Consider the following 115,343-nt stretch of genomic DNA (forward strand, 5'->3'; position numbering starts at 1 on the left):
TTTAGAAGACAGCAGAAGGGACGCATGAAGGGTAATGCCCAGCGTGGTAACCAGCTTGCATTCGGCTCCTTCGGTATCAAGGCTCTGCAGAGTAAGTGGCTTACCGGTCAACAGATTGAGGCAGCCCGTGTAGCCGTGACTCGCTATATGCAGCGTCAAGGACAGGTTTGGGTGCGTATATTCCCCGATAAGCCTATCACTAAGAAACCTGCCGAAGTGCGTATGGGTAAGGGGAAAGGTAACCCCGAAGGCTTTGTTGCGCCTGTTACGCCTGGACGTATGCTGTTTGAAGTAGAAGGAGTTCCCTTTGATATCGCTAAGGAAGCTCTTCGATTGGCAGCACAGAAGTTGCCTGTAACTACGAAGTTTGTGGTGCGTCGTGATTACGATGCTGAAAATCAGAATAGCTAACAGAGATGAAAGCAGCAGAAATTAAAGAACTCACTACGGAAGAAATCGTTGAACGAATTGGCGTAGAAGAGCGTGAATATCAGGAAATGAAGCTTAATCACGTTGTTTCTCCTCTGGATAAGCCCAGTTCTTTGACCGATAAGCGCCGCACCATAGCTCGTTTAAAAACGATGTTGGCAGAGCGTCAGATGAGTAATCAAGATACGAATAAGTAAAGAGGTATAAGCCGTGCAACAAGAGCAAAGAAATCATAGAAAAGAGCGTATCGGTATCGTTACCGGTAATAAGATGGATAAAACCATTACGGTGTCTATACTTCGTAGGGAAAAACACCCCATCTATGGTAAATTCGTAAAGAGTACCAAGAAGTTTTATGCACACGATGAAAAGAACGAGTGCAACGAAGGCGACAAGGTACGCATTATGGAAACCCGCCCAACCAGCAAAATGAAGCGCTGGAGATTAGTAGAAATATTGGAAAGAGCCAAGTAAACCATGATACAGCAAGAATCAAGATTGTCTGTTGCAGACAACAGCGGCGCCAAAGAGGTGCTGTGCATCAGGGTCCTCGGCGGTACAAGACGCAGATACGCAGGCATCGGTGATGTTATTGTCGTCTCCGTCAAAAGTGTCATCCCCGGTGGTGACATCAAGAAAGGTGCAGTAAGCAAAGCGCTTATCGTACGCACTAAGAAGGCTGTTCGTCGTCAAGATGGATCCTATATCCGTTTCGGCGATAATGCTTGTGTGCTACTCACTGCATCCGGAGATTTGAAAGGAACCCGTATATTCGGTCCGGTAGCTCGTGAGCTACGTGCCGTTAATATGAAAGTCGTATCGCTTGCACCTGAGGTGCTCTGATAATTAGTTTTTAAGAAGTTAAGAGACTTATGAGCAAGTTACATATCAAAAAAGGCGATACGGTGATGGTAAACAGCGGCGAGAGTCGCGGACGCCAAGGACGTGTCCTGAGAGTTATCCCGGATAAAGAGCGTGCTATTGTAGAGGGATTGAACATGCGTAAAAAGCATACTAAGCCTAATGCAAAGTTTCCGCAAGGGGGAATCATAGAACAAGAGGCTCCTATCCATATTTCCAACCTTAATGTGGTGGATCCTAAAACAGGTAAGGGAGTACGCATCGGACGTTGTCTCAATGAATCCGGGAAAAGCGTACGCTATAGTAAAAAGTCAGGAGAAGAGATTAAGTGATGAGCAATAGTAAACCTAATCTGAGAACAGACTACCGCGAGCGTATAGTTCCCGAGCTGATGAAGCACTTTGGCTATAAGAGTATTATGCAAGTGCCTCGCTTAAGCAAAATAGTAGTGAATCAAGGAATCGGTATCGCTACAGGTGATAAGAAGCTTATTGATGTGGCCATCAACGAGCTGACTGCAATCACCGGCCAAAAGGCGGTAGCTACCTATTCTAAGAAAGATATATCCAACTTCAAGCTGCGTAAAAAAATGCCCATCGGTGTGATGGTAACTCTGCGCGAAGATAAGATGTACGAGTTCCTTGAGCGTCTTATTCGCATAGTTTTACCCCGTATCCGTGACTTTAAGGGTATTAATAGTAAGCTTGATGGTCGTGGTAATTATACGCTAGGAATCGAAGAGCAAATCATCTTCCCCGAAATTAATATAGATTCCATATCTAAAATTATGGGGATGAATATTACCTTTGTAACATCAGCCGCAACTGATGAAGAAGGCTATGAGTTATTAAAGGCCTTTGGTCTTCCTTTCAAGAATAGTGCAAAATAAGGAGTATAGAGCATGGCAAAAGAATCAATGAAGGCGCGCGAAGTAAAGCGCCAGAAAATGGTAGCCCTCTGGGCAGAGCGTCGCGAAGCACTCAAGAAGCAAGGCGATGAAGAAGCATATCGCGAATTGCAAAAGATGCCTCGTAACGCCTCTCCGGTGCGTTTGCATAATCGTTGCTCCATGACAGGACGTCCTCGTGGCTATATGCGCCAGTTTGGTATTTCCCGTATCCAATTTAGGGAAATGGCCTCAAAGGGTTTAATCCCCGGAGTTAAGAAGGCAAGTTGGTAATACAGCGTCCTTTGAGTTTTTAAGCAATTGTGAGTTAAATATTGTCCGATATACTCAAAGCAGGTATGATCGGATCAATTTAAATCGACAGTATAAAATGACAGATCCAATAGCAGATTATCTGACTAGATTGCGCAATGCAATCAGAGCCGGGCATCGAGTGGTTGAGATTCCTTCCTCGAAAATCAAGCAGGAAATTACGAAGGTTCTCTATGATAAGGGATATATTCTCAATTATCAATTCCAACAAGTCGATGACTGCCGTGCTGTGATAAAGGTCGCTTTGAAGTACGACCTACAGCAGAAAACAAACGCCATTAAAGCACTAAAGCGAGTATCCCGTCCGGGGCTGCGTCGTTATGTGGGTTACAAAGATATGCCCCGTGTACTTAATGGATTAGGTATAGCAATTCTCTCCACATCGCGTGGTGTAATGACCGATAAGGAAGCGCGCGAGTTGAAGGTTGGAGGTGAAGTGCTTTGTTATGTATATTAATCTTTTTAGGAGGAAAGAAATATGTCCAGAATAGGAAAACTTCCCATTTCACTCCCTAAGGGGGTAGAGATCTCCCAAAAGGATAATGTGATCACGGTAAAGGGGCCGAAGGGAACCCTGACACAAAAGATCGACGATCGTATCACTTGTACAGTAGAAGATGGTGAGGTAAAGTTTACCAGAGCAAATGATGATCGTGAACAACGTGCTTTGCATGGTCTTTATCGTTCCTTGATCAACAATATGATTCATGGAGTAAGTGAAGGCTTTAAGCAGACGTTAGAACTTGTGGGTGTCGGTTTCCGTGCTTCTAATAAGGGGCAGCTTTTGGAGCTTTCGCTCGGTTATACGCACCCGATCTTTTTGATGCTCCCTAATGACGTGAAGGTTGAAACAAAGAGCGAACGTAATAAGAACCCCCTTATCATGTTAGAGTCTGCTGATAAGCAACTGTTAGGTCAGGTGTGTGCTAAGATTCGTTCTTTCCGCAAGCCTGAGCCATATAAGGGTAAGGGTATTAAGTTTGAAGGTGAGCAGATCCGTCGTAAGAGTGGAAAGACAGCTGCAGCTAAGTAAAACAGTAAGGAGAGTTGAGTATGAATCAAAAACAGTTTAGACGTTTACGCATCAAAGCAAATGTGCGCAGCCGTATTAGCGGTACACAAGATCGTCCTCGCCTTACGGTGTTCAGAAGCAATAAGCAAATCTATGCGCAGCTAATCGATGATGTTGAGCAGCGTACTCTTTGCAGTGCTTCATCTCTGAAGGTTGATGCTAAGGGAACGAAGAAGGAGCAGGCTGCACTTGTAGGTAAAGAAATTGCTCGTGTAGCTCAAGAAGCCGGCATTAAGCAGGTGGTCTTCGATCGTAATGGATACCTCTATCACGGGAGAATAAAAGAGTTGGCTGATGCAGCCAGAGAAGCAGGATTAAGTTTTTAATATAGCGCTATGGCAGTATCATACAATAGAGTAAATTCGTCCAACGATTTAGAGCTTACCGATCGTTTGGTTGCGATCAATCGAGTAACTAAAGTGACCAAAGGGGGTCGTACAATGACTTTCTCAGCAATTGTTGTTGTGGGTAACCAGGATGGCGTTGTTGGCTATGGTTTGGGTAAGGCAGGCGAAGTTAGTACAGCAATTGCTAAGGCTTCAGAAGCTGCTAAGAAGAATTTGATTCGTGTGGTTGTACACAACGGAACAATTCCTCATGACCAGAAGGGCGCATATGCAGGGGCTAAGATATTAATTAAACCGGCTTCCCAAGGTACCGGTGTAGTGGCCGGAGGTGCTATGCGTGCAGTCTTGGAGAGTGCGGGTGTAACGGATGTGTTGGCTAAAAGTCAAGGATCTTCAAATCCCCACAACTTGGTAAAGGCAACCTTTCAGGCACTTGCAGAACTGCGAGATCCACTGTCAGTTGCAAAGAGCAGAGGTATCTCTGTAGAGAGAGTCTTTAGAGGATAAGCATAACGAGAGAAACGTACAAATGGCTACTATAAAGATAAAGCAAGTTAAGAGCAGGATTCGCTGCCCTAAAACACAAAAGAGAACGCTCGATGCACTGGGACTTCGTCGTCTCGGTCAGGTAGTAGAGCACAATGACACACCTCAGATTAGGGGAATGGTGAATAAGGTTCACCACCTCGTAGAGGTCGTTGATTAATTAGATTTTAGAGAGTAAAGCGATATATGGATTTATCAACGCTAAAACCGGCAGAAGGCTCTACGCATAAGCGTAAACGTATCGGTCGCGGACCCGGATCGGGTTTGGGAGGCACCTCCACGCGTGGACATAAAGGAGCTAAATCTCGCTCGGGATACAAAAAGAAGATCGGCTTTGAAGGAGGGCAGATGCCTTTGCAGCGTAGGCTCCCTAAGTTCGGGTTTAAGAACATTAATAGAGTGGATTACCGTCCTATTAATCTTTCTTCCTTGGAAGCAATTGCAGAAGCGAATAATTTGGACACTATTACAAAATCAACTATCGTGGCAGCAGGTTTAGCCTCAAAGAACGATAAAATAAAGATTTTGTCTATGGGTGAACTGAAGCGTCCGCTTAAGGTAGAGGCCGACGCCTTCTCAAAGAAAGCAAAAGAATTAATCGAAGCAGCAGGAGGTTCTGCTGTGACGGCATAAGAGAGTTAAGAGCTTATGAGGTTCGTTGAAACAGTAAAGAATATATGGAAGATAGAGGATCTTAGACACAAGATCCTCATCACCATAGCCTACGTGGTTATTTACCGCTTAGGTTCTTTTGTGGTTATCCCCGGTATTAATCCACATGACTTGACTAGTCTGCAAAGTCAGGCTAGTGAAGGGTTATTAGCCCTTTTGGATATGTTCTCCGGGGGTGCTTTTGCCAATGCTTCTATCTTTGCATTGGGAATAATGCCCTACATTTCTGCATCTATCGTTATGCAACTTGCAGCGATTATTATTCCTTCTATGCAAAAGATGCAGCGTGAAGGAGAAAGCGGTAGACGCAAGATTAATCAGTGGACTCGCTATCTAACTGTATTAATTTTACTTCTTCAGGCACCTGCTTACCTTATGAACCTCTCTGTACAGCTTAGACAGGCTGGAGGAGTATTTCCCGGTGGCTTTTGGTTCAGTTTATATGCAACAATCCTACTAGCTGCAGGCAGTATGTTTGTCTTGTGGTTAGGAGAGCGCATAACAGACAAAGGTATTGGAAATGGTATCTCCTTCATCATCTTGATTGGTATCATTGCACGCTTACCGCATGCGCTTGTTGCTGAGTTTACTTTGCGCGTGTCTAGTTCAGCCGGAGGTTTGGTTGCTTTCTTGGCTGAGATCGTATTCTTGCTCTTTGTATCAGCAGGAGCTATCCTATTGGTACAGGGAACGCGTCGCGTACCCGTGCAATATGCAAAGCGAGTAATCGGTAACAAACAGTTTGGAGGTGCACGGCAGTACATACCGCTTAAGGTGAATGCTGCTAATGTGATGCCTATCATCTTTGCTCAGGCTATTATGTTTATTCCTGTTTCTATAATAGGAATGTTTAATGGAGGTCAGCAAGGTAGAGTGATGATGGCATTGACAGATACAACCGGTTGGTGGTATAATATCATCTTCGCTGTCCTGATTATCTTATTTACTTACTTCTACACAGCTATTACGATCAATCCTACGCAGATGGCTGAGGACTTAAAGCGTAACAATGGCTTTATCCCGGGGATTAAACCGGGTAAACCTACACGTGACTACTTAGATACTATTATGGACCGTATTACCTTGCCGGGAGCTATATTCCTTGCACTGGTAGCAATTATGCCGGCTTTTGCCCAGGTGTTGGGTATTAGTGGCGCTTTTGCCCAGTTCTTTGGGGGTACGTCATTGCTTATCTTAGTAGGAGTGGTATTGGATACTCTTCAGCAGATTGAGAGTCACTTATTAATGCGCCATTATGATGGTTTGCTTAAGAGTGGACGTATCAAGGGTAGAACTGGCTCGATGAGTGCTTATTGATCTGTATAACTGAATTTATACCTGTAAGATGATCACACTTAAAACCGATGAAGAAATGGAGCTGATGTATGCAGCTAATCAGTTGGTGGGTAAAACACTTGCTGAAGTGGCTAAGCACATCGCGCCCGGTGTATCTACATTATCATTAGATAAAGTAGCGCATGATTTTATCATGGATAACGGGGCATATCCTGCCTTCTTGGGTTATGGTGGATTCCCTGCTTCTTTGTGTATTTCGATTAATGACGAAATCGTACACGGTATTCCTAAAGCTGATCGCTATTTAGAGGAAGGTGATATCGTATCGGTGGACTGTGGCACCAAGTTGAATGGTTTTACCGGAGACTCAGCATACACGTTTGCTGTAGGTGAAATTTCCTCTGAAAAGCGAAAGCTCCTTGAAACGACACTTGAGTCCCTTTATGAGGGTATTAAAGCTGCTGTAATAGGCAATCGTGTGGGGCATGTGTCTCACGCAGTTCAAGAGTATTGTGAGCGACGTGGTTACTCAATAGTACGTGAGCTGGAAGGGCATGGCATAGGACGTGACATGCACGAAGAGCCTGGCGTACCGAATTACGGACGCAGAGGAGTTGGAGCGATGCTTCGCAATGGAATGTGTATCTGTATTGAACCTATGGTCAATATGGGGAGTAAAAATGTGATCTTTGATCGGGAGGATGGATGGACTGTACGCACCAAGGATGGTAAGCCGGCTGCCCACTTTGAGCATTGCATCGGTTTCATCAATGGTGAAACACGTATTTTGTCTTCATTCGATTATATAAAGGAAGTAGTAAAGGAGAAAAAATTTTAATGGCAAAACAGTCTGCTATAGAGCAGGATGGAATCATTCTGGAAGCTCTATCGAATGCTATGTTCAAGGTAGAGCTACAGAATGGACATGTGATTACTGCTCACATATCCGGCAAGATGCGTCTGCACTACATACGTATCTTACCGGGAGATAAAGTAAAAGTTGAGATGAGCCCTTACGACCTTACAAAGGGACGTATTACTTATCGATATAAAAGCGAACAATAGCACAAAAGAAATAAGCGAATATGAAAGTAAGAACATCGGTTAAGAAGCGTTCAGCTGATTGCCAGTTGGTACGACGCAAGGGACGTCTGTACATTATTAATAAGAAGAATCCTAAGTTTAAGCAGCGTCAGGGATGATGCTTGAACAGTTTAAAAGTATAACTAAGTATAGAGTATGGCTGTAAGAATTGTGGGCGTTGACTTGCCCCAAAACAAGAGAGGAGAAATTGCCTTGACCTATATTTACGGAATAGGCCGCAGCAGTGCCGCTACCATATTAGCGAAAGCGGGCGTAGACCCAATGGCTAAGGTAACGGACTGGACCGATGAAGAAGCCTCTAAGATCCGTGAGATCATTAGTGCCGAATATCATGTCGAAGGCGATTTACGTAGCGAAACTCAGCTCAACATCAAGCGATTGATGGATATTGGCTGTTATCGCGGCATTCGCCACCGTGCCGGCTTACCCGTTCGTGGTCAGAGTACAAAGAACAATGCACGTACGCGTAAGGGAAAGAAGAAGACGGTTGCTAATAAGAAGAAAGCTACTAAGTAATATTTTTTTATGGCTAAGAAGGCTACAGTAAAGAAACGGGTTGTGCGCGTTGATGCGCAAGGAGAGGCTCATATTCACTCTTCTTTTAACAACATTATTGTTGCCCTCACCAACACTGATGGTCAAGTGATCAGTTGGTCGAGTGCAGGTAAGATGGGCTTTAGAAGCTCAAAAAAGAATACTCCCTATGCGGCTCAGATGGCTGTCCAAGATTGTGCTAAAGTAGCATATGATTTGGGTATGCGCAAAGTAAAGGTCTTTGTCAAAGGACCGGGCAATGGCCGTGAGTCTGCTATTCGTACCTTAGACGCAAGTGGTTTGCAGGTTACTGAGATTGTAGACGTAACTCCGTTACCTCACAATGGGTGTCGTCCCCCAAAGAGACGTAAAGTGTGATTCATTTGCAATCCATGTGTAAGAAATAGTGTATTGCTTGTAGTGTAGACAACTCTGAATAAGTTTGCTATCAGCCTATTGCTTTAGCTTCTAAGCGGATATCAATAGCTCCCCTTCTAACGGGTTGATCTGATCGCCTTTTTTCCCTCTCTTAATGATCAGATCTGCGGCTGCCCAATAGATGAATGAGGTTAAGGGAGCATTCAACTGCTGATCTAAGGTGTAAATACGACTGGTGGATGCAATTAAGAGAATTATACGGTACAAGAAAAATAAGAGTAAATAAACATGGCAAGATATAAAGGTCCTAAATCAAAGATATCGCGTCGGTTCGGTGAACCTATATTTGGTCCGGACAAGGTGCTTAGTAAGAAAAATTATGCACCCGGCGAGCACGGCAATGGACGCCGTCGTAAACAAAGTGAATATAGCCTTCAGTTAGGAGAGAAGCAGAAGGCTAAATATACGTATGGTGTATTGGAGCGTCAGTTCCGTAATCTCTTTAAGAGTGCTCAGCGCTCAAAGGGAGTAACGGGCGAAGTGCTATTGCAGCTCCTTGAATCGCGTTTAGATAATGTCGTATATCGACTGGGTTTAGCTCGCTCTCGTGCGGCTGCCCGTCAGTTGGTGTCACATCGTCATATTTTAGTTGATGGCAATGTAGTAGATATACCCTCCTATACGCTCCGTCCCGGTCAGATTGTTGCTGTCCGCACAAAGGATAAGAGTATGGAGGTTATTCAGGCTTCACTAGCTGGATTCAATCATGCTAAGTACTCATGGCTTGCATGGGATGCGCCTTCAATGAGTGGAAAGTTCCTCAATGTACCTCAGAGGGAGGAAATTCCTGAAAACATCAAGGAACAACTGATCGTAGAATTGTATTCAAAGTAACCCTATAGGAGCAGTAACAATGGCGATATTAGCATTCCAGAAACCCGAAAAACTAATTATGTTGGAGGGTGCAACCAAGCGTACGGCGCGCTTTGAGTTGAGTCCCTTAGAGCCGGGATACGGCATTACAATTGGCAATGCCTTACGCCGTATTTTGCTCTCTTCGATAGAAGGGTATGCGCTTGCTTCCATTCGTGTAGAAGGGGTTGATCATGAGTTTGCTACGATTCCCGGCGTGCTTGAGGATGTAACTAATATTATCCTCAACTTGAAGCAAGTTAGACTCATGCCGATTGTTGAAAATGCTGTTACGGAGGAAATATCCCTCTCTGTTTCAGGTCGTGAAGTGTTTAAGGCAGGTGACCTTAATGATAAGTTATCCTCTTTCCAGGTGGTCAATCCTGAATTAGAGATTTGTCATTTGGGTAAAAATGCCGCATTCAATATCGATCTTGTAATAAACAAGGGACGCGGCTATCACCCTGCGGAGGACAATAAAACTCCGGAGGATGCCTTGAATACTATCCCTATTGACTCTATTTATACGCCTATTCGTAAGGTTATGTTCCGTACGGAAAACTTCCGTGTAGAGCAGAAGACCGACTACGAGAAGCTTATTATGGAAGTTGAATCGGATGGTACGATAGATCCTAAGGTAGCTATGCAGCAGGCAGCAGCGATTTTAATTGATCACTTCAGCCTTTTTGCAAGCGATGAAAGTCTAGTAGTGCGCAAATTCCAGTCTGATGAGGAAGAGGAAGTAGATGCGGAAACGCTTCGTATTCGTCAGCTCCTCAAGGGCGAAATTAGTGACTGCGACCTCACGGTAAGAGCACGCAATTGCTTGATCGGTGGTAATGTGTATACATTAGGCGACCTTTTGAAGTACGATAAGAGCGAACTGCTTAAACTCCGTAATTTTGGGAAAAAGACACTGGAGGAACTAACTGAATTCCTTGAATCATTAGGTTTGGAATTTGGTATGGATCTCAGTAAGTATAACTTAGATAACGACTAAATCTACTCATGCGACATAATAAAAAATTCAACCATTTAGGACGCAACAAGGCTCACCGCGATGCTATGCTGAGTAATATGGCTGCTTCGTTGATTTTGCATAAGCGTATTTCAACGACTTTGGCTAAGGCAAAGGCTTTGCGCGTATATGTAGAGCCGATCATCACTCGTTCTAAAGATGATACTACTCATTCAAGGCGTATCGTTTTCTCTTATTTAGGTAATAAAGAGGCTGTAAAGGAACTTTATGGACCTGTAAGTGAGAAAGTAGCCAATCGCCCCGGAGGTTATACGCGTATTTTGCGTACCGGCTATCGCTTAGGTGATAATGCTGAAATGTGTATTATTGAGCTTGTTGACTTCAACGAAAATATGCTCAAGGATGCTAAGGCATCTACACAAAAGAAGGCAACACGCCGTACGCGACGCTCTCGCGGTGGAGCTAAGAAGCAGGAGGAAGCTACTACTCCGGTAGCAGAAACTCAGGCTGAGGCACCTGCTGAAGAGCAAAAGGCGGAATAAACTGCTGATATACTCGTCTATTGGTAGCTTCCCTAATGTGTAGTTGTCACTGACGTAGTATTATAGGGGTTTAAATAATAATACCCGAAGGGAGAGTCCTAAACTCAACCTTCGGGTTAATTTTTTTCTACGAGCTTTGTTTTATGATAGCAAGGGGGTAAAAAACAGTAGTCTCAGGTTTGTAAAGTGGTAGCCTTAGGATGCGGGTGCTATTTGCTCCTTGTATTCTGATGGAGTCATTTTGCTGACGGCCTTAAAGGCTCTTAGGAAGCTTGAATAGGTATCAAATCCGCACAGCGTAGAGATCTCTGAAAAGCTTAGCGAATGGTCGCACTTCAATAGTTCCATAGCTTTGCGAATTTTGACACCCTGTATGAGGGTGCCCGGTGGGTAGCCGGCAATAGCAATCATTTTGCGGTATAGCTGACTCGTACTCATGCCGAGAGAAGCAGCAAGCTGTAGCACTGTTGCTGCCTCTTTCTTCTCCAGCAAATCAAAGACAGCCTGTGATACATGCGTGAGAAACTGAAGATCTGTTTCTGAGCGATCTAGTGCTATTTCTGCTGAAAGATCGGTATTAGTCTCAGTAGTCTCGGTTTGTTGTGATAGTTGACTCTCTTCGGGTGAGGTATAAACTGTTGTCAGCTCTTCACCTTCCCAAGCCTGAGTGTACTTCTTCTGTAGCAATCGCCTCCTCTCCAGCAGATTTTCTACTTGTGTACGCAGTTCATCGCTATTAAAGGGTTTGGTCAGGTATGCATCTGCTCCTGCTTTTAGTCCCACTATGCGGTCCTCTTCGGTTATTCGGGCCGTTATGATAATGATCGGTATATGATTAACAATCTCATTGCTACGTACTTGACGGCATAGCTCGAGTCCATCCATTCCCGGCATCATCAGGTCTGTGATAATCATGTCAGGCACCTCTTCAATAGCCATATTTAAGCCATCGGCTCCGTTCGTTGCATAGGTCACTGCATATTTATCGGATAGTTGCGAGCCTATGTAGGTTGCTACATCATAATTGTCCTCAATGATGAGCAAGCGATAGTCGTATTCATGATTATCTTGATTATCTTGATCTCTATCCTCATGGAGACTATCGATCTCCTCCGGCAATGTCGGGTTATTGACAGACTCTTTTGATGAGAGTAGTTGTCGACAGTCGTTGTGGATAGGAATAGACAGGTGAAAGACAGTTCCTTCACCGAGTTTGCTCTCCACTATTGCACTTCCCCCTATTGCGCCCATAATCTGTTTGACCAGTGCCAGTCCCACTCCCGAGCCAAGCGTATAGGACTCTTTTGCGCCTTGGTAGAAAGGCTCGAAGATATGCGCGACTGTCTCACTGTCCATGCCGATACCTGTGTCCGCTACCTCTATGTGCAAATTCTCCTCTACACGGTGTGCGGATACTTTGATGGATCCGTTTGAAGGCGTAAACTTGAGTGCGTTGGAGAGCAGATTATTGACCACCTTGACCACATAGTCCGGCACAAAGTCCATCACTACTTGCCCATCGGAATGGTATGTCAGGGTAATTTGGCGGCTGTGTGCATAGTCCTGATAGGATTCCACAATCATGGCTATATAGGGAATGATATCTCCGTTACGCCAGTCGGGGTTACCCACAGAGGATTCAATTTTGGAGATATCCAAAAGTTGGTTTATCAAAGTTAGCAATCCCTTCCCCTGTCGCTCGATCACTTGCCCCATGGCCTCTATCTCCGCGTAATTGTGCTGTTTCGTCTGTAGGTCATGGCTCATGCCAAGAATGAGGGTAAGTGGGGTACGAAACTCATGCGTAATGTTTGTAAAAAAGGTCTCCCTCATACGTGACATGCTCTGAAGCGCTTGATGGTTGCGTTGTCTTAGGCGACTCAAATAGAGCAGTATGAGCACAAAACCGGCTAACAGGAAGAATCCCCCTCCGAGGATGGTAAAGCCCACACGGCGTTGCATACGCTCTTTCTCGAGTGTGCGCTGAGCGGCTTGCATTTGCTCTTCCTGTATATTACGCTCAATGTTGAGACCGGTATTTTGGATACGGTTTACCTTTTCTATATCCATCATGTTGTCCCGCTGCGCCATAGCCTCTTCATAAGCAGCCAGAGCCGCACCACAGTCCCCTTTTCGTTTATAGATCTCGTAATACAGCATGTGGATTTCTGACAAATGCTCAGGAGATTTGATACTCTTTGCTATCTCCTCAGCTTGGTCAAGATAGGTCATGGCCTGAGCCTCCTCGTGAGTGGCATAGTGAATGCCGGCCAATGCAATTAAAGAGGTTAATGCGTGCCATTCATCTTTGGAAGACCGCATCATGCTATAGGCTGTTTCATACTCTTGTCGGGCCTTGTCGTACTGTTTCTCTATTTCGTAGAGTGACCCAAGGTAGCTATGGCACAAAGATATGCCTAAGTTATTTTTGGCTCTACGGTTATACTCCATTGAGCGTTGATAGTAAAGTCGTGCCGAATCGATCTCTCCGCGATGCTCAAAGATAGAGCCTATGTTTGCATAGTTTATGGCTTGTCCTACATCGCTTTGCAGCTCTTGCTCACCTCTCAGCGCCATGCGCAGCGCACTATCTGCGCGTTCATAGTTACCCAGCGTTAGGTAGACGTTAGCCAATCCGTTTAATGATATTACGCGGTTTTTCTTGGCCATAGAGGTGGTATCGCTATACTCTTCGCTTATCTTCCAAGCGCTATAGTGATATTCTTGTGCAGCATCCAGAACCCCTACACGACGGTAATCCGTACCAATATTATTAAGAGCCAGTACCCACTCTATTGTATCTCCAAGAGCTTTTGCTTGCCTTAGTCCTTCACTATGAATACGCAGAGCCTCCTCAAAGCGACTCTCATTACGCAGCTCTTTGCCCCACTCTCTGAGTGCCACCACACTTCCCAGCCGATCTCCTTTGCGCTCCAGCTGCTCTTGTAGTTGGGCAAGAGAATCAATGTTGTATGCGGTGTTTACAATACTATCTGCCTCACGACGCTCTGAGTCACTATAGACATTGGGTTTGCGGCTGCACGATACAAAGAGCAACAGCAGACAGAGCATTATGTAGGGTAGCATACCCATGCGATATCCCTTAAAAGGGAAGGGAGCTGCATACGCAGTCGAGTTTTTAAGGGGTCGGTACTGTATATCCTTACCGGGCATGGGCTTCTATCATGGTCAAATTTACTTATACAAAGATATGATTTTGGAGTCAATGCACCAAAGCACGTGAGTGTCAGTGTCTTAAGTAAGTGAATTGCCTTTTTTGCCGGGTGTGAGCATAACGCCTTCGGGTAAAAATGCACGATTTTGCATAGTTATCTACCTCCAAATGCACGATTTTGCATAGCTTCACTTCGGGCGGATCAAGGTATTTGCCCGAAGCTTTATATTGCGAGATATAGACACGCTGCCCAAGTTCTTTGAGTGGCACTTGACTTCTCCTAACAAAAAGGTTCTGATGTTTCAAACGAAGGGTTCTGATGTTTCAAACGAAAGGTTCTGATGTTTGGAATGAAAGATAGGGATCTTTTCAGTGTCTTGGAGAATTCGATACAGCAGAGCCTCATGTTGGGAAGTAGATGCTTACCACCTTATGTATTCTTGTCCTGCGGCTCTTCAGGTCATTGGCGTAATGATTTCAAAAGGAATTCTTTAGGGAAAATACCCCTATGTTGGGGAGAACAAAATAGGGAAAAAATTTTTTTCATTGCAAATAGGGGTTATGTATTGTTTATTTGAAAATAAGCGTTACCTTTGTATTCGCTTTCGGAAAGCATTGCCCAAAGAGGTAAGCTGGAAGAGGCAAGCGAAAGGTTAACTACCATTTGAGGTGCGGTAGTTCAGTTGGTTAGAATACCTGCCTGTCACGCAGGGGGTCGCGGGTTCGAGTCCCGTCCGCACCGCTGAGAGAGTCTTCGTATAGAAATTTATATAGAGGGCATCATCCATAGAAGAAGGCAAGCGCGCCTTTTTCTTTTTCAAGGGCTATACGTAGCGATTAGAGAGGTCGCTTAAGCTCGCCCAAGTGGCGGAATTGGTAGACGCGCTCGTTTCAGGTGCGAGTGTTGAGAGACGTGCAGGTTCGATTCCTGTCTTGGGCACGGTGGGTGGAGTGCTTCCCTTGATTCAATAGCAATATGCGCGAGTGGTGGAATTGGTAGACACGCTACTTTGAGGGGGTAGTGCCAGCAATGGTGTATGAGTTCAAATCTCATCTCGCGTACCAATAAGGGGAGAATGCTTTTGAGCTTCTCCCCTTTTCTTTTATGGTGTAGTATAAAATGTGTACCTTTCCATAGGTAAGTTGTAGAGCAAAAATGATAGACTACGAGCGTGAGTTGAGTGATGAACAGCGTGCCGCTGTATTGTATGATGAGGGTCCTTCGCTGGTAGTGGCCGGGGCCGGTAGTGGCAAAACACGTGTTCTTACTTACAAAGTAGCCCATTTAATAGAGTGTGGGGTACCGGCTTCCCGTATAATGGCGCTTACGTTTACCAATAAGGCTTCGCGCGAGATGCAGGAGCGAGTAACCCGTCTGGTGGGAGCCACCTCGCTGCGCGGTCTCTCAATGGGTACTTTTCACTCCGTTTTTTCACGTGTTATGAGGCCTTTTGCCCATTTCTTAGGGTATACGAGTCAATTCACCATCTACGATACGACCGATAGCCGGAGCTTAATCAAGAAGATCGTTAAAGAGCTTGGCCTGGATGTGAAGATTTACAAGCCGCAAACGGTGCAAGCTGCTATCTCCCGTGCAAAGAATAGCCTTGTATCTCCCGAAGTATATGCGTCAGCTAAGGAATATCGGGATTATGACAGCTTTTTGATGATCCCTCGCACCTACGAGATATATGCCCTCTACGCAGCGCGTTGTAAAGCAGAAAATGCGATGGACTTTGATGATCTGCTCTATCAATTCAATATATTGCTTCGTGACTTCCCTCAAGTACAAGAGGTTTTTAATGAGCAGATAGATTGGCTACTTATAGATGAGTTTCAAGATACCAATCCGGCGCAATACCTATTGGTGCGTAAACTTGTAGAGAAAAAACAACGGCTTTTTGCCGTGGGAGACGATGCACAGAGCATCTACTCGTTCCGAGGCGCTGATGTGCAGAATATATTAAGCTTTACTCATGTCTTTCCTACGGCAAAAATTTTCAAATTGGAAGATAATTATCGTTCTACACAGCGCATAGTAGCTCAGAGTAATCGGGTGATAGCTTTCAATCGGCAGCGCATTCCTAAAGAATTACGCTCCAACAGAGGGAAAGGCGAGAAGATCGCTTTGCATGAGTATACGAGTGGTTTAGATGAGGCCATATCCGTAGTTGACCTAATTGCTGAGCGCCTACAGTCTGACAATAAATTGCAGTATAAGGATATAGCTATTCTGTATCGAACTAATGCGCAGAGCCGTCTTTTTGAGGAGCAGCTTCGTCGGCAAGGTATCCCCTATCGGATTTATGGGGGTATGGCATTCTACGCTCGTGCCGAGATAAAGAATCTTCTTTCCTACTTCACCTTGATAGTAAATCCTGATAGTAATGAGGCTTTTGAGCGTGCGTTGAGTTACCCAAAGAAGGGAATGGGTGAGAAAAGCGTGGCTGCAATATTAAAGCAGAGCAAGTTGCGAGGCTCTTCCCTGTATGCCACCTCTTTAGCCATTGTATCCGGTCAGATTACAGAGGGTATTTCCGGGGGACTAAAGAAGCGACTTTCCGCTTTTGTAGAGCTACTCCTTAGCTTGAGCAAAGCACCCGAGGGTGGGTTCTTCGAGTGGGCAAAGATGATCTTGCAGCAGAGTGGAATCGAAGAGGATCTTAAGCATGATCTAAGTGTGGAAGGATTGTCTCGCTTGGAAAATGTTGAGGAGTTCCTCTCTGGAGTAAAAGAGTTCGAAGCGGAGTATTTAAGTGCCGCTATTGAGGAGCAGAGAGGTATTACACCGGATGAGATGATGAGTGCTTTTCTGCAAGGGGTTGCACTCATTACCGATATGGATACAGACCGACGCAGAGAGGGTGAAGCAGGTCAGGATAGGGTGAACCTGATGACCATTCATGCAGCGAAGGGCTTAGAATTCCGAGAGGTATATATAACAGGATTGGAAGAGGGGCTATTCCCTTCCTATAAGAGTATTGACCGAAGCGATATAGAGGAAGAGCGGCGCCTATTCTATGTGGCGATGACTCGTGCAATGGATCGCTGTACGCTCTCGTTAGCGCGGATTCGTATGATCAATGGGAATAGTGAATTCCAGTTGCCATCTATCTTTTTGAAGGAATTAGATATGTCACACTTGGAGCTACATACCTATACCGCGGATTGGGAGTTAGAAACGCAGCCCTTGCCGGCCTATGCAAAAAGAGAAACGACCTCTCAGAGTAACCTTCACGAGCCCAAGGACGTAGGGCCGCTTTCTAAAGTGACCTCCTTAAAGATGCCTCGCACTGTCCAAAATGCGCTGAAGGTAGGCGACAAAGTAGAGCATAATCGATTTGGTATCGGAACGGTGCAGCACGTGGAGGGGACCGCAGCAGATAGGCGCGCAGTTATCTTATTTCAGGGTGTAGGAGAGAAGACTATTTTACTTCGTTTCTCACATCTGAAAGTGCTTTAGGCTTTTGCTGTGTCTTCGTTTGAGCTTTTGCACTTCCAGTATATAGGCAATGCGACCGCTGAGTGCAATTAAAAGCACAGAGAATACAATAAGAGCAATACCGATTACTCGTGTGGCATTAAGGGCTTCTTCAAAAACAAGAAATCCGACCAACACGGCAGTTAAAGGCTCCAGGGCTCCTAATACAGAGGTGATCGTAGAGCCTACTTTCTTTACACCGGCTACCATGAGTATGTTGGCTACAACGGTACAGAGTAGCGCAAGGAGCAGCATGAGAATCCAGTCTGTGGGTACGGAGATAGGTTGTAAGCCCCCGGAGAAAAAGCTGATACAAGTAAACGCTAAGCTACTTGAGGAGAGTGCCCAAAAAGAGAGAGTGATCGAATTCAAATCCCTTACAACGCTTTTATTTACGATTACTAAATAGCTGGCATAGGCGAGCCCTGTCATCGCTACAATAGTAAAGCCTATCATGGAGACAGCCTCTGAGCTGCCAAAGAGTCCACCTATGAAGGCAACACCAAGAAAGGCGATTGAAATGGCTATGATGGTAAGCTTATGAGGTCTCTGCTTATAAATGAGTAGCATGAGGATAATCACATAAACCGGATAGGTGAAGTGAATTACCGTGGCGATACCGCTGGTTAAAAATAAGTAGCCGATTTGCAGTCCCCAAGCACTACAAGTATAGATAAGCCCGAGCAAAAAAAGTATAAGCAGTTGCTTGTGGGTTACCCTCAGGGAAATATGCCGTACTTGTGCTATTATAAAGAGCATAATAGCCGCAAAAAGAAATCGATAAGCAAGAATGGAGGGGCTATGCAATCCATGCTTCATCATTGGGAGCGTGAAGAGTGGTATGAACCCAAAGCAGATGGAGGAGAAGGCTCCGCATAGAGTGCCTATAAGCTTGTCGTTTTTTTTCATGATAACCGGGGATACTTATTCGAGCGTTATGTAGCAGGAAATGGGCTTATGATCACTAATGGTAGCGCCCTTATCTACTTTACAAAAGCGAGAATGGATGTTTTTGCTATGGATGATGTGGTCCAAACGAAAGCCCATGTGATTGTAATTAAAACTAAATCCGAAGCCTGAGCCGGAGTGTCGAAAGGCATCAACTCGTCCTTCCGCAAGTCGGTAGTGCGTGTACGAGATCGGTGTATCATTAAAATCTCCTGCGATTATAAGATATTCGCTATCGGTAAATGCAGGATCCATGCGGAGAATATCCACTTGTTCGCCCCTTTTTCTAAACGCAGGTCCTAATTTTTGTCCCATCTGTTTGCGCAAAGCTTGCGTGTCCGCCGTTTTGACTAAATCAAGGTACTTTTCGGCATCTTTATTGGTAAGTCGAAAGGATTCTAAGTGTAGGTTAACCACCGTAAGGAGCTTCTTATTAATAAGAAGCCGATAAACCATACCCCCATTGAAAGTAGATGAGATGGGAAGCCTTCTAACCTCTTGAATGGGGTATCTGGATAGCAATACTAAGCCACTTCCTCCCGCTTTCTGAGCTAAATGACGATCTATGTAAGGGTACTCAGGGAAAAAACTCCTTAGCGTGGCTTCCGATACATAATTTCTCTTATCATCAATGAGTAGAGCTTCTTGTAAACAAACTATATCTGCACCCTCCTTTTTAATGTAGGCTAAAGACGCATTGGGTTTACCGGGCAAATGCTTCTCATATCCAAAAGCTTGTGTGTTGAGAGAAAGAACCTTGAGTTCATTGGGTCTGCGCCCCGGAGTAGACTCTCTGTGAATAGGAAAGTAAGTGAATGTGGTAGGCGCTACTACTACGAGTAAAAGTATATTGGCAACCAAGCTGCCCCAGCTGCGCCTCACTACGCTATAGATAGTGAAAGCAATGATGGGGAGCAGAAGGAAAGGATAGCCTAATCCCAAAAAAGCAGGCAAAAGGGAACTTTCCGGAGAAATGAATTGAGCAGTAACCCCAAGTAGCAGCAAGCAGGCAAAGGCAAAATTGACTATTCTACGTACCGAACTAAAAAAAATATGCCCGATGCGCTTGAGAATACGGAGAAAGTTGTTCTCTTTCTTGGATGGAGCAGTCTTTTTGGTCGTCATTTTACTATTGCCACAATCTACTTCGCTCTTCTTTACTAAGAGCCTTATATCCGCTTCTGCGAGCTTTTTCTTCGCTTTCCTTGCGCCTGACACTGCTTTCTGTAAGCGCTTTCCTTACATGCTTTTGTTTCATCGCAATGCCCCATATCACACCTGTAGCTGCACCACCCAAATGAGTGATTACACCTCCTGTATTGCCCACTAATAGTGGGTAGAAAGAGAGTACTATAAGGAGTATGCCTAATGTAAGCGTACTAAAGCACCATCTGCCTATGGGCATTAGGGTATGGTGTGGTGCGTAACAACTAATAGCCATCGCTATCGACATAACTGCCCCGCTTGAACCTAAAAGAGGTAAGGGGAAAGGATGTAGTCCTAAACTATTCATGGCTTCAAATACAAGAGGGTAGAGCATTCCTCCTACCAATCCCCCCAATATAAAGACCCTAATTAGTTGTCGCTCCGTGAAGTAGGAGAGAAATACCTTCCCAAATCCATACAATATGAGCATATTAACCACTAAATGAAGGACGCTATTGTGTAGCCACATATAGGTAATAGGGCTCCATGGGCGCCTCATGACATCACTCAAGTAGCCATTGAGCCAAAAAAGAGACTCTATGCTATAATGGCTTACCAACGAGGAGCCTACCACAAAAGGTATGGCAGCTATGATCAGATAGAGTGCCACACAAATGGTGATAAGTGGATAGTGACGAAGCTTTGTAATAATGGTCATTTGCCCGGGATTAGTTATACGGACCACTTATTTTCCCCTTTTTTCGCCAAAGTAAGACTAAAATAAGCCCCCCAATCATACCTCCTACATGAGCAAAGTGAGCTACTCCGGAAGCCATCCCTTTAATACCGAGCAGGAGCTCAATAAGACCATAGAAGACTACAAAATACTTCGCCTTAATAGGAATAGGGATAAAGAAAATGAAAATGGCTGCATTGGGAAAAAGCATTCCGAAAGCTAAAAGCAACCCAAAGATAGCACCTGAAGCTCCTACAGTAACATACTGCTCCGTTGCATAACCTCCGCTCAACAATGCCATTTCATGTAGCCCGAAGTACCATACTATCTGCTGCGTGAGGGCGGCCGTGAGAGCACATACCCCATAGAATATAAGAAAACGTCGGCTTCCCCATAAGCGTTCTATCTGCCCTCCGAACATGAAAAGAGCAAACATGTTGAAGAATAGATGGGATATACTACTATCATCATGCAGAAAGGCATACGTAATGAGCTGCCAAAAAGAGAAATTAGGTGCTTCAAAGTAGTGCATCCCCAGTAGATCTATCAAGTTATATCCAAAGCGGAGAAATACTAACTCGGCAAGCCACACCAATCCATTGATAATAATAAGGTTTAGCGTTGCCGGAGGTAATGTGGCAAGAATACTGTTACGTCTATATCGTCTTTCCATATTTATCGCTTCTAATATTTAGTACCAACTTCCGTTATCACTCGCTCCGTTCTTTGCATTGCTCATGTCGTACTTAAGGTCTTTCAGAATCTGTGACGTTACACCTATTGTAACCGCATAGCTTTTGTATATACCTACCGGTACAATATAAGCACTCATTTGCCAGCAGTGCATGTTGCGCGTGACGGATAAGGTCATATTTGTTATCTTTTTCTGATCAAAGTTGTAATTGGCATCAAAGGAGAAGTGCCAATTTTTAGTTGGCTGAATGTCCCCTCTAAAGCTGAGGTTATGCGTAAGCTTATAGGGGTATTCCTTTTTCTCCGTATTAAAGTTTTGCCTGTCCCAGGCTAAGTTCATACTATAATTTACAGAAAAAGACCAAGGAATGGACTGCTTTACGTATCGATCCTCGTCTAACTCGCTTAAGTCAGCTATATTAGCTGCATTACGACTCAACGCACCTCTCCTCCTCTGCTTTAGATCAGGTGGATTCCCTCTTGTCGGTCCCATATCGTCCATAGGAGAGGTAGGCAGAGCCTCTTCTCTCCTTGAAGAGGGTTCATCTTCCGATTCCTCTTTGCTCTTTTTCTTGAATAGTCTGTTAAAGAAGGCTCCAATCTTATCAATCGTTTCATTGTTGAAGGTATAATTGAAGCCTGTACCGGTACCAACGAGACGGCCAAAGCCTTTCCCATGAGCTATCCTCAGCTTATTTACACGATATGGACGTACTGTACCATTGTCATCTACAGAGTAATCATACAGATATGGATCAAAATCGCCATTGAGTCGTATAGCAAAGCGGTTAGTAAAACGCAGTGCTAAACTAACGCCTATGTTACTCCATTGGAATGAATCGGCTGCCATGTTGTAGCTTGTGCGCCAGTCGAATTGGTCAATAAGGCTGATCTTTTTAGATCCCTCACCGATAGAATCACGTGAGTTGCGCACTTTCATTTCAAGGTTGTTTCCCACGGAGAAGCTGATTAGTCCCTGTTTCCCCCGTCCGGGAGGAGAAAAGATCCCTCTTTGGAATGGCGAGTATATTTCTTCACGGGGATTTCCGTTGTCGTCTACATATTGTAGGGTTTCGTAGTAATGCCAAAAAGGCGCTCCAAAGTCCGGTCTATAGCTAATGGAAATAGATGGCGTCATACGGTGACGGATCATCTGTACCTTATTACCAAAGATGCTCCAAGGGGTGTAAAAGCCGTATAGGGTAGTCGATAGAGATACGGAGGCATTAAAGTCTTGTACGTGGTAGAAGCCATAGGTTGTATCGGCATCCACTACGCGCTTCAAACTGTCGTCATAAGCCCGATACACCTTCTGGGTGTACCAACGGGCATTATAGTTGAAACTTGGAGTTAGCTTGATGTAATTGAACAAATCGAAAGAAGCCGATATGGGGATGGAGTGCTGCATCCCATTCTTCCAATCTTTAATAAGGTTGGACTTGAGTATAAGATTCTCTTTTGTGGTAATACTGTTTCGCAGTAATCCATTATAGGAGAGCGAGATTTTCTCGTACCATTGCTCTTTCCCCACCCGTTTCTTTCGCTTAAACGGATAGATCGTGCTTAATGAAATGGATAGGTTGGGCAGTGTGACCGACAGGGTGGAGTCACGGCTTCTTTGGTCTATATTGAAGGACGCCGATAGGGTAAGCGGAATAGAGGTAAAGCGTCGTGAATAGCTAATGCTGGAGCCTTTGGTGTTTTGTGCATGTCTGTCGGGATCGTAACGAGTATCTTCTGAATTATGGTTATAGCTACTTGTTGAGAAGTTGACACTTGCCGAAAAGGTGCGTAAGGGGTCTACTTTTGGATCTTGTGTATGTGACCAATTTATATTGAAGTCGCGTGACTGAGAGAAGTCTCCCGGTATATGTTTATCTCCTTTTTGGGTAGACACAAAGCCTGCATTAAAGTGCCCTGAATATTTATAACGCTTACGGTAGTTTACGTCTGCATAAACAGCCCACGACCCTTTTGTAAATAGGTCTGATCGGAGTGTCAGGTCTACGTAGTCATTGATGGCAAAGTAGAAACCAAGTCCTCGTAGATAGAAGCCTCGCTCTGCCTCTTCTCCATACGAGGGCATAATGATGCCGCTGGTACGCTTTTCATTAAAAGGAAAGAACCCAAACGGAAGCCCTATCAAATAGAGTGGCACGCCCCCCATTACCATATACACAGGACCTGTGACTATGTTCTTTTCCGGGCGCACTTTGGCCTTGGTCATATAGAGACAAAAGTGGGGATTCGCATGGTTGTCACACGTTGTAAAAGATCCTCCTTTGAGGTACATTGTATTGTCCGGCATTCGCTTACTCTCCTTACCGGACAAAAAGCCCTCTCCCTGCTGGGTGAGTACTCCGGTGATATAGCCCTTTTGTGTTTGGTAGTTGTACCGTATAGTCTCGGTCTCAAACTCCTGTTTGCCATCTGTAAATACAGGGTATGCAGTGGGATGTCCTAAGCTGTCTAATACATAGCTGGCGAATACCTCTGAACTATCCACACGCATCTTCATGTAATTGGAGTTGAGCTTATTCGTCTGGTAGCTTACACTCCCCGGTCCAAAGAAAAATACCTCATTTTGTCCCAATAGTACGATAGAGTCTTGTGCTGCAAAATGAACTATATCCTCCAATACAATAGGCGCTTCGCTATTTCCTGTGCTTTGTGGACTTATTGCTGTGGTATCGGAGGCTACTTTTGTTGAATCTACCGGGGTACTGATACTATCCAATGTACTTTGGGTAGTCACCGGCTTTGGTTTCTCGGGAGAAGGCAGCTTTGCCGGCTCTCCAAGCGATGTGGAACGGGCATTTGCATTAGATGGGGCGGAAATTTTAGTGGATGCTTGCTGCGCAACGCTACTATTATGGGATGATGTGCCGACAGAATCAATCTTCATGGGCACTTGTGCAAGGGCCGGAAGTGCCTGTATCCAAAGCAAAAAGAGAACAAAAAACACCGGCACAATGCCTCTCTTCAGGGCATGCACCACTCGCTCGGTAGTAAGCATACTACTGCTCTCTATATAGGCTCTTCTCATTCGGACCATCCTTTGCGGTCACAAAGGTAAGCATTTGACTGCACTGCAGGTGCTCTTACCTCCTCAAGATAAATATTCTCATTAACTGATTTCTTTATTGATATGTAATGTACAGTCTATATCTTTGCTACAAGGATTTTATAGGAGGAACGAGCAATGACCTACATACGATTAGATAAGCTAAGAGAGTATTATAAGCCGGAGATACCCGCAGTATTGGAGGAAAACTATCAAGTGGATATTGACTCTTCGGAGGATCTTCCCCCTGTGGAAGAAGAGATTAAGCGGCTATTCCCCAATACCTGCCACTTACCCCTGCTCACCATACAGGAGAGTAATGGCTCGAAAAGAAATAACATGCGCCCTCTTCATGTGGGAGTAGTGCTCTCCGGAGGACAAGCACCCGGAGGACATAATGTAATTGCGGCTATTTATGATGCCTTAAAAGCCTATCATGCTGCTTCTCGTCTGTACGGCTTTTTGATGGGGCCGGGCGGCTTGATTAAGCATCAATTTATAGAGCTTCATAAGAGTCTCATTGATCGCTATCGCAATAGTGGCGGTTTTGATATGATTGGCTCGGATCGTACCAAAATAGAGTGTGTAGAGGACTTTGAGCGTGTGATTGACATCGCGCATCGCTTGGATCTTTCGGCTCTGGTTATTATTGGTGGAGATGATTCAGCAACCAATGGAGCTCTATTGGCGGAGTACTGTGCAGAGAAAGAGGAGAAACTTTGCGTAATAGGTTGTCCCAAAACTATTGATGGGGATCTCAAGAATCGTTTTATAGAGACCTCTTTCGGGTTTGATACCTGTGTAAAGGTGTATGCCGAATTAGTTGGTAATATACAGCGAGACTGCTATTCAGCGAAGAAATACTGGCACTTCATCAAACTAATGGGGCGCAGTGCTTCTCACTTAACCTTGGAGTGTGCTTTGCAGACGCAGCCCACGATAGCTATCATAAGCGAAGAGGTAGAAGCCAAGCAACAAACTTTAGACGATATCGTGCAGATTATTGCCGATGTGGTGGTAGATCGCTACAATCGAGGTTACCCATTTGGTGTAGTCCTTATTCCCGAGGGACTGATAGAGTTTGTACCCCGCATGAGGCGATTGATCAATGAGCTCAATGAGGTGCTTCGTGTGAATGAGAAGAATCTACTTATCGTAAAGAAAAGTGAGGTAGTACGTTACATTGCGAGCAAGCTGACTACGGAGAGTGCTGAAGTATTTTTATCCCTTCCCAATGAGGTGGCCGGTCAGTTAATGTTAGAGCGAGATCCGCATGGTAATGTACAAGTGAGTCGTGTGCAAACAGAGGAGTTGATTGTGAGTCTTGTGCGCAAAGAACTCAAGAAACGCAAGGAGCGAGGCAACTATGATGGTAAGTTCTCTGCACTTACACATTTCTTCGGATATGAGGGTCGCTCCTCTATGCCAAGTAACTTCGATGCCGCCTATTGCTATGCCTTAGGGCTCACGGCTGTCGCATTAGCTTCCCATCATGCCAATGGATATATGGCTGCTGTGGGTAACTTGGTTGCTTTTCCGGGTGAATGGAAACCGCGTGGTGTACCCTTTGTTTCCATGATGCATATGGAAGAACGCGAGGGACGACGTCTACCGGTAGTAAAAAAGAGTCTTGTGGATCTTGAGGGTGCCCCCTTCCGTTATTTTGTTGAGCATAGAGAGCAACGAGCACGAGCCGTTGACTTTCGTTACCCGGGACCAATACAATACTTTGGTCCTTCGGCAGTATGTGATAGTACAACTATTACGCTTCGTTTGGAGCACGATCTCTCCGCTGAGGAAGATAGTGAAGAGGCTTTGAGGGAGCAGCACTGATCCCTAAAGGAATACTTTGAACATCTGCTCTCATTCGTCTTGAATGGGGGCAGATGTTTTATTTTTTTAGGACTTCTTTATTCGTTAGGATTACTAACCTTATGCCGTAAGCAAAGCAGACTATGGGCAAAAGCGTATTGAGGATTGTCAAACTTACCGGATACTTCTCCACTGAAAGAGCCATAACCGCTGCAGTTGATACAAAGATCAATGAGATAAATAGACGAGTAATCGCTAATAAGCCGGCTGTTGCCCTATTGACGCAAGCTGAGTTTGCTTGTTTCCCCCATGAGGGGTTAATCCCCTTTATAGGGAGCCGGATTATTCCACTGAGCAGTATATTGAGCAATATATTACCTACTACTATATACCAAAGAAAGGCTTTTGCTCCCCATCCATCTGCTGACCTATTGACCCCATAGTGTGTGGGAATAGAGTCAGGTATCTTACTATAATAAAGAGCTAACAAAACTGCAGCGGCAAGGGCAACGGCCAATGAGGTGATGCCCATTACCCGTATGGTTAGGGGTATTTTATTTTTGGTCAAGTTGTTGCCCTGTTTCATCCTTTTTCCCTGTGGGTTAGTGGTACGAAGATAGGGAAAAAAGCATTAGAAAAAAGATATGCTTATTTTCCGCAGAGGAACTTTTTCAAGAGGCGCTACTATATGCTTGATGATGAGGTTGCATCAATATTAGGAAAACCCTATAGGGTTTCTCTAAAAGGGCTATAGGGTTTTTGGGAAAAGGCTATAGGGTTTTCCCAAAAAGGTTCGGATAAAAGATTTAAGATCCCCTGATGTATTATGCTTTAGTATGGAAACTTTGTGCCATAATGATGCCTTACACTGCTTTGACTAATCGGTAGACTGTATTATTTATAAAGAGAGTACCTTTGTGTTTAGTAAACAAGATTGGATAGGCTTTTTCGGAGCCTTTTCTGAGTAGATAGAAAGAAAATGAGTGATATAAAGAAACCACGTGTGCGCTTTGCACCAAGTCCTACGGGACCACTCCATATAGGAGGAGTGCGTACTGCGCTATATAATTATCTCTTTGCCCGTCACTTCGGGGGAACAATGATCTTACGTATTGAGGATACCGACAGCAAGCGCTTTGTCCCCGGTGCTGAGGCTTATATTATTGAAGCCTTGGATTGGTTGGGTATAGAGATAGATGAGGGTATCGGTAAGGGCGGTCCCCATGCTCCATATCGTCAGAGTGAGCGTCGGGACATATATCGTAAGTATGTAGGCGAGTTACTTGCTGCCGGTAAGGCCTACAAAGCGTATGATACTGCGGAAGAATTAGATGCCAAGCGCGCTGAGTTGCCCAACTTCCAATATGATGCAACAACCCGATTGAGCATGAAGAATAGTCTTTCGCTAAGCAGCGATGAGTGTGCTGCACTGGAGAAAGCCGGTGTGCCTTATGTGGTTCGCTTTAAAGTTGATCCGGGACAAGAAGTAGTGGTAAATGATCTGATACGTGGTGAGGTGCGTATCAATTCTTCTATTTTGGACGACAAAGTGCTCTATAAGCAGAGTGATGATTTGCCTACCTATCACTTGGCTAATATAGTAGATGACCACCTGATGGAGGTTACCCATGTGATCCGAGGCGAAGAGTGGTTGCCCAGCTCTCCGTTGCATAAGTTGCTGTATGAAGCTTTCGGCTGGCAGATGCCTGAGTTTGCCCATCTGTCGTTGTTGCTCAAGCCGGAAGGCAATGGTAAACTGAGTAAGCGGGATGGAGACCGTCTTGGCTTCCCTGTCTTCCCGTTAGAGTGGCATGATCCGGTATCCGGTGCTATTTCTTCAGGTTATCGCGAAAGTGGTTACCTACCTCAGGCAGTAGTTAATTTCTTGGCACTGCTGGGATGGAATCCCGGAGATGATCGGGAGGTTATGAGTATGCAGGAGCTTACGAAGGCTTTCTCGTTGGAGCGATGCTCAAAGAGCGGTGCAAAGTTTGATTTTGAGAAAGGAAAGTGGTTTAACCATTACTATATCCTTGAGATGTCAAGTGACGAGTTGGCTACAGAACTGCGTAGGCAGCTCTCTTTGAACGGCATAAACGAAGGTGAAATCAATACGGCAGCAGTGGCGGTGGCTATTAAAGATCGCGTAAAACTATTGCCCGATATGTTAGCAGAAGCACGCTTTTTCTACGAAGCCCCCACTACCTATGATGCGAAGGCGGTGAAGAAGCGTTGGAAGGAAGACACCCCTCTCCAAATGCAAGAGGTTGTAAAGACGCTCCAGACAGTTAGTCCCTTTGAAAGTGAGCCAATAGAAGCGGCTTTGGAGGAGATGATTGCTGCAAACAATTACTCAATGGGTGCTGTGATGAACGCAATGCGTTTGGCTTTGGTAGGTGCATTAAGTGGACCTCACTTGGCAGATATACTGGCTATTTTGGGAAGAGAAGAGTCTGTGCGCAGAATAGAGCAGGCAGTCGCTTCAATTAAATAGTACAATGGTGGGTATTTCTGTTATTATTCCCGTCTATAAGGTGGAGCCGTACCTCAGGCAGTGCTTAGAGAGTGTACTGGCACAGACTTATACTGATTGGGAGGCAATTTGTGTGAATGATGGTTCTCCCGACAATTGCCCTCAGATCTTGCGTGAATACGCAGCTCGAGATAGCCGTATTGTAGTTATTGATCAGGAGAACGGGGGGCTTTCGGATGCCCGTAATACGGGTATGCAATACACAAGCGGTAAGTACGTAATGTACTTGGATTCGGATGATTTTATCCACCCTCAGACGATGGAAATAGCTGCCTATCTAATTGAAAAAGAGGGAACGGATATCGTATCGTGGTATAAAGACAATCGCTATCGCTTGAAAACATTAGTGCATCACCACTTGGGGCGCAATACCGATAGCGTAATGCCCTATGGAATAAAGAAGCGTTATCATCCGGAACGTGTAAAAAGGGTGGTAACACAGGATGTTTATGCTCATGCTGTGGAGTATTCGCATTCTTCCATAAAAGATCCCATCAAACATTGTTATGTGTGGAAATACCTTTTCAAGCGAGAGTTGATTGCGGATATTCCTTTTATCAAAGGACTTTCTTATGAAGACTTCCCTTGGTGGAGTGAGGTGATGCTGAAGAATCCAAGCGTAACCATTACCCAACTCCCGCTTTATTACTATCGATCAAACTTTCACTCTATAACAGCTCAGAGAGATCAACTGAAAAAACTCTATTTCAATGTGGAGGGGCTGAAACATACCTATCCCATGTATCAGGAGCGTGCGACCGAGTATCAGCGCACTCAATGGGAGCGGAACTTTATGTGGGCTGTAGTTCATTGCTCTATGCTGGGTAAGATCCGTCTAATCAAGGAGCCTGAGGAGCGTGCCGAGGCAAGACGTATGGTCGCCGAACTGTGGGAAATGGGCGTTTTCTCCAAGCCGACAGATAAGAGGGAGAGGGCGGCACAAGCTACGATTCGTGCATTCTTAGATGAGGCTTGAAGTGTGTTTGCAGGATTTTGTAGATAGAGATTTAAAGGTGAGGATTTATGCATACAAAGCCTTATCTTTGTGAGAAAGAATTACTAAGGATTGAAAAGATAAATATAATATGAAGACAACACCATTTACAGAGAAGCATATCGCTTTGGGTGCCAAAATGCACGAGTTTGCCGGCTACAATATGCCGATAGAATACACGGGAATTATAGAGGAGCATGTGAATGTGCTTCAGAACGTGGGTATCTTTGACGTATCCCATATGGGTGAGTTTTGGGTAAAGGGACCAAAGGCTCTTGAATTCCTTCAGAAGGTTTCATCTAATGATGCCTCTAAGCTTGAAGTAGGACAAATTCAGTACAGCTGCTTCCCGACAGATAAGGGGGGTATTATGGACGATTTCCTACTTTACCGCTACGAAGAAGATAAGTACATGATGGTTCCTAATGCAGCTAATGTAGAGAAGGACTGGGCATGGTGCCAGAAGCATAATACGATGGGTGCAGAACTTGAGAATGCCTCCGACAATATTGCACAGCTGGCTATTCAAGGACCCAAGGCTACGGAGTTGATGCAGTGCCTTACAGATATTAATCTTAGTGAAATACCCTATTACACATTCAAAGTAGGTGACTTTGCCGGTTGTCCGAATGTGATTATTTCAAATACGGGCTATACAGGAGCCGGAGGTTTTGAGCTGTACTTCTATCCGACTTATGCAGAGAAGATTTGGAACGCTCTCTTTGAAGAGGGAAAGAACTTTGGAGTTATGCCTGCCGGTTTGGGTTGTCGCGATACGCTTCGCTTGGAGATGGGTTTCTGTCTATACGGAAATGATATAGATGAAACGACCTCTCCCATAGAAGCCGGATTGGGTTGGATTACGAAGCTCGTGGATGGAAAGGAAGCATTGATTGGTCGCAAGCTCCTTGAAGAGCAGAAAGCAGGGGCACTTACACGCAAACTGGTCGCCTTTGAACTGAAGGACAAGGGTATTCCACGTAAAGATTACGTGATTGCTAATGCAGAAGGTAAAGCAATTGGCAAGGTAACCAGCGGTACTATGTCACCGGCTATGAAGAAGGGTATTGGCTTAGGTTATGTAGAAAAAGAATATGCTAAGGTGGGTACCGAGATAGCTATTCAAGTTCGTAATAAGAACCTTAAGGCAGAGATCGTAAAATTGCCTTTTAGAAAATAAGCGTAATTCATCTTGACTAAATCAAACGTTCCTATAGAAGAACGGTACTATCTGCGTGGGGCCTTGCTAAAGAAAGGTCCCACGCTTGTGGTTGCCTCCCTGTTACTGATACTAATAGTACTTCTACTGGTATTGCTCCCCCAGAAAAGCACTGCCCCATGGTGGACTTACCTACCTTTGCTTGTGGGGTGGGTTGTTGCATTGGTGCTACTGCTCAGAACTAAAGAGTTTTACTATATAAACCAAGCGGATAAGGAGCTGCAAGTAGCTATTGTGTGGAGTGATAAACTGCGAAGTGTAGCCTCGCTTCAAACAATCTATCAAGCTACTTGGTTGCCTCATACGAAGGAGGTTAAGTTAGTGACAAGCGGAGGAAGTGATTTTCTCAAATTGAGAAACGGAGAGCAATTTATCCAAGCTTTACAAGATAGTTACACTCGTCTCTATTCTTCTGAGGAGAATTCATTAGAAGTAAGGGAAGACGCTACAGAGGTATCTCAAAAAAGCTCCTTGAAAGAGAATGAGCCTTCAAAGAATATATAAAGCAAATTGCACAGATAAATGATGCGTTTCTCTCATTGTCCCAGCCGTATCCTATTGGATCATTACCTGACTGAGGGTACAAGCTTGTATGATGTGGTGATAGTAGTGGATGCTCTTCGTGCTACTGCTACCATTACTCGGACTTTAGCGTCAGGAGCGAATCGTGTGATTCCCGTTGCCTCTCTTGAGGAGGCATTGGCTCATATTGGTGAAGCAAATGTGATAGTAGCAGCTGAGCGAGGAGGAAAGCGTATTGGTGCTGCGCAGCTTGGTAATGATCCGGCAACTTATACTCCGGAAGTAGTGGCCGGAAAGGATATTTACCTCACCACTACTAATGGGACCGCTACTATTAAGGGCATAGAAGCATACAGTCAGGCGGAAATATTGATAGGCGCTTTCACTAATATAGGAGCATTGACTGAACTTATTGTAAGGGATTACGCTGATGCTTCACTTCTTGTCGTAGGTGCCGGTTGGATGGGGCAGGCAAGTTTAGAAGATAGTTTATTTGCCGGATACTTGGCAGATAGCCTAATGAAGGAGAATGTATCCCTACAATTGGATGATGCGGCTTACTTGGCTATTTTGGCAGCTCGTGAAATAGGTGATGACCCCATAGAAGCTATTAGCAAAGGAGAACACTTTAGGCGGCTAAGAGCTTTTCTTTCATATGAGGTGATAGCGGCCTGTCTGAAAAGAGATGTAGATACACTTATCCCTCGTTATGATCGTCTTTCACAGAGCCTCATTCCTCTTTTGTAAACCCTTTGCGAGCCTTTATAAGCCCGGTTGTGGCTGGAGGTACTCGCATGATATCTTTTCTTGATACGTTATTTTGGTATTCTGACCTGCTCACGTAGGTATTCTGTGCGTGTCGTATCAATTGTTTCTGTAGCATCTTCTAAAGGAAGGCCTTACCTTTTCTTATTGGCCCGTTTCCCAAATCATAAATGGCGTCTAAAAACATTTAAGTAAGTGCGCTAAAACTTGCTCCAAAGCGACTCGCCTCATTTCTTCCACTTAGCCACATCTTTCCACTAATAAGTCTACCGGTTGAGTCAAAGTATGGCTTTTCGCAGGGTCTATTGCCCTCTTCCGCTTGAGATGGCAAATGCTCTATCTGCAGGAAGTATTCCTTGTCATCGTATCCGTAGTGAGAGAATAGACGTTCTGCCACACTCCCCATGGTGTGTCGTATATTGATCTCTACGAAGGGGTGCAGGCATAATGTACTCCCCTTGCGGTAGCTCATCATATCGATTCCTACAGGACCTTGGTAGTATGGGGCAACTTCGCGAAGGAGAAACTTCTTGTGTGCTTCTACTACGTGTTCGATAATACTGCTTCCTACCTCATTCGTAAGACGCTGCAAAAGCTTTTCTTGAGAACAAACCGTGTTGCCTATATAGCGAAAGTGGTCGGTGTAAAAGTGCGATAGTGCCTCTTTACGAATATATTTGTTCCCTTCAATTGTGTATTCTATCGCCCAATCAGATACTTTTTCGTAATATGGCTCTGCAATTAGTGGATATTTGCAACGAACCTTGGAGTATTCCTTGGAATTAACGAGGTGAATGCCCCTACCGGACGAGCTGAATGGTTGTTTGATGACAAACTTATCTTGCGACAATTCGTCGGCAAACCTCTTCAGTTCTTGGTCATTGTTTATAATTGAAGGAGTCGGTATATTCCATTCCTTTAGAAAGCTTGCCGTTAAGGTTCGGTCAAAAAAACTATTGGGCAGTTGCTTTGTAGTAGGGGGTATGATCTTCTTATCGAATAGCTCCGGATAATGCTTTATGAGTTGTTGGACAAGGGAGGGCTCTCTTCCCCAAAGCTCTAACTGAAAAGGTGTATCAAAGGTAGCTTGCAGTAGCTGCTTGGTCGTATAGCATTGTCTCGCAGGTAGGCAACTTCCCTCCGGTAAAGAGGGTAACCCATCCTCAATCCAAACGGCATCAAGTGGGTTATCACCAGCAAAAAAAGCCGGCAAGGCTGAAAGGTCACGACGCATCTGTCGTACTAATCGAGAAGGTGTGTAATGTATCGCCTTACTGCCTAAGGCTGCTTCGTTGCCTATATTCAGTAGCCATAGGCGGGGAAGTCTATTTGCGTCCATAGTCAGCCGGTATCTCTCCCCACAGCTCTGTTTTCCACTTGAGTAAAGGAGGACGAGTTTCCTTCGGATGTCCTGCCAGCCAAGCCTCAGCTCGGGCAATTAGTTGATGGGCACGCTCAAAACGTTGGGTGTGAGGTATAGTGCTTTTTGCTTTCCCTACTGTAACCCACTTGATGGCTGTTTGGCTGTCGGAATAGATAGGGATGCTTTGACCTGTTTTGATACAGAGTGCCATGGCATGAACGATGGCAAGAAACTCTGCAATATTGTTCGTCCCCTCAAATAGCGGGGAGGTAAAAATGATCTCTCCTGTATCTACCCACACGCCTCTATACTCGGCAGGTCCCGGATTACCACTGGTAGCTCCGTCCACGGCTATACTACGAGCTATTACCCCTTCGGCATGGACGGATCGAGTTGTTCCTACTGATCCTTTTTTGTGAGTAGAACGAAATGCATCCGGATGTATGCCTAATGCTTCCTCGGCTTCTTTACGAGAGGAGAAAGATTTGTAGCGAGCTCCTTTATAGCCTTCTACATAACTGCGGCATTCCTCCCATGAATCGAATATACCTGTTTCCGCTCCTACCCATACAGTGTACCACTTTTGCTTAGCCATGCCAGTGGATTAGTATAGCCCGTTGGTATAGAGCGAACTGAAGTCTGCCTCTGCTCCCTCTTGTTGTATATCTTCCTCGTTGATACTCTCCAGCACTTTATCCGCTTTCTCCGGATTGTCCTGTTTGCGATAAAGGTCAGCAAGACATCGCTTCATGCGAACTGTAGCGTGCTCTTCTTCGTAAAAGGGACTTAGCAGAGCGATAGCCGCCTCTACATGTCCCTGAGTTTCATAGAGAGCCGCTAAACGCAGGTGAGCCTCTTCATTAAAAGGATCTATATCAATCGCCTCTTTGAGTGCCTTTTCTTCCTTCTCCGGTTGCTTGCGTTCGGCCGCTATTGTAGCTGCATATAGTGCAAATCGCTCTTCTTCCGGAAAGCGCTGACGCATATCCTTGATCCAGCTTTCGGCTTCCTCTAACCGATTGGCCAGCAAAAGGGCTTTTGTTTTGTAGAGAGCCACCCGCGGGTGATCCGCTTGAAGAGATAGGGAGCGGTCAGCTGCCTCAATGGCACGATCATAATCTTCTTCTCCTACTGCAAGCATTGCTTCATAGAAGCGCAAAAGCGCCTCTTCGGCATCGTCTAATGATAGAGCCGATGTCTTTGTAAAGCATTCGGATGCCTCTGCATAGCGTTCTTCCGTGACCAGCAGGTTAAGCAGGGATAAGTGGAGGGCAGTATGCTCAGGCGCTTCCTGAGACAGGCTCTTGTATATCTCTATTGCTTCGCTATTTTTCCCCAAGCGAGTTAAGGCACTGGCATAATAGTAGCGATTCTCAAACTCGGGATTTAACTCAACTGAGCGAGCTAAGTATTCTAAAGCTTGTGTTACATATCCTGCACGTAGTAGACGGAGTCCGTCGAATTTAAGGGATTCGGCATTACGTATCCGTTGCTTTTGCTCCCGAGTCGCTTCTTCATCGCCTTCGGGTATATTAGTGGCTGTGTGAGAAGTAGCCGTCTCTTCCGTTTTGCTCGGTAGAACGCTATCATTTGTTTTTGAAAAAAGTTTTTTGAAGAAGCTCATAAGTCAGTTGTCTGTTGCTCGCATATTTTAGTATGCAAAGTAACCAATTTTGCTCCTCTTTGCCAAGAGAAGAAACATTATTATGGGACTTGTCAATATTATTTATGCATAATGCGGTTTGATTAGCATATTATTTAAGAGACATTTCGTATCTTCGTATTACGTAATAATGAAATTAGATAGTGAAAAACAAGTGAGAATAAAACAATCAATACTTTTCAGTGCATGTGTAGCTTCTGTTGTGTTATTATTGGGCAGTATAGGCTGTACTCGAGAGAAAGAGCAAAGTAAACCCACTTTGACCAATGAGGAGAAAATAGCGCTCTTTAAAACACGACGCAGCGTGAGACAGTACCAAGATGAGATGCCCTCAAAAGAGCTACTCGCTTTGGTTACTGAAGCTGGTAGCTATGCACCAAGTGGTTTAGGGAAGCAGTCTGCAAAGATAGTTGTTGTAACCAATCGTGCAGAACGCGATCGCTTATCTCGACTAAATATGAATTTACGTGGCGGAGAAAGCGATCCTTTTTATGGTGCACCGGTAGTGATCGTCGTATTGGCAGATAAGAGTGTGCCAACCTATCTGTACGATGGAAGCGTTGTAATGGACAATATGCTCAATGCAGCTCATGCCTTGGGTTTGGCCACCTGTTGGGTGCATGGCGCTGATGTAATGTTTGAAAGTAAGGAGGGTAAGCAAATCCTTAAGCAATGGGGAATAGGGGATAATTACGTGGGCATCGCAAACTGTATTGTCGGTTATGCTGCCGGAGAAATTCCTCAAGCTGCACCTCGAAAAGCAGACTACATACAGTGGGTTGAGTAACCTTCTTTTCTCTTCTGAAAAAGATACAGATCTTTCATTTCTTTTATCAGAAACTTTGGTTGCTAAGATATGGATCTTTTAGTTGAAAGGTCCATATCTTTTTTTTGCAATGCTATAGCTCTCTATTCCAAAATATCTTTGTCACCGCTTCATTCCCGAATTAGAGTGGGGAATAGAAGTAATTAATATCTGTGTGGATACGGGAGCGACATTTAAGTATGGTGTGGAAAATTTAGTTGTCACTTCAGTCTAAAAGGGGCGTTTTTTCTTTGGCAAAGTGAGTGAAATGTAGTAACTTCGCAACGATGAACTCAAAGGATCTGTCTTTGAAAAAGCCCTGAGTAGATGAGCCACCCAAAATATCGTAAGAAGAGAGATGGCTTTGTACAAACTGAAAGTAACTAAGACAAATACATAAAAAACTATGATGACCCCGGAAGAACTAAAAAAATCGGGCTTTGCTACAAAAAGCATTCACGCAGGCGCCGAGCACAACATGCATGGTACTTTAGCCATGCCAATCTATCAGACCTCAACTTTCGTATTTGATAGTGCTGAGCAAGGCGGACGCCGCTTCGCATTAGAGGAAGATGGTTACATCTATACTCGCTTAGGCAACCCAACGGACACTTCAGTAGAGGAAAAGGTAGCTGCCCTTGAAGGCGCAGAAGCTGCTGTAGGTGCCGGAAGCGGTATCGGTGCTATTGTAAGTGCTATTTGGGTAGCCGTTAGTGCAGGAGATCATATCGTTGCCGGTAAAACGCTTTATGGGTGTACCTACTCATTCTTAGAGCATGGACTGAGTCGCTTCGGTGTGGAGGTGACTTTTGTGGATACAAGAGATCCGGAGAATGTACGCCGCGCTATGCGTCCCAATACAAAGCTGGTCTATCTTGAGTCACCGGCAAACCCCAATATGTACATGGCAGACTTGGAAGCGATTGCTAAGATCGCACATAGCCAAGAGGGTGTAATGGTGATAGCCGACAATACATATTGCTCGCCTTACCTCTGCCGTCCTCTGGAATGGGGTGTGGATGCAGTGGTGCACTCAGCTACCAAGTATATCAATGGTCATGGTGATGTGATCGCAGGATTTGTTGCCGGTAAGAAAGAGTATATTGATCAAGTTCGTTTAGTGGGAATTAAGGATCTTTCAGGCGCTGTATTGGCTCCGTTTGATGCTTTCTTGATCGGGCGTGGATTGAAAACGCTTCATATACGTATGGAACGCCACTGCGAAAATGCTATGAAGGTGGCACAATTCCTTGAAAAGCATCCAAAGGTAGCCTCTGTAACTTATCCTGGGCTGGACAGCTTCCCACAGAAGGCATTAGCAGATAAGTACATGAAGCTTCCCGGAGCAATGATTGCTTTTGAAGTGAAGGGTGGTCTTGAAGCGGGACGTACACTGATGAATAATGTACATCTCTGCACACTTGCCGTTAGCTTAGGTGATGCAGAGACGCTTATTGAGCATCCGGCTTCTATGACACACTCTCCTTACACGCCTGAAGAGCGTGCCGCAGCAGATATATCCGAAGGTATGGTTCGCCTCTCTGTAGGATTGGAGGATGTAGAGGATATAATTGCTGACCTTGATCAAGCGTTAGCAAAAATATAATTCTTAGGGCAGGTAGTACATGGCAGACAGATTCGTCGTCTCTGCGAGGAAGTATCGTCCAGCAACCTTCGGGGAGTTAGTAGGACAAGAGGCCATAAGTGCCACCCTGCAGCGCTCTATTCGTCAGAATAAAATAGCGCATGCATACTTGTTCTGTGGCCCTCGGGGAGTCGGTAAGACGAGTGCTGCACGTATCTTTGCCAAAACAATAAACTGCCTTGAGCTAACCCCGGAGGGAGAGGCTTGCGGACACTGCGATGCTTGTCGTGCTTTTGAGCGTCAGCAAAGCCTCTCCGTATATGAGTTGGATGCAGCATCCAACAACTCTACGGACGACATCAGACGACTTATTGAGGAGGTTAATGTACCCCCACAGACCGGAAAGCACAAGGTCTACATCATCGATGAGGTACATATGCTCTCGAAGCAGGCTTTCAATGCGTTCCTTAAAACATTGGAAGAGCCTCCTTCCTATGTGGTCTTTATCTTGGCTACAACGGAAAAGCAGATGATTTTGCCAACCATCCTTTCGCGTTGTCAGGTATATGATTTCAGACCTATTCCGGAAGATGTAATTGTAAGACAGTTAAAGTTGGTTGCTCACAATGAGCAGATACCAGCCGAAGAGGAGGCTTTGGCTATTATAGCAAGGCATGCCGATGGGGGAATGCGAGATGCTCTTTCTCTTTTTGACCGTATCGCAGGTTTTGGAGATGGACAGATTACCTATAAGCAAACTGTCGACAGCTTACATATATTAGATAAAGACACCTTCTTCCAAATAGCAAATTGTCTGCATCGAGGAGATAGTGCCAAGTTGCTTGGGCTGCTGGATGAAATATATGCGGATGGCTTTGACGGAAAAGCCATTATAACAGGACTGAGTGCCTTTTATCGAAATCTTTTCCTTGCTGTTGAGGACGAAACGCTTCCCATAGCACAAATAGCAGAAGCAGACAAAACCGCTTACGTTGTATTGGCACGCTCTATAGGAAAGCCTGCATTGTACACTACTATCGCTAAATTGATGGACTGTGAGCGACAGTACCGTATGGCTAACGGAAAGCGCCTTTTGGTAGAAATGACCTTATTGGGTCTCGCGCTTTCAAAGGAATTGAAAAGTGCAGTCTCTGCCTCTAATCAGCCTGTAACTTCTTCGAACCAATCAGCTGCATCATCCCCTCAACCAACTACATCCGCTCCTGCTTCTTCACCCTCTGTAGCTGCCTCTCCGCAACAGGGCGCCACAGCAGCACAGCCTGCCTCTCCCAGTGGACGGCCTATAGCACGCAACCCACTAACCAAAGGGGTGGTTAGTCTGCGGAGTACTGAGCAAAATAAAAAGACTGAGCCGAAGGGTGCTTCAACCCCGATGTCCTTGTTAGATGCTTGGGCTGATTACAAGGAACATAGCAATATGAACGACCCCTCCAGGAAGTTCATGAACTCCCTATTCCCTACGATGCACAAAGGGGGAATAGTGCACTTTACCGTAAGAGAAGAAGCGCAGCGAGAAACTCTATTAAAGGAGGAACAAACACTTTTGGGGTGTCTATCCAAATTGCTCCAAAAGCCCATTAGGCTACAGGTAGATGTGGCTTCTCCTGAGCAAATTTCACATATACATAATCCGCGGGAGTGGATATCAGACGAGATAAAAAAGAAGCCTTCCCTCAAGAAATTATTTGAGGAATTAGACTTATATGAGAAAGGTCGGTAAACTCCCAAAAAGTAGTAATTAACACCTATAACAATATTCATAGAAATGACAAAAAGAATTATTTTACCTCTGCTGCTAATTACCATGGCCATCATGCCGTTGGCAGCCCAAGAAAAGGAGAGCGAAACAAACCAGTTTACTGTAGTAAAGGAATTGCCCATTACACCTGTTCGAGATCAGGCCAACTCCGGTACTTGCTGGTCTTACTCGGCAATTGGTTTCATAGAAGCTGAAATGCTCCGTGTAGGAAAACCGGAAACGGACCTTTCGGATATGTTTCCCGTAAGTATGTCTTATCGTGATAAGGCGGATAGATACGTACGTTTGCATGGCATGCTCAATTATTCACAAGGAGGCTCTTTCTACGATGTCCTCTATGTGCTTAAACACTATGGAATCGTGCCGGAAGAGGTGATGACTGGCTTGAATTATGGAACAAAGAAGAATAGCCATAGTGAGCTGGCTAATGCAAGTAAGGCCTACTTAGATGCAGTAATAAAGAACCCTAATGGGCGTCTATCTACGTCTTGGAAGCAAGCGCATGCTGCTATCATAGCCTCTTATTTAGGTGAAGTGCCGACACAGTTTACGTACCAAGGTAAGACTTATACCCCGAAGAGCTATGCCGCTACATTGGGCTTGAATTTTGATGATTATGTATCGCTAACAAGTTATACCCATCATCCTTTCTATACTCAATTCCCCCTCGAAATAGAGGACAATTGGCGTTGGAGCAGTTCTTGGAATATTCCTATTGAGGAGCTTATCCAAGTAATGAATAATGCGATTGATAAGGGTTATCCCATTGCATGGGGTGCCGATGTAAGTGAAGTAGGCTTCAACCGCGACGGTATCGGTGTATTGGCTGATATAGAAGCTATCGAAACAGCCGGTAGTGACCAAGCTCGCTGGATTGGCCTTAGCTATGGTGAGCGTCAGGCTGCTATTAGAAAGATGATCAACGAGCCTAATTGCCCGGAAATTAAGCCAACTCAAGAATATCGTCAAGAGTGCTATGATAATTATACCTTGACCGATGACCACGGTATGGTTATTTACGGAAAGGCAAAGAATCAGGCAGGTCGTCCTTTCTTTATGGTTAAGAACTCTTGGGGAGAAGCCGGTGCTTATAAGGGTATTTGGTATGTAAGTGAAGCTTATGTGGCTGGACGTACTATGAATATAGTTGTGCACAAAGATGCTATTCCCTCCACTATAAAAGCTAAGTTGGGCATACGCTAAAGAAAAACCAGGTAGGTTTTTTGTTAGGAAAAACAGGGGAGCCTTACTATATTTGTAGTAGGACTCCCTATTTTTTTGGGAAAAGAGCTTTTAATACGTGGAGGAGAAGAGTATGAATGTGCAAAAGAAAAAAGTTATTCTCATAACGGGCGCAACCGGAAATGTGGGCAAAGAGGCTCTTTTGCAGCTTGCTAAAATGTCGGGTCGGTATGAGATAAGAGCCTTTGACCTTAAAACAAAGAAAACGGTTGCTATATTTGATAAGCTAAAAGAAAGGATCAAACGTCGTATAAAGCCAAAATACGGAGATATAACCAAGATGCAAACACTTGAAGAGGCAACGCGTGGTGTAGACGTTACCTTCCACTTTGCTTCGCTCATTCCCCCGATGGCATACAATGATCCCCAGTTGACTGAAAAGATCAATGTGGGCGGAACGCGCAACTTGATAGATAGCTTGGAACGAAATTCTCCCGGCAGCTTTTTACTCTTCAGCTCTTCTGTTGCTGTATATGGGGATAGAATCCGTAATCCCGAGATACGTGTAGGAGATCCTATCTGCCCCTCTTATGGAGACAACTATGCAGTTACTAAAGTCAAGATGGAACAAATGGTTAGGGAGAGTAAACTTAATACTTGTATCTTTCGACTTTCTGCTATTATGGGTGCAGGTAATCATCATATGTCGGGGATTATGTTTCTGATGCCATTGGCTACTCCTATGGAGTTTACTACACCACGTGATACGGCAAGGGCCTTTGTAAATGCTATTGATCATCTTGATGAACTGAAAGGAAAAACGTTTAACTTGGGAGGCGGTGAACAATGCAGAGTGGATTATGAAGAATTCTTGCAGCAAAACTTTCAAATTGCCGGCTTGGGGGACATGAACTTTCCCGAAGGGGCTTTTGCTGAGCATAATTATCACTGCGGTATCTATGTAGATGGAGGTGAGTTGGAAAATATTGTTCACTTCCGTCGTGATACGCTTCAGTCTCTTTATGAAATGACCCGCCGTGCAACTCCCTTATGGAAGCGGATAGGGGCTTGGTTGTTAGCCCCCATGATTAAAAGTATGTTGCTTCGCAAATCTGAACCTTATAGAGCTTATAAGAATGGTACGGAGGAAGAGCGTAAGCGTTATTTCTTCCCTGAAACAGTAACTATGCTGGAGAAAGCTGATTCATAGTATATAGTATGCTTAGATTTGCACCTGCTAAGATTAATATTGGACTATATATCACCGGACAACGTGCGGATGGCTATCACACGATCGAGACGTGTCTTGTCCCTATACCCCTCTGCGATATTATTGAGATAACCCAACCGGAAGGACTTGTAGAGGATGCTCTTTATATCAAGGGGCTTCCTATCAAAGGCGCTGCTGCAAGCAACAGCATTTTAAAAGTACTACAAGAACTTAGAAGTAGAGGCTGCGAAGTTCCTCCCTTGCGTATTGAATTAGTGAAGCGTATCCCCTCAGAGGCCGGATTAGGAGGAGGATCTTCTGATGCTGCAGTAGCCTTAAGGGCTGTGAATGATTTATTGCATCTACGATTAACAAAGGAGGAGCTTGCTTCTGTTGCTGCCGTGGCAGGAGCGGATACTCCCTTCTTTATCTATGATGACCCCATGTTAGCTACAGGTATAGGAACTGACTTGGAGCCGGTTGAGTTGCCGGAAGAGCTGCGATGTTCTTATGTGGTGATAGTGAAGCCTCCATTAGCAATAAGCACAAAAGAAGCATATGCTCTTGTTAGCCCTGATTCTTCCTCAAAGGGGTATTTGAAGAGAGTGTGGAGTAAAGCAGAGTATTTCACTTGCACACGGTTAGTAAATCAATTTGAGACGGCACTTTTTCCTCGCTATCCCCAGTTAGCAACCCTGAAACAGACTTTAATAGATAAAGGTGCTTATTATGCCTCGTTGAGTGGAAGTGGATCAGCTGTCTATGGCCTTTTTAAGGAAAAACCTCAAATGGGGATTGAGTCTCTCCCCCAGGGAGCATTCCTTTGGCAAGGATCTTTTAATGAAACATTCCATAGTATTCCGTTATGAAGCGAATTTTGTTTGTCCTCCTCGGCTTATTACCTGTCTTAGTTACGGCACAAGTGAGTGGAGATGGGTGTAGATTTGCTGAGGTGCGCTCTCCGGAAGGTGAGCGGATGCATTGCTATGTAGTGCATGTAGTCAATAATGCTTATACGCTCCGGATTGAGGCTCAAGCAGGAAGCAAGCTTTACTTTTACAGAAAATCAGCGGCAGATCGTGAGGAGGTCGCTAATGCTTCGTTTGAAAATAACTGCTTTGAGTTGAATACACCTCAGTTGAATTGCGGTTATATTGTAGAAAAAGCATCCGGATTGCCCGATTATTATTGGTTTGCCCAATATGAAAGTGTCCCTCTTCCCAGTGAGCAGCTAAAGGTATCTTATGATGAAGAGGTGCCTTGCGAGCTTATTAGAGTGAGCGCAGATACTCCCTTTGCAACCTGGCCGTGTCACACACCGCAAGGTGTAGAAAAACCATTAGAGAGGCAGTTCCGAATTTCCTATACTGATATGAAGTATGATGAGGAAACACATGCTTTCCATGAAGAACAAAAAGAAGAGCTTCTCACTCCACAACAGGAGTACTTGACGCTTTATGCGCCTCTTGCCGATACTTCGTTTAAGCTTTTAGGAGATCAGTATACCGAGCTTTTAGGGGTTGGGTATCCTCCTCTTGAAAGTAATATGCTGGAGGCTCAGCGTATAGAGTTGCATGCTCTTTATACGATAGAAAAAAGCAGTGCAGATACATTAAATAACCAATCTCGAGTTATTAGTGCCCCTGTGGAACTTACTATGCAAGCCTTCGCCAACGAACCGGCAGCTGCCCGCTACTCATGGCGTATAGCACGCGGACGTAATACGGGGGAAGAGGAAGCCTCTATTATTTTTAGAGCTGAGGGGGCTGAAACCTCGTTTATATTTACTGAGATGGGGAGTTACACAGTTATGGTAGAGGCTATTTCGCGAAGTGCACAATGCAATACATCCGGTGAACAATATGTGATCGATATTGCTGCTTCTCGTTTGGAAGTGCCGAATGCCTTTAGTCCTTTCTCATCGCCCGGAATAAACGATACTTTTCGGGTCGCTCACCGCTCTTTAGTAGAGTTTAAAGGCTATATCTACAATGCGTGGGGTAATCTGCTTTTTACTTGGGACAATCCGGACGAAGGATGGGATGCCACTTTTAATGGAAAGCCTGTACCTACCGGTGCGTATTACTATGTAATTATTGCCAAAGGAGCTGACGGAGTGGATTACCATCTCAAAGGGCACGTGAATATATTAGGAAGCAACATGTACGGAAATGACTCCACCAATCCTAATGAACCAAACCTAGTACCTTGATTTTTCTTGTTATAGATCTTTGTATTTGCAGAAGCGCAAAAGAAACAGTTAGGTAGAGTAGTCTTACCATAAATAGAAAGAAGAGAATGCACGAATGCATTCTCTTCTTTCTATCTACAGTAAAACTGTGCTATTTAAGCGAAGTGCTTGTGTTAGTCTCTTAAAGGACTCTCTCAACTTCTGAGAAAGTAGAGCACTTTCTACTTCTTGAGAGTGTGTCTAATACGATTATCTTCTACAAGCCTAATCCGTGATATAAATAGTACTTACTTTGTTGCCTTAAACCAATCGTCTACTGCTTCGTTAAGTACCATTTCTTCTTTAAAGCAGTACGCACCCGTTTTAGGAGATTTCTCCATACGGATTACTTTGGAGTAGGCGCGGCCGTCTTTACTTCCGCCTCTAAATGTTGCAACTGATTTTTTTGCCATGGTATATTACGCTCTCTCCAATGATTTACTTTATCTCACGATGAATCGTGTAGCGCTTGAGGATAGGATTATACTTCTTAAGCTCCAAGCGTTGGGTTGTATTCTTCTTATTTTTGGTCGTGATGTAGCGGCTAGTGCCGGGCAGACCACTTTCTTTCATTTCCGTGCATTCGAGGATTACTTGCCCTCTTGCGTCTTTACCTTTCTTCGACATCTTCTTTTCCTCCCTTACTTAGTCGGTGCCTCAAGAATGGTAGCCTCGGTGAGGTACCCTTTCTCCACAGCTCTTTTAATTGCTTCGTTAAGGCCAATGCGGTTAATTAAACGCAGCCCTGTTGCGGATACTTTAAGTCTGATCCAGCAGTCCTCTTCCGGCCAGTAGAACTTCTTTGTGAAGAGGTTGACGTCAAACTGTCGCCTCGTGCGATGATTGGAGTGCGACACATTGTTACCGGAAATAGCACGTTTACCGGTTATTTGACAAACTCGTGACATTGCTTCTATTCTGTTGTGAGCCCGAACTGCTGTGGCCGGACCCATAGTTTATATTACTATAATATTCTTTTTTAGCACGTTAGCCGACTAATATGAATCACTCAAGGGGTTAGCATCATGACCTTGGTGACCGATCATTACGGATATTGCGCTTTCAGTTGGCAAAGGTACAAAATAATTTCTGATTAACGACAATCACCTTTCTTATAGTAGAGTGTGATTAATCAACTTATTGGTATGTATGCCAATATTGGTGCTCTTTTATGTTGATGCAGTAACTTTGTAGCTGTAGTGGATAACCTTTTATAAGAGCAAAATACAATGAACAAAGAGATCATATTTGTAAGCGGTATAGATACGGGAATAGGGAAAACGGCTGCTACCGGTTATTTGGCTACACTCCTGCACCAAGAGGGCATCAAGGTAACCACCTCTAAACCGGTAGAGACAGGCATGCATGGGGTGAGTGAGGATCTTTCAAAGCATAATCGGATTGCTCCCTTTTTAACTGACGACGAAGTAGCCCAGCACTACCGTAATAGTTATCTTTTTACTTATCCGGCCTCTCCACATTTGGCTGCTGCAATGGATGGTGCCGGTATTGATCCAGAGCATATTCGTGAGGATAATAAAAAACTATTAGACTTGGGCTATGAGGTGGTTTTAATGGAGGGAGCAGGCGGTTTGATGGTGCCACTCAAGGAAAACTTACTAACAATTGATTTTGTGGCAGAGAGTGGTTATGCAATGGCATTAGTTACGTGTGGCCGATTGGGGAGTTTGAATCATACTCTGCTGAGTTTGGAAGCATTAGACAAACGTTCTATTCCCCTGCGCTATCTACTTTACAATGCTTATCCAAATGAAGAGAAGCCAATAGATAGCGAAAGCCGTAAATATTTACAACATCTACTGAAAACACGCTATCCGACAGCCCGCTGGGTTGATGTACCCCTCCTCAAGGAGGCTGAATAGAGACCTTAATACAAAAGAGTAACTTTGAAAAAGGGCAGTACTGAAAACCAGTACTGCCCTTTTAAGGTTTCTAATGTAAATAGCTTATTCGCGCCCTTTTAAAAAACGCTCTATTTGATAATGGTGCTACTTACATTTTCAATCGTTACTACGTAGACTCCTGAGGGAATTTTGCTTATATCCAAGGTAGTTGTCTCAGTAGTAAGAGTGTTTCTCAGGTATAGGGTGCCGTCTATGCCATGGAGTGTAACCTCTTTGCCTAAAGGCGCATTCTTGATGGTGAGCACATCCTTGAGTACGACTATTTGCCAAGCCTTATTTGAAGCGATCTCCTCTTTATAAGTGGGGTTTGTCACCTCATCGGTATCTTCGTCATACTGGAGTAACTTCCAGTTCTTAGCTTCAGCATCCTTAATATCTTTGTCAAATACCTTCATGGGGCTTTTTTCTCCCTTAACTTGTACGGTAAGTGATCCGGCAGGATCTAAAGGAGTGTTGTTGGTATCAAAGCGCGATGGTAATCCCTCTATTATCGTGCGGAGGCTTTCATGGCTGAGTTTAGTCCGATAGATAGAAATGAACTCTAATGAAGTCGCAGTAGGCAATTTGAGCGATTCCAAAGGATTGTCATAAACAGCTACCGTGTTGAGCTTCCCACAGGTTGAGAGATCTAATGAGGAAATTTTATTTTCACTACAGAAGATATGTGCTAGCTCTGCATTCTTACTTAGATTAAGCTCCGTAAGCTGATTGCCTGAACATGCGAAGTACATGAGGCCTTTACACATAGATACGTCTAACGAAGTGAATTGGTTGGATTCGCACCATAACGACCACATGCTGGTGTTAGTAGAAAGATCAAGCGCATTTAACTTGTTGCCGGTGCAATCTAAATAATCAAGGTTGCTACAGCCTGTCAAAGTAAGCGTAGCAAGTTGGTTGTTTTCACACTTAATTCTCTTTATCTGAGCGTTATGTGAAAAGTCAAGTGCTTGTATTTGGTTATAACTACACTCAAGGCTTGTTAGGTTCTTAGCCTTGTCCAAGTTAAGCGTTTGGAGCCCATTATTGTGCACTTCTAATTTGGTAATGTCTCCGGTGAGCCGAATGTCCTGACTCGTTATTTCGTAGGATACCTCTTTGTCCTTCGTTAAGTTGCTTTGACCATCAGGAAGTTTCAATCCGGAGGCACTTACCTCTCCGTTAGCACTTACTGAAAGGGTGATCTTGCTGCCTACTTCTTTGTTTGTAGTAAAGGAAATTTCCTGTTCTCCGCCTACGCTTGGTTCGGGGTCTCCATTCTTTACGCAATAGATCATGCCTTTCCATCCCTTGGCAGTTGAATTGTGTTGAAATGCAACTGACATACAGCCATCGGGGGAGTTAGAAACAACGGAGAACTTAGGATTGGCAGGACTTCCCTTAAGTGCTAGTATAGGCGTTACTCCTTTGGGCCAATCATAGTAATATACGCCATCTTCGTCCGGTCCATTCCACAGCTCAATGGCTCCGGCGTAGAACCGCATATGGTCATTGTCTCCGATTTCCATTTCTTCAAAGACAATGGTGATGTGTGAATCCGCATTGACCGGTTTGAGCTGGATAATGGTCAGATTTAGGTTGTCCCTCATGTTTTTGTCAGGGCCTCCCGAGTCATAATAGGGGCGTGGTTCCCCGGCTACTACATCGTAGCTGAAAACAGGTCCTTCGCTACCTGTTTGGAAGATTTGTCCCTTCTGAGCCGGTAACGCAAAGGCGACCAACAAGAAAAGGGTCAATAGAGTAATTGTTTTCTTCATTTTACTTTTGATATTTGGGTTGTAAATGCTTTGTTCTTGAAAGATTTTGTCCATTATCATCATGTTGTGGCTCGCAAAGTAACAAAAAATGAGTCAGCTGACCAAGAGTTTGCCCATGAAGAGCAAACTGTCTCACCTTAATGAGGATCTTTTTTTATTCCTTTATTTGTAGCTGCACTGTGAAAGGCGTAAAGGGGGTAGAAAAAACATCTGTATTTTTCGTTTAAAACATCTATAGGTTTCAAAGGAAAGATCGGTATCTTTTAGATGAAATGTACAGATCTTTTTATTGTAGTAATGAGGGCTTCCGTCCAATCTATGTCTCCGTGAAGCGATTCCACTTATTGACTTTTCATTAGGGTATCAGCAAAAATAGAAGAATAGACAAGGAAAATAATTCTATTCTGCAATAATTTATTACCTTTGCAGCCACTGAAGCCGAGGATGGCATCTCCTTTCGTGGAATAACCCTTTGCAGCAGTTTACTATAAGACGAAAACGAACATTAAGAAAGCATATAAGAAAGTAAAAGCATGATAGTAGTACCGGTAAGAGAGGAAGACAATATAGAACGCGCTCTGAGACGCTATAAAAGGAAATTTGATCGCACAGGAAGAATGCGTGAATTGCGTAGCAGACAAGCTTTTGTTAAACCTTCTGAGTTGAGGCGTAAGCAGAGGGAGAAAGCTATCTATATTCAACACCTACGCGACGCTGAAGAAAATTAAGCTCTCCTCTTAACCTACTTTTTATTTTCGAGGAAGAGAATACTTCTCTCTATATTATTATTCCCTCTTGAGGCAACTGGCAAGTTGCTCAAGAGGTTTTGTCGGTTAGAGCGAATCGTATGGATAGAGGGCAAAATATATCGAAGCTGGTCACACGAGAAGATATGCTCTCTCGCTTTGTGCTGTGGTTGCAGTACGAGCGAAACTATGCGGATCACACCGTGGCGTATTACACAAAAGATGTGCTTGCTTATTATGACTATGCAGTCATGGTTAGCGATGATACGTTCCTCCCATCTGCCGGTGATCGAGATATAGTGCGTGGGTGGATATCTCACTTGATGGATAGTGGCCTGAAGAGTGGCTCTGTACTTCGTAAGTTGAGTGTAACGAAGAGTTTCTATCGATATCTTTTTCGAGAAGGAGCTATTACGGCTAATCCGACCCAAGGACTGAAAGGTCCCAAACAAGAAAAAGTATTGCCGGCCTATCTCACAGAGCGAGAAAGTGCTGCTCTGATCGATGCGCCAATTAATGAGGATGATTTTGAGGAGGTGAGAGATCGTCTCATTGTGGAAATGCTATATGAGACGGGAATGCGTCGCAGTGAATTGGCGGGTTTGAAGAATACAGATGTACGCGTTGATGAGTCTCTATTACGCGTTTTAGGAAAGGGAGATAAGGAGCGAATTATCCCTTTTGGAAGCAGATTAAAGGAGCGTATTAAACAATACCTACTTCTTAGGGGAAAATGTGTTGGCAATTCTCAGTTTTTTTTTGTTACTTTGAGGGCAGAGCCTATGGGGGTGGATAGAGTGTACAGAGTTGTAAGAAAACACTTAGATATGATACCTGGCTTGGCAAGACGCGGTCCGCATACGTTGCGGCATTCCTTCGCTACCGATATGCTAAACGAGGGAGCTGACTTGACCGCCGTTAAAGAGTTGCTGGGGCATAGTAGTTTATCTACAACGGTTCGTTACACACATACTACTTTCAAGGAGCTGCAGAAGATGTACCACGCTCATCCAAGAGCACAAGCTGAAGAAAAGAACATGGTAGTAAGAATTCAATTCGTTCATTTAGACGCAGATAAGGCGTTAGAAGCCTTTATTCAGAAAAAATTAGATCGTCTGGATCGTTTCTTTGACGAGGTAATCCATGCCGATGTGGTATTAAAGGAGGTAAAAAGCAATGAGGGTAAAGATAAATTTGCCTCTATCCGTTTAGGAATACCGGGAAATGATCTATTTGCCGAAAAAACGGCTGCTTCATTTGAAGAGGCGGTAGATTTGAGTATCGATGCCCTTAAGAAGCAGATTGAGAAGGCAAAGGATAGCAGAAAATAATTATTTTTGCTCTGTATAGTTGGTAGATCAATTTTTATTGCTACCTTTGTGGTCGGCTTGCCGAAATTGTGTTTGTGACGCATGGCACTTGCACCGGAAGTAAGCCGAGAAAAGCCCAAGTGGTGAAATGCCTGTGTAGCTCAGTGGTAGAGCACTTCCTTGGTAAGGAAGAGGTCCCGGGTTCAAGTCCCGGCACCGGCTCCATTAAGGTAGGAAGAGATGCGTGTCGGATTAGTCCGCTTCATGCATTTCTCGTTGAGATTTAAATAGATAGATAATATGTATTGTGCTGCCGAGGCTGTGCACATAACAAAGAAAACTATATTACAACTTTAAAAGTATCATGGCAAAAGAACATTTTAATCGGACCAAGCCGCACGTAAACATCGGTACCATTGGTCACGTGGACCACGGTAAGACCACGTTAACGGCAGCCATTACAAAGGTATTGGCTGACGCAGGCCTTTCAGAAGCGCGTTCTTTCGATTCAATCGATAACGCACCTGAGGAAAAGGAAAGAGGTATTACTATTAACACCTCACACGTAGAGTACGAAACAGCTAATCGTCACTATGCACACGTAGACTGCCCGGGACACGCCGACTACGTAAAGAACATGGTTACGGGTGCCGCTCAGATGGACGGTGCTATCATCGTAGTTGCAGCAACTGACGGTCCTATGCCCCAGACGCGTGAGCACATTCTGTTAGCTCGTCAGGTGAACGTTCCGAGACTGGTTGTATTTATGAATAAGTGCGACCTTGTTGAAGATGAAGAAATGCTTGAATTGGTAGAAATGGATATGCGCGAGCTATTGAGTTTCTACAATTTCGATGGCGATAATACCCCTATCATCCGCGGTTCTGCTTTGGGTGCGCTCAATGGCGATCCTAAATGGGTTGAAAATATTATGGAGCTGATGAATGCAGTTGACGAATGGATTCCTCTGCCCCAGCGTGATGTAGATAAACCTTTCTTGATGCCGGTTGAGGACGTTTTCTCTATTACCGGTCGTGGTACTGTAGCTACAGGACGTATTGAAACAGGTCGTGTTCATGTGAACGATGAAGTTCAGATGATCGGTCTCGGTGCTGAAGGTCGTAAGACAGTAGTTACCGGTGTGGAAATGTTTAGAAAGATCCTTGACGAAGGTGAAGCAGGCGATAATGTAGGTCTTCTTCTCCGTGGTGTTGAAAAGGATGAAATTAAGCGTGGTATGGTATTAGCTCACCCCGGTGATGTGAAGCCCCATAGCAAATTCAAGGCTGAGGTTTATATCCTGAAGAAGGAAGAAGGTGGTCGTCATACTCCTTTTATGAACAAGTATCGTCCTCAGTTCTACATCCGTACACTTGACGTTACCGGTGAAATCAAGCTTCCTGAAGGAACTGAAATGGTAATGCCCGGTGATAATGTGACGATTGAAGTAGACTTGATCTCTCCTGTAGCATGTAATGTGGGACTTCGCTTCGCTATCCGTGAAGGTGGTCGTACGGTAGGTGCAGGTCAGATTACAGAGCTTTTAGACTAATTCAATCTTCTGTTAATCAGTATTGAATAAGAGATGGGTAAGTGTGCGGTAGTGAGTGTAAATTCCCTTGCCGCCACTTTCCTGTTCTTACGGGTTTAGCTCAGTTGGTAGAGCATTGGTCTCCAAAACCAAGTGTCGGGAGTTCGAGTCTCTCAACCCGTGCCAAGAAATAAAACTTATGTATGAATTACTACATGAGTAAAGAATAGAAGAGATAGCATAGATATGGGATTTTTTAGCAAGATGGGTCAGGCTGTAAAAGACTCGTACAATGAATTGGTGTACAAGGTCACTTGGCCGACTCGCAAAGAGTTGACGAATAGTGCTGTAGTGGTGATGATCGCTTCAGTTATCATTGCTATTTTTGTATTCATTGTAGATCAGATTTTTGAAAATCTGATGAGACTTATCTATAACTTCGTAATTTAGTTATCCGCCTTCTTTACTCCTGTTCTTTTCTTTTTTGAAAGTTCATAGGAATCTTAGGCGATTGGATAAAAGGAGAGAGGTATATAGGTATTTGAATCAGTATAACCATTAGTAATAAGGGGAAACCATGGCAGAGCAAGATCACTCGGAACGTAAATATTACGTGTTGAGGGTTATCTCCGGTAAGGAGGACAAAGTAAAAGAAATGCTTGAAAAGGAGCGCGAGATAGCTCCTCTCAAGGGCTATCTTTTTGATGTCTTTATCCCTACAGAGAAAGTGATGGTGCAGCGTGGTTCCAAAAAACGCGTAGTGGAACGCCCCTCTATGCCGGGGTATATGCTTATTGAGGCTATACTCAATAACGATACGATCTTTATTTTACGCAACTTGCCTAATGTTGTGGGCTTCTTGGGTATGCCTAAGCCTGAGCCTCTACCGATGTATGAGGTTGAGCGTATGATGCGTAAGCAAGACGACAGAGACGAGGAGGCTACCTATGATGTATCCTTTATGGAAGGTGAGAGCGTAAAAGTTATTGATGGTCCGTTCTCCGGATTCGTGGCTACTGTAGAAGAAGTTTATCAAGATAAAAAGAAGCTCAAGGTGATGGTGAAGATCTTTGGTAGAAAGACTCCATTAGAGCTTTCATATACGCAGGTAGAGAAAGAGTAAGAGTGGTTACGCACTCCAAGTGATTGATTTCGCTTGGTATAAAGAGTTTGTAAGAAGATGAAAAGCGTAGGTTTGCTTCCAACTTTGCTTATGCACATCATCAAGAAGTATTGCAAATGACCTCTCTGCCGAAAAAGTGGGATGGGAAGTAACATCACCGGTTACTACCCGAGTAAAAGAAAAGTAGAATAAAATGGCAAAAGAGATTGCTGGACAGATCAAGTTGCAAATAAAAGGAGGTGCGGCTAACCCGTCACCACCCGTTGGTCCTGCACTGGGTGCAAAAGGGATCAACATTATGGAGTTTTGCAAGCAATTTAATGCCAGAACGCAAGACAAGGCTGGAAAGGTACTCCCTGTGGTGATTACCTATTATTCCGACAAATCTTTCGACTTTATCGTTAAGACGCCTCCTGTAGCTGTTCAACTCGTTGAAAAGGCTAAGGTAAAAGGAGGTTCAGCTGAGCCTAATCGTAAGAAGGTTGCTGAGCTTACTTGGGATGATGTCCGTGCGATAGCCGAAGATAAGATGGCCGACCTGAACTGCTTTACAGTAGAAAGCGCTATGAAAATGGTTGCCGGTACTGCGCGCAGTATGGGAATTGCGGTGAAGGGTGAATTCCCGACTAAGTGACACTTCTAGTAATTTGAATGATTGACGATGAGTAAACTGACAAAGAAACAGAAGGAGGTCGAAGGAAAGGTTGAACCCGGTAAATTATACACCTTGGAAGAAGCTTCTAAGCTGGTGAAAGAAATTACTTTTACTAAGTTTGATGCTTCCGTCGACATAGACGTTCGCCTGGGTGTAGATCCGCGAAAGGCCAACCAAATGGTGCGTGGCGTGGTTACGCTGCCCCATGGGACCGGAAAGCAAGTACGCGTATTGGCATTATGTACAGCCGACAAGGAAGAGGAAGCCAAAGCGGCAGGTGCTGACTATGTAGGGCTGGATGAGTACATAGAAAAAATCAAAGGAGGCTGGACTGATGTGGACGTGATCATCACCATGCCGAGTGTAATGGGTAAAGTAGGTGCTTTAGGGCGCGTGCTCGGTCCTCGTGGATTGATGCCTAACCCAAAGAGTGGTACGGTAACCAATGAAATCGGTGCTGCAGTTCGCGAAGTGAAAGCCGGTAAGATAGACTTTAAGGTAGACAAAGCTGGAATTATCCACACGTCTATCGGCAAGATCTCTTTCTCTGCTGAGCAGATTAGAGATAATGCGCAAGAGTTCATCAATACGATTATTCGCCTTAAGCCGACCTCGGCTAAAGGAACGTATATGAAGAGTATTTACCTCTCCAGCACGATGAGCAAAGGCATTAAAGTAGATCCTAAATCAGTAGACCTCTAATCACACGAGTAAATATGAGAAAGGAATTGAAAGGAACCGTTGTAAAGAACATCTCCGGTTATTTATCAGAATATCCTCATTTCTACTTGGTGGACGTAGAGGCGCTTAATGCAGAGAATACGATGGAACTCCGTCGCCTCTGTAATAAGAATGAGGTGAAACTTGTAGTGGTGAAGAACACACTTTTACGTCGCGCATTGGCCGACTGTGAGGGAGTGGATTTTTCTGAGCTGTATGGCTCACTAAAAGGTAATACCGCTATGATGCTTTCCAATAACGCAAATGCTCCTGCAAAGATCATTAAGGAATTTGCTTCGCAGCATAAGGAATTAGGAAAGCCAGCTTTGAAGGCTGCATACGTACAAGAGAGCTTCTATGTGGGTGGTGAACATCTTGAGCAGTTAATTGCTATCAAGAGTCGTGAAGAGTTGCTCGCAGAAGTTATCTTGCTATTGCAATCGCCTATCAAGAACGTTGTGTCGGCATTAGGGTCCGCAGGGCAGACAGTGCATGGATTGCTCAAAACCTTAGAAGAAAGAGAAGCAAATTAGTAAAACAGAATTAATTAGAATCCCAATAATATGGCTGATATAAAAGCAATTGCAGAACAACTCGTATCGCTGACAGTAAAGGAAGTTAGTGAGTTAGCCAACGTACTTAAAGAAGATTATGGCATTGAACCCGCAGCCGCAGCTGTAGCTGTAGCAGCAGGTCCTGCAGCCGGTGCAGCTGCAGCAGCAGAAGAAAAGACTGCTTTTGATGTTGTCCTCAAGAGTTTTGGTGCTGCAAAGCTCCAAGTTGTTAAGGCAGTAAAAGAACACTGTGGTCTTGGTTTGAAGGAAGCTAAGGATCTTGTAGATGCTGCTCCTACTAATCTGAAGGAAGGTGTAGACAAAGCTACTGCAGAGGCTATCAAGGCTGCTCTAGAAGAGGCAGGTGCTGAAGTTGAATTGAAGTAAACTTCTGTGACCTGTATATCAGGTATTTACGATCGAGAACTCTACCCCAAGATGTGGTAGGGTTCTTGATCTTTGCTGCTATGTAGGCAGCCCATTTTGACTAACAGAATTGCATTACGGTTATACGTCTTTTGCTCGCCTTTTATACGAAATAGACAATGAAAAGAATCCCGGATACTAACAGAATAAGCTTTTCGAAAATACAAAACCCGCTCGAATACCCCGACTTCTTGGAAGTACAATTGAAGTCATTTAAGGAGTTTTTTCAGCTTGAAACTCCACCAGAGCAGCGTAAAAAGGAGGGATTGTTTAAGGTTTTCAACGAAAACTTTCCCATCAAAGACACTCGCAATAACTTCGTCCTTGAGTTCGTTGACTATTCAATCGATCCTCCAAAGTTTTCTATTGACGAATGTATTGCACGCGGACTTACTTACAGCGTGCCCTTAAGGGCAAAAGTAAAGCTTTATTGTACTGATCCGGAGCATACAGATTTTGCTACTGTAGGTAAGGATGTATTCCTTGGGAATATTCCTTACATGACTGAGAGTGGCACATTCGTAATCAATGGTGCAGAACGTGTGGTTGTTTCCCAATTTCACCGTTCCCCCGGAGTCTTCTTTAGTACTTCGCTACATACTTCCGGTATAAAGCTCTATTCTGCACGTATTATCCCATTTAGAGGTTCTTGGATAGAGTTTTCTACAGACCCCGGAGATGTATTGTATGCTTATCTAGATAGAAAGAAGAAAATCCCTGTTACGATGCTCTTAAGAGCTATGGGCTATGCAACTGACAAAGAGATTTTGACTCTCTTTGATATTGCAGAGGAGGTAAAGGTATCGAAGAGTGAGCTGAAGCGTTTCTATGGTCGTGCACTAGCTGAGCGCGTGTACAGAACCTATACGGAGGATATCCAGACAGATGCGACTACCGGTGAAGTTACTCAGATGCCGCGTAGCGAAATTGTATTTGAGCGAGGTACAGAGCTTAGCGAAGAAGTAGCTGCTAAGCTAATTGAATTGGGCTACAATACCATACTTCTCAAGAAGCAGTTTCAAGAAGGAGAAAAGTCTGTGGCTAGCGATATTATTTTCGCAACGCTGGAAAATGATAATGCTATTAATGATATAGATGCTTGGAACTATATATTCCACTTGCAGCGGGGTATCCAGCCGGCAGATGATAATACGGCCAAAGAGGCTTTTAATAACCTGTTCTTCTCTGAGAAGCGTTATGATCTTGGGGAGGTGGGGCGCTATCGTATCAATAAAAAACTGAATCTTTCGATTGATCCTGCACAGCGTGTCTTGACTCAAGAGGACGTTGTGGGTATTATCAAGTACATTATTGAGCTGGTTGCTTCACGCACTAATATTGATGACATTGACCACTTGTCCAATCGTCGTATTCGTACGGTGGGAGAGCAGCTCTATACACAGTTTGGTATTGCTCTTTCACGTATGGCTCGTACTGTGCGTGAGCGTATGAATGTTCGCGATGGCGAGGTGTTTACTCCTGAAGCTTTGATGAATTCAAAGACTATTCCCGGAGTAATGAATAGTTTCTTTGGGACCGATCAGCTGTCTCAATTTATGGATCAAACAAACCCACTGGCTGAAGTTACGCACAAGCGCCGTATCTCCGCTTTGGGTAAGGGCGGACTAACACGTGATCGTGCCGGTTTTGAGGTCCGTGACGTCCACTACACACACTACGGTCGTCTCTGCCCAATTGAGACTCCTGAAGGACCTAATATCGGTTTGATTTCCTCGCTTTGCGTCTATGCAAAGGTGAGTGATATGGGATTCATTGAAACACCTTACCGAGCTGTGAAGAATGGTAGGGTAGACTTCTCTGACAAGGGACTGAGATACTACTCAGCAGAGGAAGAGGAAGATAAGTATGTGGCACAGGGTAATGCCCCATTAAATGAGAAGGGTGAGTTTATTTTGGATAGGGTAAAGTCTCGTTATGGAGCTGACTTCCCTGTTATTGCACCTTCTCAGGTTGACCTGATGGACGTTTCTCCCTCTCAAATTGCCTCCATTGCTGCTTCTCTCATTCCTTTCTTAGAGCATGACGATGCTAACCGTGCTTTGATGGGTTCAAACATGATGCGTCAGGCAGTGCCTTTACTTCGCCCTGAAGCGCCTATTGTGGGGACAGGTATTGAAGCTAAACTCGTACGTGACTCACGCACTCAAATAGTGGCAGAGGGTGATGGAGAGGTTATCTATGCCGATGCCGAAACAATCAAGGTGCGTTACGATAAAACAGAGAAAGAACTCTTCGTTAGTTTCGATCCTCCCATAAAGGTCTATAAGCTGCCGAAGTTCCGTAAAACGAACCAGAGTACTACGATTGACCTGAAACCTATATGTAAAGAGGGGCAACGTGTTTCAAAGGGACAAATACTGACAGAAGGATACGCAACTCAGAAGGGTGAGCTTGCTCTCGGACGTAATATATTGGCAGCTTACATGCCTTGGAAAGGGTATAACTACGAGGATGCTATTGTGCTTAATGAGCGCATGGTTCGTGAAGATATCTTTACCTCAGTTCATGTTGATGAATACGAACTTGAAGTAAGAGAGACAAAGCGCGGCATGGAAGAGCTTACAGGTGATATACCAAACGTTAGCGAAGAAGCTACTAAGGAATTAGGAGCTGATGGTATCATTCGTATAGGTGCCCATGTAGTGCCCGGAGATATCTTGGTGGGTAAGATCACACCGAAGGGTGAAACCGATCCAACTCCGGAAGAAAAGTTACTCCGTGCCATTTTTGGTGAAAAAGCCGGTGATGTAAAGGATGCATCTCTGAAGGCTTCACCTTCATTGCGAGGTGTGGTTATTGACACAAAGCTATTCTCTCGTGCTGATGTGGGGATGAGTCGTAAAGAGCAGAAAGCTCTCACTCAGCGCTTTGAGGATGAGCTGGAAGCAAAGAAAAAGGAAATAGATGCGATCTTCTTAGAAAAACTCCTAAAGCTTGTCAATAAGAAATCTACAAATCGCATAGTTAACTATATCGGAGAGGAATTGGTTAAGAAGGGTACTCCATTAAGTGAGAAGGCTCTTGAGCACGTGGTCTTCACCGAAGTGGCTAACTCAGATTGGACAGATGATCCGGAGACTAACGAAATGGTGGGTATGCTACTGGCTAATTACTTGCGTAAGGTAAAGGAAACAGAAGCAGACTATCGACGTCGTCAGTTGGATGAGGTTATAGGTGATGAGTTGCCTACCGGCACCATGAAAAAGGCTAAGGTATACATTGCAAAGAAGCGCAAGATCCAAGTCGGTGATAAGATGGCCGGTCGCCATGGGAATAAGGGTATTGTTTCTAAGATAGTACGTCAAGAAGATATGCCCTTCCTGGAAGACGGTACTCCTGTAGATATTTGTTTAAATCCGTTAGGTGTGCCTTCGCGAATGAATTTGGGTCAGCTCTTTGAAGCTATCTTGGCTTGGAGTGGTCGCAAGCAAGGTGTCAAGTATGCTACACACATCTTTGATGGAGCATCTTTGGAGGATATTCAGAATGAAACAAGAAAAGCCGGTTTGCCAATGAATGGACGTACTCAGTTGTACGATGGAGGTACTGGAGAGCCATTCGACCAACCTGCTACAGTTGGAGTTACTTACTTCTTGAAGTTAGGGCATATGGTGGATGATAAGATGCATGCCCGTTCCATAGGGCCTTATTCACTTATCACACAGCAGCCACTGGGAGGTAAGGCCCAGTTTGGAGGTCAGCGTTTCGGAGAAATGGAGGTCTGGGCTTTGGAAGCTTTTGGAGCAGCACATATTCTTCAGGAGATGCTGACTGTAAAGAGTGATGATATGAGTGGTAGAAGTAAAGTGTACGAGGCAATAGTCAAGGGAACACCTATGCCTGAGCCTGGTATTCCTGAATCACTTAATGTGCTATTCAATGAGTTGAAGGGGCTTGGTTTAAGCCTTACATTAGAGTAATACGTAGAAAGAGTACGAGCTGACTAAAACAGTATATATATGGCCTTCAGAAAGGATAATAAGATAAAGAGTAATTTCTCCTCTATACGAGTTTCTTTGGCATCTCCCGAAGAGATTAAGGAGAACTCCCATGGAGAGGTTCTCCGTCATGAGACGGTAAGCTACCGTACTTACAAGCCCGAGCGAGATGGCTTGTACTGCGAGCGTATATTCGGACCGGTCAAGGACTATGAGTGTCATTGTGGTAAATACAAGGGCAACAAGTATAAAGGAATTACATGTGACCGTTGTGGGGTTGAGGTAACACAGAAAATGGTTCGTCGTGAACGTATGGGGCACATTCAGTTGAATGTACCTGTTGTTCATGTATGGTATTCACGCTCTAATCCCAACAAAATAGGTCACTTACTGGGATTAAGCAGCAAGGTGCTGAATAGTATTATCTACTATCAAGCCTATGTAGTGCTGCAACCGGGTATTCTTCAGTGTCCGGATGATATGGATCCTACTAGTGATGAAGCTAAGGCGGCCGGTTATGTAACCCATTATCAGGTAATCTCCAATCCGGAGTATGATATGATTTTGGATAAGCTCTATTGTGAGCAACCGGATAATCTAAAATTGGATAATAGCGATCCTAATAAGTTCATTGCTAAGAGCGGTGGTGAAGCTCTTCTTGAGATGCTTCGCAATTTGGATTTGGATGCTCTATCCGATGAATTACGTCACAAAGCGCAGACAGAGACTTCGCAGCAGCGAAAGCAAGAGGCCTTAAAGCGCCTGCCTACAGTGGAAGCTTTCCGTGCGTCCAAGGATATTAATAAGCCTGAATGGATGGTTATGCAGGTCATTCCTGTGATACCACCAGATCTAAGGCCTTTAATGCCCCTTGATGGTGGACGCTTTGCTTCCAGTGATCTAAATGAACTTTATATAAAGGTTATTACACGTAATAATCGCTTGGCTCGCTTCTTTGAGCAGGAGAGTCCTGACGTAATTGTACGTCAAGAAAAGCGTATGCTGCAGGAGGCTGTTGATGCGCTTTTTGATAACTCAAATAAAAGTAGTGCTATTACCAGTGACAATGGGCGACCCTTTAAGAGTCTTTCAGACAGTATTAAGGGTAAGCAAGGTCGCTTCCGTCAGAATCTTTTAGGTAAGCGTGTAGACTACTCTGCGCGTTCCGTTATCGTTGTTGGTCCGGAACTGAAGATGAATGAGTGTGGTTTGCCTAAGGATATGGCTGCTGAGCTATACAAGCCCTTTATCATGCGCAAGCTTATAGAGCGTGGTATAGTAAAGACCGAGAAGAGTGCAAAGCGTATTGTGGATCGGCGAGATCCCGTTATTTGGGAAATTGTCGAGAATGTAATCAAGGGACACCCGGTAATGTTGAACCGAGCTCCTACGCTGCACCGATTAGGTATACAGGCTTACCAACCTAAGCTGATCGAGGGTAAAGCTATTCAGCTTTCTCCTTTGAGTTGTACAGCTTTTAATGCCGACTTCGATGGGGACCAAATGGCTGTGCACTTGCCTCTGAGTAATGAGGCCATTGCAGAGGCACAACTATTGATGCTTGCTTCGCACAACATACTTAATCCGGCGAGTGGCGAGCCTATTACAGTTCCTTCTCAGGATATGGTCTTGGGACTTTACTACATTACCAAGCTACGCACCGGTTCTAAGGGTGAAGGCCTTACGTTCTATGGGGCTGAAGAGGCTTTCATAGCCTACGATTGTGGAAAGTTGGATCTACACTCACCTATTAAAGTGTATGTAGATACCGTAAACGAAGACAACGAGCATGTAAAGGAGATGGTTGAGACATCTGTGGGACGACTGATGTTCAACCAACGTGTGCCCAGTGATGTGGGCTACATTAATCAGCTCATCAGTAAGTCATCACTAAAGAAGATCATCAAGCAGGTATTAAAGGTCTGTGGGGTTGCTCGTACTGCCCAGTTCCTTGATGATGTAAAGAGCTTAGGATATCAGATGGCATTTAAGGGTGGTCTATCCTTCAACATCGAAGATGTGATTGTGCCTTTTGATAAAAAAGATATCATTGCAGAAGCCCAAGGTGAAGCCGATGAAATTATCATGGCTAATCAGATGGGGCAGATCAATGCTGAAAAGCGGTATAATGAGCTTGTCGATCTTTGGACTAAGACCACCGATAAGCTTACTAATCGCGTAATGGAAGAGTTCAAGAATGACGATCAAGGGTTCAATAGTATCTACATGATGCTTGACTCCGGAGCGCGTGGTAGTACGAACCAGATCCGTCAGCTTGCCGGTATGCGTGGCCTTATGGCAAAGCCCCAGAAGAGTGGTGGGGGAGGAGGCTCTGTAATTGAGAACCCGATCATCTCAAACTTCTTGGAAGGACTTAGCGTGTTGGAGTACTTTATTTCCACACACGGTGCCCGTAAGGGTCTGACCGATACGGCTCTTAAGACGGCAGATGCAGGGTATTTGACTCGCCGTTTGGTAGATGTATCTCAGGACTCTATTATCACTGAAGAGGATTGCGGTACGCTTAGAGGTCTGGAAGCAACTGAAATCGTAGATAGTAACGATAATGTACTGGCTTCGCTTTATAAGCGCATCATTGGCCGTGTGGCTTTAAATGATGTCATTCACCCTGTCACCGGCAAAGTGATCGTAAAGGCAGGCGAGGAAATACGGGAGCAGCAAGCAGAAGAGATAGAGAATTCACCGATCAAATCGGTTGAGATACGCTCGGTACTCACCTGTGATGCTAAGCGAGGTCTCTGTGCGAAGTGCTACGGACGTAATTTAGCTACCAACCGATTAGTAGAGAAGGGTGAAGTAGTTGGTGTTATCGCTGCCCAATCAATTGGTGAACCGGGTACACAGCTTACACTTCGTACTTTCCACGCTGGGGGTGTCGCTGATAGTGAAAAGATTAATAAGAGTATAAAATCCAGACTATCCGGAGAACTTGAGTTTACTTACCTTTCTACTGTAAATCCGCCAAAGAGCAGTGGGGAGCAAAAAGGCAAGATCGTGACAAGCCGTACAGCAGAAATGCGTATTGTGGATCCGGAAACTCGTACCTTGCTAAAGCAGTACGATATTCCTTACGGTTCTCATCTCTATTTCGCAGCAGGGGATATGGTGAAGCCCGGAGATATACTGGTAGATTGGGACCCCTTCAATACAGTGCTGATTGCTGATACAAGTGGTACGGTGGTGTATGAAAACCTCAAAGAAGGCACTACCTATAAGGTGGATATAGATGCTGCCAGTGGTTATAAGGATTGCTACATTATTGAAGGTAAGGACAAGAAAGTCATTCCAACCCTCAAGATTGTAGACGCATCCGGTGAAGTATTAAGAAGCTACTCATTACCGGTCAACTGCCGTCTCTCCATACTGCCTGAGAGTAAGGATATGAAGATTGAAGAGGGTGAAGAGCTCTACAAGATTCCTCGTACCTTCAGCTCAGCAGGAGACATTACCGGTGGTTTACCTCGTGTACAACAGTTAGTAGAAGCGCGTGACCCCTCTAATCCTGCCGTATTGTCAGAAGTTGATGGAGAAGTTACATTTGGCAAGATTACACGTAACCAACAAATACTTACCGTGACCACAAAGTTGGGTGAGGTTCGTAAGTACTCTATCCCTATTAAGAGTCACATCTTGGTACAGGATAAGGATATGGTACGTGCCGGTACTCCTCTCACTGAAGGAGCAATTAAGCCCAGTGATATATTGAGTATTATGGGCCCGACTGCACTTCAGGAGTATATTGTCAATGAAATACAGTCTGTGTATCGTAAGCAGAATGTTGAGATCAACGACAAGCACTTCGAGGTGATTGTGCGTCAGATGATGCGTAAAGCCATGATTTTGGATCCAGGAGATACCACATTCTTAGATGGTGATATCGTAGATAAAATGGATATCCAGGAAGCAAATGATGAGCTTTGGGGTAAGCAAGTAATCCTTGATGCAGGCGATTCCGAAAAATATCGTGCCGGACGTATTCTCACGGCTCCTGAAGTACGTGATGAAAATAGCTCTCTGAGCCGTCGCGACCTTCAGACAATGACTGTGCGCGATACGATACCGGCTACCAGCCGTCAGGTACTCCAAGGAATTACTCGTGCTGCACTTCGTTCAAAGGGCTTCATGAGCGCAGCCTCTTTCCAGGAAACTACTAAGGTACTGACTGATGCTGCAATCAATGGTAGAACTGACTACCTACTTGGCTTGAAGGAAAATGTAATTTGTGGGCATCTGATCCCTGCCGGAACGGGTCTTGCCGATTGGCGCAATATGATCATCATGCCTCGCGAAGAACATGAGCGTATAGAAGCTGAGAAGGCGGCTACCGGCCACGATATGGAGTATGCACAAGAAACCGAGAATGAGGCTAAAGCAGAGTAATGTAGCTTAGCAGCATTCCCTATGCTGAAACAATAATTTTAGAGATACTCTCCTAATGTGGGGAGTGTCTCTTTTTACTTATAGCCTCTCTATTTTTAGGCTATTCTCTAAAGGTCTGATGATATGATACGTCTTATTGTAGATAAAGCTATTCCCTATGTGGAAAATATTTTACCCCATTACTTCGAGGTCCTATTTCTTTCTGCAAAAGAGATAACGCATGCTCGAATAGTCCAATACGGAGCTGAAGGGCTCATAATTCGCACTGTCACTCGTTGTGATGAGTCGCTTTTAAGCGGAACTAATATTAGGTTTATTTCCACAGCAACGGCAGGAACTGATCATATTGATAAAGCGTACTGCCATAGACAGGGAATTGCGCTTTCCAATGCAGCAGGGTGCAACGCTCCCGCTGTGGCACAGTGGCTCTTTGCCGCTCTTGCAAAGCGAGCTATTCGCTTGGAGCGCCCACTGCAAGAGGAAACACTGGGTATAGTAGGAGTCGGTCACGTGGGGACTTCCGTTGCAAAGGAAGCTGCTCTATTAGGTATGAAAACGCTTTTATGTGATCCTCCTTTAGCGCTCCGTGTTTTTGATAAGCCTTTCCAATCGCTCAAGGATTTGACTGAAGATTGTTCAATACTGACATTTCATGTCCCTCTAATTAAGGATGGTGATTATCCTACCTATCATCTAATGGGGGATGCTTTGCTTCGTTGGGTTGGTCCTAATACAGCCCTTGTGAATGCCTCGCGGGGAGCAGTTGCGGATACAAGTGCTTTACTCACTGCCTGTGAGCAAAAACAGGTTGGAGATCTTTTGATCGATTGTTGGGAAGGCGAGCCTCTGATCAGTAGAGCACTGCTGGATAAAGTTGTAGTGGCTACGCCTCATATAGCCGGCTATTCGGCTGAGAGCAAGGCCAGGAGCAGCAAATCTGTAGTAACGGCCACAGCACACTTCTTTGGTATTGAAATAGCGCAAGACGAATTGGATCAGATTACCCCTCCACCTTTGGAGAATAATATCATTGATGCAAGCAATTTTGGTGACCTTACTATAGAGAAGACACTTTTGCATACGGTCTCATTGGATGCAATAGAGCAATCTTTCCGTGCTAATCCGGAGCAATTTGAGTCGCTTCGAACTTCCTATTCGTTTCATAGGGAGCCGAGTTGTTGGCAGGTGAAGCATGTAGCCCCTCGCTTTGCGGCTACTTTGGTTTCGCTTGGTTTTGAGGTATTATAGTATTATTAGGAAACTGAAATAGGGGTCCAAGTCTATTCTTCCTTGGGGCGGCCTAATATGTAAAAAGTGCACTACTCTCGAAAGGGTAGTGCACTTTTATTTGAATGATTACTTAGCTTCTTAGACAGAAACCTATGTTGGGTATTGTGGAAATGGATATTGGTTTGCGCAGAGATGGGTATGCTTCCCCTTTATCCGATTTCTTTCTGCCTTAAGTGTGCTGTATAGTCATTTTCGAAAGCGTATTACTTGTATAAAGGAGCTATAGCTTCTTCAATAGCTTGACCGCGGAGGTCGCGCGCAACGATCTTTCCGTCCGGTGCAAAAAGAATGATCTGAGGGATACCATTGATGCCATATGCATCGGTAGCATCGTTCTTACGGCTGCTCTTATTAGGAACAAAGATTTGAGGATAGGAAATACCTAAATCTTTTACTGCTTTTAGATGATCTTCCTTTTGCTGTTCCCATACGCCTACACCTAACACGGCAAGTCCCTTGTTACGATAGGTGTCGTAAATCTTTATGATGTTGGGTATTTCGCCACGGCAAGGACCACACCACGAAGCCCAGAAGTCAACAAGTACATATTGACCCTTACCTACATAATCACTCAACTTCACTGCATTTCCTTCTGCGTCTTCACCTTCAAAGTCTACAAACATGCTTCCGGCCTGTGTGGCAGCAGCCTGCTCTAATACTTTTTTGGTTTCTAAATACATCGGGAGCTTTTCAAGACCGGGGAGTGACTCGTCGGTGATGCTCTTAAGGCTTGTTGCATCATCAGAGAAGCTCTGAGCTACGGAGAATCCGATCCATGCTACAGGATGGTCTTTGTGTGCCATGATAAAGTCTTTCCCTGCCGTAAAGAGTTCTTTCTCAATAGCTTTAGCGTCCTCTTCTGAAGCACCTTCCTGATCCATTATCGCATGATAGCGGTTGATGCCATCTTGTAGTTTGGTAACTATAGCATTGATGTCATCATTGAGGGGAGTTCCCGAGGGGGTATTGTTTTCAATATCGAATTTTACAGTATCGACTTCCGGTACGAAATAGATCCTGGCAACGTTCTTTATGGTAAATGTATAGAGTGCATCAGGATTAGCTGCGATCTTTTGGTTGAGTCCTGCTTCAAGCACTTCGTCCGTGAGGAGAAGGGTATCTACGAGAGCTAAAGAGTCCTCTGCTTCCAGTAGATTGTGGATGTAAAGAACACGATCACTTTCATTTTCAATGGCCTTAATCGCTCCTTTTACATTTTCTGAGAAAGTAGCTGTGAGGATTGTCGAATTCTGTTCCTTTTTACAAGAGGAAACAAGGGCCACCATAGCAATAGCTACGAGTAGCGGGTAGAAGATTCTCTTTTTCATTTTAATTATCTATAAGTTTTTTGTTCCTTATCTATATTTTGAGGTGCCGATACTTTATAAGCGTATCCCCCCTATTCTTCTTGTGCAAAGGTAGATAAATTGGAGGAATTATTTCTTTTATCCTGCTCTAATAGGCTTAAAAGGCTTTAACCGCGCTACCCCATTTGTGGGCATCTTCATTTATGGCAAATACACTTTGTGGAAGTATAAACTCAAATACTATGAGGAATAGAATGAAGAGAGGTATTCCTGTAAGAGGGCAAAAGATCAGATCTTTTCCTGAAAAAGTATAGATAAATGGATGAAAAGATTAGAATGTTTCACTCGAAAGAATAGAACATTTTGTGAATCCGCATCACATCTCTGAATAGAGCCATCTTTTACTTTGTGGCGTACAGGTATAGCGGTGTGTAGGAAAGCAGCACTGCAGATCCATCCGCTGAGGAAAAGTGGCGACGATAGGATCGGTCTAATTCGCTGAGTGCACTCCTCGTATTAAGTCGGGGAGTCTCATTACTCCAATGGGGTAATTGAGTAGTGCCTGTTTTCTTTAGGTGCATGAGTACCTCTTTAGGAGAGGGAAAGGAGAGTGTAATAGGTTCACTTTCGATGAATTGTATGTGTAAATGCGCTGCCTTAGCGAAGTGCTCCAGATCTTCTTTTGAAAAGTAGGGAAGTGAATTGCCTGTCAGAGCCGCCAGTTCTGCTAAATTGCCCTTTTCAAAGGTACCAATGAGCAAATGACCATTGGGCTGAAGTCTTGCGGTTAGCTGCTCCAAGAGCGCAAAAGGCTCTGCTATCCACTGCAAGGCAGCCGAGGAGGCAATGAGCTGTGGATGACCTATTTGCCCACCTTTGGAGGCTGTCACTACATCACCTTGTAGGAATGTAACTTCGCCGGATAGTGCAGGTACTGTACGCAGCATATTGTCGGAGAGGTCGTTGAGGAGCCAATGTTTTACTTTGCAGCGACTATCTATCTGTTTAGTGAGTAGACCGGTACCCGTACCAAACTCAAAAGCTGTATCAATTTCTAATCCCTCCGGTAGCAGTGAAGCTAAACGGATAGCCATTTGCCGTTGTACAATGGCATTCGCTTCGTATTCTTCTGCTGCTTTGGAGAAGGCTTTATTGATTCGTTCCTCTGCCGTCATAAAGTTTGTTTTCTCCCCTCGTCCAGCAGTTGCTGCCAGGAGTAGTATTTGTCAAATATATAATGATCAGCATCGGCCAGCACGTTTGTAGGCGTACTGCACGCTTGCCATACGGAAAGTAGGTTTTGAGCCGGGAAGATGCGATCCTTACTGGGGATTACTGCATGAGTCCAGTGTAAGGCGAGCGAGTCGCATAGCGGATGGTGTGTCTGCTCGTAGCGGAGTACGGTGTCCAATTCAGTGCGTATTTCTTCCAAATCTCGTTGTTCTAAGGCTGCAAAAAGGCTACTGAGGCGTTTGCCCCCGGCCATACGACGGAAAAAACGCTGTCTATTGTCGGGGGTTAGTTCAGAAAGTGTTTTTTCAAACCAGAGCTTTGGAATGCCCCATTCATCGTGATAAGGAAAGGGAGTGCCGGCAAGTGCAATCGCTTCATTGGGTTGGAGTAGTACACCTTCAGCTACGGCTCTTTCAGCACCCCATACACCCATAGACCAAGCTATATAGATAATCTTGCTGTAGCGAGTGAGGTCTATAGGAAGAGTGAGGGAGGGCGTGCGATAGTCCTCCATGTGCAGAATATGTGTATTTTCGGGAAAAGCCAAGTGGGCTACTGCATTGCTGTTCATTGCCCAGCCTGTAAAGAATACAATGAGCTGTGATGCCTCCTGTAAAGTAGGGTTGAGTAGTACGGCTTTCATTTGCTCAAGTAGTCTACAAGTGGCGATAGCTGTTCATAAGTGATAGCAGAAGCAAGTGAGAGGCGCAGTCGCTCTGTCCCTTTTGCCACAGTGGGGTAGCGGATAGCGCGGACCGAGTAGCCCCTCTCCATAAGCGCATAAGCTGCTTGTAGAGCACGCTCATTACTTCCCAGTGTGATAGGGATGATTTGGCTTGATCCTAAACCTTCATAGCCGGCTTTTCCTAAGGCATTGCGCAGCCTTTGTGCCGTTTCCCAAAGAGTCTGCCGACGATCTTTCATGAATGGTAATTGATGGAAAATAAATCTATTCCACGCCATTACAGCTTCCGGCAGCATAGTTGAGAAGATGAGCGAGCGAGCACTATTTGTAAGATAGTCAATAACCACTTTGTCTGCGGCTATATAGGCTCCCATCCCTAAAACAGCTTTTCCAAAAGTGCCTATCAGAAAGTCAATTTCGGTTGAAGTGTCTGTTTCCTCGCTTATCCCGTAGCCATTCTCTCCATATACTCCGATTGCATGCGCCTCATCAACGTATAGGAGAATGCGCTCATCCATTCCTTTTAATGCTACCAATTCTTTTAGGGGGGCTCTGTCCCCATCCATACTATAAACGCTCTCTACTACGATGATTACGTACTTGGTTTGTGGGGAAGCAAATGCTTTCTTTATCAGGTCGGCAAGATGTGAGAGATCATTATGACGGAATCGAGAAAAACTGCACCGTCCCATCGTAAGCCCATCAATCATGCTGGCATGGGCCATGCGATCTACCATAAAGTGAACGCCCTCGATCTGTCCTAAAGCTGCAATAATGCCACAATTTGCATGGTACCCACTATTAAAGAGGCGTGCAGCTTGTTTGTGGTGTGCAGAGGCTATCTCTTTTTCAAACTCGTTGAGTAAAGCGTAATTACCGGTGAGAAGACGGGCAGAGCCACTTCCATGGGGGGTAGCATATTCGGGATAGGATGAGAGGAAGGAAGCAGCTATTTCTTTGTCATCGTAGAGCGATAAATAATCGTTAGTTGATAGGTTGAGGAGCTGTCTATTCCCTTGGCTTATCCATAAGCTACTGGTGGAGGCGCTTTCTAATGAACGGAGAGAGTCGGTAGCTTCCAAGCTATGTAGCACGCTCTGCAAACGCTGATTAAATAGAGACTCTTTCATGAGAGTAGTGCTATTAAGCAAAGAATGATGCTATTTCTTCGTTGGTGATAAGATGTAGTATAAGCTTACCGGTAGGCGTATAGGAAGCCTCTGGTAAGGCAAATAGAGCAGCTACAATCTGCTCGGCACGCTCCGGTGAAAGAGGCTTGTAGGGTGCTGAATAGCGTTGTATAGAGATTGAGCGTGCTAGGGCCTCGATTAGGGTCTGTCGTCCGTCTCCCTCTGTTTCCATCAATTCAAGGATGCTATTCTCTATAAGTACTTGTCCGTCTTCGTTTAGGAAAGATGGAGTAGTGAGTAGTGAAAAACTACCATCCCCTAATGGACTTACTTCAAAGCCGAGGGTATCTAAATCTTCGATAATGGTATCTAATAGAGCAGCCTCCTCTGCATTGAAGTGCATTATACGGGGTATAATTAGTCTTTGTTTTCGCTCCTTGCTTTTTGCATGGCTTAGCTTATCTATGAGTTCTTCGTAGTTGATACGCATCTCAGCTCGCTTGGCATCGATAATGGCTATGCCGCTATGGAGCACTACCGCCATATATCGCTCCGTAAGAATGAGCGGAGCACCGGAGGAGGTGACCGCTTTGTCCTCTGGCGCATCCATTGGGGCAATAAGCGTTTCTGTCAAACGTGTGGCTTCGTGTGTAGTTGTGTCGGCAGCAAAACTACTGAATACCGTTGCCCAGTTGAGGTTGCGCTCTTTGGGGGTAGTGGAAGCGTTTTCAGAGAAGGGATTATAGGTGTGATCCCGATTAATTGTGGGCTGCGAAATTTTGTTGTCGGATTTCCCCTTGTATGTGGGTAGGTCTACTACGTGTTGGGTATCGAAGTCCAAGCGAGGCATCGCCACAGCTCGGTGCAGGGTTTGTTTGACGAGAGTGCCTAATAAACGGTAGATGGCCTGCTCGTCTAAAAACTTGATCTCTGTTTTTGTAGGGTGTACATTGACATCTATTCGGGAGGGATCGGTTTGCAAATAGACAAAATAGGTAGGTTGCTGACCTACAGGGATAAGAGCTTCGTAAGCCTGCATTATGGCATGGTGGAAGTAGGGATGCTTCATGAAGCGCCCATTGACAAAAAGAAACTGCTTGGCCCCACGTTGTTTGGTATGCTCCGGGCTACCTATGAATCCGTTTATCGTTACTACCTCCGATTGAAAGTCTATAGATAATAACCCTTTATCACCGGGTTTGGGCACGACAGCAGCGATTCGCTTCGCTAATGTGCCGGCTTGAAGAATAGAGGCCTCTATTCCATTTTGATATAGATAAAAAGCAATGTCCGGATAGACAAGAGCAATCCGTTCGAAACAGGAGAGTATATGTCGCCACTCGGTTATATCACTTTTAAGAAAGCGTCTTCTGGCAGGTACATTGTAGAATAGATTACGCACTTCAAAGCAGCTTCCTACTGGTGCGGCTTTTCTGGTCGTCTGCTCGACTATGCCCCCATCGATTTGTATGCAAACTCCCAACTCGTCGGTAGTGCGTCGTGTAGTAAGCATAACATGGCTCACCGAAGCAATAGAGGCCAACGCCTCTCCTCGAAAACCCATTGTGCGGAGGGATAAAAGATCGTCTGCACGACGTATTTTACTGGTCGCATGTCGCTCAAAAGCCATACGGGCATCTTGTGGGGACATGCCGCACCCATCGTCTGTGACACGTATCAATGCTTTGCCTGCATCTTCCACTTCTATACGGATGTTTTTCGCTCCCGCATCAATAGCATTCTCTACTAACTCTTTGATTACGGAAGCAGGGCGTTGGATCACCTCTCCCGCCGCAATTTGATTCGCTATGCTGTCCGGTAAAACTTGTATGATATCGTTCATGGGTACTACTGCCACTATGTGTACAAAGTTAAGCTTTTCTCCCCTTTCTTTCTGATCTTTGAGGAAGACAATTACTACCTCTGAGGGGAAAAGTGGAGAAAATCGGATCGAGCAAGTAGGAATAGGTGCGTTGGTCATTAAGAATAAATTATTACCTTTGCAAACTGATAGGAAATAATAACGGGTGGCGATGCTGCCTTATAGATAACGAAAGCAAAATGAAAAAAGAATTGCATCCACAAGAGTACCGCAAGGTGGTGTTCAAGGATATGTCTAACGATGACATGTTTATCACGCGTAGTACGGCACAGTCAAAGGAAACCATTGAAATCGATGGTGAAACATACCCCTTGATAAAGGTTGAAATTTCTAATACCTCACACCCATTCTATACCGGAAAGGCTAAGTTGGTCGATACTGCCGGTCGTGTAGATAAGTTCCTCAGTCGCTATGGGAAGCGAAATCAAAAGGAAAGCAAGTAATAGGAAGATATAACCTTTCGTAGTCTCTCTTATTCTGAGATAGAGACTTTTAGCTATTGAGGTATGGGGTACATGCGTTATGCAGTACTCCATACTTTTTTTCTTAATACCGCTATGCGTTTAAATCATTCTGTGACGCTCTTTGGAGGATTATGCAACTTTTTACTGCTCCAGTCGTCTATAGAGATAGAAGGTGTTTTTTGAATAACAAGAAAAAGACGTATATGAAGAAATTCTGGAGAATATCCCTCGTCGTGCTCCTTTCGGTAGCCGTCGGAGCAGGTGTATCGTCTGCTGTGTACAGTTATAAGATTACTAATGCAGATTTGCCTGTCTCCTCTGTCGATACTTATGGTAGTGCTACAGACAATGAGTATGGCTTCCATAACACAGCCTTAGCCGGTCAGTCTCGTGCTGTAGGGTCAGCACCGGATTTGATTCCAGCTGCGGAGAGTAGTGTGCATGCAGTGGTGCATATCAAAGTGGAAGGTGAACAGCAAGTCTCCCGTATAGATCCCTTTGAATTCTTTTTCGGAGGAGGTGGTAGACAGCTTGATAGCAGGCCGGTAGTAGGCTACGGATCTGGAGTGATTATATCAAAAGATGGATATATCATTACCAACAACCATGTGATTGCAGATGCTAATAAAATAGAGGTTACACTGAATGACAACCGCACTTTCAAAGCTACATTGGTGGGTTCCGATCCAGCAACAGATATTGCACTGATAAAGATTGAAGCAAAAGATTTGCCTACACTTCCTTTCGGAAATAGTGATGATCTGCGTGTAGGAGAATGGGTGCTTGCTGTAGGTAACCCATTTAACCTAACCTCCACAGTTACCGCCGGTATTGTGAGTGCTAAGGCACGTAGCCGTATTTCCTCTCCCGGTGAGGATATGAAAATAGGTGGATTCATACAAACGGATGCAGCTGTTAATCCCGGAAATAGTGGCGGTGCATTGGTCAATGCGAGTGGAGAATTAGTCGGCATCAATACAATGATCTACTCCAATACAGGCAATTATGCCGGTTATTCCTTTGCTGTGCCTATCAATACCGCAGCGAAAGTCGTAGGCGACATAAAGAAATTCGGTACTGTACAGCGTGCTGTATTGGGGATAATTGGTACGGACATCAACAAAGAACTGAAGGATAAGTACAACTTAAAGGTGGATGCCGGTGTTTTCGTAACAGATTTTGCTGAGGTGAGTGCAGCTTATGCAGCAGGTATAGAAAAGCATGACGTAATCGTTGCTGTAGATGGCCGTAGAGTGATGAATATGACCGAAGTGCAAGAGATCATTTCCACAAAGACTCCTGGTGATCGCATTAGTATTACAGTGGACCGTAAGGGAGTAACAAAGAAGTTCTCTGTAGTGCTTAAGAACAGTGAGGGCAATACGGGCATTGTCAAGATATCAGATGCGAGCAAGCTCTTAGGTGCATCACTTAAAGAATTATCTGTGTCGCAAAAGCGTTCGTACGGTATCTCTTATGGTGTGGTTGTAGATAAGGTTGAGAAGGGTAAATTCCGCCAGAATGGAATTAAAGAGGGCTTTATCATTCTTACAGTGAATAACGTACGCATTCAGAGTGTGGATGATGCCATGCGCATTGTTTCACAGCTTCAGAGCCGTTCAAGTCAGGAAAAAACCCTTATGGTTAGAGGCTTTTATCCTAATGGACGGATTAAATCTATAGTGATTGATCTGAATTAGAGATAGTTAGCTAATCTTTTTGTACACTGCTCCCTATGCTACTTGTGTAGATATCATGGGGAGCAGTTCCTTTTTAGAAGGTAGAGCCTTTATGAAAAGTTCGCCCCCTACGTAAACTACTTTCTTTGCTTAGAGTGAACATTTTCACCGCTTGTCGGTTATAGTAGCGGTGTTCGATAAAGAGTACCGCTGCCGAGCATGTGTTTGATAAATATACAAGCGACGAAGAAGTAGTAGGAAGCCGGGGCGATACATCACTATCAACAAATTCATCCATTTACAGTTCATACCGCGAGGAGAGTGTGTGGGCTGTGCTGACAATAGAAAAAAGAAAGAGTACATAGATAAGCAAGCATGAGGCAATTAAAGATTACTAAGTCAATTACCAATAGAGAAAGCGCATCACTGGATAAGTATCTGCAAGAAATAGGTCGTTTGCCGATGATTTCCATTGACGAAGAGGTAGAATTGGCGCAAGCTAGTCACAGAGGAGATGCTGCTGCACTGCATCGCTTTGTCAATGCTAACCTTAGGTTTGTGGTTTCAGTGGCAAAGCAATATCAGAATCAAGGACTTAGTCTTCCGGACTTAATTAATGAGGGAAACTTGGGGCTTATTAAGGCAGCGAGGAAGTTTGATGAGACAAAAGGGTTTAAGTTTATCTCCTATGCAGTATGGTGGATCAGGCAATCTATCATGCAGGCTCTTGCCGAGCAGAGCCGTATTGTGAGGCTTCCCCTTAATCAGGTTGGTAATAACTCTAAGATTACAAAAGCAGTAGAGGCTTTTGAGCAGGAGCATGAGCGCAAACCCTCTATCAACGAATTATCAGATATACTTGGAGACGATCAAACGAAGATTGCTACTACAATGCAGTCTTTCCGTAAGCATGTGTCTATTGATGCGCCTTTTGTGGAGGGGGAAGATAATAACCTGTTGGATGTATTAGTTAATGAGGATGCTCCCAGTGCAGACCGTGACTTGATGCAGTCTTCTCTCAATACGGAGATTGATAGGGTGCTCTCTACCCTTTCCGATCGAGAGGCAGAGATCGTAAGAATGTTTTTTGGAGTGGGACAATACCCAGAGATGACACTTGAGGAGATCGGTGAGCATTTCGACCTAACTCGTGAGCGTGTGCGACAGATTAAAGAGAAAGCTATACGTAAGTTGCGCCAGGGAGACAAGTGCCAGCAACTCAAGAGTTTCTTGGGATAAAGTGCTGTCTTGCTGAGACTACTTTGATGTGCATTATCCTACCGCTACCGGTATAGTATTTGAGTTCGGAGTCTTGCTCTTATTTCTTTATAATACAGCAAAAAGAGTGAAGTAAATACTCTGTCCTCTCTCACTTGCTGCGAGGAGTGATTGCAGAAAAATGTAGGAAGTTGAATAGCAAACAAAAGGACGAAATCCTCTCGGATCCGTCCTTTTGTGCGTTTATATGCCCTCTGTATAAGGACGCCAAGGTATTACCTTCAACAGGTGGATGTAAGCTGCGTAAGTACAGACACTTTAATTGCCCTCAGCTCTCCTTTGAGTTGATAAGTCTCTTATTGATAGAGAAAATTGAGAGATTCTCCCGGTTGTACCTCTCTTATGGGTTCTCCATATTTGAAGATGCGAGCCGGTTTTTCACCGATAAGACGAGACCCGTTATCGTCTACTAACAAGCGACAGCCTTCTCGTAACCCTACCACATAGCGATCGTGATTTGCTGCTATGTATTCAAGAATACGCTGCTCACGTGTTTCTCCTCCGTGTCCCTCAGGGTGGGCATCTAAGTAGTGGGGATTAATCTGGTAAGGAACGAAGTCAAGCCCTTTAAAAGAGAGGGGCTCTACGATAGGCATATCGTTTGTAGTACAGATGGTGGGACAAGCTATATTGCTACCTGCACTCCAACCTGCATAGGGAATATTGCTATGGAGTACGCACTCACGTATGGCTTGTATAAGTCCTTGCTCTTGCATCATTTTTACAAGCTGAAATGTATTACCCCCTCCGACAAGAATCGCATCGGCACGGCTAATAGCTGCAATAGGATCAGCTTCGCGATGAATACCACGCACATGTATGTCGTAGGACTTTAAGGCGGTATTGACCTTTTCTACATATTCGTCAAACGAATAAGTGACTGCGGCATATGGAATGAATATAGGAGCCTTACCTTTTTCACCGAGATGGTGGGCAAGGTCTGCGGAGGCTTTTTCAAGATACTTTTCTCCGGGGCTTGCCGAATTACTGATCAGTAGTAGTTTCATTTGTTTATATATAGTTGTTGTAAGCAAATATACCCAAATATGCGGAATTATACACTTGGTAGAGGTTTTTATGGCCTATTTAATAAATTACCTATTAAAGGGGGCACTTCCTCCAAAAGCATGAAAAGAAGCAAATGCGTTACCTTTGTACAGATACTGACATATAAAGAGTGCGGGCACATACACTAAAACCGAGAGTAGTACGTTATAGAATTGATGAGAAACGGGTACATATTCCATTGGCTCAAACTGCTGTATAGCTGTCTACTGGTGGTAGGGCTTTCTGCTATAGACTCGGCTGAGGGTGTGGCAGGTAGTCCCTTTGCATCCGGTAAGTGGGTAAAGGTGGCTATTCAGAAGAGTGGAGTGTACCGTGTTTCCTATGAGGCATTGCGTAAAGCCGGATTTGAAAAACCTCAAGAAGTGGGTGTATATGGATATGGAAGCTCCTTGCTTAGCGAGAAGCTCTCTGATGCACCTCGCGAGGCATTGCCGGCTGTACCAATTGTGCAGCAAAATGATGCTCTCTATTTCTATGCAGAAGGTGTTACCTCCTTTAGCTATGATCATGCGAAGGAGTCGTATATGCGAGAGATCAATCACTACGCTACGGAAGGGTATTATTTCTTGTCCGATATAGCCGGTGTTAGGTTAATGGAGCAAGAAGTAGCTCCGGTAAGAGATACTCCTCCCATTGCAGAATATTACGATGGCTTTCTCCTTCATGAAGAAGAATCTACCTCTTTGAAGCAATCCGGCCGTATGTTGGTAGGAGAGCCTTTATCCGGTGCTGCGGAGCGTAAAGTGACCATTCCTTTTGATAATGGAACCCCGGTGTCGGGAAGTAATATTCAGGTCTATGCAGCTTATGTTGCTCTACCTAATTCGGAGGCTCTCTTTGAGCTTTCGGCAGAGGGTGTGAGGGTGATAGAGGACCGAATGAATAGACGGGAGGATACATCCCATCCCAATTTCTTGGCGGGTATACGACACTATGTAGGAGGATCTTATGCTTTTCAAGGCGCTGGCGATGCTCTTCATTTGAATTTACGTTTGTCTCCGGCCACCGAAAAATCCTATTTAGACTATATTTTCATACGCTACAAAGGGCGTCTCTCTTATGAGCAAGGTAAGCAACTTTTGTTTAGGAGGGCCGGGTTGAATTATCGATTCAAAATAGACAAAATTCCCTCTAATTCTTTGCTGTGGGCTATAGAGAGTCCTAATGAGGTGCGCCAGGTTAAACTCACGGGTGATTATTTTGATCATGCGGCCATGGGTAAGAATGGGCAACCGATAGAGTTTGTGCTCTGCGCACCGGAGGATGCTTACAATATAGCTAAGTTAGAGCCGGTTGAAACACAGAATATACGGGGCTACGAGGGTGTGCCTGACCTGATGATTATCTCCACGAAAGCTTTCTTGGGTGAAGCAAAACGCTTGGGACAGTTTCATGCTGATAACGAAGGGCTTAAAGTACTCGTGATGACGCAAGAACAGCTCTTCAACGAATTTTCAAGTGGCACACCGGATGCTACGGCATATCGTCTGATGACCAAATATTTCTATGATCGTTGGGTGGCGGCTAATCTTGCTAAAAGTCCTACAGAAGCTCCTATGAATCTTTTACTTTTTGGTGATGGAGCTGCTGACAATAGGCTATTAAGTTATGAGTGGCAAGCACTTAAGAAGAGTGGAACGGAGTTCTTGTTGACCTATCAAAGTGTTAATTCACTTAATATGGATAGCTATAATACGGACGACTATTTTACTTACCTACTACCAGAGGATGACAACCTAACCAACGGAAAGAAGCGAATGGTGATCGGTGTAGGGCGTTTTACCGTGCGTACACTCAGCGAAGCAAGGGCAGCGGTAAATAAGAGTATAGACTATGCGTCCAAGCTTGATCCTGGAGTTTGGAAAACACGTGGTTGTTTTGTCGCTGATAATGGAGATGGATACGGACATTTGCGGCGTGCAGAGGAATTGGCTAAGCTAACCGAATCCTTGATGCCTGAACTGATGCTCACAAAGGTCTATTTTGATGCCTTTCCCTCCCAAACTGTGAATGGCTTAAATACATTCCCAGGTGCCAGACGTAAGTTGATGGATGCCTTCAAGAAGGGTTTGCTCTTTGTTAATTATACAGGTCATGGTAACCCCTCTGCTTGGAGCGATGAACAGATCCTTACTGTAGCTGATATCCAACGCTTTGATTTTCCTCATTGTCCTCTTTGGATTACTGCCACGTGTGATTTTTCCAATTTTGATAGCCCGCTGACAAGTGCCGGTGAACGTGCTTTTCTCAACGAAAAGAGTGCTGCTATTGCACTCTATACTACCACTCGCGTAGTGATTGATATTTACAATCAAAATCTTAATGTGGCCATTACTGAGAGCCTCTTTTCTAAGGATAAGGATGAAAAGCTATACCGATTTGGTACTGTACTTAAGCATGCAAAGAACAAGATGATTAGCATAAGTAGCGACACTATCAATAAGCTTAATTTTTTGCTGATTGGTGATCCTGCCTTGCGACTTAATGTCCCCTCTCATCAAGCCGTAATCAATACAATCAACGACTTATCGCTCGGAAGTAGTGATACCATTCGTCTTAAAGCTTTGGAAAAAGTACATGTCAAAGGCTATATAGGAACGCAAGGAGGTGCTGTGAATGGGGATTTTAACGGCTCTATGGCTGTGACTGTTTTTGACAGTGAGCAGACTATGGAAACATTAGAATCCAATATTCCTTCCTACTTAGAGAACAAACAGCCTTATTCGGATTATCCCGGGTTGATTTATGCCGGTAATACAAAGGTTGAGAATGGGTATTTCGATTTTACTTTTACTGTACCAAAGGATGTCTCCTATGGAGAGGGTAATGGTCGTATCAATCTTTATGCTTATGATGAAGAGAAGAAGCTGGAGGCAATGGGGGTAGATCGCTCTTTTAAGGTTGTACCAGGCTCTCCGGGAGGTCTGGCGGTAGATACCACTCCCCCGGAAATTAGAAAATGCTTTTTGAATGACTCAACGGCTACAGACTATTTCCTTACCGGTCCCACTCCTTTCCTCTTTGCTGAAGTGTACGACGATAGTGGCCTTAATCTTTCTGAGAGTGGCTTAGGACATCGTATTACGCTTTGTATAGACAACCAGTTCGACTATACTTATAGTCTAAATGATTATTATGAGGCTTCGGCTACAGAAGCAGGTTTGGGTACTATTGCCTATACGATACCTGAAGTAACCGAGGGGGATCATACGGCTACTCTAACGGTATGGGATGTGTACAATAATATGTCTACAAAGACTATTCATTTCCGAGTGAATAAAGATCTATCGGCAGAGGCAGTTGTAGCTGCTGTATATCCCAATCCGGTGGTGCGCGGCAAAGAGGTGACCTTTAAGGTACAGACCAATCAGCCTCGAGAAGAGTTTATCGGCTATGTAGAGCTGATTGATTTCACCGGAAGGGTAGTAGCGAAAAGTGACAATATCTCAATAAAAACTGAACTAAATATACCGCAAGAGATTAAGTGGCTACCCACAACCTCTTATGGAACTAACCCACAGTCGGGACTCTATCTCTACCGATGGGTAATAACACGAAATAATGGTAGAGTAAGCTATGCAACAGGCAAGTTGGTTATTGTTGACGAAGCTGCTCTTGTAGAACAAAAAGAATAATAACATAGTATGAATATAGGACATATCAATTTCCGCTTTACTGCGGTAGTCAAGATCTTCCTTGCCGTAGGGATACTAAGTGCTGCTTATGCCCCTCTAAAGGCACAAAATGAGGGCGAAGTAACGGAGCGTCGCTTTAATGCAGTGGTTACTTCTGTGCCTTCTCTTCAGATTAACCCCAGTGCCCGGAGTGGAGGAATGGGAGATGTAGGTGTGTCAACTACACCTGATGTTTTTGCGCAGTACTTCAATCCATCTAAATATGCCTTTCTCTCTTCAAAGGCGGGAGTCTCATTCTCTTATACCCCTTGGCTGGCTAAGATAGTGAGAGATATAAAGTTGATGGAATTGGTCGGATACTACAAGATAGGTGCTTCCGATAATCAGGCCTTAAGTGCCTCTTTGCGCTACTTTTCCATGGGGAGTGTGGAGCAATTTGACGAAATGTCACGATCGCTGGGTCAAGCCCATCCTAATGAGTTTGCTGTGGATTTTGGGTACTCTATACAGTTGACGCCTGATTATTCAATGGGTGTTGTTTTACGTTATATAAGGGGCGACCAAAATCTTGCTACAGGTGAGTCGCAAGCCGGGAACGCCTTTGCTGCAGATATATCCGGATTCCTGACAAAGTATTTTTATATAGGTCAAAGCGAAACTTTGTGGACGTTTGGATACAATATCAAGAACATCGGTACTAAAATTTCTTACGGAGGAGGACAATCAATGTTCATTCCTACTAATTTAGGTATCGGTACAGGATTACTTTATCCCATTGATAGTTATAATGCACTATCACTTAACCTGGAACTCAATAAATTGCTGGTGCCTACTCCACCACTTCAGGATCAGAAGGATCCCGAAGCTTATAAAGAAGCCTACGATAAATACATCAATACCTCCTCTATAGCAGGTATCTTTAAGTCTTTCGGTGATGCCCCCGGTGGCTTCAAAGAGGAGTTACAGGAAATAAATTTAGGGGTCGGCATGGAATACAGCTATGATAACCGTTTTTTCCTCAGAGCCGGCTATTCTTATATTAGTCCGAATAAAGGGAACTTACAGTTCTTTACATTGGGAGCGGGCTTTAAGATGAGTGTGTTTAGTATTGATGCCTCCTATCTGATTTCTACTGTAGCAGCGAATCCTTTGGACCAAACACTTCGCTTTACCGTTGCATTTGACTTTGATGGAATAAGAAGTTTATTCCGTTGATATAGAAGATGACTCGTATTCCATTTGCCGTAGGAAACGGCTTTGATGTACATCGCTTCCGGCAAGAGGGGGGGCAGTTAGTACTCTGTGGTGTACAAATTCCTTTTGAACGAGGTTTGCTAGCACACTCAGACGGAGATGTAGCTTTGCATGCCCTGTGTGATGCTCTATTGGGGGCAGCTTCCTTGAGAGACATTGGATATCACTTCCCACCTTCAGAAGAGGCTTATAAAGACATCAGCAGTAAGATCCTTTTAGCTAAGGTGGTAGCTTTAGTTAAGCAGCAGGGTTGGTTAGTAGCTAATGTGGATATTACTATTATGGCAGAACGCCCCAAACTAAAGGACTATATCGAGTTGATGCGTCATGCTCTCTCTGAGATAGTCGGTCCGGATACTCTTATCTCAGTAAAGGCAACGACTTGTGAGGGATTAGGTTTTGTGGGTAGAGAGGAAGGAATAGCTACTTTTGCAACTGCTTTACTATACAGAAACGAATAAATGAAGATGATGAATTTAAGTGAATTGACTGCAGTAGGTCCTGTAGATGGCCGATATGGAAATAAAACAGAGCGTTTGAGAGCCTATTTTTCAGAGGCAGCCTTGATACGTTATCGTGTACGTGTAGAGGTGGCATACTTTCTTGCATTGAGTGACGTTGTACCGCAGCTTAAGGGCAAATTGAGTGACACTGACAAGCAAAAGATCAATGCTATTGCTGTGGAGTGTGACGATGCGGCAGCTCAGCGTGTAAAGGAAATTGAGAAGGTAACCAATCATGACGTAAAGGCCATTGAATACTATATAAAAGAGCAGTTTGAGCGTTTGAATCTTACTGAATATAGTGAGTTTGTACATTTTGGACTTACCAGTCAGGATATCAATAATACAGCTTTCCCATTAATGTTGCGGGAAGCCATGGAAGCGGTTTATCTACCTACGTTAGAAGAGGTCATAACCACGTTAGAGTCTTTGGCTAAGGAGTGGGCTAATATTCCCATGTTAGCTCATACCCATGGCCAGCCCGCCTCTCCTACCTGCTTAGGAAAAGAAATAGAGGTCTTTGCCTATCGTCTTCGTTGTCAGCAAAAGGAGCTCAAGCAGGTCCCTATTACGGCTAAGTTTGGGGGAGCCACAGGTAACTTTAATGCGCACCATGTAGCGTACCCTAATATAGATTGGAAAAGCTTCGCACAACGCTTTGTGGGCTCTTTAGGCTTGCATCGCGAAGAGCTGACTACACAGATTTCCAACTACGACTATCTGGCAGATCTGTTCCATTCTATGGAACGTATCAATACCATACTAATCGACCTAGCTCGTGATGTATGGAGCTATATATCCATGGGCTACTTCCGTCAGAAGATAAAGGCTGGCGAAGTTGGATCTTCAGCTATGCCACATAAGGTCAATCCGATTGACTTTGAGAATGCAGAGGGCAATCTGATGCTAGCGAATGCCCTGCTTGAGTTCTTAGCCCGTAAGCTACCGATTTCTCGTTTGCAGCGTGATTTGACTGACTCAACGGTGATACGCAATGAGGGTATGCCTATTGCCTATACTTTAATCGCTTTGGAGAGTTTGAAAAAGGGATTGGGCAAGTTGATTGTAGATGAAAAGAGCATCTCGCAAGATCTATCTCGCAACTATGAAGTGGTGGCTGAGGCAATTCAAACCATTTTGCGTCGCGAGGGGTATCCGCACCCATATGAAGCGCTTAAGGAGTTGACCCGCACCGGACAGGCAATGGATGAGGCTACGATACGTGCATTTGTAGAAGGCTTAGCATTGAGTGATCAGGTAAAGAACGAAATAATGAGCATAACGCCTCTAAATTACGTAGGAATCTGATTTTATTAGTACTTTTGTAGAAAGTAGATATACATACCGATGTAGACAAGTTGTTCGTTCTCATCTAAATGGTGTGAGTGGACTCAGTTCCTCGGTAGTAAGAGATAATAAGCCGAGACCAACCGGAGAAAAGATACGTATGCTTGACGAAAACGCACCTAAAGAGTCCTCTCAATACAATAAGGTGCACCCCGAATTCCTCACTCGAGATGAGCTAAGGGAAGAGGAAGGTCTTCCTAAAAAGAATCGCAAGAGGGTCAGAGTAACCAATAATCCATCGCAGGAAGCTGTGATTAACACACAGGATAAAACGTCCGGTGGTAGAACAGTACTTAGTACCTTGGATGGCAAGGCAAAAGAGACTATCCCTAGTGATCTCTTTGACCCGATTGAAAAAGGCACTGATAGACGCAATAATTCTCGAAATAATGAGGGAAAAACTCGTGAGACGTTTTCGCACAGACGTTCTGCAGTAGCTTCTCGAGTTGTCTCCGCCAGTCCCGCTTCTCTCAATAGAGAAACTGCAGACCTTGATAGAAATCAGTCGTCTTACGCCTCATGGCATCGGTATCCGGCTAAGAAGCCCGGTACGTCCAGTGCTATACGTCGTGAGGCAGATCGTACCTATGGAGTGAGTGATGGAGAGTATAACGAGTCTCATGGGTATGCAGGTCGTAGAGTGGCTGACAATTCTTTTGATAGAGCGAGACAACCCTTCAAGAAAAACACAAAGAAAAAAAAGCAAAAACTTCATATTCAACCGGCTGCCGAGAAGGTTATTTCCTACCCGGAGTTTAACGTTGAGAAAAGTGATCCGATACGTCTCAATAAATATCTCTCAAATGCAGGCCTATGCTCTCGCAGAGTAGCAGACCAGATGATCGCAGAAGGGAGGGTCGCCGTAAATGGCGAAATCGTAACAAAGCTTGGTACAACGGTAACGCGCATGGATCGTATTACTTGTGATGGTAAGGAAATGTCCATTGAGCGCAAGGTGTACGTATTACTGAATAAACCTAAAAATTGCGTTACCACAGTAAGTGATGAACAGGGGCGTACGACCGTGATGGATATAGTGAAGAATGCCTGTGAGGAGAAAATATTTCCTGTGGGACGTTTAGACCGAAATACTACCGGTGTACTGTTGCTTACCAACGATGGCGATTTGGCAGCCAACCTTTTGCATCCCTCACAGCTAAAGAAAAAAATATACCAGGTGTCGTTAGATAAGCCCGTATCAGTGGAGCATATGAAGCAGTTGGCAGAGGGCATCAAACTGGAGGATGGTGAAATACATGCTGATGCAATCAGTTATATAGATGAGGATAATCTGGCTCTTGTGGGAATAGAGATACACTCCGGACGCAATAGGATTGTAAGGAGGATGTTTCAGCACTTGGGCTATCATGTGCGTTCTTTGGATCGAGTCTACTTTGCCGGACTAACAAAGAAACGCTTGCCTCGGGGGCATTGGCGTTATTTAACTGAGACGGAAGTTATAAATCTTAAGATGGGGCGATTTGATTAACAATATCATCAGATAGAAATCTATGAAAAGAACTATGATTAAGGAGCTGTTTGACAAAGCTCCAATAAATACGGATGTCTGTGTGAAAGGGTGGGTGCGTACCCGCCGTGGCAATAAAAATGTCTCTTTTATAGCTGTTAATGACGGTTCTACTATACACAATCTTCAGATAGTGGCTGAAAATGCCCACTTTGATGCGAAGCTAATGACTCAGCTCACCACAGGAGCATCGCTTTGTGCCGTAGGCAAATTAGTGGCTTCTCAAGGGGCAGGGCAGAGCATAGAGCTTCAGGCAGAAGAAATTACTCTCTATGGAGCAGCAGATCCCAATGAGTATCCTTTGCAAAAGAAGGGACATTCACTTGAATTTCTTCGAGATATTGCGTATCTGCGTCCGCGTACCAATACGTTTGGGGCTATTTATCGTATAAGGCACAATATGTCCATAGCGATACACACCTTCTTCCACAATAAGGGTTTCTATTACGTGCATACTCCTATTATCACCTCGAGTGATGCAGAAGGAGCCGGGCAGATGTTTAGAGTCACCACTTTGGATTTAGAGCGACTCCCCAAAAAGCAGAACGGAGTAGTTGATTACAAGAAAGATTTCTTTGGCAAGCCTACTTCGCTCACGGTATCCGGGCAGCTTGAGGGCGAGTTAGCTGCATTGGCTTTAGGCGGTATTTATACTTTTGGTCCAACATTCCGTGCGGAGAACTCCAATACCCCTCGTCACCTTGCGGAGTTTTGGATGATTGAGCCTGAAGTGGCATTCTATGATATACACGATAACATGGATTTGGCGGAAGAGTTTACCAAGTATTGCGTGCAGTGGGCTTTGGATAACTGTGCCGATGATTTGGCCTTCCTCCAAGAGCACTTCGACAAGGAATTGATCGAACGCTTAAATTTTGTACTGAAGCACCCCTTTGAACGTATTACCTACACAGAGGGAATTACTATTTTAGAGAAGGCTATTGAGCAGGGTGTAACTTTTGAATTCCCTGTTTATTGGGGAGCTGATCTCTCCAGTGAGCATGAGCGTTATCTTGTGGAGAAGCACTTCAAGAAACCTGTAATCATGACAGACTATCCGAAGGATATAAAGGCCTTCTATATGAAACAGAACGATGACGGCAAGACGGTGCGCGGTATGGACGTACTCTTCCCGATGATCGGTGAGATTATTGGCGGAAGCGAACGTGAAGCGGACTACGATAAGCTGTTGCAGCGAGTACAAGAGTTGCATATTCCTGATAAGGATATTTGGTGGTATCTGGATACTCGTCGCTTTGGGTCAGTGCCGCATAGTGGCTTCGGATTGGGATTTGAGCGTCTCCTCCTCTTTGTAACCGGAATGACCAATATCAGGGACGTAATTCCTTTCCCAAGAACACCGAATAACGCTAATTTCTAAATTAAATAGAGTTTACTGCGGTGTATACTTTAAGAGAGTCGCCCTTTGGGTGGCTCTCTCTCTTTTATTTGCGGATCAGAAATTTGACCTCTTTGTACAATTACACACTCTCTCTTATCCGCAATTGGATTTGCCTACCTATGCGAGTACTTCCCAACTCTTTATTCTTACTGCCTTGTAGTAGGGGAGTCAAAAGGCTAATTGTGATATTGCTGCTTGGGGAAAAGGTACAGATCTATTGGATGAAAGGTATAGATATTTTGTCTGAAAGATATAAATCTATCGTATGAAAGATATACATGTTTTCTTTCCAATTGATTCATTGTACTTGTGTCTTTTGCTACAGCCGGACAGGAGCTTGGGGTAGGGAGTCAGGCGGTTAGTGTGGGGTAACATGAATCAGTACAGGTGTTTGTGCTACTTGCGTGGCTATTAAGCGCACAGCACTTCCTTCACGTAGATGGAGTGTTTTGTAAAGAGCAGCTCGAGTAAGCGGAAAGTTCTTCACGGTAATATCAGCCTCATGCCAACGACCTTTCAGCTGCTTGTGTAACCCGGATTTCCAAGGAAGCACCTCCTCTATGTGATAGATACGCCCGGGAAACGCTTCGCAGCACTCTTTTGAGGTGTACAAGTGGCTGTCTGTTGCAAGCTTCTGGACGTTATATCGTGCGGAAAGTAGTTTGAAGGCACCTGCTTTGAGCAGAGCCGCATGGGGCAAGTAGAGCCACGGCCCGATCTCTTCCGCTATAGTCGCTTGAGCTTCACGCTCTTCTTTAATGGAGCATGAGAAGAGAGAGGCTTTTGCCCCCTCCTTCGGATAGATATGAATGTGGAGCGGTATCTGCTCGGGAGTGCATGTCGAGACCTCAATAGACTCAATATAGAGAAGAAGTTCTTTTACTTCATCTCCAACGGCTTGTATGGAGATATGAGACGCTTGTGGAAGACTGTGTAACAGAGCCTCAATATCTAACATGGGCGAAAGTTTGAGTAGTATGCGCCCTTGATAATTGAGACTTTTCAATAGATCCACTACCTCAAGAGGGTTGGGTAGAGTGTCCTCTAAAAGGAATGTCTTCCGTCCACCGGCATCCCGTCGGGCCGGGTCTAAGTAGAGTAGGGTTTGGGTACTTAAGCTGAGCTGTTTGAGCGCTTCTATACTATTTGAATGGTGTAATGTATGGGCAGAACCTATATTTAATCGTCTGATGTTGTACTCCGCTGCTGCGTATAGAAGTGGATCAAGTTCAAAATAGTCGGCACAGTGAGCATCACGGCTCATGTAGTAGAAGTCTATTCCCAATCCGCCTGTCCCATCAATCAAATGGGTGTCCCGATTCACATATTGTGCCTTATGCTTTGCTAAAACCTCGCTTGAAGCTTGTTGAAAAGCTACCTCTGTAGGTATAAAAAAAGGAGCTTCTGCAAAGGAGGGAAACTTATGTTGCCAGCGTTTCCATATTGCTACTCTTCGGGCAACAAAGGGGCGAAAGGCATGTGGAAGTACACTTTTCCCCAGTAGAATCCTATCCGGAGACATCTCCTTGAGTTCATTGCTTCGTTGTATGATCTCTTCTATTTCCTCTTGCGTGGGTATATAGCCGGTGGTATTCATTGATCATATTCTTGTGCGATGCTGCAAAGTTACATAAGTTTTAGCTGCTGTCTTAGGAATTAACATGGCCCAAAAAGTTTTGTTGGCTCGGCAGAACGCTTAGCCATATTGTGATCAAGAGAAGATGCAAAGGTATCAAGTAAAGGTAGTAACTTTGCTGCATGATGGAGCAAACCGGAATAGCAGGGACCCTTTGCAAGGAGGTAGAGCAGCATCTTCTTGGGGTTTATCCTCCCCGAGAGGCAGCTGCCATCTCAGTGGCACTCATGTGCTCTATTTGCCACATGAGCCGAAGTGAGTGGTATATACAGCGTGCAGAGTATGTACTAAGTAGTGACCAAGTTATTAGATTGAAGGAGGCGGAAGCTCGTCTCAAGGCGGGCGAACCGCTTCAGTATGTACTGGGAGAAGCATCTTTTGGTCCTTTCAACTTATCGGTTGGCCGGGGCGTGCTCATACCTCGTCCGGAGACGGAGGAGCTATGCAATTGCATTGTGGAAAAGCATGTTTTGGAGTCATCACTTCGTATCCTAGACTTAGGTACAGGCTCAGCTGCCATACCACTTTATCTAGCCTATTACCTGAAAGATAGCTCCCTCTATGGGGTAGAAAAGAGTAGTGCAGCTCTCGTCTATGCACATACAAATGTAACTCGCTATGAGCATGCTATCAAAGGTTCAGTAAAGCTTATTGAGGGCGATATGACTCAACCGGATTCCTTCATTCAGCAAATAGAGCCACTTGACATTTTGGTGAGTAATCCCCCCTATGTGGCAGAAGCGGAGCGAAAAAGTTTGGCGCAGCATGTATTGTCATATGAGCCGCAGGAAGCTCTCTTTGCTTTTCCTCATCAGGATGATTTGTATTACTTTCGTGCTATTGCAGCCCTATTGCCGCTGCTGCCAAAGCGTTTGCCTTTCTCTCTCTATTTAGAGATAAATTCCCTTCTTGCGGAGGAGACGCTTTCACTTTTACGGGCTACGCAGCTTTTCTCGGATTTGCAGTTGGTAAAGGATCTCTCCGGCAAACAGCGTTTCGTTATGGGAATAATTAGCAATTCGTGATGAAGAAAGAGAAATCAGAGGAGCAACACAGACTGGATGCAGAGGCTTATTGTGCAAAAGCAGAGCGCTCTCCTCAGGAGGTGACCCGGTGGCTTATGCGCAGAGAATTGAGTAGAGAGCAAATAGCTGTAATTATGTCTCATCTGACCGAACAGGGGTTTATCAATGAACGACGCTATATTTCTCTTTATGCCAGTGACAAACTCAGATTCAATGGTTGGGGGCCCTATAAAATAAAGTTCATGCTCTACGAAATGGGACTTGATAGGGAGCTTGTGAATGCGCTTGTTCCTCAGGTGATGGAGGAGGAGGTGGCTCTTGATATACTCCGAGGTATTTTGCAGCGGAGAATTGAAACCCTTGATGAGGCTACACCTGACCAGATAGAGCGTAAGGTTATTCAGTGGGCAGTGAATAGAGGATTTTCTTTGAAGGATGTGTATGCCATTCTTAAAGAACTACAAGCTGAGTGAGCTCATAGAACCGTTGCGCTATTTCCTTTTTCCAAGAAGGTGTGCGGCTTGTGGTAAACTATTGAGTAGGGCAGAAACAGTGCTCTGCGTCCACTGTTTGGGACATTTGATTCCATTTACATTTACGCAAAGTGTTTGGCAAAAGCGTTTTGAGGAGCTACCCGAAGTAGTAACAGCTTTCTTGGGAGGGTTTATATTTGAAGAGGAGGGCGTCTGTCGGGAACTAATCCATAGCATTAAGTATCAGGGAAATCGAGAGGGTGGACTCTATTTGGGTATGCTACTAGCTCGGCTTTGGAACTTGCGTAGAGAGGATTATGATTGTATTGTTCCCGTCCCACTCCATCCGCACAAGCTGCTTCACCGGAGGTACAATCAAGCCGAGATTATTGCCCGCGGCATTTCACTAGAGACCTCCATTCCACTCATCGCACATGCGCTTAGGCGTAGACACTATGAGCAAAGCCAAGCCGGTATGCACCGAGAGGAGCGCTTAACCCGTATGAAAGGGGCCTTTGCAATAGGACGTGACTCGGTTCCGGCCGGTAGTAGAGTGCTTTTGTTAGATGATGTGCTTACTACCGGAGCTACCCTTACTGCAGCGGCTAAAGCAATGGCAGAAACAAAGGCAAAGCAGATAGTTTTACTGGCAGCATCTGTGGATATGCCTGAATGAAGAGAGCTGTTTTTCCTCGAAAATATTCTTTTTTCATATCCCTCAAAAGACTTGGTAGATGTTTCATTCTTCATTATTTTGCTACCTTTGCAAGGAATATAGCGATAAGACTTCCTACTGAAGCTTTAGGAGCGTATGAGGTATGGAGCGTATCTTATTGATATACAGAACAATGAGCAATGAAAGGTAATAGGAATCGTATCGTACTGAGCGGACTTCCCGAGGGGCACTTCTCTGAGCAATTTACTCTGGAGAATGCTGTCTTCGCACGTGAAAATCCTTTCGATATTTATGGCGGAGAGGTGGAGGCTTTCGTAGAGGGCGATCGTACGGGCAATGTGTTCCAATTGAACATAGCATTAAGAGGCTTTGTGAAAACGATATGTGACCGATGCGCCGATGATCTTGATTTGCCTATTAATGCCTCTTATCCCTTTGTGGTTAAGTTTGGTCAAACTACGGATTTGGACGATGTGGAGGAGCTCATTGTTTCCATGGACGACCCTGTACTGCCCATGGACGACTTGCTCTATCAGTTAGTGGTGCTCTCTATCCCTATGAAGAGGGTGCACGCTGATGGCGAGTGTAATGCTGATAGTATGCGTTATTATGCGCAACAGGAAGAAGAGGAACGCAAAAGAGGACTTTTGCCTGATGAGAATGAGGATAACTAATTACCTCGTAACTCATAAAAAATAAGAGTATATACATATAATATAAAGAATAGAAAAAAGTAAGCTAAACGCAGAGATATGGCACATCCTAAAAGAAGACAATCACACACAAGAACACGTTTACGTCGTGGACATGACAAGGCAGCAGTACCCACAATAGCAAAGTGCCCCAATTGTGGTGCGTGGCATATTTATCATACCGTATGCCCCGAGTGTGGCTATTACCGTGGTCAGTTAGCCATTGAGAAGGAAGAGGAGTAAGCACGTAGCTTACAATCCTCTCCACGCTACAAAAAAATACTTGGCACCGTGGCGCTACGATAAGAGCACCCCATAAGTGTGCCATCTATAGAAAGACACAAATTAGCTAACAAGATGCCACAAACAATAGAAGCCGTAATAACGGCCGTAGGTAGCTTCCTACCAGAGGATAAGCTGACCAATGCGGATATAGAGAAGATGGTAGATACCAGCGATGAGTGGATTACCACTCGTGTTGGAATTAAGGAACGTCGTGTACTGAAAGTTCCCGGTAAGGGAGCTTCCTATTTAGCTATACAGGCTGTACGTTCGCTCTTGGATAAGAGTGGGGTGGATCCTCTCTCCATTGAGGGAGTTATATTGGCAACCAATACAGCGGATTACCATTTCCCTACTACCAGCTCTGTTGTGGCTTATGAAACAGGCTGTACTAATGCTTTTACCTTTGATTTAGTAAGTGCTTGTCCTAGTTGGCTATATGCATTAGAAACAGGAGCTAACTATATTCGCTCGGGGCGTTATAAGCGCTTACTTGTCGTAGCTACTGAAAAAATGTCAGCAGCTGTTGATGTGACGGATAGGCAAACCCTTCCCCTTTTCGGGGATGGAAGCGGTTGCGCCCTCTTAGAAGCGAAGGTAGTAGAAGGAGAAGCCAAAGAAGGTGTTATAGATGCACTCTTCCGTACAGATGGCATCGGACGTGAGCACCTCATCATGTATTCGGGTGGATCAGTTAGTCCTGCTACTGCTGATACCGTGGCACGCCATGAGCACTTTGTACATCAAGATGGACAGCACGTGTTCAAGCATGCTATAAAAGGCATGGTAGACAGCTGCCAAAAGGTTCTTGAGCGTAATAATCTAACTGAAGAGGACATCACATGGGTGGTACCTCACCAGGCAAACTTGCGGATTATAGATATGGTTACCCGATTGCTAGGGATCCCTAGTGAAAAGGTGATGATTAATATCCAAAAGTACGGTAATACCAGTAGTGCTACGATACCTATTTGCTTGAGTGAGTGGGAGTCTAAACTCAAAAAAGGAGATAAGCTGATACTTACTTCGTTTGGTGCCGGTTATACATGGGGAGCTGTTTACCTTGTATGGGGTTACACGGCCTCTGAGCGTGCTTAACTTGCACAACCCCTTTAGCTCATGAGCCAAGAAGAAAACTTCAAAAGTGGATTTGTAAATATCGTGGGAAATCCCAACGTAGGGAAGTCCACGCTCATGAACTTATTAGTCGGAGAGAAACTCTCTATCATCACTCCTAAGAGTCAGACTACCCGTCATCGCATAATTGGTATTGTCAATACACCGGATATGCAGATCGTATTCTCTGATACACCGGGAGTGGTCAAACCCGGCTATCGTTTGCAGGAGCGAATGAGAGCTTACTCAGAATCGGCCTTAGGTGATGCGGATATACTGCTCTATGTGACCGATATAGTGGAGACTCCCGAGAAGAACAAAGACTTCATTCAGCACGTAGCAAAGGCTCAGGTCCCAGTCATCGTATTAATTAATAAGATTGACCTTTCCAATAATGAGCAGTTAGAGCAGTTGGTGGACAAATGGCATGACTTGTTGCCACAGGCTGAGCTACTACCCATATCGGCTACCAACAACTTCAATATAGAGCCGCTAAAGAAAAGAATTGGGGAGTTGCTACCGGTAGCCCCACGCTACTTTGATGAAGATCAGCTCACAGACAGACCAATTCGCTTCTTTGTAAGTGAAATAATACGAGAAAAGATACTTCGCTATTATGCTGAGGAAATCCCTTATGCTGTAGAAGTAGAGGTGACCTCGTTTAAGGAGGATAAGGAGCGTATTGATATTGAAGCGGTGATTGTGGTAGAGCGGGAGAGCCAGAAGGGAATCATTATAGGACATGGTGGGCAGGCGATCAAAAAGCTTGGAATCACCTCTCGGCGAGCTTTAGAGAAGCTCTTCGATAAGCATATTCGATTGGATCTATTTGTAAAGGTGGCTACTGATTGGCGTAGTAACGACTCTCTGTTAGAGAATTTCGGCTATCACTCGGATAAATAGTCACAAGTGTTCATTCATAACTTTATTAGATAGCATGGGTAAGAGACACTTCTCTTATCTTTTTTTGTTTTTAAATAATTGCAATTTGTGATGCTCTTGTAGCTATGGGAATTTGTGCACGACGTGCCAACAGCGGGACGAGCAATCTTTTCATAATACAGAGAAAAAAGCTTTTCCCTCTTAGTATTATAATATGAAGTAGTGGCGGAAGTCGCTGATTAAGTGCATGTTGGGAAACGAATGCTCTTTTTGAGACTTTATTGTATTAGGATTTTCTTATTTTTGTAGTAAAATAGGAGAGTAATGACATTGGAAAAGGGTTGCTCTATTTGGCACAAGCAGACTCTTTCCCATGAGAAAATAAGAATGAATACGCAAGATAAGGATCAGGCACAAAGCGCGCAGATCAAATTGATTGATGTAAGAAAAGTGGCTGCTGCTAAGCTGAAGCGTCCTCTTCCGCGGTTTGTAACACGTTTTTTGGAAAAGTGGATTTGTCAGGACGAAATAAACTATGTGCTGAGCAAATATGGACATTTGGAGGGCATAGAGTTTGCCCGGCAGCTAATTGAATATTTCAATATTCACCTCTCTTTCAAGGGGGTGGAGCGACTGCCCAAAGATCCACGGCAGCTCTTTATCTGCAATCATCCTTTAGGCGCTTTGGATGGTATTTGTCTCACCGTGATGATCGCAGAGCATTATCAAACGGAAATACGCTATATAGTAAACGATATGTTGCTCAATTTAGAGCCATTTCGTCATATTTTTGTACCTGTAAATACGTTGGGAGCACAATCCCGTGAATCGGTAGTTAAACTGAATGAGGCTTTGGCGGGCCCCTATCCGGTGATTACTTTCCCTGCAGGGGTCTGCTCTCGAAAAATCAATGGTGAAATAAAGGATTTGCCTTGGAAGAATAGCTATATACGCCAAGCAACAAGGTATGAACGCAACATTGTACCTCTCTATTTTGATGGGTATAATTCAAAGCGCTTCTATCAAACAGAGCTTTGGCGCAAGCGATTGGGGGTGAAGTTTAATATAGGCACCACAATGCTGCCCCAGGAGATGTTTAAGTCTAAAGGAAATCATTATACAGTACTGGTGGGGGATCCAATAAGTTATAAGGATCTGCAAGAGCGCAAGGAGCGTGTGGATGTCCTTTCTAAAAAGATCAGAGCACGGGTATATAGTCTTCCCTCATTTTATCTCACTGAAGATGTAAAGCCAAAGATAACCACTAATCACGAACAGAAAAAGTAGCCTATTATGGAAACGATCATACAACCTATAGAGAAATCCCTACTCCGAAGTGAGCTTACCGAGAACCTATTTATGCGTAAGACCAATCGCGGAAACAATGATATATACATATTTTCCGCCCATGAGGCACCTAATGCTATGCGAGAGGTAGGACGCCTGCGTGAAGTCTCTTTTAGAGCTTCCGGAGGAGGTAGTGGTAAGGCTTGTGATATAGATGAATTTGATACTCTTGAGGGAGGGTATAAACAACTGATTGTATGGAACCCCGAGTTAGAAGAGATCATCGGGGGCTATCGCTTTATTCATGGTGCTGACGTGGTAAGCAACCCAAAGGGAACAGATATACTCGCTACCTCACATATGTTTGACTATAGTGAGAAGTTTGTGACAGATATTCTTCCTTCTACGATTGAATTGGGTCGCTCTTTTGTAGCTCCTTCTTTTCAGTCCTCCGGCTTGAGCTCGCAGACGATATTTGCCTTGGATAACCTATGGGACGGGTTGGGTGGACTCACCGTTATTTATCCTGATATAAATTACTTTTTCGGTAAGGTGACAATGTATGCCGACTACAATCGTCGAGCGCGCAACCTTATCCTTTTCTTTATGGATAAATATTTCCATGATGATAGTAACTTGGTGTGCCCTAAGCAACCGGTTCCCATAGAAGGTAACTTGGACGAGATAAGAGAAATATTTAGCGGTGACAACGTAAAAGAGGACTATCGTATCTTGAAAAATGAGGTGCGTAAGTTGGGAATCAATATTCCTCCGCTCTTTAGTGCCTATCTATCACTCTCTCCGATGCTGCTTCTTTTAGGCACGGCTGTTAACTATGAGTTTAGCAATGTGGAAGAGACGAGTATTCTCATTCGCATTGATGAAATATTGGATGAAAAGAAACTTCGTCACATTGAGAGTTTCAGGAAGCAATTAGCCGAGGGAAAACGCAATTAATTCTGTTGGATACACATAGTTGGTTAGGAAGAGAGGGAGAAAGGTATGCCTTTCGCTATGTTGAGGACAAGCTCTTGATGCGTGTCTTGGAGCGTAATTGGTACTATAACCGTAAAGAAGTCGATCTGATTGCTACGGATGGTAAGTATTTGGTCTTTTTTGAAGTAAAGACGCGTAATGAGAATTACCTCTATACCCCTCAGTCTGCAGTAACCCGACAGAAGAGGATGAATATTTGTTATGTAGCGGATCATTATAGCCGTATGAAAAAAATGGGGCTTCCTATTCGCTTTGATATCCTCTCCGTTGTGTATCGGCCTGCTCAGGGGCTTTTTGAAATTAAGCATATACCCAATGCTTTTCAGCCGGAGCCACGCTTCTACGGGAGAGGTAGGCGCCCTTTCCGTAGGTATTTTTAGTTCTTCGCTACCCAGTGATGGGTAAGAGAGGAGTGGTCATAGCGTTTAATGCTTAACTTTGTTAACCTGAAAGAGGATAAAGAAATGAGTACAGATATCGCTATGGAAGATAAGTACATAGGCATGATCCCGGAGTGGGCAGAGCAGGATGCAGTGGTGCTTGCGTGGCCGAGTGAAACGATGGACTGGGCTTGTCGCATAGACGCAATCAGAAGTTGCTACATAGGCATTGTGCAAGCAATTAGTCGCTTTGAGCCGGTGATCCTATTACATCACCCATTAGATGATCCGGAGCCCTATTTTACTTCATTCAATACAATCTATCCGATCCGTTTTGTGCCGGTACTGATGAATGATACCTGGGTGCGTGACTACATGCCCATTGCTTGTATCAAAGACGGCAAAAAGGAGGTCGTGAAGTTCCGATTTAATGGATGGGGAATGAAGTATGCTTCTAATCACGATAATCGGGTAGCTTATTCACTATTTGGGGAGCAGGGTTTTTACCGAAGTGATGTATCGGTCAAGATAGCTGAGTTCTTGGTTACAGAAGGCGGAGCTTTAGAGTCCTCCGGGGACGGATTGATTTTAGCGACAGCCAGCTCCATCTTCTCAATCAACCGCAATGATCATATATCGGATCGCGAGGAACTCTTAAAGATGCTCCTTTCTACACTCTCCGCAAAGACAATACGAATGACAGCAAATGGTTTTATCCCGGGCGATGATACGGATGGGCACATTGATACGCTTGCACGTTTTATCGATAGTAATACAGTGGCCTATGTATCGCCATTAGGTTGCTACGATTTTTCTATAAAGCTTGCGCTACAGCAGTTTGAGAATGAGATACACGCTACACAAATAGAGGATAGAGATCCTTTTAAGTTATTAGCTTTGCCCTATGTGGAGGGACTTCGTGATGAGGATGGGGCACTGATGCCTGCCTCGTATGCCAACTTTCTTTTTGTAAATGGCGCAGTTTTAGTGCCTACCTACGGGGTACACTGGGATCAAAGAGCACTCTTCCTCTTTAATCAGTACTTCAAAGGAAGTAGAGAGGTTATACCGGTTGATTGTCGGGAACTCATATACCAGCATGGAAGTTTGCATTGTGCTACTATGCAGATCCCTAAAGGTTTTCTTAATCCAAGTTTTTTGAGTGTAGAAGCAAGGAATTTATGAAAATAGGACTTATTCAACAAGCAAACGCAGCTGATAGATCGCATAATATAGAGCAGCTGGATGGAAAGATTCAGCAACTCGCTGCGCAAGGGGCAGATCTAATTGTTCTGCAAGAGTTGCACAATGGCCTGTACTTCTGTCAAACAGAAGATGTTGCTCTTTTTGATCAAGCAGAGACTATACCCGGTCCGTCTACAGAGCATTTTTCCGTCTTAGCAAAGAAGTGCGGAGTGGTGCTTGTGCTTTCTCTCTTTGAGAAAAGAGCTCCGGGATTATACCACAATACAGCGGTAGTAATTGATAAGGATGGCAGTATAGCCGGTAAGTATCGTAAAATGCATATACCGGATGATCCTGCCTACTATGAGAAGTTTTACTTTACACCGGGCGACTTAGGTTTCCAGCCTATAGATACTTCAATCGGACGCTTAGGAGTACTGATTTGTTGGGACCAATGGTATCCGGAAGCTGCGCGTATTATGGCTATGAGAGGTGCCGACATATTGATTTATCCTACTGCTATCGGTACTGAGTCGACAGATAATGCTCAAGAGCAAGCTCGCCAGTTGGAGGCATGGCTTACGGTACAGAGGGGGCATGCTGTAGCAAATGGTATCCCTGTAGTAGCCGTCAATAGAGTAGGCTATGAACCGGATCCAAGTGGCTTGACGGGAGGAATCTCTTTTTGGGGAAATAGCTTTGTGTGCGGACAACAAGGGGAGTGGTTATGTCGAATGGAGGATAAAGAAGCTGTAGCCCTTGTTGAAGTTGATACTGCTCGTAGTGAGACTGTAAGACGTTGGTGGCCTTTTATGAGGGACCGGAGAATAGATGCCTATGATGTGATATTAAAGCGTTGGGGAAATTAAAATGCTCTCTGATCAGGTTTTAACTGCCTTCCTACTTACTTTCTTTGCCGGAATCTCAACGGGTATCGGCAGTGCACTGGCTTTCTTTAGCAAACGCACCAATACAACTTTTCTTTGTGTCTCGCTTGGCTTCTCTGCAGGAGTGATGATATATGTCTCTTTTGTGGAGATGTTTCCTTCATCACTTGAGTATTTTCGTAAACTCTACTCGGGGCGTCTGCCTGAGCTATATACTGTACTATCTTTCTTTGCGGGAATTTTGCTCATAGGACTTATAGACCGCTTTATACCCGAGCGAGAGAATCCACACGAGTTGAAAAATAGCGTGGAGGATATTCCTGCGGTTGATCGCCTTAAGAGAGAAGAGGGTGATACCGGTAAGGAAAAGCATTTACTGAGAGTAGGTATGATAACTGCTTTGGTACTCTTTATTCATAATTTTCCCGAAGGAATGGTTACTTTCTTGTCCGGTATGCAGGATATCAGTGTGGGTATTCCAATTGCCTTTGCTATAGCGATACACAATATACCGGAAGGAATATCTGTTTCAGTTCCTATTTTCTATGCGACGGGAAATCGAAAGCGAGCTTTCACGATCTCTTTCCTCTCAGGCTTGGCAGAGCCGATAGGTGCCATCGTTGGGTATCTTCTACTCGCTCCATTCCTCAATGAGCATACGTACGGAGTTATTTTCGCCATGATAGCCGGCATTATGGTGTATATTTCTTTAGATGAGTTGCTCCCTGCAGCGGAGGCCTATGGTAAACATCATCAAGCGATCTATGGGCTCGTTGCTGGCATGGCGGTAATGGCAGCCAGCTTACTCTTGCTGTAGAAATCTCTTATGGAGGTAAAATTATAGCCGCGGAGGAGCTTAAAAACTCATCCGCGGCTATATATTTAATAAAATATGATTGGATGTATCCTCTTCTAGTATTCTAGTGGACGATAGACACCTTTCTTAGCGTAGTGCCATTTATCCTAAGTAGATAGTTCCCTTGAGGTAGACTAGATACATCTATCCTAACAACATTCTGAGCCTTAAAGACCAGTACGCCATTATAGGTGTATAGCTCCGCATAATCAGCCTTGTCACTTAGGTAGAGAGTCTGATTAGCCGGATTAGGATAACTGTAGATTGAACTATCCGAAGGAGATAGCGACTCTACACCTGTGTGCATATCTAACGTATAGCCCTTTTTAGTAGCTATTGACGTATTGCACTCCTTGGCTCCGGGGTTCCCAGCTATATAGATTTTGCCAAAGGGTATGCTTGTGGGGAAAGCATCTTGCCCTATAAGTGGGAATGGGTAGCGAATATCTGACAGTGTGCGTAGAGAACTGAAGATCTGATTCAGAGCTTCCTTACTTAGCTTATTATTGCGCAGATCCATAGAGACCATCGAGTTTTTAGCATCAAGACTTAGTGACGTCAACTCATTGTCGTGTAGATCAATCATGTAAGTCTGATCGTTGTTAGGAAACTCTGCTTTAGTAAGCTTTTGTTTGGGAGCTCTAATTTCCATCAATCCTCTAGAGTAGTACTTTATCTCAGGCTGTCTTACATCGTGTGTGATAACATAAGAACTAGACTGCAGGAAGCTACTCCACCACTGCCCCCAGTCTACCCAAAATGGATCGTAGTAGTTCTCAACTGTCAACGAAATTTCCTCATTGACTGGAATTGCAGTCGTAAGGATCATACATGGAGCAGCTGGTCCTACAGACCAAGCGTCTTCTAGTAGGTCTACTTGCCATCCTTTGTTCTTAGCCTTTTGGAGGTTGAGTTGCGTCTTTGTTATACCAGTGTTTTCGGATACTTCGAGTTGTTTCTTCCAAACACGTTCATTAGCATAGACAAAGACATCAGAGACATCAGGGAGATTATCTATCAGCTTATTCAGAGTTTCCACTCCTAGTGCACATTTGGATAAATAGCAACTGAGAAGCTTCGCTAGAGAGGTATACTGCAAAGTCGATAGCTCTTTGTTGCCAGAAGCATATAGTCTTACCAGAGCTTGATTTTTCGAAATATCAAGAGACTTTATTGAGGTCCCTCCGATTGATAGATTCTCTAGCGCAGTGAGACTAGAGAGGTCTATTGAGGCTATCCCTTTGTTTTTGGAGAGGTCTAGCACCTTGAGCTTTGTATTCTTTGAGAGATCTATTCCCGAAATGTCGTTGGTGGCAACGTATAGCTCTTCTAGATCTACAAGATTGTTGAGAGCGAGATCCTTTATGTAAAAGTTCTTTCCCACAGAGAGATATTGTAGTTTTTTCGCAGGCGACACGTCTAACTGTCCGATTCGATTGTTCACCACGTTGAGATGCTTCAAGCTGGTCAAGCCCTCAAGAGACAATCCTTTTAGCTTATTAAAGCCCAACTCAAGTATTTCTAACTCTCCACAGTTTGAAAGGACTACCTCAGAGAGGCTTTGTCCATTAGCTTTGAGCGATGTGAGGTGATTAGCGTAAATGGAGAATTTGTCCCCGATGACACTCCCGGATACTTTTCCTCCAGTCTTAGTTAGAGAGACCTTATGGCGAGTGCCGTCGCCCCAGTCTACTTCAATCTCCTGAGGACCAGCGAGCTCCACTTCAACCGTGGCATTTGATGTAGCAACGCTCATCTGGCAGGTCGCATCAGTCACAGGTTGTTCGGTAGTTTTGTCCTTGAAACATCTAATGCTATAGCCAGAGGCGTGGTGCCAAGAGTGAACCATAACGAAGTCCGCATCAAAGCCAAAGCCCCAAGCTCCGTTAGGTTCTTTGCTTGTACAGCTCCAATAACGTCCTTTGAGATTTCGCCCATTCACTTCATTGCCTCCTGTGTAGTTGACGTATCCTGCTGTCGGGAAGTAGCGGACAACATCCTTTTGAGCATTATCAGACCAGTACTCAGGCTTAGCAATATCTTTTACAGTTAAGTTTGCCCCCTCAGCTCCAAGGAGACGACAGGTGACCTTTAGAGCTTTTGTCTTCACATTCTGTGTATCACCTTCGAAAAAGATTGGCTCCCATTTATAAGCACTAAGATAGCGGTTGTCACCTCCCTTAAATCTTATTGCATAGCAGACAAAATCTCCCTTTCCATAATAATGTGAGTTGAGCGTATACTTTTCACCAAATAGTACGACTTCTTCATCTGCAGCTCGATCAATCTCCCATGAGAGATCCGGATAGGGAGGATTAGGTTTTTCGTCCTGGTCATACCTTCCCGAGATGACCATCAGCTCCTCTTTGGTCGGTATATGATAGCCTTGAGGAATTTTAGCTTCGGAGAGAGTGGAAAATTTGAATAATCCTCCATACGCTGTCTGTAGATCTCCAGAAGCAAAGGTGCCATTCTCTTCGAGGTTGTACTCAGCCACAGCAGAGAGCGGATTTTGAGCATCTTGAGCAGAGAGCCTGCATAGAGAGGCCAGAGTCAAGGATAAGATAATAGTGAGTAGTGTTCGCGTTTTCATTAGATCAGGGATTAGAGTTGTAACTTGTAGCTAGTGTTTCCTGCAGAGATTATATATGATCCCGTAGTGTAGGAAGACAAATCTATGCGGACACTTTCAGAGGAAGCTACCTCCATATAGAGTCGCTCTCCAGTAAGCGAATAGAGGGAAACTGTAGTACCAGTGGCAATCCCATCGATACAAACTGTACGCAGTGCCGGGTCAAAATTTATGGAGACGTCTCCATGCCCATTACTTATTACGGGTTCCATAGAAGTCCCATTGCCATAATCCTTGAAGCATCGTAGGCTATATGCAGACGTTTTGATCCAGTTGTACACGATGACGATGCTACCATCGAAGCCAAAGCCCCAAGCTCCATTTTTAGAGTCCTCGCGAGATGTGCAAGACCAATACCTGCCATACTCATTGAGGTCTACGACCTTGTCCTCTCCGGTATAGTCTCCATAACCAGCTGATGGGAAGAAACGTACTACGTCATGCCCGTTATCGCCTTCCCAAAACTCTTTCGTTGCCAGTGTTTTGATGTCAGTGTTAATTCCCTCAGCTCCTAGCAGACGGCACGTTATCTTGAGTGCAAGAGTTTTGTCTTTGTCGTCTGGTTTGGGTACCATCTCCCATTTGTAGGCACTGAAGTACCTATTGTCCTCGCCCTTGAAACGCAACGCGTAGCACTTGCCATCATTGAGGGCATAGTAGTGAGAGGAGAGGGTATACTCTTTGCCAAAAAGATTGACCTTCTCATCAGCCTCTTGATCTATAGTCCATATAAGGATTGGGTAAGGGGGACGTGGAGTCTCATCCATAGAGAAGCGCCCTGCTAGCAGCATCATTTCTTCTTTAGTCGGGATATGATATCCCTTAGGAAGTGTGAGGGTCTCTAACATGTTCCACTTGAAGTGACCTCCGTAGGCAGTCATCTGGTCCCCGGTAGCCATTGAGCCATCGGCTTCAATGTTGTACTCAGCCACTGCTAAGAGTGGATTCTTGCCCTCTTGCCCATGTACCACACTGAGTGTAAAGAGTAGTAATAGAGCTGTCTCTAACAATCGAATTGGTTTCATAAATTTTGTATGTTTAAGTGATTAGTAGAATCGACATTGGCATTAGCTTCTATTCAAGATAGGATCAAGCACCCCATCTGGGGGCAAATATAGTAATATATTTTTCATTGAGTTTATTATATCTCAAATTACTTTGTCAAAGTAAATAAAGTACTTAAATATATGATACATTAAGGTAGATTAGACGCTCGTTTAGCATGCCTTGTGTATTGTGGCTATTGCTGGCTGGCAACTTACTTTTTATGGGCGCGTCCCTCGGTGATTACTCCCTGAGATGTGATGTAGACCTACGTCAAAAGATACTGATATTTCGATCGAATGATCAGTATCTTTTGATAAGAAGGTTCTGATGTTTCAGTAAAAAGATACAGATAATTTGAGCGGCCTATAGGAGTTGCCTCAGTTGCATAGCCTTAAGTCATACTCTAATTGTTATATATTGGGGGGGCGATACAATTGTCTGCATATAAGTCATTTATTGAGAAAATTTCTCATTTTTGAGATAATTGGTTACTTTTGCTGATGTGAAAGGTGAATGTGTGCATGTCGGGTAAGAAGTGGTATTTGTTTATATTGCTGTTTCCTGCGATTGCGTTCACAGTGGGCATTTATTTCCAAGTGAAATATTTGGAATCAATGCACAGGATGCGCAATGAGCAGTTTTCTACCCTTGTGAAGACTGCCCTCGCTGAGACGATGCAGGAGGTAGAAAAGGATGCTATTACACGTTTTACCTATGAGCTGATCACCAAAGAAGGGGAAAGGCGTAGGTTAGGACAACTGATTGAGGGTAAAAACGCAGACTCAAGCTATACGGATCCCTTGTTTAAGTTGCACGAATGGAATCTGTTACTTCAATCTTCACGGTTCGCAACTTGGCCACGCTCTATGGTACACGATACGTTACTCAATGTAAACGTACTATCGGACTACCCGGATGAAGAACAGCAACGCTTAGTAAATGCATTCTTTTACTATAGTGAGCGTCTTACAGAAGTGGTCTTAAATTCCATAATCGGCCTGGATAACGACATCCGTCCTTTAGAGATGCGTATTGATTGTGAGGTGCTTGAGAGTAAATTGAATGAGACGCTTAGGGGGGTTGATATAAGAGAGCCTTTCATCTACCGCATATATGACCACAACGGAGAGGTTTTCAAATCCAATGATGAAAACCTCAATATCCAATGTGAGGAGAATCAAATAGTACGAAGAAACCTCTTTGAAGGACAGTTGTTTAATAGGCATTATGCCGGTTACATCAAGTTGTGCTTCCCTTATCACAAGGATTACATGAATCCTAACCAGTATGCGACTTTCTCAATTGTGATGATGGCCTCTTTTATACTACTCATGGCGGTATTGTTGATCCTCTTTTCGCGACAGGTCGTCTTTTTGAAGAATAGAAAAAACTTTGTCAATAACTTAACCCACGAGCTAAAGACACCGCTTACCTCCATTATGCTGGCTACTGACATGTTGGAGGAAACAAGTGCGCTCGAAAAGACTCCATCGCAAGAGAGAATTTATAATGTGCTGAAAAGTGAAACGAAGCGCCTTTCATATATTGTGGAAAAAGTGCTTCAGTTTACTTTAGTTGATGAACGCAAGGTACGCTTTCACCCAAAAAATGTTGATATCCGTGAAATATTGGAAGATATAAAAACGGTTTATAGCATTAAGTGTGATACGCTCGGAGGGAGTATGACGCTCTCCTTGGAAGCTGAAAACATGGAGATCTATGTGGATAAGCTCCATTTCCAAAATGTGCTTTTCAACCTAATGGACAATGCAGTAAAGTACCGTAAAATGGATGAACCGATCGAACTGACGGTGCGTTGCTATAATAGAAATCGTAATAGTGTGACGATTAGCGTGATTGATAACGGTATCGGTATTAGTCGTATGGATCAGAAGCGTATCTTTAAGCAATACGATCGTGTGGAAACGGGTAACGTACACAATGTGAAAGGCTTTGGACTAGGCTTAAGTTACGTGCAGCGCACTGTAATAGCGATGGGGGGAACCGTAGAAGTGGAAAGCAAGAAGGGGGTAGGTACTACGATGAGTGTAACTTTCCCCTTGACGAAGGTGGAAAAAAGAAGAAAAAAGAGCAACGAGTGAACAATACGTCTCTTATAATGGTTTTATCGTAAGTAGAACGTTGAGTCGTTCTGACAAAAGGGAATAACGAAGGAAAAGATATGGCAAATAAAACAAAGATATTTCTCTGTGAAGATGATGAGAGTTTGGGAGGTCTGTTAAAGGACTTCTTTGAATCTAAAGAGTTTGAGGTCTCTCTTTTTCATAATGGGGAAGAAGCCTTAGAAAACTTCAGTAAGAATGCGTTTGACCTCTGTGTATTAGACGTAATGATGCCACGAGTAGATGGCTTTGCTGTGGCAGAGAAAATACGCTCATTGGATGAGCAGGTTCCTATCATTTTCTTGACTGCAAAGACACTAAAAGAGGATGTGTTGAAAGGCTTTAAGGTCGGTGCGGACGATTACATTCGTAAGCCATTCAGCTTGGATGAACTCTTGGCCCGTATAGAAGCACTATTACGCCGCGTGAAGGGTAACGACGCTGCTATAATGCCTTATTATCAGATTGGAAAATATCTGTTTGACACGCAGAATCAGACGCTTGCCTTTGAGGATGAAGAGCCTATTCGTTTGACCACGAAAGAGAGTGATCTGCTCTCACTTCTTTGCGCTTTTGCTAATCGTACATTAGAAAGAAGCTATGCATTGAAGAAAATATGGGAAAATGACAATTACTTCAATGCAAGGAGTATGGATGTGTACATCACTAAGCTGCGCAAAATGCTCAAGGGTGATCCTACCATAGAAATTATGAATGTACATGGCAAGGGGTATCGGCTGGTTACCAACCAGGGAGATGACCCTCAAGAAGATCAAGTCAAGCGCCTCTAAAATATGATGGATAAGAAAATTGCGCTCGCTGCAGATCATGCGGGATATGAACTGAAGGAGTGCATTAAGCATTACCTTGCCGATAGAGGTTTTGAAGTAATAGACTTTGGAACTAACTCTGCTGAATCGGTTGATTATCCTGACTTTGCCCATAAGTTGGGGGATGCCATTGATAAAGATGAGGTGCTGCGGGGCATCGCTATATGTGGTACCGGTAATGGTATTTCTATGGCACTAAATAAGCATCAAAAGGTGCGCTGTGCTTTGTCGTGGAATAAGGAAATAGCTGCCCTAGGGCGTCAGCACAATAATGCTAATGTAGTAGCACTGCCTGCACGTTTTATTTCTGAAGAAGAGGCAAAGCAAGTAGTGCAAACCTTCTTGGATACTCCTTTTGAAGGAGGACGCCATGAACGTCGTGTGAATAAGATTGCCTGTTGGTAGTCGCTTTTCCCCGCATTGAACGTACGCACTTTTACAAACGAATGATCAGCTATTAGAAAATCTTCGTAGAGTGGATTACGAGAGGGTAGAAAAGAGTATTTGAGGCGGAGTAGATAGATCTATCTCTTCCCTGATTTAGGTGAAGACGTATGGGTGTACACTTTCATTCGTTTATGTTATCTTTGTGTCGGACTTATGGAATTTAAGTCCAAAAGAACATACATAACACACTAAAACACACAGTATGATGAAAAAACACCTTTTTACGAGTCTAATGATGGCAATGGGGATGATACTCTTTCTGTCCCCTTCGTTATTACGTGCGCAAACGACTATGGAGAATGCCGACACATCAACAACCAAAGCGGATAGCGATGTACGGCGTATGGGTACGATAGCGTTTGATACACATTACTTATTTGTCTATGGGGCGAGTTTTACTTATGAATGGCCGGTGTTGCCACAAACTACTCTTCTCGTTGATGCGGCGATAGGAGCCCCACTAATTGGTTGGGGTAGCTATTACTACGGAGCAGACGGAGGAAGCTCACGCACAGGTCTGTTCTTTACGAAAGGACAAGTGGCTCTCCGTTGGCGATTTGATACCAATTATCGTTTGCGTAAAGGCTATTCGCTTCGTTACAATAGTGGTTTCTATGGAGAGCTCGCACTTGGATATATGATGATTGTGGAGCATTACTATAGAAATCATGATGCTTGTCGTGAAAATGGAAAGAAATTATGTACACCGGATTATGCACACTGTGGCACGCTTTTACTCAATGTAGGGTATCGGTACACGTTTAAAAATCATATTTACACTGATTGTAAGGCGGGTCTTGGTTTGGTAGCCAATTTTGAAAAAGATTTTATGGAGATGTCGCCTCTGCCCCTTTTGGAAGTGAAGGTCGGCTATGCATTCTAATCTGATTCGTACTATATCAGTAGTTACCCTTTAGGGAAAAGATTCTTTCCGAAAAGAAATTCAAAAATGCAGGGAAGTTATGCGAAAGCGTAATGTCCCTGCAACTATTTTGTACCTTTGTACTTAGAATAAATTTAATAGGCGTATAGTGCGCTGTAAATATGAAGATTAATCTAACATTACCTGACGGCAGTGTTCGGCAAGTGGAACAAGGTACAACTGCCCTGGATGTTGCACGCAGTATAAGTAGCCGCTTAGCAGAAGAAGTACTAGCGGCTGAGGTGAATGGGGAAACAATAGATTTGACGCGCCCTATCAATGAGGATGCCACGCTTCGGTTGCTTAAATGGGAAGATGCGGAAGGAAAGCATGCTTTCTGGCATACTTCCGCCCATCTTATGGCAGAGGCTATTCAGCAGTTGTACCCGGGTACACAGTTCGGAATAGGACCTGCGATTGATAACGGCTTTTACTATGACATAGATACGGGCGATGTGGAACTGAAGGAGTCAGACTTGAAGGCAATTGAGGATTTGATGCTTCAGTTTGCCCGAGAGAAGCAGCCTTTGGAGCGTAAGCCAACGTCAAAGAGTGAAGCCTTGTCCTTTTTTGAAAAGACCGGACAGCATTATAAACTTGAACTAATCAATGAATTGGCGGATGGCACCATTACCACTTATACACAGGGGCAATTCACTGATTTGTGTAGAGGACCACACTTGCCAAATACCGGTTACATTAAAGCGGTTAAGCTGACTGCACTTGCCGGAGCATATTGGCGAGGTGATGAGAAGAGTAAGCAATTGACCCGTGTCTACGGGATCACGTTCCCAAAGAAAAAACTATTGGATGAATATCTGACCCTTCTTGAAGAGGCAAAAAAAAGAGACCATCGTAAGATAGGCAAGGAACTTAACTTATTTGCTTTCTCTCCAAAAGTTGGGGTGGGACTTCCCTTATGGCTTCCAAGAGGAACTAAATTGCGCCTTAAGTTAGAGGACTACTTGAAAAAAATACAGAGCCGCTTTGGTTATGAACAAGTGATGACACCGCATATCGGTAATATAGATCTGTATAAGACGAGCGGTCACTATGAAAAGTATGGGGCAGATTCATTCCGTCCGATTAAAACGCCTCAGGAGGGCGAAGAGTTCATGCTAAAGCCAATGAACTGTCCGCACCACTGCGAAATCTATAAGCTACAGCCCCACTCATACCGTGATCTGCCGGTTCGCTTGGCAGAGTTCGGTACTGTGTATCGATACGAGCAGAGTGGTGAGTTACACGGGCTGACGCGTGTGAGAGGCTTTACGCAAGATGATGCACATATTTTCTGTACACCGGATCAGGTGAAAGAGGAGTTTATTAAGGTAATGGACATCATCTTTATTATCTTTAAAGCACTTAATTTCACTCAGTTTGAAGCACAAATATCACTTCGTGATAAGAAAAATCGCAAGAAGTATATAGGAAGTGATGAGAACTGGGAGAAGGCAGAAAATGCTATTATAGAAGCGTGTAAAGAGAAGGGTTTGGATGCTCACGTAGAGTATGGTGAGGCTGCTTTCTATGGTCCTAAGTTGGACTTTATGGTAAAGGATGCTATAGGACGTAAGTGGCAGTTGGGAACGATTCAAGTGGACTACAATCTGCCCGAGCGCTTTGAGCTGGAGTACACTGGAGAAGATAATCAGAAGCATCGCCCCGTAATGATTCACCGCGCCCCCTTTGGATCTATGGAACGCTTTGTGGCAGTGCTAATTGAGCATACTGCCGGTCGCTTCCCCTTGTGGTTAGCCCCTGATCAAGCTGTAATTCTGCCTGTAAGTGAACGATTTAATGACTATGCTTACAAGGTGTGCAGGATGCTTCGTGAAGAGGGTGTGGATGTGGCTGTTGATGACCGAAACGAGAAAGTGGGTAGGAAGATACGGGATAATGAGCTTAAACGTATTCCTTACTTGCTTATAGTGGGTGAAGAGGAAGCTTCAACTGACACTGTTTCGGTACGTAAACAAGGGGAAGGTGATCAAGGTAAGGAAAAAATCACTACCTTTGCCGAGCTTATCCGCAAACAAGTAGACGATGAAATGAATGCGTGGAAGTACGACAATTAGTTTTCAGAGAGACTTGAATGCGAGAAAATAGCAGTATACAATAGAAAAATTGGGAAAGGAGCAAAACGAAAAGAGTAAATATTTAGACGTGCGTAAGGCACACAACGATTAGTGCAGAATAGAGATAAGTCGCAACAATATCGCATCAATGAGCAGATATCGGCAAGAGAGGTGCGTGTAGTGGGAGATGATGTAGAAAGTGGCGTATTCTCCTTTAGAGAAGCCCTCCAAATGGCAGAGGATGCAGGATTGGATCTAGTAGAGATTGTTCCTGATGCTAAGCCGCCGGTTTGTAAGATAGTTGATTATCAGAAGTTTATTTATAGACAACGTAAGCGTCAGAAAGAGCAGAAAGTAAACTCTACCAAGGTGGTAATCAAGGAGATACGCTTTGGTCCGCAAACGGATGATCATGACTATAACTTTAAGCTGAAGCATGCGCAGCAGTTTCTTAGTGAGGGTGCCAAAGTAAAGGCTTATGTATTCTTTCGCGGTCGTAGTATCCTATTTAAGGAGCAAGGAGAGGTTTTGTTACTTCGCTTCGCTACCGATTTAGAGGATGTAGCAAAGGTTGAAAGTCTGCCTTCGCTGGAAGGAAAACGCATGTATATGATGCTATCTCCTAAAAAAGGAGGAGCACAAAGCGAAAAGAAAAATCCCAAGAAGAGCGAATAAAATAAAAGAATGAGGGTAGCGATCGCACCTCGATAGATGGTGCAAGGATGACCGACCGGGCGAAGGCTTGCCCCGAGGCTACTCTGAAAGTGACTGCCCTCTTAATAGAATAAATCAGTTAGTTAATAAGAAAATGCCTAAACAAAAGCAGAAGACTGTATCCGGTGCAAAAAAGCGCTTCGCTATTACCGGTAGTGGAAAGATCAAGAGAAAGCATGCGTACAAGAGCCATATCTTGACGAAAAAATCAAAGAAGAGAAAACGCAACTTAACCTACTCGGGCTTAGTGCATGACACTAACGAAAAGCAGGTGAAGGAAATGCTTCTTATGAAGTGATCGTAACACGCAACTAGTATCGAAAATAACGAAGAAACGAATTTAGTATTATGCCTAGATCAGTCAATCATGTAGCTTCCAGAGCGAAGCGAAAAAGAATACTTAAGCAAACTCGCGGTTATTATGGTGCGCGTCGCAATGTGTGGACGGTTGCCAAGAATACGTGGGAAAAAGGTCTTACTTATGCTTATAGAGACCGCAAGAATAAGAAGCGTAACTTCCGTGCTTTGTGGATACAACGTATCAATGCAGCAGCACGTCTGGAAGGTCTCTCTTATTCTCGTCTGATGGGTGCTCTCCATGCTAATGGTATCGAGATTAATCGTAAGGTTCTTGCCGACTTGGCAATGAATGATCCTGAAGCATTTAAAGCCATCGTTGCAAAGGTAAAATAACCAGTCAGAGAATATCTGAATCATATTTATCGGGTACAGGGAATCATCCTATGAGATGGTTCCCTGTATCTTTTCTTTTATCGCTCTTTTAGTGGAGTACAAACAAAATACCTTACAACGGTGCAAGAGAATATTGCGAAGTCCCAATGCATCATTATTAAGAAGCAATGGTGGTTGTGATGCTATTTTGTTATCTTTGCACTGACTACGCAGTGGACTCTGCTCGGAGGAGTTTGGTGCGTTGATGAAGCAACGATTATAGCAACGTAAAAAGCATAATTTGTATGAAAAGAGACAAGCAAATATTTGACCTCATACAGGAAGAGCATGAGCGCCAAATGAAAGGTATTGAGCTGATTGCCAGTGAAAACTTTGTCAGCGATGAAGTAATGGAGGCAATGGGCAGTTGTATGACCAATAAGTACGCAGAGGGCTATCCCGGAAAGCGTTACTATGGTGGATGCGAGGTAGTAGACAAGAGTGAGCAACTTGCGATCGATCGTATCAAGGAGTTGTTTCATGCTGAGTGGGCTAATGTGCAGCCGCATAGTGGAGCACAAGCCAATATGGCAGTTCTGTCGGCTATCTTAAATCCTGGGGATACATTCATGGGGCTTAACTTGGATCACGGAGGTCACTTGTCACACGGCTCTGCGGTTAATAGCTCAGGTATCTTGTACCATCCTGTGGGATATAATATAAAGAAAGAGACCGGTCGGGTTGATTATGATGAGATGGAGCAGTTGGCACGTGAGAATAAACCCAAGCTGATCATCGGTGGGGGTAGTGCTTATACTCGTGAGTGGGACTACGCTCGCATGCGTAAGATTGCCGATGAGGTGGGTGCAATCCTAATGATTGATATGGCTCACCCGGCAGGTTTGATCGCAGCCGGTCTATTAAACAATCCGCTTGAGTACGCTCATATTGTAACCTCTACTACCCATAAGACGCTTCGTGGCCCACGTGGAGGAATTATCTTGATCGGAAAGGATTTTGATAATCCTTGGGGCAAGAAGACTCCTAAGGGTGTAATAAAGAAAATGAGCCAGCTCTTAGACTCATCTGTATTCCCCGGTATTCAGGGAGGTCCTCTGGAGCATGTGATTGCCGCTAAGGCAGTTGCCTTTGGAGAAGCTCTTCAGCCAGAGTTCAAGGAGTACCAAGTGCAGGTGAAGAAGAATGCTGCTACAATGGCACAAGCATTCGTAGACAAGGGTTATGATCTTGTGTCCGGTGGTACGGATAACCATTGCATGTTGATTGACTTGCGCGGTAAGTATCCGGAGTTGACCGGTAAGGTAGCTGAAAACGCTTTGGTGGCTGCCGATATAACCGTTAACAAGAACATGGTACCGTTTGATGATCGTAGCGCATTCAAAACAAGCGGTATCCGTGTAGGTACACCTGCAATTACTACTCGCGGCCTTAAGGAAGATAAGATGCCTTATATCGTTGACTTAATTGATCGTGTACTCGCAGATCCGGAAAACAGTAATACAATTAAAGAAGTAAGAACTGAGGTGAACCGGATGATGAAAGAGTATCCTATATTTGCATACTAATTAACCTTATTTATTACGGGAAGTGTGTGGCAGAGCTTACTTGAGGTGCCCTGTCGCAACTTCTCGTTTGTACTATACAAATTGCATTTAGAATGCGACACCAAGAGCAATGCATTCGTTGCTTATTTATACAACATAGATTTATACGCTAAATTTCAATGCTTAGCTATTTTTCCACCTCCCAAAAGATTTGTTATGCAGTAGAGCATACCGCTCCTTTTAGCAAGGAGCACGAAGAGCGTTTACGCAAGCTCTTCAAAATGCAGGAAGGAGATACGGTTTCTTCCGAATTGAAAGGAGACTTTATCGGTCCAAAAAGCGAGATGGTGTCGCCTTGGAGTACCAATGCAGTTGAGATTGCTCACAATATGGGCATTGCTACAATTATACGCATTGAGTGTCTCCGTTCCGTTACCGGAAAGGATGCTAAGCTGGATCCAATGCTGGAGCGGCATTATACGAATGTAGATCAACACCTTTTTGATGCGGTCCGTGAGCGGGAGGAGATTCGACAGATTACTGATATAGCAGAATACAATCGTTCGGAAGGCTTAGCACTCAGCGATGAGGAAATAACCTATTTAAAGGACTTAGCAACGAAATTAGGGCGACCGCTTACGGATAGTGAGCTTTTTGGCTTCTCACAGGTCAATAGTGAGCATTGCAGACACAAAATATTCAACGGACGCTTCGTATTGGATGGTAAGGAGATGCCTCATACGCTATTTTCTATGATCAAGGCAACTTCCAAAGCGAACCCTAATGGTCTCGTTTCTGCCTATAAAGATAATGTAGCCTTTATAGAGGGATTCTCGTATAGCCAGTTTGCTCCTGAAGATGCGGCAGCTCCCTCTGTCTATAAGGAAAAAGAAAGTGAAAGTGTACTATCGCTAAAGGCTGAGACGCATAATTTCCCTACCACGGTAGAGCCCTTTAATGGCGCAGCTACGGGATCCGGAGGGGAAATAAGGGATAGAATGGCAGGTGGTATGGGATCACTACCTATGGCCGGTACAGCTATATATATGACATCTTATCCCCGTACTAATAGAGAAGCTCCTATTTCTCCACTTCGCGAGCGCAACTACTTATATCAGTCCCCAAGCGAAATATTGATTAAAGCTTCTAATGGGGCAAGTGACTTTGGCAATAAGTTTGGTCAGCCTTTGATCTGTGGCTCTTTGCTTACGTTTGAGCATACCGAGCCGGAGGTGCCTTATCGCTATGCGTATGACAAGGTAATTATGCTGGCAGGCGGTATCGGTTATGCAAAGGCAAGAGATGCAAAAAAAGGCACTGCCAAACCCGGGCAATGTGTAGTTGTGATGGGGGGTGATAATTACCGTATCGGTATGGGCGGAGGTGCTGTCAGTAGCGTTGATACAGGTGCCTATTCGAGTGGAATAGAGCTAAACGCAGTGCAGCGTGCTAATCCGGAAATGCAGAAGCGGGTGATGAATGTAGTGCGTAGTCTAACAGAAAGCGATGCAAATCCCATCATCAGTATTCACGACCACGGTGCAGGCGGTCATCTAAACTGCCTTACAGAGCTCATTGAAGAAACCGGAGGTAAGATTGATATCGATGCGCTCCCTGTAGGGGATCGCACACTCTCAGACAGAGAAATAATAGGGAATGAGAGTCAAGAGCGTATGGGCTTGCTAATCGATCAAAAGGATTATCCGCATATCCATTCAATTGCAGAACGGGAGAAAGCCCCTATTTTCATGGTGGGTGAGACAGATGCCTCCCACGAGTTGCTGTTCTCACGCAAGCAGGGACAGGCAGCTATGCATCTTCCGGTAGATGCGCTGTTGGCTTCTCCTCCTCAAACAATAATGAAGGATAGTAAGCTTTCCATACGCTTTGCAGAACCTAATCCGACAGAAAGAGATCCTTTTGCAGCCTTAAATAAGGTGCTTTCCCTCGAGGCTGTCGCTTGCAAAGACTGGTTGACCAACAAGGTGGATAGAAGCGTAACCGGTAGGGTGGTGCGTCAGCAATGCGTAGGGGTTCATCAGTTGCCTTTGAGTGACTTAGGTGCCGTAAGTTTGGATTATGGAGGTATGCGTGGTATGGCAACCTCTTTGGGACATGCGCCGCAAGTAGGGCTTATCTCAGCTGCTCAGGGTGCTATTTGCTCTATAGCAGAGGCACTTACCAATATAGTATTTGCTCCTCTGGAGAAAGGCTTAAAGAGTATTTCTCTCAGCGCAAATTGGATGTGGCCCTCTCGCAATAAGGGGGAAGATTGCAGACTTTACGAAGCGGTAGAGGCTGCCGGGGCTTTTGCTACTGCATTGGGGATAAATATCCCTACGGGTAAAGACTCTCTCTCCATGACTCAACAATATCCTAATGGGGAGATGGTACTTAGTCCCGGGACCTTGATCGTTTCTGCAATGGGTGCTGTAAGCAATGTGCGTAAGATCGTTACTCCGGAGTTAGATACAGAGAATAAAAAGGCCAGTTTGGTATATATAGATTTTAGTAAAACTCCGCTGGCCTTGGGAGGCTCTGCATACTATCAAAGCTTAGGCTATGTCGGTGCGGTAGCTCCTACAGTAACGGATCCAACCTATTTTGCAACAGCTTTTGAAAGTGTGCAGCAACTTATCAATTCTGGCTTAGTATCGGCCGGGCATGATGTCTCTGCGGGAGGTCTATTAGCCACCCTCTTAGAGATGGCATTTGCACTTGAAAAGGGAGGATTTGATATCAATCTTGATGCTTTTGGACAAGAAGATATCTGTAAGATCTGTTATGCAGAAAATCCTGCGGTTGTACTACAAGTAAAGGATTTAGAGTGCGTAACTGCTGCATTGGATAAGGCTGGAGTGCGTTACTATTGCTTAGGTGGGCAGTATCACGTAGAGAATGATGCCGTGCGTTTTCGCTATGGTACCGAAGAGAAGAGTATCAATATAGAGGAGGCACGTAATACTTGGGCAAAGTCTTCTTACTGCTTGGATAAGTTACAAACAGAATCCTCTGATGCTGAAAGTAGATACGCCCTTATGGGTAAGCGGCCCCTACAATGGAGTATGCCTAAGCTCTTTACAGGACATTTGACCCCGCTTAATCATTCAGATAAGAAAATTGTCGCTGCGGTGCTTCGTGATAAGGGTACGAATGGTGAGCGTGAGCTGGCTTGGGCTTTGTATATGGCCGGTTTTGAGGTTAAGGATGTGCATCTATCTGATCTTATTGAGGGGCGCGAAACGCTTGAAGAAGTCTCTATGCTTGCATTTGCAGGAGGTTTTTCCAATAGTGATGTATTAGGCTCTGCAAGAGGATGGGCTGCCGGCATTCTCTATAACGATAAGGCTCGTTGTGCGATTGAACGCTTCTACCAAGATGAGAATAAGTTGAGTATCGGAGTATGCAACGGCTGTCAGCTAATGGCCGAGTTAGGGGTACTTTCTTCTAATGGGCAGATAACACATCATATGGAACGTAACCATTCCGGTAAGTTTGAGAGTTGCTTTGTTAACGTGACTATACCGGAGACTAATAGTGTAATGTTATCTTCCTTAGTAGGAGCTACTTTGGGCGTGTGGTGTGCACATGGTGAGGGTAGATTTGAGTTTGATAACCCTATAGATACCTACCACATTGCAGCGCGTTATACCTATGATGAGTATCCTTATAATCCTAATGGATCTCCTTCTGGCGTAGCTGCATTAACAGATGTTAGTGGGCGTCATTTGGCTATTATGCCTCATCCGGAGCGCTCTATTTATCCTCAGCAGTGTGGGTTCTATCCGCGCGCACGAGCTAATGATGAAGTAACTCCCTGGATGGAAGCCTTTGAAAATGCCTATCGCTGGCTTGCAAAACGGCAGTAAAATGATTTTCTTCCCCTGATGCACACTGAGACTCTCTATACTCTTGCCTTGTCGTTAGTGAGTGGCTTTGGCTCACTCACGCAACGCAGGCTAATAGAGAGTTGTGGTAGTGCTATTAAGCTATTCACGGAAGCGGATAAGCTTCCAATGCTTACTACCAAAACGAAGTTTTTGCTCCGCAAAGAAGCGGATAGTGGTCGCCTATTTAAGAAAGCCGAGGAAATAATAGCTCGTGAGGAGGCTGCCGGTAATAGGGTGCTCTCTATTTTTGACGAGGAGTATCCACAGCTCCTTTATCATGCTGCAGATGCCCCTACTGTGTTGTTCTACAAAGGGAATAGTAAGGCACTGGCTGCGGAGCACATGCTGAGTATCGTTGGTACACGCAATGCTACGCGCTATGGGAATGCTCTTGTGGAGCAAATTGTAAGTGCCTTAAGTCAAGCGGTGCCGGATATTACTATTGTGAGCGGCTTGGCTTTTGGAATTGATATAGCAGCAGGTAGAGCCGCACTCAAAGAGGGGCTTTCTACGATTGCAGTACTTGCTTCCGGCTTAGATGAGGTATATCCGAGGGAGCATCTTAATGAGGCGCGTTGTATGCTGTCTCAAGGAGGGCTGCTTACGGAGTATCCTATGATGACTGGTATTGAGCGGCATCAATTCGTAGCTCGTAATCGTATTATAGCAGGGCTGAGTCCTGCAACTCTTGTAGTGGAGTCTGCAGTGCGTGGAGGTGCCTTGCTGACTGCTTCAATGGCAATGGATTATGATCGAGATGTATATGCGGTACCGGGCCGGCTAACGGATAGGTATTCGGAAGGTTGTAATCGCTTGATTGCTACCGGCCGAGCAGCTACTTTTCATTCCATAGAGGAATTTATAGAGTCTTTAGGTTGGACTACTCCTACTTCTTCAAGAGTAGAGAGCAGTTTGTTCACAACGCAGAAGCAGGATTTCCCTGATGACCCAATTCTCAATCTTCTTCGTGAACAAGAAACAATGCATTTTAATGATCTTGTTGTAAGGCTGGGGCTTTCTGCTGCAGAGCTTTCCGGTAGACTATTTGATTTGGAGTTGGATGGGTTTATAGAATCAATACCCGGGGGACGTTATGGATTAGCAATAAAATAGTAATGGAGCCTTTTCTTTCTATTTTAATCCCTGTTTATAATTATGATCCCATGCCTTTATTGTACTCCTTGCAGAAGCAAATAGAGCGATATGAATTGGGGCAAATCGAGCTTCTTGTAGGGGATGATGCATCTTCCTCTGAATACAAGGGTATTTATGCAGCACTCACTCAATTTCCTTGGGTACGTCTTATTACTGCAGAGAAAAATGGTGGAGCCGGAGCTATGCGCAATCTATTAGCGCGAGAAGCAAAAGGGCCCCTTCTACTCTGTCTGGATAGTGATATTACCCTTTTAACGGATCAATTTTTGGCAACTTATATAGCGGCTTCCGATGGGAAGAGTGTAG

The 115,343-nt window shown here is 44.4% G+C and carries 106 protein-coding genes and 5 tRNA genes (2 of these 111 running past the window's edge); 88 read left to right on the forward strand and 23 right to left on the reverse strand.

Going from position 1 to position 115,343, the window contains the following annotated elements:
- From rplP to rplQ, 22 genes are all read left to right on the forward strand, one after another.
- Positions 1-411, forward strand: the 3' portion of a protein-coding gene (gene rplP / locus ACLWMH_RS01805) for a 50S ribosomal protein L16 (RefSeq protein ID WP_411915047.1). 24 nt of this gene lie to the left of the window's left edge; 411 of the gene's 435 nt are visible here — the last part of the coding sequence; the start codon falls outside the window, past its left edge; the stop codon is at positions 409-411.
- A 5-nt stretch (positions 412-416) separates the two neighbouring features.
- Positions 417-626, forward strand: coding sequence for a 50S ribosomal protein L29 (rpmC, locus tag ACLWMH_RS01810; RefSeq protein ID WP_411915048.1), 210 nt, complete (start codon positions 417-419; stop codon positions 624-626).
- A 13-nt stretch (positions 627-639) separates the two neighbouring features.
- Positions 640-903 (forward strand): 30S ribosomal protein S17, encoded by a 264-nt coding sequence (gene rpsQ, locus ACLWMH_RS01815; RefSeq protein WP_411915049.1) that lies wholly within the window; start codon positions 640-642, stop codon positions 901-903.
- A 3-nt stretch (positions 904-906) separates the two neighbouring features.
- The gene (gene rplN / locus ACLWMH_RS01820; RefSeq protein WP_411915050.1) at positions 907-1,272 is read left to right on the forward strand and encodes a 50S ribosomal protein L14; all 366 of its coding nucleotides are present in this window, start codon (positions 907-909) and stop codon (positions 1,270-1,272) included.
- A gap of 29 nt (positions 1,273-1,301) precedes the next feature.
- The gene (gene rplX, locus ACLWMH_RS01825; protein WP_411915051.1) at positions 1,302-1,622 is read left to right on the forward strand and encodes a 50S ribosomal protein L24; all 321 of its coding nucleotides are present in this window, start codon (positions 1,302-1,304) and stop codon (positions 1,620-1,622) included.
- Positions 1,622-2,179, forward strand: a complete 558-nt coding sequence (gene rplE / locus ACLWMH_RS01830; RefSeq protein ID WP_411915052.1) for a 50S ribosomal protein L5 — start codon at positions 1,622-1,624, stop codon at positions 2,177-2,179. The genes rplX and rplE overlap by 1 nt, the downstream gene beginning before the upstream one ends.
- A gap of 12 nt (positions 2,180-2,191) precedes the next feature.
- The gene (gene rpsN / locus ACLWMH_RS01835; protein WP_411915053.1) at positions 2,192-2,470 is read left to right on the forward strand and encodes a 30S ribosomal protein S14; all 279 of its coding nucleotides are present in this window, start codon (positions 2,192-2,194) and stop codon (positions 2,468-2,470) included.
- Between the two features lie 97 nt (positions 2,471-2,567).
- Positions 2,568-2,966 carry a 30S ribosomal protein S8 gene (gene rpsH, locus ACLWMH_RS01840; RefSeq protein ID WP_411915054.1) on the forward strand — a complete coding sequence of 133 codons (399 nt, stop codon included), beginning with the start codon at positions 2,568-2,570 and terminating at the stop codon, positions 2,964-2,966.
- Positions 2,967-2,987: 21 nt separating this feature from the next.
- Entirely contained in the window at positions 2,988-3,542 is a 555-nt protein-coding gene (rplF, locus tag ACLWMH_RS01845) for a 50S ribosomal protein L6 (protein WP_411915055.1), read from the forward strand.
- A gap of 20 nt (positions 3,543-3,562) precedes the next feature.
- Positions 3,563-3,907: a 50S ribosomal protein L18 gene (rplR, locus tag ACLWMH_RS01850; protein ID WP_411915056.1), complete on the forward strand. Its 345-nt coding sequence runs from the start codon at positions 3,563-3,565 to the stop codon at positions 3,905-3,907.
- Between the two features lie 9 nt (positions 3,908-3,916).
- Positions 3,917-4,435 carry a 30S ribosomal protein S5 gene (gene rpsE / locus ACLWMH_RS01855; RefSeq protein ID WP_411915057.1) on the forward strand — a complete coding sequence of 173 codons (519 nt, stop codon included), beginning with the start codon at positions 3,917-3,919 and terminating at the stop codon, positions 4,433-4,435.
- Positions 4,436-4,457: 22 nt separating this feature from the next.
- Positions 4,458-4,634, forward strand: a complete 177-nt coding sequence (gene rpmD, locus ACLWMH_RS01860) for a 50S ribosomal protein L30 (protein WP_411915058.1) — start codon at positions 4,458-4,460, stop codon at positions 4,632-4,634.
- Between the two features lie 26 nt (positions 4,635-4,660).
- On the forward strand, positions 4,661-5,107 hold the full coding sequence (gene rplO, locus ACLWMH_RS01865) for a 50S ribosomal protein L15 (protein ID WP_411915059.1): 447 nt from the start codon (positions 4,661-4,663) through the stop codon (positions 5,105-5,107).
- Between the two features lie 15 nt (positions 5,108-5,122).
- Positions 5,123-6,463, forward strand: a complete 1,341-nt coding sequence (gene secY / locus ACLWMH_RS01870; RefSeq protein ID WP_411915060.1) for a preprotein translocase subunit SecY — start codon at positions 5,123-5,125, stop codon at positions 6,461-6,463.
- Between the two features lie 28 nt (positions 6,464-6,491).
- Entirely contained in the window at positions 6,492-7,280 is a 789-nt protein-coding gene (gene map, locus ACLWMH_RS01875) for a type I methionyl aminopeptidase (RefSeq protein ID WP_411915061.1), read from the forward strand.
- Positions 7,280-7,507: a translation initiation factor IF-1 gene (gene infA / locus ACLWMH_RS01880; RefSeq protein ID WP_411915062.1), complete on the forward strand. Its 228-nt coding sequence runs from the start codon at positions 7,280-7,282 to the stop codon at positions 7,505-7,507. Before map ends, infA begins: the two co-directional genes overlap by 1 nt.
- A gap of 20 nt (positions 7,508-7,527) precedes the next feature.
- Positions 7,528-7,644 (forward strand): type B 50S ribosomal protein L36, encoded by a 117-nt coding sequence (gene ykgO, locus ACLWMH_RS01885; protein ID WP_411915063.1) that lies wholly within the window; start codon positions 7,528-7,530, stop codon positions 7,642-7,644.
- Between the two features lie 37 nt (positions 7,645-7,681).
- Positions 7,682-8,062 (forward strand): 30S ribosomal protein S13, encoded by a 381-nt coding sequence (gene rpsM, locus ACLWMH_RS01890; RefSeq protein WP_411915064.1) that lies wholly within the window; start codon positions 7,682-7,684, stop codon positions 8,060-8,062.
- A 9-nt stretch (positions 8,063-8,071) separates the two neighbouring features.
- Positions 8,072-8,458 carry a 30S ribosomal protein S11 gene (gene rpsK / locus ACLWMH_RS01895; RefSeq protein ID WP_411915065.1) on the forward strand — a complete coding sequence of 129 codons (387 nt, stop codon included), beginning with the start codon at positions 8,072-8,074 and terminating at the stop codon, positions 8,456-8,458.
- Between the two features lie 288 nt (positions 8,459-8,746).
- A complete protein-coding gene (gene rpsD / locus ACLWMH_RS01900; RefSeq protein WP_411915066.1) occupies positions 8,747-9,352 on the forward strand; it encodes a 30S ribosomal protein S4 in 606 nt (201 codons plus the stop codon).
- 19 nt (positions 9,353-9,371) lie between these two features.
- Positions 9,372-10,370, forward strand: coding sequence for a DNA-directed RNA polymerase subunit alpha (locus tag ACLWMH_RS01905; RefSeq protein ID WP_411915067.1), 999 nt, complete (start codon positions 9,372-9,374; stop codon positions 10,368-10,370).
- Positions 10,371-10,378: 8 nt separating this feature from the next.
- Complete coding sequence (gene rplQ, locus ACLWMH_RS01910; protein WP_411915068.1) at positions 10,379-10,891, forward strand: 50S ribosomal protein L17; 513 nt, start codon at positions 10,379-10,381, stop codon at positions 10,889-10,891.
- Positions 10,892-11,086: 195 nt separating this feature from the next.
- Here the strand turns inward: rplQ and ACLWMH_RS01915 are convergent, their stop codons facing one another.
- Positions 11,087-14,065 carry a hybrid sensor histidine kinase/response regulator transcription factor gene (locus ACLWMH_RS01915; protein WP_411915069.1) on the reverse strand — a complete coding sequence of 993 codons (2,979 nt, stop codon included), beginning with the start codon at positions 14,063-14,065 and terminating at the stop codon, positions 11,087-11,089.
- A gap of 669 nt (positions 14,066-14,734) precedes the next feature.
- Here ACLWMH_RS01915 and ACLWMH_RS01920 point away from each other — a divergent pair.
- The 4 genes from ACLWMH_RS01920 (at position 14,735) to ACLWMH_RS01935 (ending at position 17,529) form a co-directional block, all read left to right on the forward strand.
- Positions 14,735-14,808: transfer RNA gene (locus ACLWMH_RS01920), tRNA-Asp, on the forward strand.
- A 116-nt stretch (positions 14,809-14,924) separates the two neighbouring features.
- Positions 14,925-15,006 (forward strand) — tRNA-Leu (locus ACLWMH_RS01925).
- A gap of 38 nt (positions 15,007-15,044) precedes the next feature.
- Positions 15,045-15,131, forward strand: a tRNA-Leu gene (locus tag ACLWMH_RS01930).
- Between the two features lie 91 nt (positions 15,132-15,222).
- Positions 15,223-17,529 carry an ATP-dependent helicase gene (locus ACLWMH_RS01935; protein ID WP_411915070.1) on the forward strand — a complete coding sequence of 769 codons (2,307 nt, stop codon included), beginning with the start codon at positions 15,223-15,225 and terminating at the stop codon, positions 17,527-17,529.
- On the opposite strand, the gene ACLWMH_RS01940 is transcribed toward ACLWMH_RS01935, so the two are convergent.
- The 5 genes from ACLWMH_RS01940 to ACLWMH_RS01960 are packed head-to-tail and all read right to left on the reverse strand — an operon-like array spanning position 17,509 to position 24,116.
- Positions 17,509-18,456: a DMT family transporter gene (locus ACLWMH_RS01940; protein WP_411915071.1), complete on the reverse strand. Its 948-nt coding sequence runs from the start codon at positions 18,454-18,456 to the stop codon at positions 17,509-17,511. The genes ACLWMH_RS01935 and ACLWMH_RS01940 overlap by 21 nt on opposite strands.
- A gap of 15 nt (positions 18,457-18,471) precedes the next feature.
- Positions 18,472-19,620: an endonuclease/exonuclease/phosphatase family protein gene (locus ACLWMH_RS01945; protein ID WP_411915072.1), complete on the reverse strand. Its 1,149-nt coding sequence runs from the start codon at positions 19,618-19,620 to the stop codon at positions 18,472-18,474.
- 4 nt (positions 19,621-19,624) lie between these two features.
- On the reverse strand, positions 19,625-20,359 hold the full coding sequence (locus ACLWMH_RS01950; RefSeq protein WP_411915073.1) for a rhomboid family intramembrane serine protease: 735 nt from the start codon (positions 20,357-20,359) through the stop codon (positions 19,625-19,627).
- Positions 20,360-20,369: 10 nt separating this feature from the next.
- Positions 20,370-21,050, reverse strand: coding sequence for a rhomboid family intramembrane serine protease (locus ACLWMH_RS01955; RefSeq protein ID WP_411915074.1), 681 nt, complete (start codon positions 21,048-21,050; stop codon positions 20,370-20,372).
- A gap of 18 nt (positions 21,051-21,068) precedes the next feature.
- Positions 21,069-24,116, reverse strand: a complete 3,048-nt coding sequence (locus tag ACLWMH_RS01960) for a putative LPS assembly protein LptD (RefSeq protein WP_411915075.1) — start codon at positions 24,114-24,116, stop codon at positions 21,069-21,071.
- A 156-nt stretch (positions 24,117-24,272) separates the two neighbouring features.
- Here ACLWMH_RS01960 and ACLWMH_RS01965 point away from each other — a divergent pair, with 156 nt between their 5' ends.
- Entirely contained in the window at positions 24,273-25,967 is a 1,695-nt protein-coding gene (locus tag ACLWMH_RS01965; protein ID WP_411915076.1) for a diphosphate--fructose-6-phosphate 1-phosphotransferase, read from the forward strand.
- A 58-nt stretch (positions 25,968-26,025) separates the two neighbouring features.
- Here ACLWMH_RS01965 and ACLWMH_RS01970 read toward each other — a convergent pair whose 3' ends face one another.
- Positions 26,026-26,532, reverse strand: coding sequence for an SdpI family protein (locus ACLWMH_RS01970; protein ID WP_411915077.1), 507 nt, complete (start codon positions 26,530-26,532; stop codon positions 26,026-26,028).
- Positions 26,533-26,925: 393 nt separating this feature from the next.
- Between ACLWMH_RS01970 and gltX the strand changes: the two genes are divergently transcribed.
- From gltX to ACLWMH_RS01995, 5 genes are all read left to right on the forward strand, one after another.
- Positions 26,926-28,440: a glutamate--tRNA ligase gene (gltX, locus tag ACLWMH_RS01975; RefSeq protein WP_411915078.1), complete on the forward strand. Its 1,515-nt coding sequence runs from the start codon at positions 26,926-26,928 to the stop codon at positions 28,438-28,440.
- A gap of 4 nt (positions 28,441-28,444) precedes the next feature.
- Positions 28,445-29,455 carry a glycosyltransferase family 2 protein gene (locus tag ACLWMH_RS01980; RefSeq protein ID WP_411915079.1) on the forward strand — a complete coding sequence of 337 codons (1,011 nt, stop codon included), beginning with the start codon at positions 28,445-28,447 and terminating at the stop codon, positions 29,453-29,455.
- 109 nt (positions 29,456-29,564) lie between these two features.
- Positions 29,565-30,653, forward strand: a complete 1,089-nt coding sequence (gene gcvT, locus ACLWMH_RS01985) for a glycine cleavage system aminomethyltransferase GcvT (RefSeq protein WP_411915080.1) — start codon at positions 29,565-29,567, stop codon at positions 30,651-30,653.
- Between the two features lie 12 nt (positions 30,654-30,665).
- Complete coding sequence (locus tag ACLWMH_RS01990; protein WP_411915081.1) at positions 30,666-31,196, forward strand: hypothetical protein; 531 nt, start codon at positions 30,666-30,668, stop codon at positions 31,194-31,196.
- 18 nt (positions 31,197-31,214) lie between these two features.
- A complete protein-coding gene (locus tag ACLWMH_RS01995; RefSeq protein WP_411915082.1) occupies positions 31,215-31,961 on the forward strand; it encodes a 2-phosphosulfolactate phosphatase in 747 nt (248 codons plus the stop codon).
- A gap of 205 nt (positions 31,962-32,166) precedes the next feature.
- On the opposite strand, the gene ACLWMH_RS02000 is transcribed toward ACLWMH_RS01995, so the two are convergent.
- The 3 genes from ACLWMH_RS02000 to ACLWMH_RS02010 are packed head-to-tail and all read right to left on the reverse strand — an operon-like array spanning position 32,167 to position 34,966.
- Positions 32,167-33,318, reverse strand: a complete 1,152-nt coding sequence (locus ACLWMH_RS02000; RefSeq protein WP_411915083.1) for an ATP-grasp domain-containing protein — start codon at positions 33,316-33,318, stop codon at positions 32,167-32,169.
- Positions 33,305-33,937, reverse strand: coding sequence for a ribonuclease H1 domain-containing protein (locus tag ACLWMH_RS02005; RefSeq protein ID WP_411915084.1), 633 nt, complete (start codon positions 33,935-33,937; stop codon positions 33,305-33,307). Before ACLWMH_RS02005 ends, ACLWMH_RS02000 begins: the two co-directional genes overlap by 14 nt.
- Positions 33,938-33,946: 9 nt before the next feature.
- On the reverse strand, positions 33,947-34,966 hold the full coding sequence (locus tag ACLWMH_RS02010) for a tetratricopeptide repeat protein (protein WP_411915085.1): 1,020 nt from the start codon (positions 34,964-34,966) through the stop codon (positions 33,947-33,949).
- A gap of 193 nt (positions 34,967-35,159) precedes the next feature.
- Here ACLWMH_RS02010 and ACLWMH_RS02015 point away from each other — a divergent pair, with 193 nt between their 5' ends.
- The 7 genes from ACLWMH_RS02015 to ACLWMH_RS02045 all read left to right on the forward strand — a co-directional run bounded on the left by ACLWMH_RS02015 (position 35,160) and on the right by ACLWMH_RS02045 (position 43,779).
- Positions 35,160-35,792 carry a nitroreductase gene (locus tag ACLWMH_RS02015; protein WP_411915086.1) on the forward strand — a complete coding sequence of 211 codons (633 nt, stop codon included), beginning with the start codon at positions 35,160-35,162 and terminating at the stop codon, positions 35,790-35,792.
- A gap of 424 nt (positions 35,793-36,216) precedes the next feature.
- A complete protein-coding gene (megL, locus tag ACLWMH_RS02020; RefSeq protein WP_411915087.1) occupies positions 36,217-37,416 on the forward strand; it encodes a methionine gamma-lyase in 1,200 nt (399 codons plus the stop codon).
- Between the two features lie 19 nt (positions 37,417-37,435).
- Positions 37,436-39,136, forward strand: a complete 1,701-nt coding sequence (gene dnaX, locus ACLWMH_RS02025) for a DNA polymerase III subunit gamma/tau (RefSeq protein WP_411915088.1) — start codon at positions 37,436-37,438, stop codon at positions 39,134-39,136.
- A gap of 45 nt (positions 39,137-39,181) precedes the next feature.
- On the forward strand, positions 39,182-40,378 hold the full coding sequence (locus tag ACLWMH_RS02030) for a C1 family peptidase (RefSeq protein WP_411915089.1): 1,197 nt from the start codon (positions 39,182-39,184) through the stop codon (positions 40,376-40,378).
- A gap of 112 nt (positions 40,379-40,490) precedes the next feature.
- Positions 40,491-41,567 (forward strand): NAD-dependent epimerase/dehydratase family protein, encoded by a 1,077-nt coding sequence (locus ACLWMH_RS02035; protein ID WP_411915090.1) that lies wholly within the window; start codon positions 40,491-40,493, stop codon positions 41,565-41,567.
- 8 nt (positions 41,568-41,575) lie between these two features.
- On the forward strand, positions 41,576-42,436 hold the full coding sequence (ispE, locus tag ACLWMH_RS02040; protein ID WP_411915091.1) for a 4-(cytidine 5'-diphospho)-2-C-methyl-D-erythritol kinase: 861 nt from the start codon (positions 41,576-41,578) through the stop codon (positions 42,434-42,436).
- Positions 42,433-43,779, forward strand: coding sequence for a gliding motility-associated C-terminal domain-containing protein (locus ACLWMH_RS02045; RefSeq protein WP_411915092.1), 1,347 nt, complete (start codon positions 42,433-42,435; stop codon positions 43,777-43,779). Before ispE ends, ACLWMH_RS02045 begins: the two co-directional genes overlap by 4 nt.
- Before the next feature lie 266 nt (positions 43,780-44,045).
- Here the strand turns inward: ACLWMH_RS02045 and ACLWMH_RS02050 are convergent, their stop codons facing one another.
- From ACLWMH_RS02050 to rpmB, 3 genes are read right to left on the reverse strand one after another with little or no spacing between them, the layout of a single operon-like run.
- Complete coding sequence (locus tag ACLWMH_RS02050; RefSeq protein WP_411915093.1) at positions 44,046-44,210, reverse strand: DUF4295 domain-containing protein; 165 nt, start codon at positions 44,208-44,210, stop codon at positions 44,046-44,048.
- Between the two features lie 25 nt (positions 44,211-44,235).
- Positions 44,236-44,424 (reverse strand): 50S ribosomal protein L33, encoded by a 189-nt coding sequence (rpmG, locus tag ACLWMH_RS02055; protein ID WP_411915094.1) that lies wholly within the window; start codon positions 44,422-44,424, stop codon positions 44,236-44,238.
- Positions 44,425-44,438: 14 nt separating this feature from the next.
- Positions 44,439-44,705 carry a 50S ribosomal protein L28 gene (gene rpmB / locus ACLWMH_RS02060; RefSeq protein ID WP_411915095.1) on the reverse strand — a complete coding sequence of 89 codons (267 nt, stop codon included), beginning with the start codon at positions 44,703-44,705 and terminating at the stop codon, positions 44,439-44,441.
- 321 nt (positions 44,706-45,026) lie between these two features.
- On the opposite strand from rpmB, the gene bioD reads away from it, so the two are divergent.
- Positions 45,027-45,680: a dethiobiotin synthase gene (gene bioD, locus ACLWMH_RS02065; RefSeq protein WP_411915096.1), complete on the forward strand. Its 654-nt coding sequence runs from the start codon at positions 45,027-45,029 to the stop codon at positions 45,678-45,680.
- A 110-nt stretch (positions 45,681-45,790) separates the two neighbouring features.
- Here bioD and ACLWMH_RS02070 read toward each other — a convergent pair whose 3' ends face one another.
- Positions 45,791-47,479 (reverse strand): leucine-rich repeat domain-containing protein, encoded by a 1,689-nt coding sequence (locus tag ACLWMH_RS02070; RefSeq protein WP_411915097.1) that lies wholly within the window; start codon positions 47,477-47,479, stop codon positions 45,791-45,793.
- Positions 47,480-48,012: 533 nt separating this feature from the next.
- Here ACLWMH_RS02070 and rpsU point away from each other — a divergent pair.
- The 14 genes from rpsU to ACLWMH_RS02140 all read left to right on the forward strand — a co-directional run bounded on the left by rpsU (position 48,013) and on the right by ACLWMH_RS02140 (position 64,152).
- Entirely contained in the window at positions 48,013-48,207 is a 195-nt protein-coding gene (gene rpsU, locus ACLWMH_RS02075) for a 30S ribosomal protein S21 (RefSeq protein WP_411915098.1), read from the forward strand.
- 119 nt (positions 48,208-48,326) lie between these two features.
- Entirely contained in the window at positions 48,327-49,556 is a 1,230-nt protein-coding gene (gene hpf, locus ACLWMH_RS02080; RefSeq protein ID WP_411915099.1) for a ribosome hibernation-promoting factor, HPF/YfiA family, read from the forward strand.
- 129 nt (positions 49,557-49,685) lie between these two features.
- Positions 49,686-49,760 (forward strand) — tRNA-Thr (locus ACLWMH_RS02085).
- Between the two features lie 139 nt (positions 49,761-49,899).
- Positions 49,900-51,087, forward strand: a complete 1,188-nt coding sequence (tuf, locus tag ACLWMH_RS02090; protein WP_411915100.1) for an elongation factor Tu — start codon at positions 49,900-49,902, stop codon at positions 51,085-51,087.
- 89 nt (positions 51,088-51,176) lie between these two features.
- Positions 51,177-51,252, forward strand: a tRNA-Trp gene (locus ACLWMH_RS02095).
- A 60-nt stretch (positions 51,253-51,312) separates the two neighbouring features.
- Entirely contained in the window at positions 51,313-51,516 is a 204-nt protein-coding gene (secE, locus tag ACLWMH_RS02100) for a preprotein translocase subunit SecE (RefSeq protein WP_411915101.1), read from the forward strand.
- Positions 51,517-51,643: 127 nt separating this feature from the next.
- Positions 51,644-52,189: a transcription termination/antitermination protein NusG gene (gene nusG / locus ACLWMH_RS02105; RefSeq protein ID WP_411915102.1), complete on the forward strand. Its 546-nt coding sequence runs from the start codon at positions 51,644-51,646 to the stop codon at positions 52,187-52,189.
- Between the two features lie 193 nt (positions 52,190-52,382).
- Positions 52,383-52,823 carry a 50S ribosomal protein L11 gene (gene rplK / locus ACLWMH_RS02110; RefSeq protein WP_411915103.1) on the forward strand — a complete coding sequence of 147 codons (441 nt, stop codon included), beginning with the start codon at positions 52,383-52,385 and terminating at the stop codon, positions 52,821-52,823.
- Positions 52,824-52,850: 27 nt separating this feature from the next.
- A complete protein-coding gene (gene rplA / locus ACLWMH_RS02115; protein ID WP_411915104.1) occupies positions 52,851-53,546 on the forward strand; it encodes a 50S ribosomal protein L1 in 696 nt (231 codons plus the stop codon).
- 14 nt (positions 53,547-53,560) lie between these two features.
- Positions 53,561-54,097, forward strand: coding sequence for a 50S ribosomal protein L10 (gene rplJ, locus ACLWMH_RS02120; protein ID WP_411915105.1), 537 nt, complete (start codon positions 53,561-53,563; stop codon positions 54,095-54,097).
- A 30-nt stretch (positions 54,098-54,127) separates the two neighbouring features.
- The gene (gene rplL, locus ACLWMH_RS02125; protein ID WP_411915106.1) at positions 54,128-54,505 is read left to right on the forward strand and encodes a 50S ribosomal protein L7/L12; all 378 of its coding nucleotides are present in this window, start codon (positions 54,128-54,130) and stop codon (positions 54,503-54,505) included.
- A gap of 158 nt (positions 54,506-54,663) precedes the next feature.
- A complete protein-coding gene (gene rpoB, locus ACLWMH_RS02130) occupies positions 54,664-58,485 on the forward strand; it encodes a DNA-directed RNA polymerase subunit beta (RefSeq protein ID WP_411915107.1) in 3,822 nt (1,273 codons plus the stop codon).
- A gap of 39 nt (positions 58,486-58,524) precedes the next feature.
- Positions 58,525-62,904, forward strand: a complete 4,380-nt coding sequence (gene rpoC, locus ACLWMH_RS02135; RefSeq protein ID WP_411915108.1) for a DNA-directed RNA polymerase subunit beta' — start codon at positions 58,525-58,527, stop codon at positions 62,902-62,904.
- Between the two features lie 123 nt (positions 62,905-63,027).
- Positions 63,028-64,152, forward strand: a complete 1,125-nt coding sequence (locus ACLWMH_RS02140; RefSeq protein ID WP_411915109.1) for a 4-phosphoerythronate dehydrogenase — start codon at positions 63,028-63,030, stop codon at positions 64,150-64,152.
- Between the two features lie 245 nt (positions 64,153-64,397).
- Here ACLWMH_RS02140 and ACLWMH_RS02145 read toward each other — a convergent pair whose 3' ends face one another.
- The 5 genes from ACLWMH_RS02145 to mutL form a co-directional block, all read right to left on the reverse strand.
- Positions 64,398-65,522, reverse strand: a complete 1,125-nt coding sequence (locus ACLWMH_RS02145) for a TlpA family protein disulfide reductase (RefSeq protein ID WP_411915110.1) — start codon at positions 65,520-65,522, stop codon at positions 64,398-64,400.
- Positions 65,523-65,902: 380 nt separating this feature from the next.
- Positions 65,903-66,676 carry a methyltransferase domain-containing protein gene (locus tag ACLWMH_RS02150; RefSeq protein ID WP_411915111.1) on the reverse strand — a complete coding sequence of 258 codons (774 nt, stop codon included), beginning with the start codon at positions 66,674-66,676 and terminating at the stop codon, positions 65,903-65,905.
- A complete protein-coding gene (locus ACLWMH_RS02155) occupies positions 66,673-67,377 on the reverse strand; it encodes a pimeloyl-ACP methyl esterase BioG family protein (RefSeq protein ID WP_411915112.1) in 705 nt (234 codons plus the stop codon). The genes ACLWMH_RS02150 and ACLWMH_RS02155 overlap by 4 nt, the downstream gene beginning before the upstream one ends.
- Entirely contained in the window at positions 67,374-68,549 is a 1,176-nt protein-coding gene (locus ACLWMH_RS02160) for an aminotransferase class I/II-fold pyridoxal phosphate-dependent enzyme (protein ID WP_411915113.1), read from the reverse strand. Before ACLWMH_RS02160 ends, ACLWMH_RS02155 begins: the two co-directional genes overlap by 4 nt.
- Before the next feature lie 13 nt (positions 68,550-68,562).
- Complete coding sequence (gene mutL, locus ACLWMH_RS02165; RefSeq protein ID WP_411915596.1) at positions 68,563-70,392, reverse strand: DNA mismatch repair endonuclease MutL; 1,830 nt, start codon at positions 70,390-70,392, stop codon at positions 68,563-68,565.
- Between the two features lie 218 nt (positions 70,393-70,610).
- Between mutL and ACLWMH_RS02170 the strand changes: the two genes are divergently transcribed.
- The 3 genes from ACLWMH_RS02170 (at position 70,611) to ACLWMH_RS02180 (ending at position 73,813) form a co-directional block, all read left to right on the forward strand.
- On the forward strand, positions 70,611-70,874 hold the full coding sequence (locus ACLWMH_RS02170; protein WP_411915114.1) for a type B 50S ribosomal protein L31: 264 nt from the start codon (positions 70,611-70,613) through the stop codon (positions 70,872-70,874).
- A 224-nt stretch (positions 70,875-71,098) separates the two neighbouring features.
- Positions 71,099-72,595 (forward strand): Do family serine endopeptidase, encoded by a 1,497-nt coding sequence (locus tag ACLWMH_RS02175; RefSeq protein ID WP_411915115.1) that lies wholly within the window; start codon positions 71,099-71,101, stop codon positions 72,593-72,595.
- Positions 72,596-72,949: 354 nt separating this feature from the next.
- Positions 72,950-73,813, forward strand: coding sequence for a sigma-70 family RNA polymerase sigma factor (locus ACLWMH_RS02180; RefSeq protein WP_411915116.1), 864 nt, complete (start codon positions 72,950-72,952; stop codon positions 73,811-73,813).
- A 335-nt stretch (positions 73,814-74,148) separates the two neighbouring features.
- Here the strand turns inward: ACLWMH_RS02180 and pepE are convergent, their stop codons facing one another.
- Positions 74,149-74,859: a dipeptidase PepE gene (gene pepE, locus ACLWMH_RS02185; RefSeq protein ID WP_411915117.1), complete on the reverse strand. Its 711-nt coding sequence runs from the start codon at positions 74,857-74,859 to the stop codon at positions 74,149-74,151.
- Positions 74,860-75,075: 216 nt separating this feature from the next.
- Between pepE and porU the strand changes: the two genes are divergently transcribed.
- The 6 genes from porU (at position 75,076) to asnS (ending at position 84,568) form a co-directional block, all read left to right on the forward strand.
- Entirely contained in the window at positions 75,076-78,555 is a 3,480-nt protein-coding gene (gene porU, locus ACLWMH_RS02190) for a type IX secretion system sortase PorU (protein ID WP_411915118.1), read from the forward strand.
- A gap of 9 nt (positions 78,556-78,564) precedes the next feature.
- On the forward strand, positions 78,565-79,770 hold the full coding sequence (gene porV / locus ACLWMH_RS02195; RefSeq protein WP_411915119.1) for a type IX secretion system outer membrane channel protein PorV: 1,206 nt from the start codon (positions 78,565-78,567) through the stop codon (positions 79,768-79,770).
- A gap of 8 nt (positions 79,771-79,778) precedes the next feature.
- Complete coding sequence (gene ispF / locus ACLWMH_RS02200; RefSeq protein WP_411915120.1) at positions 79,779-80,270, forward strand: 2-C-methyl-D-erythritol 2,4-cyclodiphosphate synthase; 492 nt, start codon at positions 79,779-79,781, stop codon at positions 80,268-80,270.
- Between the two features lie 6 nt (positions 80,271-80,276).
- On the forward strand, positions 80,277-81,620 hold the full coding sequence (gene purB / locus ACLWMH_RS02205) for an adenylosuccinate lyase (RefSeq protein ID WP_411915121.1): 1,344 nt from the start codon (positions 80,277-80,279) through the stop codon (positions 81,618-81,620).
- Between the two features lie 73 nt (positions 81,621-81,693).
- Positions 81,694-83,148, forward strand: coding sequence for a pseudouridine synthase (locus tag ACLWMH_RS02210; protein ID WP_411915122.1), 1,455 nt, complete (start codon positions 81,694-81,696; stop codon positions 83,146-83,148).
- A gap of 22 nt (positions 83,149-83,170) precedes the next feature.
- Complete coding sequence (asnS, locus tag ACLWMH_RS02215; protein WP_411915123.1) at positions 83,171-84,568, forward strand: asparagine--tRNA ligase; 1,398 nt, start codon at positions 83,171-83,173, stop codon at positions 84,566-84,568.
- A 379-nt stretch (positions 84,569-84,947) separates the two neighbouring features.
- Here the strand turns inward: asnS and ACLWMH_RS02220 are convergent, their stop codons facing one another.
- On the reverse strand, positions 84,948-86,186 hold the full coding sequence (locus ACLWMH_RS02220) for a THUMP-like domain-containing protein (RefSeq protein WP_411915124.1): 1,239 nt from the start codon (positions 86,184-86,186) through the stop codon (positions 84,948-84,950).
- A gap of 161 nt (positions 86,187-86,347) precedes the next feature.
- Between ACLWMH_RS02220 and ACLWMH_RS02225 the strand changes: the two genes are divergently transcribed.
- The 13 genes from ACLWMH_RS02225 (at position 86,348) to zupT (ending at position 96,923) form a co-directional block, all read left to right on the forward strand.
- Complete coding sequence (locus ACLWMH_RS02225; RefSeq protein WP_411915125.1) at positions 86,348-87,250, forward strand: N5-glutamine methyltransferase family protein; 903 nt, start codon at positions 86,348-86,350, stop codon at positions 87,248-87,250.
- Positions 87,250-87,723 carry a regulatory protein RecX gene (locus ACLWMH_RS02230; protein WP_411915126.1) on the forward strand — a complete coding sequence of 158 codons (474 nt, stop codon included), beginning with the start codon at positions 87,250-87,252 and terminating at the stop codon, positions 87,721-87,723. Before ACLWMH_RS02225 ends, ACLWMH_RS02230 begins: the two co-directional genes overlap by 1 nt.
- Positions 87,692-88,399, forward strand: a complete 708-nt coding sequence (locus ACLWMH_RS02235) for a ComF family protein (RefSeq protein WP_411915127.1) — start codon at positions 87,692-87,694, stop codon at positions 88,397-88,399. Before ACLWMH_RS02230 ends, ACLWMH_RS02235 begins: the two co-directional genes overlap by 32 nt.
- A 179-nt stretch (positions 88,400-88,578) precedes the next feature.
- Complete coding sequence (locus ACLWMH_RS02240) at positions 88,579-89,073, forward strand: YceD family protein (protein WP_411915128.1); 495 nt, start codon at positions 88,579-88,581, stop codon at positions 89,071-89,073.
- Between the two features lie 78 nt (positions 89,074-89,151).
- The gene (rpmF, locus tag ACLWMH_RS02245) at positions 89,152-89,334 is read left to right on the forward strand and encodes a 50S ribosomal protein L32 (protein ID WP_411915129.1); all 183 of its coding nucleotides are present in this window, start codon (positions 89,152-89,154) and stop codon (positions 89,332-89,334) included.
- 114 nt (positions 89,335-89,448) lie between these two features.
- On the forward strand, positions 89,449-90,471 hold the full coding sequence (locus ACLWMH_RS02250; RefSeq protein ID WP_411915130.1) for a beta-ketoacyl-ACP synthase III: 1,023 nt from the start codon (positions 89,449-89,451) through the stop codon (positions 90,469-90,471).
- 21 nt (positions 90,472-90,492) lie between these two features.
- Positions 90,493-91,392 carry a GTPase Era gene (gene era, locus ACLWMH_RS02255; RefSeq protein WP_411915131.1) on the forward strand — a complete coding sequence of 300 codons (900 nt, stop codon included), beginning with the start codon at positions 90,493-90,495 and terminating at the stop codon, positions 91,390-91,392.
- A 303-nt stretch (positions 91,393-91,695) separates the two neighbouring features.
- Complete coding sequence (locus ACLWMH_RS02260; RefSeq protein WP_411915132.1) at positions 91,696-92,658, forward strand: 1-acyl-sn-glycerol-3-phosphate acyltransferase; 963 nt, start codon at positions 91,696-91,698, stop codon at positions 92,656-92,658.
- Positions 92,659-92,664: 6 nt separating this feature from the next.
- On the forward strand, positions 92,665-93,615 hold the full coding sequence (locus ACLWMH_RS02265) for a GNAT family N-acetyltransferase (protein WP_411915133.1): 951 nt from the start codon (positions 92,665-92,667) through the stop codon (positions 93,613-93,615).
- 5 nt (positions 93,616-93,620) lie between these two features.
- Positions 93,621-94,034 (forward strand): YraN family protein, encoded by a 414-nt coding sequence (locus tag ACLWMH_RS02270; RefSeq protein WP_411915134.1) that lies wholly within the window; start codon positions 93,621-93,623, stop codon positions 94,032-94,034.
- 48 nt (positions 94,035-94,082) lie between these two features.
- The gene (locus ACLWMH_RS02275) at positions 94,083-95,219 is read left to right on the forward strand and encodes an agmatine deiminase family protein (protein ID WP_411915135.1); all 1,137 of its coding nucleotides are present in this window, start codon (positions 94,083-94,085) and stop codon (positions 95,217-95,219) included.
- Positions 95,216-96,088 carry a carbon-nitrogen hydrolase gene (locus tag ACLWMH_RS02280; RefSeq protein WP_411915136.1) on the forward strand — a complete coding sequence of 291 codons (873 nt, stop codon included), beginning with the start codon at positions 95,216-95,218 and terminating at the stop codon, positions 96,086-96,088. Before ACLWMH_RS02275 ends, ACLWMH_RS02280 begins: the two co-directional genes overlap by 4 nt.
- Before the next feature lies 1 nt (position 96,089).
- Complete coding sequence (gene zupT / locus ACLWMH_RS02285; protein ID WP_411915137.1) at positions 96,090-96,923, forward strand: zinc transporter ZupT; 834 nt, start codon at positions 96,090-96,092, stop codon at positions 96,921-96,923.
- 103 nt (positions 96,924-97,026) lie between these two features.
- On the opposite strand, the gene ACLWMH_RS02290 is transcribed toward zupT, so the two are convergent.
- Together ACLWMH_RS02290 and ACLWMH_RS02295 are read right to left on the reverse strand one after the other, a co-directional pair.
- Positions 97,027-99,555, reverse strand: a complete 2,529-nt coding sequence (locus ACLWMH_RS02290; protein ID WP_411915138.1) for a T9SS type A sorting domain-containing protein — start codon at positions 99,553-99,555, stop codon at positions 97,027-97,029.
- 11 nt (positions 99,556-99,566) lie between these two features.
- A complete protein-coding gene (locus ACLWMH_RS02295; protein WP_411915139.1) occupies positions 99,567-100,619 on the reverse strand; it encodes an Lcl C-terminal domain-containing protein in 1,053 nt (350 codons plus the stop codon).
- A gap of 636 nt (positions 100,620-101,255) precedes the next feature.
- Here ACLWMH_RS02295 and ACLWMH_RS02300 point away from each other — a divergent pair.
- The 12 genes from ACLWMH_RS02300 to ACLWMH_RS02355 form a co-directional block, all read left to right on the forward strand.
- The gene (locus ACLWMH_RS02300; protein WP_411915140.1) at positions 101,256-102,743 is read left to right on the forward strand and encodes a sensor histidine kinase; all 1,488 of its coding nucleotides are present in this window, start codon (positions 101,256-101,258) and stop codon (positions 102,741-102,743) included.
- A gap of 80 nt (positions 102,744-102,823) precedes the next feature.
- Positions 102,824-103,555 (forward strand): response regulator transcription factor RprY, encoded by a 732-nt coding sequence (gene rprY, locus ACLWMH_RS02305; protein ID WP_411915141.1) that lies wholly within the window; start codon positions 102,824-102,826, stop codon positions 103,553-103,555.
- A gap of 6 nt (positions 103,556-103,561) precedes the next feature.
- Complete coding sequence (rpiB, locus tag ACLWMH_RS02310; protein ID WP_411915597.1) at positions 103,562-103,999, forward strand: ribose 5-phosphate isomerase B; 438 nt, start codon at positions 103,562-103,564, stop codon at positions 103,997-103,999.
- 244 nt (positions 104,000-104,243) lie between these two features.
- Complete coding sequence (locus ACLWMH_RS02315) at positions 104,244-104,924, forward strand: hypothetical protein (protein WP_411915142.1); 681 nt, start codon at positions 104,244-104,246, stop codon at positions 104,922-104,924.
- A gap of 161 nt (positions 104,925-105,085) precedes the next feature.
- Entirely contained in the window at positions 105,086-107,041 is a 1,956-nt protein-coding gene (gene thrS, locus ACLWMH_RS02320) for a threonine--tRNA ligase (RefSeq protein WP_411915143.1), read from the forward strand.
- Between the two features lie 111 nt (positions 107,042-107,152).
- Entirely contained in the window at positions 107,153-107,716 is a 564-nt protein-coding gene (infC, locus tag ACLWMH_RS02325) for a translation initiation factor IF-3 (protein ID WP_411915144.1), read from the forward strand.
- Positions 107,717-107,849: 133 nt separating this feature from the next.
- Positions 107,850-108,053 (forward strand): 50S ribosomal protein L35, encoded by a 204-nt coding sequence (rpmI, locus tag ACLWMH_RS02330; RefSeq protein WP_411915145.1) that lies wholly within the window; start codon positions 107,850-107,852, stop codon positions 108,051-108,053.
- A gap of 50 nt (positions 108,054-108,103) precedes the next feature.
- Entirely contained in the window at positions 108,104-108,448 is a 345-nt protein-coding gene (gene rplT, locus ACLWMH_RS02335) for a 50S ribosomal protein L20 (RefSeq protein WP_411915146.1), read from the forward strand.
- A gap of 284 nt (positions 108,449-108,732) precedes the next feature.
- Positions 108,733-110,013 carry a serine hydroxymethyltransferase gene (gene glyA, locus ACLWMH_RS02340; protein ID WP_411915147.1) on the forward strand — a complete coding sequence of 427 codons (1,281 nt, stop codon included), beginning with the start codon at positions 108,733-108,735 and terminating at the stop codon, positions 110,011-110,013.
- A 158-nt stretch (positions 110,014-110,171) separates the two neighbouring features.
- A complete protein-coding gene (gene purL, locus ACLWMH_RS02345) occupies positions 110,172-113,861 on the forward strand; it encodes a phosphoribosylformylglycinamidine synthase (RefSeq protein WP_411915148.1) in 3,690 nt (1,229 codons plus the stop codon).
- Between the two features lie 18 nt (positions 113,862-113,879).
- On the forward strand, positions 113,880-114,995 hold the full coding sequence (gene dprA / locus ACLWMH_RS02350; protein ID WP_411915149.1) for a DNA-processing protein DprA: 1,116 nt from the start codon (positions 113,880-113,882) through the stop codon (positions 114,993-114,995).
- 2 nt (positions 114,996-114,997) lie between these two features.
- Positions 114,998-115,343 carry the start of a glycosyltransferase family 2 protein gene (locus ACLWMH_RS02355; RefSeq protein ID WP_411915150.1) on the forward strand. 584 nt of this gene lie beyond the right edge of the window, so only the first 346 of its 930 coding nucleotides appear in the window; it begins with the start codon at positions 114,998-115,000; its stop codon lies beyond the right edge, outside the window.

Source organism: Porphyromonas miyakawae (genome assembly GCF_045865415.1).
Classification (GTDB): domain Bacteria; phylum Bacteroidota; class Bacteroidia; order Bacteroidales; family Porphyromonadaceae; genus Porphyromonas; species Porphyromonas miyakawae.

What these genes read in the sequence shown, in the direction of transcription:
- rpmC (WP_411915048.1), top strand. Translation starts at nt 417, where the DNA reads ATGAAAGCAGCAGAAATTAAAGAACTCACTACGGAAGAAATCGTTGAA.
- rplN (WP_411915050.1), top strand. Translation starts at nt 907, where the DNA reads ATGATACAGCAAGAATCAAGATTGTCTGTTGCAGACAACAGCGGCGCC.
- rplX (WP_411915051.1), top strand. Translation starts at nt 1,302, where the DNA reads ATGAGCAAGTTACATATCAAAAAAGGCGATACGGTGATGGTAAACAGC.
- rplE (WP_411915052.1), top strand. Translation starts at nt 1,622, where the DNA reads ATGAGCAATAGTAAACCTAATCTGAGAACAGACTACCGCGAGCGTATA.
- rpsN (WP_411915053.1), top strand. Translation starts at nt 2,192, where the DNA reads ATGGCAAAAGAATCAATGAAGGCGCGCGAAGTAAAGCGCCAGAAAATG.
- rpsH (WP_411915054.1), top strand. Translation starts at nt 2,568, where the DNA reads ATGACAGATCCAATAGCAGATTATCTGACTAGATTGCGCAATGCAATC.
- rplF (WP_411915055.1), top strand. Translation starts at nt 2,988, where the DNA reads ATGTCCAGAATAGGAAAACTTCCCATTTCACTCCCTAAGGGGGTAGAG.
- rplR (WP_411915056.1), top strand. Translation starts at nt 3,563, where the DNA reads ATGAATCAAAAACAGTTTAGACGTTTACGCATCAAAGCAAATGTGCGC.
- rpsE (WP_411915057.1), top strand. Translation starts at nt 3,917, where the DNA reads ATGGCAGTATCATACAATAGAGTAAATTCGTCCAACGATTTAGAGCTT.
- rpmD (WP_411915058.1), top strand. Translation starts at nt 4,458, where the DNA reads ATGGCTACTATAAAGATAAAGCAAGTTAAGAGCAGGATTCGCTGCCCT.
- rplO (WP_411915059.1), top strand. Translation starts at nt 4,661, where the DNA reads ATGGATTTATCAACGCTAAAACCGGCAGAAGGCTCTACGCATAAGCGT.
- secY (WP_411915060.1), top strand. Translation starts at nt 5,123, where the DNA reads ATGAGGTTCGTTGAAACAGTAAAGAATATATGGAAGATAGAGGATCTT.
- map (WP_411915061.1), top strand. Translation starts at nt 6,492, where the DNA reads ATGATCACACTTAAAACCGATGAAGAAATGGAGCTGATGTATGCAGCT.
- infA (WP_411915062.1), top strand. Translation starts at nt 7,280, where the DNA reads ATGGCAAAACAGTCTGCTATAGAGCAGGATGGAATCATTCTGGAAGCT.
- ykgO (WP_411915063.1), top strand. Translation starts at nt 7,528, where the DNA reads ATGAAAGTAAGAACATCGGTTAAGAAGCGTTCAGCTGATTGCCAGTTG.
- rpsM (WP_411915064.1), top strand. Translation starts at nt 7,682, where the DNA reads ATGGCTGTAAGAATTGTGGGCGTTGACTTGCCCCAAAACAAGAGAGGA.
- rpsK (WP_411915065.1), top strand. Translation starts at nt 8,072, where the DNA reads ATGGCTAAGAAGGCTACAGTAAAGAAACGGGTTGTGCGCGTTGATGCG.
- rpsD (WP_411915066.1), top strand. Translation starts at nt 8,747, where the DNA reads ATGGCAAGATATAAAGGTCCTAAATCAAAGATATCGCGTCGGTTCGGT.
- ACLWMH_RS01905 (WP_411915067.1), top strand. Translation starts at nt 9,372, where the DNA reads ATGGCGATATTAGCATTCCAGAAACCCGAAAAACTAATTATGTTGGAG.
- rplQ (WP_411915068.1), top strand. Translation starts at nt 10,379, where the DNA reads ATGCGACATAATAAAAAATTCAACCATTTAGGACGCAACAAGGCTCAC.
- ACLWMH_RS01915 (WP_411915069.1), bottom strand. Translation starts at nt 14,065, where the DNA reads ATGCCCGGTAAGGATATACAGTACCGACCCCTTAAAAACTCGACTGCG.
- ACLWMH_RS01935 (WP_411915070.1), top strand. Translation starts at nt 15,223, where the DNA reads ATGATAGACTACGAGCGTGAGTTGAGTGATGAACAGCGTGCCGCTGTA.
- ACLWMH_RS01940 (WP_411915071.1), bottom strand. Translation starts at nt 18,456, where the DNA reads ATGAAAAAAAACGACAAGCTTATAGGCACTCTATGCGGAGCCTTCTCC.
- ACLWMH_RS01945 (WP_411915072.1), bottom strand. Translation starts at nt 19,620, where the DNA reads ATGACGACCAAAAAGACTGCTCCATCCAAGAAAGAGAACAACTTTCTC.
- ACLWMH_RS01950 (WP_411915073.1), bottom strand. Translation starts at nt 20,359, where the DNA reads ATGACCATTATTACAAAGCTTCGTCACTATCCACTTATCACCATTTGT.
- ACLWMH_RS01955 (WP_411915074.1), bottom strand. Translation starts at nt 21,050, where the DNA reads ATGGAAAGACGATATAGACGTAACAGTATTCTTGCCACATTACCTCCG.
- ACLWMH_RS01960 (WP_411915075.1), bottom strand. Translation starts at nt 24,116, where the DNA reads ATGAGAAGAGCCTATATAGAGAGCAGTAGTATGCTTACTACCGAGCGA.
- ACLWMH_RS01965 (WP_411915076.1), top strand. Translation starts at nt 24,273, where the DNA reads ATGACCTACATACGATTAGATAAGCTAAGAGAGTATTATAAGCCGGAG.
- ACLWMH_RS01970 (WP_411915077.1), bottom strand. Translation starts at nt 26,532, where the DNA reads ATGAAACAGGGCAACAACTTGACCAAAAATAAAATACCCCTAACCATA.
- gltX (WP_411915078.1), top strand. Translation starts at nt 26,926, where the DNA reads ATGAGTGATATAAAGAAACCACGTGTGCGCTTTGCACCAAGTCCTACG.
- ACLWMH_RS01980 (WP_411915079.1), top strand. Translation starts at nt 28,445, where the DNA reads ATGGTGGGTATTTCTGTTATTATTCCCGTCTATAAGGTGGAGCCGTAC.
- gcvT (WP_411915080.1), top strand. Translation starts at nt 29,565, where the DNA reads ATGAAGACAACACCATTTACAGAGAAGCATATCGCTTTGGGTGCCAAA.
- ACLWMH_RS01995 (WP_411915082.1), top strand. Translation starts at nt 31,215, where the DNA reads ATGATGCGTTTCTCTCATTGTCCCAGCCGTATCCTATTGGATCATTAC.
- ACLWMH_RS02000 (WP_411915083.1), bottom strand. Translation starts at nt 33,318, where the DNA reads ATGGACGCAAATAGACTTCCCCGCCTATGGCTACTGAATATAGGCAAC.
- ACLWMH_RS02005 (WP_411915084.1), bottom strand. Translation starts at nt 33,937, where the DNA reads ATGGCTAAGCAAAAGTGGTACACTGTATGGGTAGGAGCGGAAACAGGT.
- ACLWMH_RS02010 (WP_411915085.1), bottom strand. Translation starts at nt 34,966, where the DNA reads ATGAGCTTCTTCAAAAAACTTTTTTCAAAAACAAATGATAGCGTTCTA.
- megL (WP_411915087.1), top strand. Translation starts at nt 36,217, where the DNA reads ATGATGACCCCGGAAGAACTAAAAAAATCGGGCTTTGCTACAAAAAGC.
- dnaX (WP_411915088.1), top strand. Translation starts at nt 37,436, where the DNA reads ATGGCAGACAGATTCGTCGTCTCTGCGAGGAAGTATCGTCCAGCAACC.
- ACLWMH_RS02030 (WP_411915089.1), top strand. Translation starts at nt 39,182, where the DNA reads ATGACAAAAAGAATTATTTTACCTCTGCTGCTAATTACCATGGCCATC.
- ACLWMH_RS02035 (WP_411915090.1), top strand. Translation starts at nt 40,491, where the DNA reads ATGAATGTGCAAAAGAAAAAAGTTATTCTCATAACGGGCGCAACCGGA.
- ispE (WP_411915091.1), top strand. Translation starts at nt 41,576, where the DNA reads ATGCTTAGATTTGCACCTGCTAAGATTAATATTGGACTATATATCACC.
- ACLWMH_RS02045 (WP_411915092.1), top strand. Translation starts at nt 42,433, where the DNA reads ATGAAGCGAATTTTGTTTGTCCTCCTCGGCTTATTACCTGTCTTAGTT.
- ACLWMH_RS02050 (WP_411915093.1), bottom strand. Translation starts at nt 44,210, where the DNA reads ATGGCAAAAAAATCAGTTGCAACATTTAGAGGCGGAAGTAAAGACGGC.
- rpmG (WP_411915094.1), bottom strand. Translation starts at nt 44,424, where the DNA reads ATGTCGAAGAAAGGTAAAGACGCAAGAGGGCAAGTAATCCTCGAATGC.
- rpmB (WP_411915095.1), bottom strand. Translation starts at nt 44,705, where the DNA reads ATGTCACGAGTTTGTCAAATAACCGGTAAACGTGCTATTTCCGGTAAC.
- bioD (WP_411915096.1), top strand. Translation starts at nt 45,027, where the DNA reads ATGAACAAAGAGATCATATTTGTAAGCGGTATAGATACGGGAATAGGG.
- ACLWMH_RS02070 (WP_411915097.1), bottom strand. Translation starts at nt 47,479, where the DNA reads ATGAAGAAAACAATTACTCTATTGACCCTTTTCTTGTTGGTCGCCTTT.
- rpsU (WP_411915098.1), top strand. Translation starts at nt 48,013, where the DNA reads ATGATAGTAGTACCGGTAAGAGAGGAAGACAATATAGAACGCGCTCTG.
- hpf (WP_411915099.1), top strand. Translation starts at nt 48,327, where the DNA reads ATGGATAGAGGGCAAAATATATCGAAGCTGGTCACACGAGAAGATATG.
- tuf (WP_411915100.1), top strand. Translation starts at nt 49,900, where the DNA reads ATGGCAAAAGAACATTTTAATCGGACCAAGCCGCACGTAAACATCGGT.
- secE (WP_411915101.1), top strand. Translation starts at nt 51,313, where the DNA reads ATGGGATTTTTTAGCAAGATGGGTCAGGCTGTAAAAGACTCGTACAAT.
- nusG (WP_411915102.1), top strand. Translation starts at nt 51,644, where the DNA reads ATGGCAGAGCAAGATCACTCGGAACGTAAATATTACGTGTTGAGGGTT.
- rplK (WP_411915103.1), top strand. Translation starts at nt 52,383, where the DNA reads ATGGCAAAAGAGATTGCTGGACAGATCAAGTTGCAAATAAAAGGAGGT.
- rplA (WP_411915104.1), top strand. Translation starts at nt 52,851, where the DNA reads ATGAGTAAACTGACAAAGAAACAGAAGGAGGTCGAAGGAAAGGTTGAA.
- rplJ (WP_411915105.1), top strand. Translation starts at nt 53,561, where the DNA reads ATGAGAAAGGAATTGAAAGGAACCGTTGTAAAGAACATCTCCGGTTAT.
- rplL (WP_411915106.1), top strand. Translation starts at nt 54,128, where the DNA reads ATGGCTGATATAAAAGCAATTGCAGAACAACTCGTATCGCTGACAGTA.
- rpoB (WP_411915107.1), top strand. Translation starts at nt 54,664, where the DNA reads ATGAAAAGAATCCCGGATACTAACAGAATAAGCTTTTCGAAAATACAA.
- rpoC (WP_411915108.1), top strand. Translation starts at nt 58,525, where the DNA reads ATGGCCTTCAGAAAGGATAATAAGATAAAGAGTAATTTCTCCTCTATA.
- ACLWMH_RS02140 (WP_411915109.1), top strand. Translation starts at nt 63,028, where the DNA reads ATGATACGTCTTATTGTAGATAAAGCTATTCCCTATGTGGAAAATATT.
- ACLWMH_RS02145 (WP_411915110.1), bottom strand. Translation starts at nt 65,522, where the DNA reads ATGAAAAAGAGAATCTTCTACCCGCTACTCGTAGCTATTGCTATGGTG.
- ACLWMH_RS02150 (WP_411915111.1), bottom strand. Translation starts at nt 66,676, where the DNA reads ATGACGGCAGAGGAACGAATCAATAAAGCCTTCTCCAAAGCAGCAGAA.
- ACLWMH_RS02155 (WP_411915112.1), bottom strand. Translation starts at nt 67,377, where the DNA reads ATGAAAGCCGTACTACTCAACCCTACTTTACAGGAGGCATCACAGCTC.
- ACLWMH_RS02160 (WP_411915113.1), bottom strand. Translation starts at nt 68,549, where the DNA reads ATGAAAGAGTCTCTATTTAATCAGCGTTTGCAGAGCGTGCTACATAGC.
- mutL (WP_411915596.1), bottom strand. Translation starts at nt 70,392, where the DNA reads ATGAACGATATCATACAAGTTTTACCGGACAGCATAGCGAATCAAATT.
- ACLWMH_RS02170 (WP_411915114.1), top strand. Translation starts at nt 70,611, where the DNA reads ATGAAAAAAGAATTGCATCCACAAGAGTACCGCAAGGTGGTGTTCAAG.
- ACLWMH_RS02175 (WP_411915115.1), top strand. Translation starts at nt 71,099, where the DNA reads ATGAAGAAATTCTGGAGAATATCCCTCGTCGTGCTCCTTTCGGTAGCC.
- ACLWMH_RS02180 (WP_411915116.1), top strand. Translation starts at nt 72,950, where the DNA reads ATGAGGCAATTAAAGATTACTAAGTCAATTACCAATAGAGAAAGCGCA.
- pepE (WP_411915117.1), bottom strand. Translation starts at nt 74,859, where the DNA reads ATGAAACTACTACTGATCAGTAATTCGGCAAGCCCCGGAGAAAAGTAT.
- porU (WP_411915118.1), top strand. Translation starts at nt 75,076, where the DNA reads ATGAGAAACGGGTACATATTCCATTGGCTCAAACTGCTGTATAGCTGT.
- porV (WP_411915119.1), top strand. Translation starts at nt 78,565, where the DNA reads ATGAATATAGGACATATCAATTTCCGCTTTACTGCGGTAGTCAAGATC.
- ispF (WP_411915120.1), top strand. Translation starts at nt 79,779, where the DNA reads ATGACTCGTATTCCATTTGCCGTAGGAAACGGCTTTGATGTACATCGC.
- purB (WP_411915121.1), top strand. Translation starts at nt 80,277, where the DNA reads ATGATGAATTTAAGTGAATTGACTGCAGTAGGTCCTGTAGATGGCCGA.
- asnS (WP_411915123.1), top strand. Translation starts at nt 83,171, where the DNA reads ATGAAAAGAACTATGATTAAGGAGCTGTTTGACAAAGCTCCAATAAAT.
- ACLWMH_RS02220 (WP_411915124.1), bottom strand. Translation starts at nt 86,186, where the DNA reads ATGAATACCACCGGCTATATACCCACGCAAGAGGAAATAGAAGAGATC.
- ACLWMH_RS02225 (WP_411915125.1), top strand. Translation starts at nt 86,348, where the DNA reads ATGATGGAGCAAACCGGAATAGCAGGGACCCTTTGCAAGGAGGTAGAG.
- ACLWMH_RS02230 (WP_411915126.1), top strand. Translation starts at nt 87,250, where the DNA reads ATGAAGAAAGAGAAATCAGAGGAGCAACACAGACTGGATGCAGAGGCT.
- ACLWMH_RS02235 (WP_411915127.1), top strand. Translation starts at nt 87,692, where the DNA reads ATGCCATTCTTAAAGAACTACAAGCTGAGTGAGCTCATAGAACCGTTG.
- ACLWMH_RS02240 (WP_411915128.1), top strand. Translation starts at nt 88,579, where the DNA reads ATGAAAGGTAATAGGAATCGTATCGTACTGAGCGGACTTCCCGAGGGG.
- rpmF (WP_411915129.1), top strand. Translation starts at nt 89,152, where the DNA reads ATGGCACATCCTAAAAGAAGACAATCACACACAAGAACACGTTTACGT.
- ACLWMH_RS02250 (WP_411915130.1), top strand. Translation starts at nt 89,449, where the DNA reads ATGCCACAAACAATAGAAGCCGTAATAACGGCCGTAGGTAGCTTCCTA.
- era (WP_411915131.1), top strand. Translation starts at nt 90,493, where the DNA reads ATGAGCCAAGAAGAAAACTTCAAAAGTGGATTTGTAAATATCGTGGGA.
- ACLWMH_RS02260 (WP_411915132.1), top strand. Translation starts at nt 91,696, where the DNA reads ATGACATTGGAAAAGGGTTGCTCTATTTGGCACAAGCAGACTCTTTCC.
- ACLWMH_RS02265 (WP_411915133.1), top strand. Translation starts at nt 92,665, where the DNA reads ATGGAAACGATCATACAACCTATAGAGAAATCCCTACTCCGAAGTGAG.
- ACLWMH_RS02275 (WP_411915135.1), top strand. Translation starts at nt 94,083, where the DNA reads ATGCTTAACTTTGTTAACCTGAAAGAGGATAAAGAAATGAGTACAGAT.
- ACLWMH_RS02280 (WP_411915136.1), top strand. Translation starts at nt 95,216, where the DNA reads ATGAAAATAGGACTTATTCAACAAGCAAACGCAGCTGATAGATCGCAT.
- zupT (WP_411915137.1), top strand. Translation starts at nt 96,090, where the DNA reads ATGCTCTCTGATCAGGTTTTAACTGCCTTCCTACTTACTTTCTTTGCC.
- ACLWMH_RS02290 (WP_411915138.1), bottom strand. Translation starts at nt 99,555, where the DNA reads ATGAAAACGCGAACACTACTCACTATTATCTTATCCTTGACTCTGGCC.
- ACLWMH_RS02295 (WP_411915139.1), bottom strand. Translation starts at nt 100,619, where the DNA reads ATGAAACCAATTCGATTGTTAGAGACAGCTCTATTACTACTCTTTACA.
- ACLWMH_RS02300 (WP_411915140.1), top strand. Translation starts at nt 101,256, where the DNA reads ATGCACAGGATGCGCAATGAGCAGTTTTCTACCCTTGTGAAGACTGCC.
- rprY (WP_411915141.1), top strand. Translation starts at nt 102,824, where the DNA reads ATGGCAAATAAAACAAAGATATTTCTCTGTGAAGATGATGAGAGTTTG.
- rpiB (WP_411915597.1), top strand. Translation starts at nt 103,562, where the DNA reads ATGGATAAGAAAATTGCGCTCGCTGCAGATCATGCGGGATATGAACTG.
- ACLWMH_RS02315 (WP_411915142.1), top strand. Translation starts at nt 104,244, where the DNA reads ATGATGAAAAAACACCTTTTTACGAGTCTAATGATGGCAATGGGGATG.
- thrS (WP_411915143.1), top strand. Translation starts at nt 105,086, where the DNA reads ATGAAGATTAATCTAACATTACCTGACGGCAGTGTTCGGCAAGTGGAA.
- rpmI (WP_411915145.1), top strand. Translation starts at nt 107,850, where the DNA reads ATGCCTAAACAAAAGCAGAAGACTGTATCCGGTGCAAAAAAGCGCTTC.
- rplT (WP_411915146.1), top strand. Translation starts at nt 108,104, where the DNA reads ATGCCTAGATCAGTCAATCATGTAGCTTCCAGAGCGAAGCGAAAAAGA.
- glyA (WP_411915147.1), top strand. Translation starts at nt 108,733, where the DNA reads ATGAAAAGAGACAAGCAAATATTTGACCTCATACAGGAAGAGCATGAG.
- purL (WP_411915148.1), top strand. Translation starts at nt 110,172, where the DNA reads ATGCTTAGCTATTTTTCCACCTCCCAAAAGATTTGTTATGCAGTAGAG.
- dprA (WP_411915149.1), top strand. Translation starts at nt 113,880, where the DNA reads ATGCACACTGAGACTCTCTATACTCTTGCCTTGTCGTTAGTGAGTGGC.